The organism is Fervidobacterium pennivorans DSM 9078 (genome assembly GCF_000235405.2).
Taxonomy (GTDB): Bacteria; Thermotogota; Thermotogae; order Thermotogales; family Fervidobacteriaceae; genus Fervidobacterium; species Fervidobacterium pennivorans.
Map to the genome: position 1 here is coordinate 1,399,558 of NC_017095.1, position 115,343 is coordinate 1,514,900.

Below are 115,343 nucleotides of genomic sequence, written 5' to 3' on the forward strand. Positions count from 1 at the left end.
CCCATTCGTAAGGTTTACCTGGTTGAAGCTTTGCATCAGGTAAATCTTTCCAAGCGTAGCTGCTCATGTTGATTGTTACAATTGATGAATCGCTTGTAAAGTAAGGAACATCAACAATTGGATAATGAAAAATTCCACTATTAACGGTTAAGTCGTATATCCATATATCGTAAAGATATTTGATTTTCCCTTCGTACTTTTCTACACCAGATATTTTCCAGCTAAATGTAGGAGATAAAGAGACATTGGTTGCTCCATCCAAAGGGGAAACATCCGTTATCTCAATCATAGGCAGCGGCTCAACACTACCAAGGAATACTTTTGGTCCTTCTATTCCACCATATTTCGAAGCTATAGCATACCAAACCCTACTTCCAGGTTTAATATCGCTTGTGTCATAGTAGGTGTCTTGTTTTGAACTAACAACTGTGAGTTTTTCATACTTTATGCCATCGTATGATTTATAGATAACGTATCCATCAGGTTCATCCGTTTTGCTTTTTTGCATGCTTTCAGACCATCTTTTCCAAGAGAGCTTTACGTATAGGTTTGTAGAACTTTTGCTTTGGTTTGGCATGCTACTGTCCTGGGTTGAGTAATATTTTGTAGTCGTGTTCAGATTGTAGGCAAAAACCGCAGGTTGGTCGGCTTCTACCACATAAGGATTAACTTTCAAATCCGTTAATTTGGTTACCGTAAGAGGAACAACAACCTCGTATCTATTATCGTTTACATCGTAAGCATCTATAAAAAGATATACCTTTCCTGAGAAAGGTGTTAAATCTAACTCCCCTTCAAGAACATTAGACTCAGCAAACAGCCTTGGAGAAGCAAGATATTCAGCACCTGGCGGATTACCCAGTTTTGCATACATAAAAGATACGGGGAAATTTGAAGTTGTGCTTTGCGCTGAGATATAGATATAAGACAGTCCAAAAATGTTGTATATAGAGTTACCATCAAAGAGTAATTTGGAAACTTTGTTTTTTGAAGTGTAGATATCGAACAATATGTTCATTTCATTTTGATTTTGTTCTGATGGCAGTAACTTTGTCTTTCTTAATGTCGTATTAAGCACGAGTGGTGAATGGATGTTTAAAATCTTTATAGTAGTCTTTGCATGTCCGTTTTTCGAGATTCTTAATAAGTATGGTCCTGAATACAACTTAACACTAAAACGCACTTTTCCATCACTTGTTCTCTTTGTATCAACGACACGCCCATCTTTGATAAGCTCTACGTTCGCATCATCAACAGCTGGACCACTGTTGTACTCAGAAACGTAAAGCGAAATCTCAACATTTTCTGTAGCCGGTTTTAGGATAATACATGAACTAAGTAACATTAAGAAAAGTATAATTACGGATGCAAAGAATTTATACACCCATCCTTTAGTCATTTGTCGCACAAATTCACGCTCCTCAATTAATTCGTTTCTATTTTGAACTCTTTTATTCCAACTTACCAAAAAGTGTCCACCATGCATATGGACCTTTGTTATCGTAAATGTAAGTTTCCGTTGCGTCTTTGAGTATCTTTCCACCAACCGATATGTGCGTGCCGTTGATTGTTAGAGTTCCAGAAACGGATATATTCACGTCTGCTTTTTGAGAAACTCTTAGCTTTATTAAATAACGCCCACTTAGCTCTGAAAAATCAACGGTATTGCTTGCTAAATCTTTTGTAATTTCGTATCCAGTTTCCGTTGGTAACTTCGTCACATCCACAAAAACGATTTGGGGATTCACTGCAACTTCCGGTATATCTATTTCCAGGAATGCTTGTGAGGAAAATCTTACAATATCGGACTTATTTTCGTTTAAAGTTTGATGGAAAGTCAACGTTCGTTCCTCTGCCTTTCTATGAGCTATTCGCATCAATCCCTCAGAATTTTCCTTCGAATCTGGACCGCTGACTATTACGTTGTAATCACCTGTGTCTATACCAATAAACTTCGCACTTCCTTCTGCGTTTGTTTTGGCAAAATACCGAACATTTCGCCCATTCCTCGCAACGCCTATAAGTGAAACACTCACTGAAGGTATGTTCCACTTTCCATACGCGTCTGTAACAGTTATGTGGTAATCTAATCCTCCGTCTACCGGTAAGTTCTTATTGACTGCGCTGGCATTTATCAATCCAAAACCAGCCTTTTCGTCGTAACCTTCAGTTCCGATATCAAAAGCGGTTTCTTCTAACATCTTTCTTATTTGCCAAGGTTTTGCATTCGGATATTTTTGCAACAACAAAGCCACTAATCCAGACACATGTGGTGTTGCCATTGATGTTCCTGTCATGTAACCATAATAACCGTTGTTTTCCGCCAAAACAAAGCTCCTTCTATCGTACCCTCTTGAACCTTCCTGAGGCATTGTTGAAATAATCGAAACTCCGGGTGCACACACACTTATCATCGGACTACCACTGGAAAAGTCCGCAACAATATAATCTCCTCCGTTGAATTCCACAGCACTTACTTGTATAACTCCAGGATAATTCGCCGGATATTGGTAAGATTGTATTGATTTCGAATTACCCGCTGCTGCGACCACAACCACCCCTCTTTCGAGTGCGTAGTCAAATGCATCTTTAAGTGTCTGTGAATACCCTGCTCCACCCCACGAATTGCTCAATACATTCGCTCCATTATTAACTGCCCAAATTATCCCTTTTGCTGCGTAGTCATCTCCCACATACCAACCTCCGTTATCAAACAACACCACAGGCATTATTTTCGCGCCTGGCGCCACGCCTGCAATTCCTTTTCCATCAGATTTTGCAGCAATCGTACCTGCCACGTGTGTCCCATGTGAACCTCCAAAGGATGAGTCAATACCCTCTGGAAGGATTTCATCTGTAGATGGTCTGTAACCTTCTACCACTTGCCCTTGCAAATCTGGATGGGTCCCATCGACACCGGTATCTAAAACTGCGATGATAATACCTTCGCCTTTGTATCCATTATTCCAAGCATCTTTAATCTTAATAGCCCTGAGCCCCCACAGGTACAGGTCAAGTGACTCACCTGAGTAGTTGGTGTATCCAGATAGCTTGGGAACGAAACCTTTTGTTTCAAATTCATCTGCTCGAGCAGTTATATCAGTTATATCAAACGGAACTAACTTTCTAACATAGACGTATTCAGCGTATCTTATTCCATATTTTCGTTTTACCATTTCGTTTTCCAAAAGCTGTAATGTTTCGCCTGCATTTTCAATCCTTACGGAGATTACTTTAATCTCTGGAATATGAACAACCAGCTTTCCGTTAAGTAAGTTCAAAATACTGTTGATTTTTTCCTCGTCAGAGTAACCAATGAGAATACGGTCAGCGTAATATTCGTTACCATTTTGCTCAACAGAAATTGTAGATTCTAGTGGCAGACTTTCCTGAGCATGGGTTTCTTGTTGCAGGCAGGAAGTTAAAGAAAGTAAAAGCAAGCTGAAAGTGAACGATAAAGACGAGAAAGAAAGAAGTAAACTTGCAAAAGACGTGCCTAAGTTCCTCAGAGTAATGATCGCTTTAAACTTCTGAAACTTTTTCATTTCGAAGTCTTCTCCTTCCTTATCATCTTTTCACAGCATTTGTTATGTATTGTTTGTTTTACTCTTCTTCATTCCGTACATCCTTTTATCGACTTCTTTGTAAACATCACCTATCGTCTCGAATTCTGAAATTTCTAACATACCATACGATATAGAAATATTCTTTTCTTTCAGCGCTTCCACTATTCTTTTCATTACCCGCTCAGCGTTTTCTACACCCGTTTCTGGTAAAACAAGAACAAATTCATCTCCCCCGTATCTTGCAACCACATCCATCGTTCTTATGTTTTTACATATTGTTTCAACTAAGGTTTTTAACACTTCGTCGCCATACACGTGTCCGTATGTGTCGTTAATTTTTTTAAATTCGTTAATATCCAGGAACACAACTGTTGCCTTAGCGTTTGTTCGCCTACATTTGTTCAATTCTTTTTCTAAAAATTGTTCCAAAAACCGCCTGCTGTATGCTCCAGTAAGATAGTCTTTTATCGATAGTTCGAAAAGTTTCGTCCTTTCTGTGTTCAGTTCATCCAGTATTTCGATAAACCTTAGTGCGAGGGATATGAAATGAGCTATCTTGTCAAAGATAGCAATCGTCGACTTTGAAAATTGGTCTTCGCCCTGCTTTTCGAACAAAATAACTCCTTTGATTAATCCACGAAATGATACTGGAACACCGTAAATTGTGAATACCTTGGTTGTGAACCGTCTTATATAGTAAAAGTCGTAACCATCACTTAAAGAGTTGTCTTTTTCAGAATTTCTGATATGGACTTTCAGACCCTTGTCAACTATATACCTGGACAATGTTTTTTCCTCTGGCTTTACAACGAAACCGCTTCTATCATCTTCGTCTGTATACTTGAAGTAAGGAAAGTAAAGTTCACCTGTCGGTTTTAGTATTCCTATTCCAATGATGTCAACAAGTCCGTGGTTGGCGAGTATTCTTTTGATATCTTCACCAACCTCGTACAAGTTTATAGTTTCTCTTGAAAAATGTTCACTAAAAATCTCGCTGAGCTCAGCTAATATAGTTACTTCTAAGTTCGATAGCTCGTTAGAAACATCTCTGGTTGTTAATACAACATACTCCTTGCCGTTGAGGTGCTTTCTGAAGTATTTTATTTCAAAATACTTCTGACCAACTTCTTTCCTCCACACTCTAGAGTATTCCGATACTTTTGCCTCGCGTTGTTTTTTAATTTCGTTTATCATATCATAAAAAACCAAATACTTTTCCGGGTGAGAAAACAATTCATCTAGTTCCTTTTTATCTCTTATCTCAATCCCTGCAAGAGCTGTATGCTCAAGTAAAATACTATTGATATACACCAACTCATTATCAATCCAGATTGCAATTCCCAGTTTTTCACCTTCTAAAACTATTCCCAATCCGCTTATAAATTCGTTGAGTGACTTTTCACTCTCTGTTTTCTCTTTCAGTTTGCGTCTATTTATCACAAAAAGAACAAATAAGATAGCGATAAGTAAGAAAAACGGAGCAAGAATAACTTTCAGCAGCATTTTACTCACTCCTTCAAAAAATAATGCCAAGGTTTTAAAAAAATCCCTTGGCATTATTTTATCACAAATATTTGAATTTTGATAACTCATCTATTACTCATCTATAACCAACTGTTTTTTGTACATCCTTGCATACAATCCATCGTTTTTCAAAAGTTCGTAGTGGGTTCCCTTTTCTAATACCACACCTTGGTCAAGTACGTAAATAACATCAGCGCTTTGGAGTACCTTAAGTCTGTGGGTTATTATTATCATCGTCGAACCTTTCATTTTACTTCTTAGAGTTTGAATAATCTCTTCCTCAGTTTCCGGGTCTACTGCAGACAAACAATCGTCAAATATGTAGACATCTGCCTTTTTCATCAATGCTCTTGCTATTGTCAACCTCTGTCTCTGACCACCAGAAAGCATCACACCGCGTTGTCCAACGATTGTATCGTATTTGTCGGGAAATTTTTCAACATCTTCTTCAACTGCTGATAATTTGATGTATTCTTTCACTTCTTCCAAGTCAAATTGCTCCATAGCAAATGCAACATTCTTCGCCACAGAGTCAGAGAAAAGAAAACTTTCCTGTGGGACATAAGAAATAAGTTCGCGGATATCGTATGAACGAATATCGTTGATATCTATCCCGTTGATAAAGACCTTTCCCCTGTCGACAGGGTAAAGTTTGCTGATGATTTTTACCAAAGTTGATTTCCCACTTCCTACAGTTCCGACAATACCAACGAACTGACCACGTTTCACCTCAAAATCAACGCCTTTTAATACATATCTCTCCGTTCCAGGGTATTTGAACCAGAGGTCTTTAACAGATATATCATCTATTCGATGTATTTCGACAGGCTTTTCTGGTTCTACCACTATTGGTTGCGCGTTGCTTATCTCTTTTAGCCTTTGCAGAGAGGCTCGTCCTTGTTGAATAACATTCATAACCATACCGTAAGCAGTAAGGGGCCAAATTAACATCCCTATGTAACTGTTGAAAGCAACGTAGTCACCAAGTGTAACCGTGCCTTTTATAACCATCGGTCCACCGACACTAAGTGCCAAGAAAAATGCAAGTGTTCCTATGAAATGGACTAGGGGCCACATAATACCCCATACGCGTATCAAAGACATCGTTGCTTTGAAATGTTCTTTTGCTTTTTTATCGAAAAGTTCTTCTATCTTTGGTAAAATAGAAAAGCTCTTTATTATCTTTATGCCATCCATAGTCTCTTCCGTATACCCACTTAGTTCCATGTAAACATCCTGTGCGTACCTCGACCTTCTAAAGATAAGCCTTCCGAAAAGCAGTGAGACCAAGATTATTCCCGGCAGCGGAATTAACGCAGTCAGTGTTAATCTCCAATTCGTAGATGTTGCCATGAAGAATATCGTCATTGAGCTCATAAAGAGTGCATCTGTTAATTGGACAACTCCTATTCCAAGCATCCTTTCTACTGTGCTCACATCGTTTGTAAAATATGCCATTATATCTCCCGAACGATGTTTATCAAAAAAATGCATATCCAAACTCAGAATCTTATCAAAAAGGTTCTTCTTTGCATAATAGTCAAAATAACGAGCACTTCCCATTATAAAATAACGCCACCAAAATCTACCAAATAGCATACCTAACGCAAGTGCAAGTATATTAAGGACAAAAAATCGCACTTCAGAAACATCTTTTATTGTCTGAAGCGCGTTAATGGCTTTCGCTATAACTTTGGGAACAAAAAGTTGGAGCATATCTATTACGATAAGCGATATGATGCCAAAAATGTAAAAATGCCACCTTTTTTTCAGAAATTCTCTGAACATGCGCATATCACTCCCATTCAAAATAACTAAGAAAGTTTGTTTTGCGAACGATATTATACCACACATTGTAAAAAAATGGAGCCCCAAAAATGGGGCTCCAACGATTTTTTTGTCAAATTTAATTACATTGGATAGTATCCTCTTTCTTTGACAGCGTTAGCAACTCTGCTAATTGCAACGATATATGCTGCAGTTCTCATATCTGTATTATATTTTTCCTTTGTCTTGTAAACTTCTGCGAATGCGTTGACCATCATCTTTGTAAGTTTCTTTCTGATATCGTCAATGTCCCAGAAGAATGTTTGCAAGTCTTGGACCCATTCGAAGTAAGAGACCGTAACACCACCAGCGTTTGCAAGGATATCAGGAACTATAAGCACGCCTTTCTTTATGAGTATTTCCTCTGCCTCTGGGGTTGTTGGACCGTTTGCACCTTCGACAATGATTTTTGCTTTGATGTTGTCTGCGTTCTTTTCTGTGATTGCATTTTCAAGTGCTGCGGGAACAAGGATATCAACATCGAGCTCGAGGAGTTCTTCGTTGGTAATTGGTTTTGCTTTTGGATATCCTTTGATAAGTCCTTTGTTTGCATCGCGGTAAGCAATAAGGTCATCGATATCAAGACCGTTTTCGTTGTAAAGTCCACCACTAACGTCACTGACAGCAACAATCTTTGCACCAAATTCTTCGCTCAAAATCTTTGCTGAATATGAACCAACGTTACCGAAACCTTGGATTGCTACTGTAGCTTTGGAGATATCTTTTCCAAGCACTTTGCAAGCTTCATTAGCTGTAATCGCAACACCACGACCTGTTGCTTCCGGTCTGCCTTCTGAACCACCAAGGTCAAGTGGTTTTCCAGTCACAACACCGAGTGCTGTGTAACCAACGTTCATACTGTAGGTGTCCATATACCATGCCATTATCTTTGCGTTTGTGTTTACATCTGGAGCTGGAATGTCCTTGTGAGGACCAACCATCATCTGAATTTCTGAGAAGAACCTTCTGCTGAGTCTTTCGAGTTCCTTTTCTGATAATTTTGTAACATCTACCCTAACGCCACCTTTTCCGCCACCATATGGGAGGTTCATAACAGCACATTTCCAGGTCATCCAGAAAGCAAGAGATGCAACTTCGTCGAGGTTCGTGTCAGGGTGATACCTGATACCACCTTTTGCTGGTCCTCTGGCTGTGTTGTGCTGGACCCTGTAACCTTCGAATATTTCTACTCTTCCATCGTCCATTACCACTGGGAAGTGAACTTCCAAAATCCTCTGTGGCCAAAGCAAGAAGTTACCGATGTTTGGGTCAAGTTCCATGAGGTCTGCCGCTTTTAAGAACTGTTTTTGTGCATTTTCATAGAGTGGTCCAAACGGTTTAAGGTTTCCCATCGTGCTCAGTTTCATCTTTTCACAACCTCCCTGGTTTTTAATGCTGGCGTGCCAATCTACCAGCGTTTTCCAATGTTTTGACACGTTTATTATTTCCAAGTCTATTATCTTTTAGCTTGACAAAACTATCAACTTTCATTTTGTGAAGGGTATCACATTTAGATTGAAAAAAGCCTAAAAATCTTCTTTTTTCTCTTAGATGTTTATTTATCTTTGTTTATGCATCTAAATGCTATAGTTGTTTGGAACCGATGTAAAATAATTTAGAACAGACCAATAATTTCCCCATTTTCGTTTATATCGATATTTACAGCAGCTGGCACTTTTGGAAGACCTGGCATAAGCATAATTTCTCCTGCTAAGGCAACCACAAATCCTGCACCGGCACTAATTTGGAAGTCTCTGATTGTAAATTCGTACCCTTTTGGTGCGTTTATCTTCTTTGGGTCATCTGAAATGCTGTTTTGTGTTTTCGCTATTATAACTGGGTAATTTCCAAACCCATTCTTTTTGAGCATGCTCAATTTTGACTTTGCTGTTTCTGTGTATGTAACCTTTCCTGCGCGATATATTTCTTTCGCTATCAGCTCTATTTTCTGCTCAACTGGTAAATCCATAGGAACCAGTGGCTTATAATTACTTGGTGTATTTTCTGCTATCTCCTCAACAGCTTTTGCAAGTTCGATAGCACCTTCTGAACCTTTTGCGTATACTTCATTAACCACACATTTAACCGGGCTGTTTTCCATCACGGCATCTATCTCTGCTTGAGTATCACTTTCAAATTTGTTGAGGGCAACAACAACAGGAACTCCGTATTTTTGCAAATTTTCAACGTGAACCTTTAAATTCTCCATACCTTTTATCACAGCTTCCACATCTTCTTTAGAAAGTTCTTCTTTAGCAATTCCACCGTGGTATTTCAGTGCTCTAATAGAAGCAACCAGAACAACTGCATCAACAAATAAACCTCCAGTCGGTGCCACAAAATCCAAGAACTTCTCCGCACCCAGGTCTGCTGCAAACCCGGCTTCGGTCACAACGTAATCGGAAAGCAGAAGTGCAAGTTTGGTTGCTATAAGCGTGTTAGTTCCATGGGCTATATTAGCAAAAGGTCCGCCATGAACAAAAGCCGGTGTGTTTTCAATAGTTTGGACAAGGTTCGGATTAATGGCATCTTTTAGTAAAGCAGCTACTGCACCTTGTACGCCAAGGTCTTTCACTCTGATAAGCCCTTTCTTTTCACTTTGTGCAATAACAATCTCTCCGATTCTTCTTTTTAAATCAGCAATGTCAGAGGCAAGACACAATGTTGCCATTATCTCGGAAGCGGCGGTGATTAAGAATCCATCTTCTCTTGGATATCCGTTCGCACTTCCGCCTAACCCCACCACAATTTGCCTAAGTGCCCTGTCGTTCATATCCATAGCACGTTTCCAGTATACCTTTCTTATATCTATTCCTAATTCGTTACCGTGATTTACATGCGCATCTATCATTGCTGAAATTAAATTGTGTGCTGTTGTAACTGCATGTATGTCTCCTGTAAAATGCAGATTTATGTCCTCCATAGGTAAGACCTGCGAGTATCCTCCACCGGCTGCCCCACCTTTAACTCCAAAAACAGGACCTAACGACGGTTCTCTCAACGTAACTATCGATTTTTTGCCAATTTTGTTAAGTGCCATTGACAATCCTATACTCGTTGTTGTCTTTCCCTCTCCAGCTGGAGTCGGTGTGATTGCGGTAACAAGTATCAATTTTCCCTTTTTCTTTCCTTGCTGCTCAAGTTCTTTTAAATACCTATGGTCAACCTTGGCGATGTAATTCCCGTAAAGTTTCAGTTTCTCCTCTGGAATACCCAAACTAAAAGCAATTTGCCTTATATCCTTCAGCTTAGCACTCTTTGCGATTTCAATATCCGACAGCATGCTATCACCTCCGTTTCTAAGTTTACCACACCTTTATTGTTATTAAAAGCACCGAAAGTCCCAGCAAAAGTGTTTTTTTCATGATTATTTTCGTATGTTTTTCACAATGTGTATGTGCTATTCAATTTTACTTTCAGATATGGTAAAATATTGAAAAACAAAAAGGAACAAGAAGCAGGAGGCTTGGTTTATGGCTGTAAAAACAAAAGAAGAAATTTTAAATGAAATAAAGCAAGTTGCAAATGAACACGGTAAAGACTTTGTTATAGCATTTTCTGGAGGGATGGACAGCACAGCTGCAGCGTTACTTTGTGCCGAGGCGTTGGGAAAAGAACACGTTGAACTTGTTCATGTTGTATATGGCCCTTACACGTATTCAAACGCTTTAAAGATTGTTTCTGATTTTGCGCAAAAGCACGGCTTTAAACTTACCTTTGTAGAAAATCTTGGACAAGAGAAGATTTGGAAAACGGGACCATCCTGTAATATGTGCACGAAAACGGTCAAAATGGGAACTGTTTTGAATTATGCAAAAGGTCGTATAGTGGTCACTGGCTCTAACTCATCAGATACTTGGGGTAAAACCGGGCTAAGGGTATTCAACGGGATGTATGCTCCACTCGGGGATTTAAGTAAAGACGAAATACGGGAAATTCTTAAAAGCTACGGAGTTACCATAAGAAGAATAGGGGAGCATTCGACAAGAGAAGGATGTAAATTGAAACATCTGTTGAAACCCATGACTAATCCTTCTTACCATGGACAAGCAACGGCTATTGCAAATGAATTGGTTTTGAAATATTTTCCGGAAGGTAACGAAATTGCAAATGTCAAGATTGTTGGTCCTTTATCAAAAAACATCGCAGTTATCAATGTTAAGCCTTTTAGAAACGAAGTCTACGCCCTTGCTGACGAATTGAGAAAGGTAGAAGTTATCGACGAAGTGATTGTCGCCGACAAACCATTGGTTTTAGTAGTTGTCGCCAATCCTTCGATTTATAGAGTCGAAGAATCGAAATTTTGGATAGCAGAAGGTAAACTTAAGCCTGAATTTGCAGTGCCTATCAAGATAGAATGGCATGAATCAAAAAACAACAAGCTCAGGACTTTTCACGTTGTGGAGGTGCGTGAATGGACGACTTACGAGAACGAGAAAGAAGAGTACTTGGAGAATTACAGGAGAAACTCGGGTATCATTTCAAAAATCCGATGCTCTTGTTCAATGCCCTCTGTCACTCCAGCTACGCCTACGAGGTAAATCAACTTGGAAGAGATGTAAAAAATAACGAAAGGCTGGAGTTTTTGGGCGATGCAGTGGTTGAACTTGTGGTCTGTGATATACTATATAACAAATATCCAGATGCAACAGAAGGTGAAATGGCAAAGACTAAGGGAGCCGTTGCCAGCGAAGAAGTTCTTACCGAGATTGCAAGCCAGTATGAACTCGGTAAGTACATCTTCCTTGGCAAAGGTGAGGAAAAGACTGGTGGGCGAACACGAAGTAGTATAATAGCAGACACGTTCGAAGCAGTTTGCGCAGCAATTTACCTTGACGGTGGATTAAAAAAAGTGATGGAAGTATTCGGTGAAAAGTTCGAAAAGGCTATAGAAGTTTTCCTTACCGGTCAACGTATCTTTGATTACAAAACGGCTTTGCAAGAGATAACCCAGGAAAGGTATAAGGAATTGCCTGAGTATAGAACCGTTAAGCAAGATGAAAACGGTAGGTTTGTTGTTGAATTGTATCTCCAAGGCCAAAAAGTTTCGACAGGTACCGGAGCATCAAAGAAAGATGCAGAAAAAGATGCAGCCAAAAAAGCCTATGAAATATTGACAGCTACTAATGAAAGCTCTTCTAACTCCAATTAATTGATTAAAGATATTGATAACAACCGGGGTGATAAAAATCGACATTGGAGCATTATTGAAAACTTTCGAGGACTATCTGACACATGTAAGAAGAAGTTCCGAAAATACAGTTAAAGCATATATGAAAGACATAAAAAGGTTTTTTGATTACTTGGGAAAATCTCCCAAGCAAGTAGAACGTGCCGATGTTGAAAGGTTCATAAAAGCACTCTCCAAAGGGGAAATCACAGGAGAGGTAGTTGCTGAATCAACCGTCTCAAGGTATATCTCTTCGCTTAGGACTTTTTTTGATTACCTTGAACTCATTGGTGTTGTTGAGGAAAACCCTATGGAGAGAGTCCGTCATCCACGATTGAGGAAAAAGATACCAAGCTTCTTAACACTTGAGGAAGTTAAGGCTCTTCTTTCCGTCTACGATGAGGAAAAAAAGCTAAAATATAAAGCCATACTTTCACTTTTATATTTCTGCGGACTTAGGGTAAGTGAGCTTTGCAACTTACGTGTTGAAGATGTTTCGTTCTATCCACCGTATGTCAAAGTCGTAATGGGTAAGGGAAATAAAGATAGACTCGTGCCAATAAGCGAAAACATCGTCCCACTTCTTGAAAAATACGTGGAAAGGTATAAACCAAAGATTTATTTCTTTGAAAACAAAGGTCAACCACTGCATCCATCAACAGTTTTCAGAATTGTCAAACGAGCTGCACAAAAAGCAGGGATAACAAAACACATACATCCACATACACTAAGACATACATTTGCTACACATTTGGTTATGAATAACGTTAACGTGAAAATAGTTCAAGAATTACTCGGGCATGCAAACCTGAGCACCACAAGTATTTATCTGCACGTTGCAGATAAAGAGAAATTCGATGCGGTGAAAAAGTTGGTTATATGAGAAATATGGAATAGAAAGAGGGTATTATTTTTGGATACGCAGGAAACCGGAAAAAGCTCGTATGAGCTAAAGATTATTGATAACGTCAACTCACGAGTTACCCAAAAAACCGAAGCTTTCGAAGAACCTGGAAAATACGATTGTAAAAAGTTCATATCAGAAATAGAAGTGCTCCTTGGAAGACAACTTACAAATAAGGAGAAAGATGTGCTTTGCCGTGCTTTCGATATGGCAGAAATCGCTTACCAAGGTCTTTACAGAAAGTCAGGTGAGCCTTTCATAACCCATCCAATAGAGGTGGCAAAGATAATAGCTTCATTAAAACTTGACGCGGATAGCATAGTGGCCGCACTATTGCACGATGCCATCGAAGATAGTGAAGGTCGAGTAACTTACGAGATGATAGAAAAGAACTTCGGAAAAGAGATTGCTCAAATAGTTGACGGGGTTACAAAAGTTAGTAGAATAAACGCTCCAGTTGGAAATATCGAGCAAAAGAAGAAGCTTGAAACTATTCAGAAAATGCTTTTTGCAATGGCAGAGGATATAAGGGTAATATTTGTTAAACTTGCAGACAGACTCCATAATATGCGCACAATAGATTTTGTTGAAGAGGAAGAAAAAAAGCGATACAAAGCGATGGAAACACTGGAAGTATATGCACCTATCGCTCACAAGCTTGGTATAAACGTTATTAAGTCTGAACTGGAAGACCTGAGTTTTAAGGTCCTGCATTACGATGAATATCAAAAGATAAAACAGTTGGTAGCACAAAAGAAAGTGGAAAGAGAGGAGAGGTTAAAGAGTTATATCCAGCAATTGCAAACCGCTTTTCAGGAACATAATATCGATGCGTTAGTTGAAGGAAGGTACAAACACTATTATAGCATTTGGAAAAAGATGATCCAGAAAGGCAAAGATTTTAATGAACTTTACGATTTAATGGGGTTACGTGCTATCGTTTCAGATGTTACAACATGTTACACGGCTGTTGGTGTTGTTCATAACCTTTGGGTCCCACTACCGGGAAGGTTCAAAGACTACATTGCCGCTCCAAAATCGAATGGATACAGGTCTATCCATACAACTGTCATTACCCAATTTGGAGAACCATTAGAAATTCAGATTCGTGATAAACAAATGCACGAAGAAGCTGAATACGGTCTTATCGCCCACTGGGCATACAAAAGTGGTGAAGGGATTGTAGATATAAAACAAAAATGGATTTTGAGACTTGCCGAATGGCGTAAAGAACTTTCACAGGGATACGCCAGCCTGGAAGATTTAAAAAAGGAATTGCAAATGTCAGAAGTTTTTGTTCTAACACCAAAAGGCGAAATAATTCACCTACCGTACGGTGCAACACCCATAGATTTTGCTTACGCAATCCACACAGAGATAGGTCACCATTTTGCGGGTGCAAAGGTCAACGGAAAAATAGTGCCTATCGATTATCAATTAAACAATGGAGATGTTGTGGAAATCATTGTCAACAAATCATCGCCAGGTCCGAGCCTTGATTGGTTAAGATACGCGAAAAGCCCACGAACAAAGGCAAAAATTAAGAGGTTCTTTAAAGAAAAAGAAAGAGAACAACTTATCGAAAGAGGGAAAGACGTTCTTAGAAGGGTAGCTAAGAAGTTAAACATCTCTATCGAAGAACTCTTACAAAAACCAGAGATAAAAAAATACTTGACCGCACACCAAATTGACGAGGAAGAATTCATCACCAGGCTTGGAGATAAAACAATCACTCAAGATGAATTGATGTTGATAGTAGGTTTTAAAGAACAACCCAAAAAGAAGGTAACAAAAGCAAAGAAAAAATCACCTGCATCACTTGTGATTGTTGACGGACTTGAAAGTCTTGAAACACTATTTGCAAAATGTTGTAACCCAATCCCAGGTGATAAAATAGTCGGAGTTGCAAGTAAACGGGGCATTGTAATACATAGGTCCAATTGTCAAAATGTTGTAGGACTCGGACCGGATAGAAAATTCCCAGCTCTTTGGCGCTCGGATGTAACAGCCCAGTTTGGTGTCTTAGTAAAGATGGAACTTGATAAAAAAGAAAGAGTTCCAGAGTTGCTTTCAAAGACTATGGAAAGAAAAATCGAAGTAAAAAACTTTAAGTTTGAAGCTATAGGAGATGATTTTGTGATAATATCACTTAGTGTTATCGTTAAGTCGCTTGATGAACTCGAACAAATAATGGACTACTTCAAATCATCACCAGGCGTTAGAAAGGTGGTTCGAGGATAGATATGCGCGCTGTTGTTCAGAGAGTTACAAAAGCGAGTGTTACAGTAGACAACGAAGTTGTTGGAAGAATTTCAAATGGTTTAGTTATTTTGCTTGGTGTAGGAAAAGATGACAACGAGGAAGATGCCAAATACTTGGCAGAGAAAATCGTGAACCTAAGGATTTTCGACGACGAAAACGGTAAAATGAATCTTTCACTGTTAGATGTCAAAGGGCAGGCACTTATTATTTCTCAGTTCACACTTTACGGTGATTGTCGCAGAGGTCGCAGACCATCGTATTCTGACAGCGCTCCACCAGATTTAGCAAAGGCTTTGTACGAAAAGTTCATCGAACTGGTAAAAAGCTACGGTGTTCATGTGGAAACTGGAATATTCGCCGCACACATGCTTGTGGAAATACATAACGACGGTCCAGTAACGTTGTTACTTGATTCCAAAAAGGTGTTTTGAATTTTCTTTAGTGTCTTACGGAGGACGATATGATAGACTATTTGCCCAACAATAAAGACAGTTTTATTGTTCAAAACGATGTAAAGAGCTGTCATTTGCTCCATGTATGTTGTGCACCCGATTTGGTAATTTCTTATTTGGCCGGTGCACGAGGTGATATTTTCTTTTACAATCCTAACATACATCCAAAAGCTGAATATGAGAAACGATACGCTGAAGTCTTTAAAATTGCTTCACTCTTTAAAATGAATGTTCTGAAAGTTCCTTATGATCCCGAGCAGTTCTTCATACTCACTAAAGGATTAGAAAATGAACCTGAAGGTGGAATAAGGTGCGAGATTTGTATAAAGATGCGACTCGAAAAAACAATGGAATACGCAAAAGAAAATGGATACAAGAGCGTTTCCACAACACTAACAGCCTCCCCAAAGAAAAACGTAGAAATGATTGTGAAGATAGGAAAAGAACTGGAGAAAAAATACGGTGTGGAATTTTTGCCTAACGTGTACCGCAAAAGCCCACTCTATAACGATGCACAAAAACTTATAAGGAAAATAGGTATTTACAGACAAAACTACTGTGGTTGTATTTTTTCGTTAAGAACTTCCGTTACGACAGCTATTCAAGAAAGCAAAACTGTAAAAAGTGGGGTCGAGGTATGAAGATATATTACAACTTAGAAGAAGTTGAGGAACATAAAAGGTCATACGCATCAATTGCTTTTGCATCTAAAGTCAGGGTTGAATATGAACATGATGGTGAAAAACATGCCCTCATCCCCGTAACTGTTGGAGACCTTACGGTGCTTATTGAAATTGACGATGATAGAGAAGTATTCAATACTTTGTTGAACGAACACATCAAAAACTCTATCCTGAAACAGTTTCCGTATCCGGAAGAAATTAGAGAGTTAGCCAGACATTTTCGCACAGAATTGAAGAATTTCAGAATTTTGGTTGTAAAATACAATAGTGTCGAAGAAAAGGAATTCTCAAGATATTCACTGTCCAATATAACATTCGGTGTGTTGTCCTATAATAACTTTGATGTCCATTTACTACCAAGCAACGTAAAAGTCAGACCAAAGCCCGGATACTGTCTTTCACATGTTGTCCAAAAGCCCGAAGAAGGTATCAGGCAAGCATTCTTGATAGCCCGGTGGTTTGGAGGTGGCAGCTACGACCAACTTCCCAAGTTGGCGCTTGAAAATACTAACATTGACCTTGGGAAGTGGACGAATATAGTCAAATACATTGTTCTGTCAGATTTTGAAGAGAGGTATTTTTCTGGTATAATAAAAAAGCTAAACGAATTTAGAAGCGATACATACTTTGACCCATTTGCGAAGCTTGAATTGATATCACTTGGCATAATACTTGCCAGGTTAGAGGGAGGAGGTAATTTTGAACCAGACAGTTACGATATCCTTTAGAGCGCTTACTGAGAATATAAAATTAGCAAGGGTTGTGATACATACTTTTCTAACATTCCGTGGTGTATTCGATAAAGATATATTCGATACAGAGTTAGCTGTAAATGAAGCTATCGCAAATATAATCCAGCATACTTATAAAGGTGAACCAAATTATGTGGTGATGACTCTGAATTGGATAGAACCTGATACACTTGAAGTGTTACTCCGCGATTTTGGTCCGAAAGTGGACCCAACGAAAATCAGACCACGAGATTTAGATGATATCAGACCCGGCGGACTTGGGGTTTATATAATCCAACGTATTTTCGAAGTTATGGAATTTCGGAACGTAAGCCTTGGGAATTTACTTTACCTAAAACGCTCGTTCTTAATACCTCCTAAGAAGCAGGAAAATGGGAATTTAAATAACGAACCTTACAGAGAATATTGAAATTGACGAATTTTTTAGTCTTCCAAATGGAGGAAAGAGGATAAATGAGTTGGCTTGCAGGTTTGACGAAAAATCCATCCTTTATGTCTGCATTCTTTGGCTTTTTGGCAGCCCAATTTTTGAAAGTGGTGATATACAAAGATTTTCGTGTATTTGGAAGATACGGTGGTATGCCCAGTGCTCACGTTGCCACAACCTCGGCATTAGCTTGGGCTGTTGGTTACACTACAGGTTTTGACTCACCACTCACAGCAATTGCTGCAATCTTTCTTGCCATTACAACAGCCGATGCTGTTGGTTTGCGAAGAAATGTCGATCCGAATAAAGGCCATACACTGATGGAAGCTATTTATGGTTTTTTATTGGGCTGGATAGTTGCTCTGCTTACGGTTAAGTTGTATCGGTAATAACGTATCTCAATTAGCTTTGACTTAAATGAACAAAACGAAAAACACTTTGATTGAACATGTCTAAAAAGCTCAAGTTTTCTGTAATGATATTGGGAGGGAATATGTGTGTTTTTTAGCTCGTCGTTCAAATTATTTGTCTTTGCAATTTTATTATTTACCGTCTCGTTAACAAGCGTTGTCAGTTTTGGACAAGATGGTGAGCAAACAAAATCACCAGACTGGTTTAGAAATGCTGTGGTTAAGAAGCGAGCCGGTATGAATTTAAAGACCGCTCCAGAGTTTGTAGATGACCTATGGAATGCGATATACACCATAAGCACAAAATACAATGTTCCACCAACACTTATAGCTGCTGTAATTTCTGTTGAAAGCAATTTCGCCAATGTGAAAGGTGCCGGCGATGTAGTAGGGATGATGCAAATTTCCATCTCAACAGCCAAAGGTATATCGAAACTCCTTGGACTTGAACAACCTAAAAACGGTTGGAATGAACTCCTAACAAATTATTGGTTGAATATAACTTACGGCACTGCATATATTGCTTATCTTTACAAAAAGCACGGAACTTTTCAAAAAGCCCTCGAAGAATACAACAACGGAAAGAATAAAACTAAATACGCCCAGCTGATACTACAACAATACGACTTCTACGAGAGCCTCCATTCCGCCGAAATGAGAAATAAACAGCAGTTGGATATAAATAATTCTGCAACATCTTCTGAAGCAACAGATACTCTGAATCCAGCAGATTCAACAAATTCACAACAAACGTCAGATGCGTCAAATACATCAATTAACACATCAGAAATCAAAGTTCCACCGCTTTTTGGAGTAGCAGGCAATTAAGCACTTTGTTAGAAAGAATTCTAAGAATGTGAGGTGTATGATTTGAAAGAAGAAAAAATGAAAATCGAAACAATACTAAAAATTGAACACCTATCTTTTTCTTACCCAAGTTTCAGTCTCCAAGACATAAGTTTCGAGGTTAAGAAGGGAACTTTCTTTGGTATCATTGGACCAAATGGTTCTGGAAAGACTACGTTACTCTCACTCATTATGAAATTTCAAAAGCCTAAAAGTGGGAGAGTCATAATCGATGGAAAAGATGTGCTCAAGCTATCTCACAAAAAGCTTGCACAATTGGTAGCGTATATCGCTCAAGACTTTAACCCTGCATACGATTTCACAGTCGAAGAATTGGTTGAAATGGGAGGAATCCCTCGTTCAGCACACTTTTTCGAAACAGCTGTTTACGAAGAAGATTTAGAAAACGCTCTTAAAACCGTTGATTTGCTTGAATATAGAAAAAGGCTATTCTCCACTCTTAGTGGTGGACAACAGCGCAGAGTCTTGATCGCACGTGCAATCTATCAAAACACGCCTATCATCGTTGCTGATGAATTGGTTAATCACTTAGATTTAGGACAGGCGGTAAGAGTGTTAGATTATTTGAAACAGCTTACCAAAAGTGGAAAGACAATAATTGGAACTTTTCATGATATAACGTTAGCTGCAAAGTACTGTGATGAGATTGCTGTGATGAAAGATGGAAAGATACTCGCTATTGGTGAACCGTCGGACGTGGTAAGTAGAGAGATTTTAAGCAGCGTTTACGGGGTATCTTTGGATGTAATTAAGCATCCGGAGAAAGGTTACCCAGTAATTTTAATTTAATCACTTAAGTGCAAAATAAATAACCGTAGTTCGCCACCTTATCATCAATTCAAGAGTTCTCAGCATGTCTTGTTACATTTGTCTTTTTTTCTTAACGTTGACTTTTTAAAATTGGTTGTGGTAATATAAGGTTGTAGGAATGAAAAACCTTTAAACTCGCCCAGTGAGGCGAGAAAGGAGGAGAAAAGATGGAAAAAGACGTTATTTTTGGTAATTCTGAACCTGAGAAGGTTGTTATTTCTGATTCCCGTGTGGACCTACCCGCCTCGAAAAGGTTCCTCCTATCTCTCCAGCACTTTGTAGCGATGTTTGGTGCGACCGTTTTAGTACCCCTGCTAACAGGATTAGACCCTCTCGTTGCTCTGTTTACTGCAGGACTCGGAACTTTGATTTTCCACTTTATCACAGGTGGTATCGTTCCTGTCTTTTTAGGTTCCAGCTTTGCCTTTATAGCCCCCGTTATACTTGTTAAAGAAAAATACGGAGACATACGCTATTCTCTCGGAGGTATAGTAGTTGCTGGTGCAGTATACTTGGCCTTCTCGTTAATTGTGAAACTGATAGGGACGAATTTTATCAAAAAGCTCTTCCCTCCTGTTGTAACCGGTCCTATGATAATGGTCATAGGTCTTGGTCTAAGCCCTGTTGCAGTTAATATGGCTTCCTCAAACTGGCCCATCGCACTTGTAGTGATTATAACAGTTATCGCATCCGCAACGATATTTAAAGGTTTTTTCTCTCTCATTCCAGTTCTTACCGGTGTTTTTGTTGGGTATATTACGTCCGTCCTCTCTGAGATAGTTGACTTCACACCTATAACAAATGCTGCCTGGTTCTCAATTCCAAACTTCACATTCCCAAAGTTCGATGTTGGAGCTGTTAGCTTAATAGCTCCAGTTGCTTTCGTTACCGTCATGGAACACATAGGTGATATAACAACCAACGGAGCTGTGGTCGGAAAGAATTTCTTTGAAAAGCCCGGTATCCACAGAACCCTTCTTGGGGATGGTCTGGCAACAATAGTTGCAGGCTTACTCGGAGGTCCTGCAAATACAACTTATAGCGAAAACACCGGTGTACTCGCAATAACTAAGGTCTACGACCCATCAATCCTACGTGGCGCCGCCCTTCTTGCAATGCTGGTTGCTTTCTTCTCAAAGTTTGGTGCTGTTCTCCAAACAATACCTACACCTGTAATCGGTGGAGTGAGTTTAATACTATTTGGTATGATAGCTTCAGTAGGTGTAAGAACGTTGGTAGAAGCAAAAGTAGATTTCTCGAAATCCAGAAACCTTATCATCGCTGCATTGATCCTCACACTCGGTATAGGAGGAGCGAGTATCAAAATCGGCGTAGTGGAACTCAAAGGTATGGCGCTTGCTGCACTCGTAGGTATCATTGCTAACCTTGTAATTCCAGAAAAGTTGGAAAAATAAAGAAGAAAGAAAACCGCATAAAGCCGTGGGGGATTAAGAGATGATAAACTCAACAAAGAAAGACATATATATCTTTCCTATCAAAGCCGTGGGGGTTATTGGTGGAGGACAGCTTGGAAAGATGTTAACACTGAAAGCAAAAGAAATGGGATTCAAGGTTATCGCCCTTGATAAGGACCCAAGCTGTCCTGTTTCTTCAATCTGTGATGAGTTAATAATCGGTTCATTGTACGATACAGAAAAACTATACGAACTTGCGAAAAAATCTGACGTGGTCACATATGAAATAGAGCATACAAATACGGAAGCTCTTAAACAGCTCGAGAAAATCGGCACCAAAATTCTTCCATCACCAGCACTCTTAGAATTATTAAACGACAAACTACAGCAAAAATCTCACCTAATAAAGCACGGTATACCAACATCAAAATTAATACGCGAAGTGACAAAGAATGACTCTATTGAGTACAAGTCACGGACGAAAGAACTCCCGCCATTTCCGTTTGTTCAAAAGGCACGGAAAGGTGGTTACGATGGAAGGGGTGTTGCTGTAATAAAGAGTGAAAAAGACATAGACAAAATTTTGGAGACCGATTCATTTTTCGAAGAATTTGTGGAAATAGAAAAAGAAATTGCCGTTTTGGTTGCAAGGGATATTAACGGGAATATAGTTACATATCCAGTTGTTGAAATGGTTTTCGACGATAGGTCAAATATCCTTGATATGCTTATCTCTCCAGCAAGGATACCAGAAGGCACATCACAGAAAGCAATTAGTATAGCTTATGATATTATCAACTCTTTCGTTTCTTCTAATTTGAAAGCCGTGGGGGTTTTTGCTATTGAAATGTTCCTTACCAAGAGTGGTGATATACTTGTCAACGAAATAGCTCCTCGCGTCCACAATTCTGGTCATCATACGATTGAGTCGTGTCTCACAAGCCAGTTCGAACAGCACCTTCGCGCCATAGCTGGACTTCCTTTAGGTTCCACTAAACAGCACACCCCAGCTGTTATGATTAACCTCCTCGGTGAACCTGGGTATACAGGCAAACCTGCCATAATCGGTCTTGAAGAAGTTTTGAAAACTGAAGGAGCTCATCTACATTGGTATGGTAAATCAACAACCACTCCTTTCAGAAAAATGGGGCACATCACAATAATAGATGAAGATTTGAATTCAGCAATTGAAAAGGCTAAAGTAATTAAAGAGAGAGTTAAAATTATTTCTGAAAATATTTGAAAAATACTGAGGTGAAAGATTATGGGAAATGTAAATCCTCTCGTTGGGATAATAATGGGTAGCGATTCAGACCTCACTGTTATGAAAGATGCTGCACAAGTTCTTGAAGAGTTTGGTGTCCCATACGAAATCACAATAGTCTCCGCACACAGAACTCCTGAAAGGATGTTTGAATACGCAAAGAAGGCTGAAGAAAGAGGAATAGAAGTAATAATAGCAGGTGCTGGTGGTGCAGCACATCTGCCCGGAATGACCGCATCGATAACAACATTGCCTGTTATAGGTGTGCCTGTGAAAGGCTCGAATTTGGAAGGGCTTGACTCACTCCTTTCGATTGTTCAAATGCCCAAAGGTATACCTGTAGCCACGGTTGCAATTAACAATGCCAAAAATGCCGGTTTGCTCGCAGTTGCAATCCTTGGGATAAAGTATCCAGAGCTAAGAGAAAAACTAAAGGCGTATAGAGAACGCATGAGGCAAGAAGTTTTAACAAAGGCTAACGAGTTAGAAAATATGGGATATTCTAATTATCTAAAATCCCATTTCCATGGGTGACAGAGGTGAAAAAAGATGTCTGGGACGTTTTTATACGAGGGTAAAACAAAGATTGTCGAACTCGCTGAAGATGGTCAAAGCGTTATACTAACATTTAAAGATGATATCACTGCAGGAGACGGCGCAAAGCACGATGTGCTGGATTTAAAAGGTCAATACTGTTCAGAGATTACTGCAAGACTAATGCATTATCTAAATACAAAAGGCATCTACACCATGTTTCTTAACTACATACCACCCAACAAAATCCGAGCCCGCAAGCTTAAAATGATACCACTTGAAGTTATAGTAAGGTTTAAAAAAGCTGGTTCATTCGTGCGACGTTACGGTGGAAACGAGGGAGAAGATTTGCCAGGTCCGCTTGTTGAATTCACATACAAAAGTGATGTTATGCATGACCCTTTAATGTGTGTTGAACATCTCGAAGCACTCGGTATTTTAAGCAGGGAGCACGCTACAATAATCATAGACGAAGCAAAAAAAGCAGCAATGCTCTTGAAAGAATTTTTCACCTTGCACGGATTCGAACTCTGGGATATAAAGTTTGAATACGGATTTGACGAATCAGGTAACATTTGTCTTGGCGATGAGATTTCGCCTGATACAATGCGTTTAAGGAAAGCTGGAGAGATATTCGATAAGGATATCTATAGACGAAATCTTGGGAATCCATTAGAAAAATACGAGGTGGTGTTGAACTTATGCAGAAGTATACTTTTGTAATCGATATCCAATACAAAAGCAACGTACGCGACCCAAGGGGAGAAACGATAAAAAGGGTGCTCAACGAGGAGTATTCCATTCCAGTAAGTTCACTAAGGTTAGGCAAATCCATACACCTCGAGGTTGAGGCTGAAAACGAAGAACAAGCAAGGCAACTTGTTGAAAAAGCCTGCAGTGAACTTCTAGTAAACCCCGTTACCGAAACATATGAGGTGAGAAAGCTATGACTCTTCCAAAAGCCCAGGTAGTTGTGTACCCTGGGAGTAACTGTGACAGGGATGCCCTTTGGGCATGCAAATACGTAGGATTTGATGCAGAATTCATAGATATCCATTCTGATATAGACGCTGACTTGTTGGTTCTACCTGGTGGATTTTCGTATGGAGATTACCTTCGTGTCGGAGCAGTCGCTGCTCGTGAACCGATTGCTCAAAAGATAAAAGAGTTTGTGAGCCGTGGGGGGCTTGTTATTGGCATTTGCAATGGCTTTCAGATACTTGTCGAAATGGGACTATTGGAGGGAGCTCTTCTTCAAAATTCTAATGGAAAGTTCATCTGCAAAATTGTAGATTTGGAAGTTGTGGACAACTCAACACCTTTCACCAGCTATTATTTAAAAGGCGAACGTATCAGATTACCCATTGCTCATGGATTCGGTAGGTATGTAAAAACTAACGATGTCAATGTAACCCTTAAATACATAGAAGACGTTAACGGTAGCGACGAATTGATAGCTGGAATAACCAACGCCAACAAAAATGTTTTCGGTTTGATGCCACATCCTGAACGTGCAATGGAAAAAATACTTGGCTCGGACGATGGCTTGAGAGTGTTCTTATCTGCGTTCAACTATATCAAGAATAACGGTGGTGTTAGGGGATGAAGTACTTAAATATCCTTGAAGCGAGGTTGGGCAGAAAAGCAACAAGAGAGGAAATAGAAGCGTTCACGGTGATGTGGAGCGAGCATTGCGGTTATTCTCATACAAAAGGTTACATAAGGCAGTTGTCAAAAGTGGGAACTGGTGGTAATGCAGGAGTCGTTCCGCTTGATGACTACCATTTCTTAGCGTTCAAAGTTGAAAGTCACAATCATCCAAGTGCTATTGAACCTTTTAACGGAGCAGCAACAGGCGTGGGCGGAATCATACGAGATGTGCTCGCTATGGGCGCCAGACCTACAGCAATACTTGATTCACTGCATATGGATAAAGTAATCGACGGGATTATCGAAGGAATTTCCGACTACGGTAATTCCATAGGCGTGCCTACCGTAGGTGGAGAGTTAAGGATTTCTGATTTTTACAAATACAACCCTCTTGTTAATGTGATGGCAGTTGGGGTTGGCAAAAATGAACATCTCATACCTTCAAAAGCTACAAAATCTGGTCAAGTTATCGTTATCTTTGGTGGTGCTACCGGAAGGGATGGTATACATGGTGCTTCGTTTGCTTCAGAAGATTTAACAGGCGAGAAAGCTACGAAACTCTCCATCCAAGTAGGAGACCCATTTGCTGAAAAGTTACTTATAGAAGCTTTCCTGGAAATGGTTGAGAAAGGACTTGTTGAAGGTGCTCAAGACCTTGGCGCAGGAGGAGTTTTATCTGCTACAAGCGAGCTTGTTGCACGTAGTGGATTAGGTGCCATTGTGCACCTTGAAAGGGTTCCACTCCGTGAGTCAGACATGCTTCCAATAGAAATCTTGATAAGCGAAAGCCAAGAACGAATGGCTGTGGTTACATCACCAGAAAAAGCTGAAGAAGTTCTCAAAATAGCGAAAAAACATTTGCTCTTTGGAGCTGTCGTTGCTGAAGTTACAGACAATGGTAGGTATGTGGCAAAATACCACGACCAAATTATCATAGATGTGCCGGCAAAATTATTCGAAGAATCCCCTGAAGAACCTATCCATGATTACACTCCATCGCCGTTCAAAAAGTTCCGATGGATTAGGTTCAAAGACGTGGATGCACACAACGTGTTTGAAAGATACGACTACATGGTGGGAACAGACACAATACTACCACCTGGCTTCGGTCCAGCAGTGATGAGGGTAAAGGGTTCCATTGGATATTCATTGACAATACACAGTCGTGCTGATATAGGGGCCCAGGACCCATACTGGGGAGCTTACATAACCGTTTTGGAAGCCATTAGAAAGACCCTTTCTGCTGGTGCAAAACCGATTGCCATAACCGATGGTATAAACTACGCAGACCCCGACATCGAACCTCTTGGACTAGCAGGTCAAATGAAAGGTTTAAAAGATGCGTGCGAACAATTCAACGTACCCGTTGCTTCAGGTAACGCCTCGCTTTACAACACCTATAAAAGGAAAGGAATCCCACCAACACTCGTCGTTGGTATGGTTGGAAAGGTAGAGAATTTAAACATCCCCAAGCCAACCAAAGGACATGTTTATGCCATTGGTTATCCTGATTTTTCAATTGAGAGAGAGGGGAAATTACAGGAAGAAATCGTAAGATTGGTAAAAAATGGTCATTTCGTTCTTTCAATGCACGACTATTCCAGAATTACAACATTTAAAACCGCTTTGTCGAAACTTGGAATGAACTTGAGAATTCAAATCCCGAGAACCGAACCTGTCCACCAAATGATTATTGTGTTTGGCGAACCAAAAACAAACTTACCTGTTCGGAAAATAGGATTTTGCTGCTAATAATTTTTTCATAAAGTTTCTCAAGTTTCTGGCGCGAAAGCGCCATTTTTATTTTTTTGTTTATGTCAGATCCAAATTCATTGAAACTTTTTTAAAAATTCGTTGTATAATAGTTTTAAGTTGTACATTCCAATTTTTTCAATCTTTGAAAGGGGGGGATTTTGATGAGAAGATTAGTTACTATTTTTGCAGTTTTCGCACTAATAGCGTTCCTACAAGTTTCGATATTTGCGGAAACCAGTTCTGGACACCAACACGAAGAAGGCGAAGAGTGTGCTTGCGAACTTGCTGAAGCAAAGGATATAACCGTATCTGCAGAAGAATTGCAAACCATTGAGGAGGAACTCAGAGAACGGCTTTCAAATCTTGAAGAAATAACAAACATGCTGTATGAACTGATTGGCAGTAAACTTAGCAGTGAAGATTTCGAGGTCTTCACTTACGAATTGAAAAACAGGCTTGCTGATATTGAACAAGAGCTTCTGAATTTAAAGGCAACCACAGAAACAGGTCTTCCAACGATGCGTGATATGATTTACGAACTCTCTTCAAACTTGGCTTCATTGGAGAACAGACTAACAGAATACATCAATCTAGCTGTTGCTCAAGCAAGCGAAGAAGTCAAAGCAAAAATCTTCGATGAGACCAACCAAAAAATAGCAGACATTGAAGTAACTTTGGATATCCACGACTCAGATATCTTAAAACTTTACGACATAACCTCTACGTTAACCAATGAGATACAAAGAATCGAGGCATCCATACCTGACGTTTCCCCACTTCAGGAATCTATAGAAACTATCTCTTTGAGAGTAGGCATGCACGACCAAGACATTGTAAATATTTTCGATGCTCTGTCGACAAAAGCCAACCTATCTGATATCGAGGAACTTTCTTCAAGGCTCCAAAATCTCGAAGAAGTTGTTAACTCTTACCAAAACTCAGATGTATCCGATAGGATATCACTTCTTGAAGAGTATGCAAATATGATTTACGACACTCTCAACACGAAGGCATCCCTTGAAGATGTTGAACAGCAGATAGCTCCTCTGAAAGAAGAAATGAACAATATTTCATCAGCTCTGCAATCCATTACCACTAAAGTCAACTCACAAGATGTAGATATCATCAAATTGTACAATTCTATCGCTCAACTCACGGAAGAACTGCAAAGACTGGCTGGTAGGTTGTCACTAATAGAAACTATGGTTCGGGAATTGTATCAAAAATCAGGGAAATAAATTAACAATCAAAGAAACAACAAAAGCCCAGGATTTCCCGGGCTTTTGTTAGCTTAAAGATTTTTCCTAACAACTGGTCTGGGCGGTGGGACTTGAACCCACGACCACCAGATCCCGATTCTGGCGTTCTAGCCATCTGAACTACGCCCAGATTATCCCCCAAGATGCTTCAAGTTCGCCGTTTATTTTATCACATATAACGAAATTTATCAAGATTTTTTGAGAGTCATGTTTTAAAAACTCATTCAGCTTTTTTTATTTTCATTAATCTCCTCCAACAGGTGTTTTATTTCTTCACCACTTTCTCTAAGTATTTCCAACAAAAGTAGACCCTGCATCAATCCATTTCTTCTATAAATAGTGAACAAGGCAAACCTTTTAAACCCTCTATATGCATTTCAAGAATCTGAAATACGATCTCATCATCTTTCTTAAGCTCCGACACTATTTCTTCAACTCTGTTCTCATAAATACTTCGCTGGATATTACGGTATTACGGATATTCAACACAGAGACGTATATTATGTAAATCCACGACACGTTACAACTGTCGCTAACGGTATCATCGTTACAATTAAAAGTTTTGTTACTTTTTTCTAATGAGCTCACTCAATTTCACATGTCTTTCACCACTATTGTGAAAGGTTTTAAGCATTGTTTATAATTGTATCACACTTTCTATTCTCGCAAAAATTTTATGTGGATTTTCGATAATTTTTGTTCCAAAATTGCATCTCAAAGGTTTACATGATATAATATGTTTGTAAAGATACCATTTATTCCTTGTGAAATCTTTTGAAGCACGATAAGACTTTCTTTATAAGCCGCCAACAAGTATCACTCTTGGAGGCGTTAATATGGAGAAAGCAAAAGTTATGATAGTTGATGATTCCAAGACAGTCCATGCAGAACTCTCATCGATTTTGAGCGAAATCAATTTGGATGGTAAAAGTTTAGATATTGAACACACTTACGGGTATGAGGAATTCAAGAAAATCTTTGTCCCCGAGAAATACGCACTTGTGATAACCGATTTAGTTATGGAAACTGATGATGCGGGAATTAAGGTTATAAACCACATCAGGCATACGTGTAACGATAAAAAAACGAGGATAATCCTGATGACCGCCAATCCTGAGAAAGTTCCAAATGACTTGCTCACAAGAGACTACGATATAAACGCCTATATAGAGAAGAAAAACCTTTCACCATTCTTAACAAAGCTCACAGTTTTGTCAATGCTTAAAACCTACCAAGATATAGCCTCTCTTGAACAAGCAATTGTCACCTTAGAAAATGTTGCAGCGAACGCTTCCGAAATGAGCCTTGCAGAATTGCTTATAAATACCTTTTTCCAGGTGCGCACGTTTCTATCCTTAAAAAGACCGGACATTAAACTCAACGGTGAAATTTTCGTGAACGACGAAAGAATTTTTCCACCAAAGTTCATAAACAGGGAACATTTGGAATACAGATATGATTTTCACATCAAGGTTGAGGAGAACACTATTCTCTTTTTGCTCTATTCCTCAAAAGAACTGAACTCACTTGAAACATCATACGTAAGAAGCCTTTTGAAAAACCTTCGAAGGTCCCTTGTTTCAACAAAATATCCAGATGTGGAGGAAGAATTTATTATTATGCTTTCTAAAGTTGTTGAGGCCAAATCGGAAGAAACCGGGGACCATGTGAATCGGGTTGCCGAACTATCTTATCGTTTGGCAGAATACCTCGGTTTTAGCTCCAGTGATGCGAAACTAATCAAAAAAGCCTCCGCATTGCACGACATTGGAAAAGTTGGTGTGCCTGATTACATATTAAATAAACCTGGGAAACTCGATGATAAGGAATTTTCAATTATAAAGGAACATAGCTTGATTGGTTTCGAAATTCTCAGAGACTCAACTTTGGATGTTTTTGAGATAGGTGCGGTCGTTGCTTTGGAACACCACGAAAGGTGGGATGGAACTGGTTATCCCTATGGACTTCAAGGCGAAGAGATAGCGATAGAGGCAAGAATAGTTCAAGTTGCCGATGTTTTTGAAGCTTTAACGCACGATAGGTGCTATCGTCCCGCATGGCCAATTGAAAAAGCTGTTGAATACATGAACGATATGAAGGCACGGCAATTCGACCCAATGGTGATTGATGCGTTCAACAAACACTTGGAAGACATGATTGCTATAGTAAAATCCCATTACAGAGAAGAGGTTTGAGGATTTTTAAAATCTTACGGTTTTTTCTCTAAGAAATTCTGGATGTTTTTTATTGCTCTTGCAAAATCTTCCGGCAGTCTTGCTATGAATTTTACGCGTTCTCCTGTTCTTGGATGGAAAAATGAAAGGCTGAGCGCATGGAGCATCTGTCTGTGGATGTCGAATTTTTCATCTTCTTTAGCTTTTCCGTAAACCTCATCACCCATAAGAGGATGACCAAGGTATTTCATGTGAACCCTAATCTGATGTGTTCTCCCTGTTTTGGGCCACGCAAAAACTAAGGAAGCCAAGTTTCCAAACTTTCTTATGACTTTGTAGTGTGTGAGTGCCGGTTTGCCATATGCACTCTGAGTTACAGTCATTTTAACTCTGAGCACAGGATTTCTGGCAATACTTACATTGATATCTCCTTCGTTTTTTTCAGGAACACCTTTAACTAAGCACACATACAGTTTTTCTGTGACCCTATCTTTGAACTGTTTGGTAAGCGATTGGTGTGCTAAGTCATTTTTCGCAATTACCATTACACCACTTGTATCTTTATCAAGCCTGTGGACAATGCCAGGTCTCAGCACCCCACCAACACCTTGTAAATCTTTACAGTGATACAAGACCGCATTGACGATGGTTCCCGAAGTGTGGGATGGAATGGGATGGGTTATTATACCAGGTTGTTTGTTGATTACCAGTATATCGCGGTCTTCATATATTATGTCTAGTGGTATATTTTCAGGCAGGATTTCGGGGACCTGAGGTTTCTGAGGAACCATCAAGGTAATTATATCCCCAGACTTCACCTTGTAACTCGGCTTCTTCAAAATTCCATTCACCAGAACCTCGCCATTCTTTATCGCTTTCTGGATGAATGTTCTTGAAATCCAATCTGGAGTCTTCTCCATGACGAATTTGTCCAGACGCCAGCCATCTTCCCTGTTCGTTACCTGTATATCCATTTTTTCCAGTTGAGGGGTCGCTGGTTCCAATTCCTCCATCTCTTCTATCTCTTCCATCTCTTCCATATTCTCGAAATCTTTCATAAATTCTCTCATATATTCCCTTCTTTTCCCTCCGGTTGTCGATATCTTTATCACTTCCCATTTGTTTCTTGGCTTTTAACTCGGTGATAAGCATTTGAATTATAATCCCTATGCTACCGATGAATATAAAGATATCTGCAACGTTTATTATTGTCGGCCAGTAGTTGAACGTAAAGAAATCAACAACATAACCGTACCTTATACGGTCAACTAAGTTTCCTAATGCACCACCGACTATAAAGCCGATAAACATTTCCGTCATCCTGCTAACTTTGAACAACAACGGCACCAGAGAAATAGTAACAATAATAAGTAAGGTGAGGTAAATAACCGCTTCTTTGACTCCCGGAAATAGTCCAAAAGCGATTCCTCTGTTGGTTGCATAGGTGAAATGGAAGACACCAAATACGGTCTTTATCTCTCCAAAACGAAGATATAACGTTGCTAAATGTTTGGTAATTTGGTCTAACGTGACTGAAAGAACTATCCAGAACATCTTATCATTCCTTATTCGTCTTTACTTAACTTTCTTGTAGATAAACGGCGAAGCAACTTCTAGTCCAAGGTTTCTGTAATTGAATATTCTTTCCGTGTTTCCTACAAAGAGTAACCCACCAACCCTTAGACTTTCTGCGAACTTTTTGTAAAGCTGTTCTTTTGCCTCCATCTCAAAGTAGATAACAACATTCCGGCACAATATCAAGTCAAAGCCTTTTTCAAACGGGTCTTGCAATAGGTTGTGCCTTTTAAATTGAACACGGGCTTTAACATTTGGCTTTACTATGTATTTTCCATCTCGAACTATAAAGTATTTTTGGATGTATTCTGGTGGTGTATTAACCATTGAGCGCTCTTCATACTCACCTATCTGTGCCCTTGTGAGCACGCCAATATCGATATCGGTAGCTAAAATTTTAGCTGTTAGAGGTGCTTTGAGCTCTTCAAGTAGTATCGCTAACGAGTATGGCTCTTCTCCCGAAGAACACCCAGCACTCCAAGCTTTAAACCTTGGCCCACTTTCTTGAAGAAGTTGCGGGAGAAATACCTTTTTGAGTTCTTCCCATTTTTCCGGGTTTCTGAAGAACTCTGTGACATTGATAGTGAGCTTATCTAAAAACTCATCACGTTTTTTGTTGTCTTTTGAGATTAGGTCAAAGTATTCTTTATAGCTCTTGCAGTTATGTTTTCTTATAAGCATCTCTATGCGTCTTTTCATCCTTTCCGGTTTGTATCCAGAAAGGTCCAATCCCATTGTCTCTTTTATTTTTTCAACAAACCACTCGAATTGGTCCCAAGGAAGTTCTTGAATTTCACCAGATTGGAAATTCGAAATCCAAGCGAACTTCTTTTCCTTGAAGTCGTCCAACGACATATAACTCACCCACTTTGAAGGTAATTTTACTTGTTATAGTCCTCTGTCCATCTACTTCATCGTTTATCAAATTGATTTCTAAATTATCAGTCTTAAGAGTAAAACCAGACTTTGATGAAAGGCTACCATTTTCATAAAAAACAAGTGAGTACATAATGAACGAGTTGTCACTCAGTAAAAGTCCAAAACCTGTCTTCTGACCAACAAATAAGTAGACCTTGTTGCCGGCTCCAACAGTAATTCCGTTTGGTGAGCTCTCAAAAAATATGTTTACACCATACATCTTCAACGTTAGATTGATATGGGATACGTCACTGAGGATTGAAAAATAGTCGTTCTTGTGTATATATCCATTTGAGAAATACCCCGTGTTAACCCACGTTGCATACCAACTCTTTTTAGCTGGATTGGTAAATGTTGTAAATGGAATGTCGGTGTTCAATTCTGAATAGGTTACTCTGTATGGTTCATTTATAAACTCAAAATACTCAAATGCATTGGCAAAGTTAGGAGTGATTTTTAGAAAACCTTGATTCTGTGCAACTTCAACATCGACCTTGAGTTTGGTTTTGAATTTCCAAAATGAAAAATCGTATCGCGCTGTTAGTTTGTATGAAGTATCAAAAGGAGAGACACCAAAAAAGAGCGTCTCTCCCATTAAGAATGTATTGATGGCGAGAATAAAAATAGTTACGATTAGTAGATTGAGCCTAACCGTTGGAGCTTTATTCTCCAATGTTTTCAGCTCCATTCTCAAGATTTATACTTTCTGGCAAACCAATACAAACATCGAGCTTATCAACTACTTACCCTTCCAACTTCGCCATTATGGCTTCAAGTTCCGCATCGTCGATATCGAAGTTGCCGAAAACTTCCTGAACATCATCATTATCCTCAAGTGCATCAACAAGTTTCAAAACTTTTTCTGCATCAGACCCACTTACTTTGACATAGTTCTTTGGTTTGTAAGTAATCTTTGCACTGCCTTCAAAACCATTTTTAGCAAGGTTTTCTCTCAATGTTGTAAGGTTTTCAGGAGATGTGTATACAAGAACAGGGTCTCCTTCTTCAATATCCTCTGCACCAGCATCAATAGCCAAAAGTGTAAATTCATCCATGTCTGCGATTTTTTCTCTTGGAATTTCAACAACACCTTTTCTTTCAAATATCCAAGCAACGGAACCGCTTTCTGCAAGTGAACCACCATTTTTGCTGAGTATATGTCTCAGTTCTTGTGCGGTTCTATTTTTGTTATCTGTCAAAGCCAATATGTAAAGTGCAACTCCACCTGGTGCATATGCTTCGTAGATAACTTCTTCGTACCTTTCGCCTTCCAGCTCTCCCGTACCTTTTTTTATGGACCTTTCAATCGTATCCTTTGGCATATTCGCTTCTTTTGCTTTTTCAAGAACCGCTCTTAATCTTGGGTTTGTTTCTGGATTTCCGCCACCTTCCCTTGCAGCAACAATGATTTCCCTGATAATCTTCGTAAATATCTTAGACCTCTTCGCATCCTGAGCAGCCTTCCTGTGCTTAATATTTGCCCACTTATTGTGACCTGACATACTCTCTTCCTCCCTACTTAAATTTCTCGTTTTTTAAATGCCAAGCAATTGAGTTTTTTATCTTTCTCCAGGCATAATCACCCTGTCTATTATACCATATTCTTTTGCTTCTTGTGCGCTCATGAAGAAATCTCTATCGGTGTCTTTTTCTATCTTTTCTATGGGTTGTCCAGTGTGTTTGCTGAGAATTTCGTTTATGAGATGTTTAATTCTTAAAAGCTCTTTTGTCAGTATTTCTACATCCTTGGCAGTTCCCTCAGCACCACCGAGTGGTTGGTGAATCATTATACGACTATTTGGGAGTGCGAACCTTTTTCCTTTTGCACCTGCAGCTAAAAGCACCGCAGCCATCGATGCCGCCTGACCAATACAGATAGTTGCAACATCACATTTTACATATTGCATCGTATCGTATATTGCAAGCCCAGCTGTTACTAAGCCTCCCGGTGAGTTGATGTAAAGTTGTATATCTTTGTCTGGGTTCTCTGCCTCCAAGAATAATAATTGTGCTACAACCAAATTCGCTACATGGTCGTCTATAGCGCTACCAAGGAATATAATCCTATCTTTTAGTAACCTTGAATAAATATCGTAAGCACGTTCATATCTACCGGTTGTTTCGATAACTATTGGAACATATTGGTCAAGTATTTTTTTCATTTCTTTATCCATATCCATAAGTTCTCATCTCCCCAAAGGTCTTAAAGGTGTTACTGGATTATTCTGATTGTTCCTTTTCAACTTCTTACTTATTTTCTTGCTCTTTAAATGATACTTCCTCTATTTGCGCTTTTTCTGCAAGGATTTTTGCAACCTTTGACTCTACTATCTCCATAACTACTTCGTTTCTTATATCCTGTCTGCTCTTAATTATCGCTTCCGCTCTGTCGGGACTTACTCCCCATTCAACTGAAACTCTCTCTGCGTACGCCTTTATGTCTTCCGCATCGACTTTGATGTTATTCTCCTCCGCTATTTTCTTTACAACTAAATCTTTCTTTATCATATTCAAATAGTAATTCCTAAGCTCTTCGATAAGCTTCTCCTCACTGCCGTAGTTCTGAACATATGACTCGTATTTTCCGTCTTTTTTTAGATTTTCTATTATGTTCTCAACAGCCCTTTCTATTGTCTTTTCACTGATTTCTATCTCTGTAACTTCCGGAATCTGATCCATTATTTGTGCACGGTAGGATTCCGCTAATTCTCTATCGTATATCTCCTTACCTTCTGTTCTGAACTTTTCTTTGAGTTGCTCAGTTGTTTCTACGTTCTCGATTGCTAAGGATTTTACGAACTCGTCTGTAAACTCTGGAAGAATTCTCTTGTAAACTTCCTCTACTTCAAGGATGTATTTATAAACAATTTTGTCATCGCCTTTTTCAAAGGTTCTTTCGAATTCCACAACATCGCCTTTTTTCTTGCCGAAGAGTTGTTTTACAACTTCTCTCTCATCATCTTTTAAGAGAACGTATTCTCTTTCTTCCGCATTTCTGAGCTTCTTTTCTCCGAGCATAACCGTTTCTTTTACTTTAACCAGGTCGCCTTCCTCAGCCTGCCCATCTTTTGGCTCAAGTATAGCATTTTCCTCTATGACATATTTCACCCTCATATCTACGTAACCATCGAGGACTTCTTCTTCTTTTGCTTTTCTCAATTTGAGTTTTGTGGGCTCAAACTTAACCTCTGGCTCCGTATGGAGCTCAACAACAACTTTTCCGCCTTCGGCAGAGAACTTGGCATCCGCAATTACTGGTGGGAGAAGCAACTGAAGTTCTTCCTTATCAAGTTCATTCTCCACTTCTTTAATTGCCTCATCTGCAACGTAGATTTCATAGAATGCCTCTTTTAATCTTAACTTGTAAACTTCCTTTGGAACTCTTCCAGGTCTGAAGCCTTCTATGTGGTATTTTTTTCTATTCAGTTCAGCAACCGCTTTGTCTTCCAATCTTGCTATGTCATTCTTGTCGAAAAGGTATTCACGTACTATCATGTTCTTATCTTTTGAGATTTCTTTGACTTCCATCTTTGCACCTCCTAGTTTATTTGAAGCCTTTATCACTTTAAAAAGGGGCATTACGCCCCCTCTTTTGCTGTGAATAATCAGTTCGCCATTTTTTGCTCAAGAGTTATTCTTCAACAAGCTGGAGCACGGAAAGTTCTGCACCGTCGCCTCTTCTTTGACCAACTTTGATAACCCTTGTGTAACCTCCGTTTCTGGAAGCGTATTTTGGAGCTATTTCATCGACAAGTTTGTTCACAAGTCTTCTGTCACCAAGTTCTGCAAATATTTGTCTTCTGAGAGCTACGCTTTCTGCTTTGTTTTCATCCTTAATTTTGTAAGCTTTTATTGCCTTTGTTATAAGCTTTTCTATGTATGTCTTTCCCACTTTTGCTTTCACCGTTGTTGTCATAATGGTTCCGTGCTCAATTATTTCTTTTGCAAGGTTTCTCATGAGAGATATTCTGTGAGAACCGTATCTATTGATTTTGTTTCTCTTCATTCGATGTCTCATCTCATTTGTCCCCCTTTCTTAGCGAAAGACCGAATTTTTCTTTGAGCTTTTCCTTCACCTCTTCAAGTGATTTAACTCCAAAATTCTTGATTTTGAGCAAATCTTCCTCTGTCCTCTCGAGCAAGTCACCTATCGTTTCTATTTTGTCCCTCTTCAAGCAGTTCAGTGACCTTGCAGAAAGTTCAAGTTCTTCTATTTTCTTTGATGCAACATCTTCTGTAGATACGCTTTCTTCAACTACAGAATAAGTTTCTTGATATGCTGGAATAGGCAATTCTTCAACATCGCTGAGACTTTGTTCAATAAAGCTGAAGTGGTCCAGTATTATTTTCAATGAGTGTTTCAAAGCCTCAGCAGGTTTTATACTCTTTTTCGTCCAGATTTCGAGTATCAGTTTTTCAAAGTCCGTTCTTTTGTCAACACGCACGTTTTCAACAAGCCAGTTCACTTTCAAAACAGGGCTGTAAACCCCATCCATGACAATCCAGCCGATTTCTGGCCTTTCATTTCTTTCGCTTGCAGGGACAAACCCCTTTCCAAATGTTGCGTAAAGTTCAATCTCAATATCGGCATCCTCATTAAGCGTGGCTATGTAATGATTTGGATTTACCACCACGACTCCAGCTGGGCATTGGATATCTTTGGCTGTCAACACAGCTGGTCCCTTCTTTTCAATAACAAGCTTAACAGGTGATTCAACGTATGCCTCTACGCGTAGCTGGACTTTTTTTAGATTCAGCAGGATATCCATTATGTCTTCTTTAACACCTTCTATTGTATCAAACTCGTGGTATTTCTCAGGCTTTATGAACCTGACATCTGTGATAGCAAAACTGGGAATCGAAGAGAGCAGAACCCTTCTCAACGTGTTCCCTATTGTGACTGCGTAACCTTTTTCAAGTGGAGACACGGAGTACTTCGCATAGTAATGGTCTTCGTATTCCGCTTGCTCTTCGAGTCTGAACTTTCTTCCAAAAGTTTGAAGCATTAACATCACCTCGAGTAGAATTCAACGATAGCCTGAACATTAACTGGAAGGTCTGTAACTTCTTCAAGTTTCGGATTTCTGACGTATTTTCCTGTGAATTGGTCGTAATCTACCTCAAGCCATGGAGCAACTGCTCTACCTTTGTTAAGTTCGAGTGCTTGTTTTATCGGTTGAATTCCTCTACTGCTTTCTTTTATGGAAATAACATCACCAGGTCTTACTTGGTATGACGGTATATCAACCTTTTTGCCGTTTACAAGGATGTGACCGTGTGAAACAAGTTGCCTTGCGGTTCTTCTGTTGATGGCAAATCCAAGTCTATATACCACGTTATCAAGTCTTCTTTCAACCTGGGCAACCAAGTTTTCACGGGTATCGCCCGCTTGTTTTGCAGCTCGTTCGTAGTAAATTCTGAACTGTTTTTCAAGCACACCGTATATTCTCTTCATTGTTTGTTTTGCCCTTAATTGCAAACCATATTGCGTCAATTTCTTCTTTTCCCTACCGTGTTGCCCTGGTGCAAAAGGTCTTCTGTCAAAAGGACATTTTTCGCTGAAACATCTTTCACCTTTCAAATAAAGCTTCATTCCTTCTCTTCTACAAAGCCTGCAAAGAGCACCTGTGTAACGTGCCATTATTTTCCCTCCTTATCACTCAGACACCAAATTCGTAAATTAGACTCTTCTTCTTTTCGGTGGTCTGCATCCGTTGAATGGAATTGGTGTGGCATCTCTTATGTTTTCGATTTCCAACCCTGCTGCTTGGAGTGTTCTGATGGCTGTTTCTCTACCTGCACCGGGTCCTTTGACGATTACGTCGACCTTCTTAATTCCCATCTTGATAGCTTCTTTTGCTACCTTATCAGCTGCAAGCTGAGCTGCGTATGGTGTTCCTTTTCTTGTTCCCTCAAAACCTGCTGTACCACCGCTACCCCATGTTAAAACGTTTCCATTTGGGTCCGTTAATGTGACAATTGTGTTATTGTACGTAGATTTGATGTGTACCACACCATGGTCAACGGTTACCTTTTTCTTAGCTTTTGCTCTTGTTCGACCTTTCGCCATTTAGCTTTCCCTCCTTCGGTTCTTTCGGTCCTAAGAAATATAACTAATCTTCTTAACCTTTCAGGTCGTTAGAAACTTATTTACCTTTTTTCTTAATCCTGCTTGGTCTTGGACCTTTTCGCGTCCTTGCATTCGACCTGGTTCTCTGACCTCTTACTGGAAGCCCCAATTTGTGCCTTAAGCCGCGGTAACACCCGATATCTATAAGCCTCTTGATATTTCTCATAACTTCTGTTCTTAACTCACCTTCGACCTTGTAGTTCTGCTGAATGAAAGATGAAATCTTGCTGATTTCGTCTTCTGTAAGGTCTTTAACTCTTTTTTCTGGATCCACACCTGTGTTCTTGCAGATTTCAAGTGCTCTGGTTGGTCCTATTCCGTATATGTATCTAAGTGCGATGTGAACCTTTTTGTTGCTCGGTATTTCAACACCAACAATACGAGCCATTAATCTCCCTCCTCAAAAAATTTTCCACAATCTTATCCCTGTCTTTGGTTGTGTTTGGGGTTTACCTTACAAATAACGTATACTCTTCCTCTTCTTCTGATAATCTTACAGTACTCGCATCTTTTTCCAACGGATGCTTTCACCTTCATAGTTACCTCTCCTTTCGGAAAAATTTTTCTGTTTTATTGTTATTCATTCTTCGTCGTCAAGTATCTCTTCTTCGCCTTTAGCGTCTATCTTCTTTCGATAGACTATCCGACCACGTGTAAGGTCGTAAACTGTTAGTTCAACAACGACACGGTCTCCTGGTACAAGTCTGATGAAATTTTTTCGCATTTTTCCGGATACATGTGCTAACACTTTGAACCCATTGTCGAGTTGTACTCTGAACATGGCGTTAGGTAGTGCTTCAACTATTGTTCCTTCCATTCGTATGACGTCTTCCTTGTTTTTCAGAAAAATCACCTCTCAGCCTTCCAAAACTTCCCACGTTTGTTAAACCACTTACAAAGTTGTCAATATCTCACAACCGTTCTCCGTAACCACAATAGTATGTTCAAAATGTGCCGCGCGTTTACCATCAACGGTAACCACGGTCCACCCGTCTTCCAAAACTACTACGTGCCAGCCGCCTTCAGTAACCATAGGTTCTATAGCAAGTGTCATTCCCGCCTTTAAAACCAAACCCGTTCCTGGTTTACCATAGTTTGGAACTTGTGGGTCTTCGTGTAGCTGTTTTCCTACACCGTGACCTACAAAATCCCTAACAACGTTGAATCCGTGGCTTTCTACGTAACTTTGTATTTCGTAAGATACATCTCCCAACCTTACGCCTGGTTTTATTAATTCTATCGCACGCGTCAGAGATTGTTTGGTAACTTCAACAAGCTTTTTCCCAGTTTCATCTGTTGAACCTACAATAAACGTAGCAGCACCGTCTCCATAGTATCCTTCGTATATTGCTCCAACGTCTACTGAAACAATATCACCTTTTTTGAAAACTTTACTCTTCAAAGGAAAACCGTGTATAACCTCTTCGTTTACTGAAACGGTTGTGATATAAGGATATCCTCCGTAACCTTTGAAAGCTGGTTCACAGCGATGCTCTTTGATAACTTTTTCTGCCATCATTTCTATATCGTATGCAGTTGCACCCTCAACTACTATCTTCTTTGCTTCTTCAAGCACAGCTGCAACTGCACGTCCCGCGATTCTCATTTTTTCTATTTCTTGTTCGGTCTTAAGCCGTATCATTTCTTTTTGATACCACCCAATATATTAAACAACATTTTCATTACTTCTTCTACACTCTTTCTGCCATCTAAAGTAAAAAGTTTGTTTTGATTTCTATAATATTCGATTAACGGCGACGTTTTTTCGATATAGACTCTATATCGGCTTCTAACAACCTCTTCTTTATCATCTTCCCTTTGAATTAGTTGTCCACCACAATCGTCGCAAATTCCATCCTGCTTTGGTGGTAGTGTAATTAAATTATAAACCTTTCCACATTTAGAACACACTCTTCTGGTTGAAATCCTTTGGACAACGGTTTCTTCATCGACTTCGAAGTATATAGCTGCATCCAATGTTTTACCCATAGAAGAAAGCATACCGTCTAATGCTTGAGCCTGGTTTAGCGTCCTTGGATATCCATCCAGAATAAAGCCATTTGCACAATCTGGTTGTCTTAATCTCTCCTCGACCAAGGCATTTGTTAGTTCATCTGGAACAAGATTTCCAGAATTCACAATGTCCTGCACTTTCTTTCCCAATTCTGTTCCTTTTGCTATTGCTTCTCTAAATATATCACCTGTTGAGATATGTGGTATATTGTATTTTTCAACTAACCTTTTTGCATACGTTCCTTTTCCAGCACCCGGAGGTCCCAAAAATACCAGGTTCATGTCTCCACCTTCTTATCTCTCTTATCTTCTACCAGCTATTTTTCCCTTCTTTACAAAACCTTCGTAATTTCTCATTATAAGGTGTGCTTCTATCTGCTGAGCTATATCAAGTGCAACACCAACAGCGATAAGAGCACTTGTTCCACCAAGCCAAATGTTGACTCTTGTTATACCCTCAACAAGATATGGGAGCAAGGAAATACCGACCAAGAAGATGGCACCTATAAACGTCACTCTGTTAAGCACGTAAGTGATGTATTCTTCCGTTGGTTTTCCAGCTCTGATGCCAGGGATAAACCCACCGTAGCGTTTGATATTTTCTGAAATGTCTTTTGGATCGATGACTACAACGCTATAGAAGTATGTGAAGAAGAATATTAGCAACGCGTAAATTATTATCATAAGTGGGCTTTGCATACTAAAAAGTTTGATTGCCCACTGTGCACCTGTGATTTGTGCAATCGCTTCTGGGATGCTAACTATTGCCCATGCAAAGATTATTGGGATAACTCCAGAGTGATTGACCTTTATCGGCAGATACGTGCTTGTTCCACCGTATATCCTTCTTCCAACCATTCTTGTAGCGTATTCAATCTTGATTCTTCTCTCAGCTTGCTGGACGTAAATTATAGCAACAACCATGAATACTGCAACTGCGATAAGGAAAATCCAACCGAATATGTTGAGATTTCCAAGAACCGCAGTCCTGAAGTAGGCTGGATATCTTGAAACGATACCTGCAAAAATAAGGATACTTACACCATTACCAATACCCTTTTCGGTAATCCTATCACCTATCCAGAGCAAGAACATAGTTCCAGCAACAAGGGATACTGTTGAGACAAAGGAGAACAACCACTTATTCACTGCAATTATCCCTTGATAGCTGTTAGCTAAGCCGAACGATACAACAAATGATTGAAGTGCTGCAAGACCGATTGTTAGATTCTTCGTGTAATGCTGGAATTTTTTCCTACCTTCTTCTCCCTCTTTGAGAAGCTCTTTGAGAGAAGGAATAATGGAAGCAAGGAGTTGCATAATAATTGATGCGTTGATATATGGTGTAACACTCATTGAGAATACAGAGAATCTGCTAAACGCACCACCGGTGAACACATCGTAAAAACTAAGAACGCCACCGGCAAGGCCGGTGCCCTGCTTGGAAAGCGCTTCCCCCCAAGCTTTGATGTTTATGCCAGGAACTGGAACGTAAATCCCCAGCCTGAAGACAAGCAACATTAAAAATGTAAAGATAACCCTATCCCGCACCTCTGGAATCTTCATCGCATTGCGCAGCGCTTTCCACATTATTATATCACCTCTATTTTACCGCCGACTTTTTCTATCTTCTCCTTCGCCTTTTCACTAAACTTGTGCGCCTTAACTACGAGTGGTTTTGTTATTTCTCCTCTGGCAAGTATCTTAACACCGTCATAAATCTTTTTAATTATACCTTTCTCCAAAAGAACTTCTGGAGTTACCACATCGTTGCTTTCGAATTTTTCCTCAAGTGTATCAAGGTTAACGACAGCGTAGACTTTCTTTGTGAAGTTCTTAAATCCAAACTTTGGAAGTCTTCTGTGCAGTGGCGTCTGCCCACCTTCCATCCATGGACTGACCTTACCCGTTCCTCTTGCTTTTTGACCTTTGTGCCCTCTACCTGCCGTCTTTCCTTTTCCGGAGCCTTGACCTCTCCCAAGACGTTTGAACTTTTTGTTTGAACCAGGAGTTGGTCTAAGCTGGTCTATAGTAAGAATTTCAGGCATTTCTTATTCCCTCCTTATTATTATTCTTCAATCTCTTCAACCTTAAGAAGGTGCTTGACTTTTTCAACCATACCTCTAATCTGTGGTGTGTCATCCTTAATTACAGTCTGATGCATCTTTCTCAGACCAAGTCTTCTGACTGTATCCTTTTGGTCATATTTGTATCCAATTGGACTTCTTACGAGTGTAATTTTCAATTTCTTCATATCTTAACCCTCCTTTTTAACACCACGAACTACCTGAGCTGGGGTTATATCTCTTAGTGCTGCTATCTTTTCAATTGGGTAGAGATTCTTTATTCCATTAATGGTTGCCTGAGCCATTACAACCGGGTTTGTCGAACCCATTGCTTTTGTTAGGACGTTCTGAACACCTGCTAATTCAAGAATAGCACGAACTGTACCGTTTGCGATGATACCGGTACCAGGTGCAGCTGGTTTCATGAGTATCTTTGCAGCGTCCTGCTTGCCAACAACTTCGTGTGGTATTGTTCCTTTTACAACAGGCACCTCTATCACATTTTTTCTTGCACTTACAAGAGCTTTTCTAATAGCATCGGGCACTTCTCTTGCCTTTCCAACACCAACACCAACTTTACCATCCCTGTTACCAACAACGGCAAGTACTCTAAACGAAAGGTTCTTACCACCTTTTGTAACCTTCGTTGTTCTTCTGATTTCTATTATTCTTTCCTCAAATGTCTCGGCAGACTGTTTTATCTTTTCTGTAATTTCTGACACTGTGAGCACCTCCTAACCTAAACAATTAGAATTTCAATCCGGCTTCTCTTGCAGCATCTGCAAGAGCTTTAATTCTTCCATGGTATTTGAATCCGCCACGGTCAAAGACAACGGTCGTTATACCTTTTGCCAATGCTCTCTCGGCAATAATTTTTCCTACCTCTTTAGCTGCCGCTACATTCCAAGTCTTTTTAACCCTTTCCTTTATGTCTTTCTCAACCGTAGATGCTGCAACAAGTGTTCTTCCAACGGTGTCGTCTATTATCTGAGCATAGATGTGCTTTTCGCTTCTGTAGACAGCGAGTCTTGGTCTTTCAGGTGTTCCAAATATTTTTTTCCTTATTCTTCTATGCCTGATGAGCCTCAATTTCTTGCGGTCTTCTCTCTTAATCACGTTTTATACCCCCTTATGCTTTCTTTCCTTCTTTGAGTCTGATAACTTCGTCTACGTATTTAATACCCTTTCCACTGTATGGGTTAGGTTCTCTCCATCTTCTAATATCAGCTGCAAATTGGCCTACTCTTTGCTTGTCAATACCACTAACGATGATTTTGTTTGGTGCAGGGACTTCCACTTTTATATCTGATGGTATATCCATTTCGACAGGATGAGCATATCCAAGGTTCATGATAAGCTTGTTACCCTGAAGTTGTGCCCTGTAACCAACACCTACGATTTCAAGTTCTTTCTTGAATCCTTCTGTAACACCAATTACCATGTTTCTTACAAGTCTCCAGTATGTCCCAACCATAGCTTTAAATTTCTTTTCATCTGCTTTTCTCTTTGCCACTTCAAGGTTTGGTGAAAACCAAACTTCGTTGCCTTCTACCTTGATGGTCACATATGGGTGAGTAGCGAGTTTCAACTCGCCCTTTGGACCCTTTACCTTTATTTCAGAGTCGGTGATTGTTAACTGAACATTCGATGGAAGTACGACGGGTTTTTTCGCAATACGAGACATGTGGCTGCACCTCCTTACCAGATGTAGGCGATAACTTCTCCACCGACTCCAAGTTCAGCTGCTTCTTTGTCGGTGAGCACACCTTTGGATGTTGAGAGAATAGCTATTCCTAATCCATTTTTAACTCTAGGGAGGTTGGCTTTACCAACGTAAATCCTTCTCCCAGGTTTAGAAACACGCACAATCCCGTGAATTACTCTTTCTCTGTTCTTTCTTGAACCTTTGTATTTCATCTGAATTCTTAGTATTCCCTGCTTACCGTCTTCAATATATGTGTATCCTTTTATGAATCCCTCTCTTACAAGAATATCAGCTATCGCTTTTTTGAGGTTAGAAGCAGGAACATCTACTTGGTCTTTGAAAACAAGGTTTGCATTTCTAATTCTTGTAAGCATGTCAGCTATTGGGTCGCTCCACACGGTTAACACCTCCATGATTACCAACTTGCTTTCTTAACGCCCGGGAGTTTTCCTTCGCTAGCGAGTCTTCTAAAGCAAATTCTGCATATTCCGAATTCTCTGTAAACCGAGCGCGCCCTTCCACAAATATGGCACCTCGAGTACTCTCTAACTTTGTACTTTTTCGGTTTCTTCCATCTTTCAACCATTGATTTTTTTGCCATTTAATATTCCCTCCTCACGATTATCTTACTGCTTTCTGAATGGGAAGCCAAGCAATTCCAAAAGCCTTCTTGCTTCCTCGTCTCTCTTCGCCGTTGTCACAATTATGATATCCATACCTTGAATTCTTTTAATCTGGTCTGGTGAAATTTCTGGGAAGACGAGTTGTTCTGTTAAACCAAAGCTGTAATTTCCTTTTCCATCAAATGAGTTTGGATTGAGTCCTCTGAAGTCCCTAACTTTTGGAAGAACAAGGTTGACGAGCTTGTAAACGAAGTTATACATCCTTGGTCCCCTAAGAGTGACCTTAACACCAATTGTCATGCCTTTTCTGATTTTGAAGTTTGATATACTCTTCTTTGCCCTTGTAATGAGAGGCTTTTGACCTGTAATCAATGCGAGTTCTCTCGCGTGTGTCTCAATGATTTCTTTATTTCTCGCACCTTCTCCAACACCCATGTTAATTACAACCTTAACTAGCTTTGGAACTTCGTGGATATTTTTGTAACCGAATTCTTTCATTAACGTCGGTACCACTTCTTTAAGGTATTTATCTTTCAGCGGTACGTATTCGTAGGCCATTTTTTACTCCTCCTTACTTCTTATCTATGATTTCTCCGCATTTCTTGCAAAATCTCACTTTTGAACCGTCTTCAAGCACTTTAAAACCTACTCTTGTTGGTTTATCACAGCTTGGACACACGAGCATGACCTTTGACCAGTAAAGTGGTGACTCTTTCTCGATAATTCCTCCCTGTCTCAGCTGTCCGGTTGGTCTTTGGTGTCTCTTTACTACGTTTACTCCTCTGACAAGAATCTTCTGTTCCTTTGGGAGAACTTGTATAACTTCTCCTCTTTTACCTTTATCTCTTCCAGAAATAACCTGAACTGTATCACCTTTTTTAATCTTCTGTGCCATCGATTACCACCCCTTACCATACTTCTGGAGCAAGAGATACTATTTTCATGAATCCTTTTTCTCTAAGTTCCCTTGCCACTGGTCCAAAGACACGTGTTCCCTTTGGCTGATTAAACTTATCAAGTACCACAGCTGCATTGTCATCAAATCTTATGTAACTTCCGTCTGGTCTTCTAATTTCTTTTCTTGTCCTTACAATAACTGCTTTTACAACATCACCCTTCTTAATATCTGTGTTTGGTACAGCTTCCCTAACGCTGCAAACCACAATGTCACCAACTGTTCCATACTTCTTGTGAGAACCTCCAAGCACTCTTATAACTCTTAAAACCTTAGCACCAGAATTGTCCGCTGCTACGAGGTAGCTTTCGTTCTGTATCATTGTTCACTACCCCCTTCAAGTAGTTCCGTGTCTAATACCTCTGCCTCAGGCGTTTCTCCAAGTCTTGAACGTTCAACGATTCTTACAACGACCCATCTTTTCAATTTGCTGAGAGGTCTTGATTCTTCAATTTCGACAATGTCTCCAATCCTACAAGCGTTGTTCTCATCGTGAGCGTAGAATTTCTTAGATCTTTTCACATATTTTCCAAACTTTGGATGTTTAACAAGTCTTTCCACTTTAACAGTTACAGTCTTATCCATTTTATCGCTAACAACAACTCCGATGAATCTTTTCTTAGGCATGTGGATTACCTCCTTATACCAAGTTCACGTTCGCGAAGGATTGTTTTGATTCGTGCGATGTCCCTTTTGGTTTTTTGAATCAAGCTGAAGTCCCTAAGTTCTCCCATCGCGTTTTGGAATCTCAAGTTCATAAGTGTTCTTTTCTTTTCCTCTAAAAGCTTTAACAATTCTTCATTGCTCATATTTCTAATCTCCACAGGCTTCATACCGCTTCACCACCTATGTGATGTCTCGTAACTATCTTTGTCTTTATCGGAAGTTTTGTTGCCGCGTATTCGAGCGCTTTGATAGCTGTTTCTTCGTCCACACCACCGATTTCAAACATTACCTTTCCAGGTTTTACTACAGCAACCCAACCTTCAACGTTACCCTTACCTTTTCCGAGTTTTGTTTCAGGTGGATGTTTCGTGTAGGACTTGTCTGGGAATATCTTTATCCACAGTTTTCCTTCCTTTTTGAGAGTCCTTGTTATCGCCAACCTGCAAGCTTCTATCTGTTGTGCTGTAATCCAAGCTGGTTCTAATGCTTTAAGGCCGTATTCACCAAAAACAACCAATGCTCCACCTTTTGCATCGCCTTTTGTTCGGCCTCTTTGCTGTTTTCTGTATTTTACTCTTTTCGGCATCAACATGGTTTTGCTAACCTCCTTTTACACTATCGTGTCACGTTCTCGAGTCGATAAGTTCTAAAAAATCATTTTTGCGTTATATATTCGCGTCGCCTTTGTATATCCAAACCTTCACACCTATGGTTCCATATTTTGTTTCCGCTCTGGCTGTAGAGTAATCTATGATAGCTCTAAGCGTCTGGAGTGGGAGTCTTCCCTTCAAATACCACTCAGTTCTTGCAATTTCAGCACCTGCCAACCTACCAGAGACCATTATCTTTATTCCCTTTGCTCCTCTTCTCATTGCAGCAGCGATTGCTCTTTTCATGACAATCTTGTAGGAAGCCCTCTTCTCAATTTTCTGCGCAATGGATTCTGCTACGAGCGTTGCCTCCGTCTCAGGCGTTTTTACTTCAACTATGTCAACACCAAACTTCCTGTTAAATTTGCTCTCGAGTGATTGTCTGAGTTCTGTTATGCCAGCACCTTTTCTTCCAATGAGAATTCCAGGTCTTGCTGCATGGATAGTGACCAATACTCTTTCAGCATCTGGTCTTTGGATAAATACTCTTGCAATACCTGCTTGGTTGTATGTTTTCTTTATGAAGTCCCTGATGGCTTCGTCTTCGAGCAAGTATTCACTGTATTTTTTCTCATTGAACCACTGTGCGTCCCATTCTGCCGTTAATCCGAGCCTAAAACCCTTTGGATGAACTTTTTGACCCACCTATATCACCTCACAAGCATGTTTTTGTATTATTTTGCATTTTCTTTGTATTCTTTTTCTTTTTCCCTGTCTCTAACAACAACAGTTATATGGGACATCCTTTTCTGAATGATGTCCGCTCTTCCTCTACCGCGTGGCCAAACTCTCTTCATTCTTGGTCCGTCGTTTACGTAGCATTCGGCAACATAAAGGTTGTCTTCGGAAAGTCCAAAGTTATTCGTTGCATTCGCTACTGCAGATTTTAGCACATTGTACACGATTCGTGCAGCCTTTTTAGGCGAAAATTCAAGAATTGTATACGCTTCTGAAACATTTTTACCCCTTATGGAGTTAACAACAGCTCTTGCCTTCCTAGGAGATATGCGCACGAACCTTGCAACAGCACGTGCTTCATATTTTGGTAACGTTGCAAGAACCTCTTTGCGTTTTGCATGGAACTTGGACCTTTTGAGTCCTTCTCGTTTGACGATGGGTTGCATTATATACTCCCTCCTTATTTCTTGACCTCACCTTTTTTAGCTGATTTGTTCGTGTGACCTCCAAATCTCCTGGTGAACGAGAATTCGCCAAGCTTGTGACCAACCATGTTTTCCGTTATGTAGACCGGAATGTGTTTCATACCGTTGTAGACCGCAATTGTGTGGCCAACCATTTCGGGAACTATTGTACTTGCCCTGCTCCATGTTTTGATAATCTTCTTTTCACCAGTCTCGTTAAGCATTCTTATCTTCTTTAACAGTTTCGGATCTACATAAGGTCCTTTTTTACTGGAACGGCTCATTTATTACACCTCCTGATTGCTCAACACTTATCAACTTATATCAACTTATTAAGCGTTGCTTTTAAGCGTTCCTTCTTCTTACAATGAATTTATCGCTTGGTCTCTTTCCTCTTCTTGTCTTGTAACCTTTCGCTGGAACGCCCCATGGGCTTTGCGGATGGTGACCTTTACCTCTACCTTCTCCACCACCGTGTGGGTGATCAACTGGGTTCATGGCAACACCACGGACGTGTGGTCTTCTACCTTTCCATCTTTCCCTACCGGCTTTACCGGAAGATTCGTTTTTGTGGTCTTCGTTCCCTACAACGCCAACCGTTGCGTAGCATCTGACATGAACTTTGCGAAGCTCTCCAGAAGGCATTCTAAGAAGTGCATAGTCGCCTTCTTTTGCCATTAACTGACAAGAAACACCAGCACTTCTTGCTATTTTAGCACCACCACGTGGGTAGAACTCTATGTTGTGAACAATTGTACCAACTGGGATGTTTTCAAGTGGAAGCGCGTTACCTGGCTTTATTTCAGCGTTTGGTCCAGCCATCACTGTGTCTCCAACGTTTAAACCGTTTGGAGCAAGTATGTATCTCTTCTCACCATCAGCGTAAACAAGCAGAGCAATTCTTGCTGTTCTGTTAGGATCGTACTCTATTGCAACAACTTTCGCGGGAATATTTTCTTTTTCCCATCTTCTGAAGTCAACTATCCTGTAAAGCCTCTTGTGGCCACCACCTCTGAATCTCACTGTGATTCTTCCGTGGTGGTTCCTTCCTCCCGTCTTCTTAAGAGGAACTACCAACGACTTTTCGGGTTCTGTTTTTGTGATTTCCGAAAAGTCTGGTATGACCATGAATCTTCTACCTGGAGTTGTTGGCTTGAATCTTTTAAGACCCATTGTTATTCACCCCTTACGCTTGGAGTTCTTTAATCGTGTAGCCTTCTGCTAATTTGACTATGGCTTTTTTCCATTCTTTTGTATGTCCTTCTCTTGCCATATAACCTCTTCTGAGGTCTCTTTTGGGCTTTGGCTTCACGATAAGTGTGTTGACTCGTTCTACTTTAACGTTAAAAAGTTTTTCAACTGCTTCTTTTATCTCTTTCTTATTTGCATTTTTGTCTACTTCGAATACGTATTCTCTTTCTGCTCTCAGGTTCATTGATTTTTCACTGATAATCGGTCTGATGATGATGTCAGAATAATCTTTTCTCATTTTCCGAGCACCTCCTCAATTTTGCGAACGGTGCCCTCAGTAAGGACAACCTTTGATGCATTGATAATGTCGTAAACGTTCAAACCGTCGATGTTATTTCCTTCATTGTTGTTCGGGTTATCTGCAATGATAACCTTCACACCTGGAATATTTCTTCCGGAAAGCTTTACGTTTACGTAAGAATCTTCTTTCTTTGGAAGAACGAAAAGAACCTTTTCGTCAGCGATTCCGAGGGCCTTCAAAACTTCTCTCATCTGTTTCGTTTGAGGTTTATCAAATCGTATATCACTCAGAACAATGAGGTTCCCTTCTCTGAATCTTACGGATAGTGCTGACTTCAATGCGAGTCTTTTCATCTTCTTGTTCAATCTCTTCAAGAATTTCCTTGGTTTTGGACCGTGAGCAACACCACCGTGCCTCCAGTGAATAGCCCTTATCGAGCCTTGCCTTGCCCTACCAGTGTGTTTTTGTGGCCACGGTTTCCTTCCACCACCGGAAACTTCTCCTCTAGTCTTTGTAGATGCTGTTCCTGCTCTTGCGTTTGTAAGCTGCATATCGATGTAGCGCCACATAACATCAAGGTTTGGTTCGATGTTAAAAACTTCGTCACTAACTTCGATTGTTCCAATCTTCTCACCTTTTATGTTCCAAAGTGCCACATGTGCCATGTTCTTCTTCCTCCCTTACTCCGTTTTCGGAGCACGTCCCTGAACTCTATCAGAAAGCGCCATGCTTCAAAATAATATTTAGAATAATCACTTATCCACTTTCACAGCGCTTCTGATGAGAACAAGGCTGCCCCTCGCTCCTGGCACTCCACCTTTAACCGCTATAAGGTTATTTTCAGGGTCAACTTTCACAACTTCCGAATTGAGTATTGTAACCCTTTCATTTCCATACCTTCCAGGCATCCTCTTACCTTTGAAAATCCTTGCTGGTTCGGTGTGCTGACCGACAGAACCAAGTTCTCTGTGGAATTTCGCACCATGTGATTTTGGACCACCCTGGAAGTTCCATCTCTTCATTGCACCTGCGAAACCTCTACCTTTGGTCCAACCCGTAATGTCAATTTTATCGCCTTCTTGGAAAATTGCAACTGTGATTTCTTGTCCGACAGAGTATTCGTCTACATTGTCTACTCTAAATTCTTTTAATACTCTCATAGGTTTCACGTTTGCTTTCTTGAAAACTCCAAGAAGTGGCTTTGTGAGTTTCTTCTCACTGACTTCTTCAAATCCAAGCTGGACAGCATTGTAACCATCTTTATCAACGGTTTTCTTCTGAACAACAACGCATGGACCAGCCTTCAAAACCGTCACTGGAACAACCTTGTCATCTTTCCACAAGCGGGTCATTCCGATTTTTCTAGCAATTATAAATTTCATCATAAAACACCTCCGAGGACTCACAGATTGATTTCAACGTCGACACCTGCTGGAAGGTTTATCTTCATCAGAGCGTCAATCGTTTTTGAATTAGGTTCAATGATATCTATAAGTCTCTTGTGTATTTTCTTTTCAAATTGCTCACGTGAGTCTTTATGTTTCAATGGTGACCTGAGAACAACGTAAAGCGTTCTTTCCGTTGGTAGTGGAATTGGTCCGGAAACCTTTGCATTTGTTTGCTTAGCTACTTCCACTATCTTCTTAGCAGATTCATCTAGCAATCTATGGTCATATGCCCTGAGTCTGATTCTAATTTTCTGTCCTGGCATGTCTTACCCTCCTTCTTAGAAAAGGGGGGGAACCCCCCCGATTACCGTTTTGTCAAAGAGCCATTTACTCTATTTACATAATCAGGTCTTGAAAAATGAAATTATTCAATTATTTCAGAAACAACGCCTGCTCCAACCGTTCTTCCACCTTCACGAACTGCGAACCTCATACCTTTTTCGATAGCAACTGGGTAGATAAGCTCGATTGTCATTTCGACGTTATCACCAGGCATAACCATTTCTACACCAGCTGGAAGGTCAACAATTTCGCCTGTAACATCAGCTGTTCTGATGTAGAATTGTGGTTTGTAACCTTTTGTAAATGGCGTGTGGCGTCCACCTTCTTCTTTCTTCAAAACGTAGATGTTCGCTTTGAACTTCTTGTGTGGTGTAATAGAGCCTGGTTTTGCAAGAACTTGTCCTCTTTCTACTTCGTCTTTGTCAATACCTCTGAGCAGACACCCAACGTTGTCACCAGCGATTGCTTCATCGAGTTCTTTTCTGAACATTTCAACGCTTGTGATAACTGTCTTCTTAATTTCGTAGCTCATACCGATAATTTCGGCTTCAACACCTGGTTTAATTACACCACGTTCAATTCTTCCTGTGACAACCGTACCCCTACCTGTGATTGAGAAAACGTCTTCAACAGGCATAAGGAATGGTTTGTCAACTTCACGAACTGGTTCTGGGAAGTAGTTGTCCATTGCATCGAGAAGTTCCTTAATTGGTTTGAATGCTGGATCATTTGGATCGTTTGCTTCAACTGCTTTGAGAGCAGAACCTCTGATTACAGGAACTTCGTCACCAGGGAATTCGTATTTGCTGAGAAGGTCTCTGACTTCCATTTCAACGAGGTCAACAAGTTCTGGGTCGTCGACCATATCAACTTTGTTAATGAAAACTATCATTGCTGGAACGTTAACTTGCCTTGCAAGAAGGACGTGTTCTCTTGTTTGTGGCATTGGGCCGTCTGTTGCTGCAACAACGAGAATTGCACCATCCATCTGAGCTGCACCTGTAATCATGTTCTTGATGTAGTCAGCGTGGCCTGGGCAGTCGATGTGTGCGTAGTGTCTCTTCTCTGTTTGGTATTCAACGTGTGTTATGTTGATGGTAATACCTCTTGCTCTTTCTTCTGGTGCCTTGTCAATCATTTCGTATGGTGTGTACTCTGCCCATCCAAAGAATGAACAGTACTTTGTGATAGCTGCTGTAAGTGTTGTCTTTCCGTGGTCAATGTGTCCAATCGTACCGACGTTCATGTGAGGCTTGGTTCTTACAAATTTTTCCTTTGCCATACCTTTGACCCTCCTTTTTCACCTATGGTGGAGTATAGTTTTTTTGTTAATTGTTCGTAAATTAAACACCCTTCAGTATCTTTTCCGCAACTTTGTCAGGTACTTTGTCGTAGTGCGAAAGGACCATTACGTAGTTCGCCCTTCCTTGAGAAAGTGACCTGAGTGTTGTTGCGTAACCAAACATTTCACTTAATGGTACAAGTGCCCTTATAACTCTCAAGTGTCCTCTGTTCTCAAGTGCATCAATATGCGCTCTTCTGGAATTCAAATCTGCAATGATGTTACCCATGTATTCTTCTGGTGTCGTAACTTCAACTTTCATTATTGGTTCCAAAAGAACTGGTGCACCTTTTTCCATCGCTTCCTTAAATGCCATGCTTGCTGCTATCTTAAATGCCATTTCTGATGAGTCAACTTCGTGGTAAGAACCATCAACAAGCGTAGCTTTTACTCCAACTACTGGATAGCCTGCAAGAACACCAACTTGCATTGCTTCTCTAATGCCTTCTTCAATTGCCGGAATGTATTGTTTTGGTATCACACCACCAACTGTTCTGTCTTCAAATTCAAATGTCTTGTCAAGGCTTAGAGGTTCGAATTCAACAACAACGTGTCCGTATTGACCTCTACCACCGCTCTGTCTAATGTATTTACCTTCCGCTCTCACAGGTCTGGTTATCGTTTCCCTGTAAGCAACCTGTGGTTTACCAACCCTGACGTTTACGTTGAATTCTCTTTTGAGCCTATCCACAATGATTTCTAAGTGGAGTTCACCCATGCCTGCAAGAATTGTTTCTCCAGTCTCTTGGTCAACATATGCTCTAAGCGAAGGATCTTCTTCAAGGAGCGATTGCAATGCTTTTGAAAGCTTTGTTTCGTCGTCTTTAGTTTCCGGCTCGATAGCGATGGAGATGACCGGCTCAGGAAATTCCATCTTTTCAAGAATCACGTAAGTTCCTTCTTCACATACGGTATCGCCTGTAACTGTGCTCTTCATTCCGATGACACCAACGATGTCTCCAGCTCTGACATATTCAACGTCTTCTCTCTTATCTGCATGTAAGAATATCAACCTTGAAACGCGTTCTTTTACACCTTTAGTAGTGTTGATAACGTAACTTCCTTTTTCCAAACGTCCGCTGTAAACACGTAAGAATGTAAGTTTACCAACGTATGGATCCGTTTGTATCTTGAATGCATAAGCCACAAAAGGTGCATCTTCTCTTGGAAATACCTGAACCTCGTTACCGTTTTTGTCGTATCCTCTGACAGGTGGCAAATCAAGAGGGGATGGGAGATACCTGACAACACCATCCAAAAGTGGTTGAATGCCCACATTCATCTTGGCAGAACCACAGAACACTGGCGTTCCAAGGTTCCCTATCGTAATTCTTCTTAGAGCATCGTGAAGCTGCTCTTCTGTAGGCTCTTCTCCTTCAAGATAGAGCATCATTATTTCATCGTCTACTTCGGCTATTTTTTCGATCATATCTTCTCTAGCTTCTTCTGCCTTCTCGCGCCATTCTTCTGGTATCTCTTCGTAAACATATTCCGTACCTTCTGGATTCAGCCACCTGATGGCTTTCATTTGAATCAGGTCAATGATACCCTTGAAGTCGCTTTCAGCACCCATCGGAATCTGGACTGGAATAGGATGAGCGCCAAGCCTTTCAACCATAGTCTGGACAGCCATCTCAAAATCCGCACCGGTCTTATCCATTTTGTTCATGAACGCAATCCTTGGAACGTTGTACTTATCAGCTTGTCTCCAGACCGTTTCAGACTGTGGTTCAACACCGGCAGTCGCGTCAAAAACAGCTATAGCTCCATCCAAAACCCTTAGTGATCTTTCAACTTCGATTGTGAAGTCAACATGTCCTGGTGTATCGATTATGTTTATTCTGTGACCTTTCCAAAAACATGTTGTCGCTGCCGATGTTATGGTTATACCTCTTTCCTTTTCCTGTATCATCCAGTCCATTGTAGCTGTTCCATCATCAACACTTCCGATGGTGTGCTTTCTTCCAGTGAAAAAGAGAATACGCTCGGTTGTTGTTGTCTTACCGGCGTCAATGTGAGCCATTATTCCAATGTTTCTAAGCTTATCCAAGTCGACATATAAAGCCTTTATCTCTTCCATAGTTTCCTCCTCGAAGGCACTTTCTTTTTTTGTTTTAAATCACCATCTAAAGTGAGCAAATGCTCTGTTAGCTTCCGCCATTTTGTGAACGTCGTCTCTCTTTTTAATTGCAGCACCTGTATTGTTGTAAGCGTTCAAAAGTTCTTCCGCAAGCTTCTCTTTCATTGGTTTGCCCTTCTTCGACCTTGCAGCCTCAACTATCCATCTAATTGCAAGCGCTGTTCTTCTTGGTTCTTGAACTTCAACAGGAACTTGATACGTTGCACCACCAACTCTTCTTGGCCTAACTTCAACGACAGGCTTGACGTTTTCTACTGCTTGCTTGAAAACTTCTATGCCACTCTTTCCTGTTTTTTGCTCAAGAATTTCAATTGCGCCATACACTATTTTCTGAGCGATTGACTTCTTTCCATCCCACATAACTTTATTAATCATCTTAGTTACAAGTACTTCACCATAGACTGGGTCTGGTGGAACTACCCTAACCTCGGCTCTTCTTCGCCTCATTTAATTCCCTCCTTATTTCTTACCCTTAGCTGCCGCAGCTGCACCCATTTTTGGTCTCTTGGTACCATACTTACTTCTGCTCTGGCGCCTGTTCTCAACACCAGCTGCGTCGAGGGCTCCACGGATTATCTTGTACCTAACACCCGGTAAGTCCTTAACCCTTCCACCTCTTACAAGCACGATAGAGTGCTCTTGTAGATTGTGCCCTATACCAGGAATGTATGCAGTAACTTCTATACCGTTTGAGAGCCTAACCTTTGCAATCTTTCTTAAAGCGGAGTTTGGTTTCTTTGGGGTCATTGTGGAAACCCTAACACAAACTCCCCTTTTCTGTGGATGGCCTTGAAGCGCTGGTGACTTGGATTTCTCCTTAACCTTCTGTCTACCGTGTCTTACTAACTGATTAATCGTTGGCATCTTAACCCTCCCTTCAAAATCTACATTCGTGAGATATTATAACCATGCGTTTTCAAAAATACAATAAAGCCCGTGTGAATTTTTTGTTTCGAACACTAAGTCGGGCGTTTTTGATAAGAGTATAAAATATAATTCGAACCATAAAATAGAAAAAATCCAAAATAAAAGGCGCGACTGCGCCCGTCATTTTCTGAGCTTCATTTTGGAAAACTGGCTGGGGCGGTAGGACTCGAACCTACACAACTGGAGCCAAAGTCCAGGGTCCTGCCAATTAGACGACGCCCCAGCGCTTTTCTAAATGCTCATAAAAAACTGGTGGGTGCGGCAGGGATTGAACCTACGACCTCTTCCGCGTCAAGGAAGCGCTCTCCCACTGAGCTACGCACCCACACTTCGTCAAGCGATACACATTTTACTATGATACCCTAAATCTGTCAAGGGGATTTTTTGATAATCCGAAAATTAAATTAACATCGCAGCTTCTATCTCTTTTATGGCTCTTCTTATAACCGCCTTTGAATATTCAAGCTTCTCCTGTTCGTCTTTTTCTAACGTTAGATGCATAACCTTTTCGACGCCTTTTCTTCCTAAAACTGCTGGATATCCAATATACACATCCTCTATATATACTGAAGGTGTCCAGACTCGTCGCTCGTTTTTCCATATGCTATCTATTAGTTTTGCGGTAACGGCACCTATAGCAAGATTTGTTGCTCCCTTTTTCTCAATTATTTTATAAGCTGCCGTTTTCACCTCATTTGCTATTTTTTCGAAAGAGATGCATGGAATTGTATCACCTGCTTTTTTCTCACACTTTTCACAAAAGTCTGTGAGAGGCACTCCACCAACCATAGCGTTCGAAAGCGGAATAAATTCACTATCGCCATGCTCGCCAATAACATAAGCATGAATACTGGCCGGGGAAATGTCTAAATGCTTTGCCAACAAAGCTCTCAATCTTGCCGTATCAAGTGTTGTGCCAGTACCAAATACTTTGGAAGAGTGTAATCCAGAGAATTTCCAAATAAAGTAGGTTAAAACATCCACGGGGTTTGTTATGTTTATAACCAAGCTATCTTTTGAATACCTTACGATATTCTCTGATATTTCTTTAATTATCCTTACATTATCAGCAAGAAGCTCTAGCCTTGTTTCGCCTGGTCTCTGCGCCCTACCAGCGGTGATGATAATAAAATCACTATCTTTGGTATCCTCCGGCTTTCCAGCGTAGATGTTGCAATATTTGAAAACAGCTGATGCGTGAAGTAAATCTAAAGCCTCGCCTTCAGCCCTGTTTTTGTCAATATCGACAATTACCAGTTCATCTACAATACCGTAATGAAGTAAAGAAAACGCTACGCTAATTCCTACACGCCCGGCTCCATATATGCTAACTTTCATGCTTATCACCTCCAGCACCTGTGGGCAGAAAGTCATAGAATTTTACATAATTGTTCCTTACTATAATTATATCACACTACGTCACTTAGGACTATCTAATTTAAAGATTGGGCTGGAATCTATAAAAATACAAAATACAAAAAGGCGCACTCGAATGAGTGCACCTCACAACATTTACCTGATTTACCTGATATACCTGTGATAATCATTTACTCCCAATTAACAAGAAGAATCACAAAATCGCCAGGCATCAGGTTCACAGGAATGTTGTTGCCAAATGAGAATCCCATTTTCCTTTTCCCATGCCTTGTTACTACAGTTACACTTCTTACTTCTATGTTCCTACCAACTGTCTCGTTCACAAGAATCTCTATGTACTTTTCGTGTACGAAATCCAGGTTTCCAAGTACTATGACACCCTTGTCACCTTTCCAATAACTGTAATTGGCAGTTGTCCCATCTTGGTAATTTAAATAGACGTATCTGAACTCAGAATCCATGAATTCAGAAATCTCATCTCTTATCTTCAACACCCATTTTAGGAAATTGTACATATCCTCTTTAGCTTTGTCCCAGTGTAGGGCGTAATAATCAAAAAAGGCAAGTTTTCCATAAAATTGATCATCAGGTGGCAAGAGTGTTTTTCCGTAAATTGTGTTGTCGAGCCCAAGATTCATGGGCTGAATTTCCTCTATTTCCTGACCACTGTTGATGTAAGCTATTGAATTCGGTGACAAATACAGCAAAGCAGGTGCAAGATATTTAAGCTTGTTCCCATTTTCTCGTGCAACAATTCTCGGAGTGTCAGGCGTTTCGCATGAGGCTATGTAAGGGACCTCAAGATTAGGTATTATTTCTTCAATGAATCTGTAGAATTCCGAAGGTCTTGCGACTGCATACCAACTGTTTCCAAGAATACAATCGTAACCTTCAGCTTTTGCTTTCTTGTCATTTTTCATTTCCAGTTCTTCAGCAATAAATCCAAAAGCTGGGTCTATTTCTCTGGCCGCTGAGATTATCATATCCTGAAGCTGTGGGGGTAGCGCATGTCCCATGTCTATTCTCGCACCGTCTATGCCATATTTTTTCTGATAAGTTGGTATAATGTTCGCTATGTATTCCCAAAGTTTTTTGTTGGGCTTTCTCCCAGGGAATTTACTTGATTTTATAACATCAAATAATACGTATGGTGGCTGCTCTTTGCTTACATACTTTGCGCTCGCCTCTGGATGGTCAAGGTATAGCCTAAGAAATGTTACATCGTCCCAAGTCGGTTGTGGGTCGTTCACCCAATCTGAGAAGCCTGGAGGTGTTATAATTCCAAACTCTCTGGCTATATTTGAAAGTATATCCCCTTCCATCTTCTTAACCTTTTCCCATTTCTGCTTGTCAATTTTGTCGGGCGATAACGTGAATTTGGATAGGTGTGTTTTAACTTCATCCGCTGAATATATAACCTCTAAGTCTTCAAGGTCTGGTATTTTAAACGGAAGCTGTGGTATATGTGGTGGTTTGTAGCTTGCCGCTTCTTCTATTTTAATCCAGTAGAACCAATCAGGATGCGACTTTATTAAATCGCTGTCCCTTGCGGCAGTGCGTGGGATGAAATCCAGTACGACTCTAATTCCAAGCATATGCGCAGCCTGCACCAATGCTTTGAATTGTTCTTCTAACTTAACCCCTTCAAGGAGTGGATCCGCGTAACTTTCATCTAATTCTATTGGGTTCTTTACAGCGTATGGCGAACCAACTTCACCTTTTTTGAAAACATCGCTCATCTTGGAGATAGGAAGCATGTAAAGTACGTTTATTCCCATTTCTTTTAGATAGGGTAAAAATCCTATCATTTTAAGGAACGTTCCAGATTCTTTGTAACCAAAGATGTCTTCAGGTTCAAAGGCACCAAATCCCTTGTGATTATAAGCTGTTGTCGCTCTTGGCAACGCGCCGTACATCTTCGCCTTTCTGAGCCAAGTCGCATCCTTTTCCCCGTTCAGCATCGCAAGTGATTTTGAATAATCTAAACCTTTGTCGTTTTCTAATATCATATCGATAATTATCGAGTAATATTCATAAGGGTCAACAAAGTACCTTCCATCCTTAATGGAAAGCTTTCCAGGATAATTGGAAATAACCCACTGACGTGGTAAGGCATACAAGGTCTTCCCGGTGATTTTCCTTTTGAGATACTTACTTAGTTCCCTAAGTTCTTTCATTTTCATACCTCCTTTATCCGCAAGCAGTTTTTGTTTATATACACAGCTATTGACGATACCGAAGAGTTGTTGTATAATCTTTCGTGCTGGACGGAGGCGTGTCCGAACTGGCTAAGGAGCCGGTCTTGAAAATCGGTGGTGGTCAAACCACCGTGTGGGTTCGAGTCCCACCGCCTCCGCCATTTTTTATTGTCCATTACTCCCTTTGTTCATCACCTGTCTCCACATTAACTACCTGATTAGCTCTTTCCATAGCAAGTGCTCTCATCTTTTTGTTAAGAGCCTCAACTTCTATTTCAAAATACCATGCTGAGAGCATGAGCAAAAATCCACAAGCAAGCCAAAAATACGCGGTAACTTCCAAAGCTGCTCCAAGCGTTCCTAAAGCTACAGACAAAGAACCTCCAACAAACCTACCAATTCCAGTTCCTACCGAGTCAGTAAGGTTAAAGATTGAGAAGATACGTCCCCTGTCTTTTGGTTCATTTACATTTAGCAACATCATTTTTACGTTAGGTCCCGTGTATGAGTCCATAGCAGCTGCGACAAATCCTAAAATTCCGAACGTCAGAAATCCTAATGCTCCGTTAGACATCTCAGATGTATAAGGATATCTGAAGACACTTACAGTTAGGAAAACACCTAATATGGTTGTAATAGCAGATACAAATGGAACAAGTTTTTTTGAACGTTTGTATATTTTTTCTCCCGTAAAGCCACCTACAATGTTTCCAACTATACTTCCTAATGCAAAGAGCAAAAACATTGTTGTTGCTTGATTCAAATCCATAGATTTTTCTCGCCTAAAGAACTCTATCATGAAGTAAGGGATTGCGCCCCATGGTATTGTTCCAGCAATGCCTTGCAGAAACAAAAGCAAATTGGTCTTAACTCTCACCAGTTGCGCGTAATCTGAGAGCTTCGTCACATATGAATACTCCACACCAGCTTCAGAAAAACCTTCTTCACTTGCTCCCCGTCTTGGTTCCTCCAGTATGTTGATTATTAAAGGTATTAAAAGAAGGTTGGGGGCAGAGACAAGAATAAAAGGTATCCTCCAACCAAAAATATTAGCCGTGTAACCTGCCACGAGCATTCCCATTATGCTACCAACAGTTGCAGCAAGACCCAATACAGATACTACTCTACCTCTTTCTTTATGGCTAAAAAGGTCTCCAACAAGTGAATAAGATATAGGAAATGAGGCCCCGATTCCAATTCCAGTAAGCACTCTCCAAAAGAAAAATTCACCGTAAGAACTTGAAATAGCAGTCAGAAGACAGGGAACCTCTCCTACGAGTATGGAAGAAACCAAAAGCCACTTCCTGCTGTATTTGTCTGTAAGATAACCCCATATAAGACTAATCAAAGCACCGACTATACTGAAAACCCCACCGACAAGACCTATGTGAGAATCTGTTATATTGAATTCTTTTTCTATCATCCCAATCACGGGACTCATGACCATCTGATCAGCATTAAGTATTACAAGCAATAAAAAAAGAAAAAACACTACTTTTTTCCTGTCTTTCACAACCTCCTCCATAAACTTCCCCCCGTGTATTATTCGCTTACATCACTTTTTGAAGAGTCCAAAAGAAAACCACAAGAAATTCGATAGTATTATATCATAACCCAGCTTTTAGAATCAAAGGAACATTCAATTCCATAGAAGGATTTCAAAATCCTCAAATGCTTAGGATTCCCCTTTAAAAACAAGAGGCTCAGGTATCCTGAGCCTCTTTATCAAGAGTTATTTTTTAATTAGAAGAGAGGTTCAAAGCCTTGCTGACTCCAATAATTTCTCTTCGCTTCCTCGTAAGCTTCTTCTAAAGCTTTCTTGTGACTGTTTTCCCAAGTTCCAAGTAAGTTCAAAATCTTTTTCATTTCAGGATCCGGTACCTTCTCTGCACTCTCTTTGTAAAACTTTTCAAAGTCTTCTTCGATAAGGTAAGCCATTCTCAATATTGCAAGGTCGTTTGCCATCTGGTCTAACGAACCATTCACCATCTCCGATTTCTCTCTTCCTTCAAAGAAATCAGTTCGAACTATTGCTTGTTGTGCATCGTCAAGAGTCACTTCTACGTTGTTTTCTACTTTTTTCATCAAATTTTCAATAAACTTGACGTGGTCCTCCTCCATGTATGCAAGTCCTTCCAGAAGAGCTTTGATTTCTTTACTTGATACCTTCTTTGCTTTCTCCTTGTAAAATTCCCTTCCTTCAATTTCTCGCATCAATGCAAATCTTAAGATACCTATCACTTTCTCCATAAGCCACGCCCCCCTTGTGAAGAGTGAAAAGTTGAGTTTTACTTCTTACCTACTTCTATACCGAGTATGTCATACATTCTTTGAATGTATTCTCTTATTTCAAATTCAGAAAAGTTTCTTGCAAATCTTTTCAACTCATTTCCCTCATTGTCAACAAATATTATTGTTGGCACTGTGAAAACCATGTTCTGCCCTGCTATCTCGGGTTTTTCAATCACATCCACAACTTCTAGATCAAGATTGTAGTCCTCGGCTATTCTCTTCATTTTTGGTAAAAAAGCAACACATACACCACATTTATCGTTTTTGAAATACAATGCTCTTATTTCCATAACTTCTCAATTTCCCTCCTGTTTTCCTATTTTTCGTTTTCTTCTTCATCAAAGAAACCATTTTCCAGCATAAAATCGAATACCTTACGAGCTACTGGAGCTGCGGTTTGTCCTCCACTTCCCCCGTTTTCTACCAATACAGCAACAGAATACTTTGGATTCCTTGAAGGTGCAAAGCCCACAAACCATGCATGGGGAGGACCACTGTGCGTTTGAGCTGTACCTGTTTTACCCGCAACGGTGATTTTAAAACCTTCGAAACTTTTCGCAGCCGTTCCACCACTGGAAGCGGGTCCTTGTACAGTTGTCACTTGTTCCAGTCCGTCTATTAAGGTATCCCATACGGGTTCAGGAATGTCTAGCGCTACTTTCTTGGTTAAAATTTCCTCGTTCAAAACAAGTCTTGGTTTGACAAATATGCCTTTGTTAGCTATCGTGTTATAAAGGCTGAGAATTTGAATGGGTGTAAAATCAAGAAAGCCTTGTCCAATTCCGAAAAGAACAGTATCACCAGGATACCACTTTTCGCCGAATCTTTCTAATTTCCACTCTGGTGACGGTAGAGTTCCAGCAACTTCTCCTGGTAAATTAATACCCGTTTTCTGGTCAAGGTAAAATGCTTTTGCAACATTTACAAGCTTATCAATCCCAACTTCTAAAGCTGCGTTGTAAAAATATACATTACATGATACGCGTATTGCTTTTTTCAAGTCTACAACTCCATGTCCAGTAATAAACCAATCTTTGTAAGTTGCGGTGATCCTTCCTTTTGAATCTCTGTAGTGAAACACTCCGCTACAAGAAAGTGTAGATGGATGACCGTAGAGCATCTGAGCGATGGCTGTTATTGCCTTAAAAGCAGAACCTGGTGGATAAACGTTTGAAATGGCTCTGTTAAGCAATGGTTTCAGCGGGTCATTAACCAGTTTCTCCCATGTAAGTGTATCAACTTCGTTCAAATCCACATCCGGTGAAGGATACGAAACCATTGCAAGGATATCGCCTGTTCGGACATCACTTACTATGATAACGGAAGGTGTAGCAAGTTCTGTAAGTAAATCGTATGCATACTTCTGGAGCTTAAAATTGATTGTAGTCTGGAGGTCCAAACCATTTTCTCCAAGATTCTCTAAGATGTCTTGACTATATTTTCCACTCGGCGACCTGATACCGTATGACACTGACAATTTGCCCTTGAGCACCTCATTGTAAACATACTCAAGTCCTGCAATACCTTCGCCATCTTTGTTTACACTACCAACAATGTGATAAAGAAAACTATACGATTTGCGCTTTTCAATGGGAACTATTTGATAGCCCTTGCTTTGCAAAACAAACGCCTGTTCCCATGTAACTTCTACACTACCGCTGTTTTTCAAAACAGCAATTTGAGAGTCGTCGATGTATTTTCTCAGTTGCTTCTCATCTTCCGCTGTGTATTTCTTCAAAACGAGTGTTGGTATCCTTTCACTCCAAGCAAGTTTAACTCCATCTGAGGAATATATCGTCCCACGAAGTCCTCTGTTGTAAAAGCTTCGAGCAAGTAGGGAGTTCAAGAGTGCTACGTGTTTCGGTCGGTCTATTATCTGAACTTTTACAAGCCCAAAAATTACATAGAAAAACATGGCAAAAAATATGAAGAATGGTATGTATCTCCTCATCGAACTCTCAGCCACTGGCAATCACCCACATCAGTTAAGGTAACCTTTATCGATTCGTATTTTCAGAAACTTCTGCTTGCTTTATCTTATTTTGAGTTTCTTCAAATATCTTCTCAACAGTCGAAACTTCATCAAGACTTGGGTTGTCTAATTTCATTGCATACAACTTTTCAAGAATTTCGTTTATCAACGGACCTGACTTGAGGTTGAATTTCTCCATAACGTATTTTCCAGTGACCTTTTCGAGTTTTGTACTAAGAATAGCATCTATGTACCTAATAAGGTACTGCTGACCATCGTCGTCTAAGTATGCAGAAAGATGTATAAATATATACGGATTGCCCTTACCAAGAACTTTGTAAATATCTGAAAAAGCCAGTTTTGATTCAACCATTGATTTCAGTGGTAACATCATATTCTCAGTAAATTTCAAACTCTCTATGAACTTCTTAGGATATCCATAGCGATTTCTCATAAACTCTAAAGTTTCCTTGTCGTAAAACTCCAAAAGCACGGTTGATATCGCATAGAAATCGCTTATATTTTGATACCTTTGCTTAATTAAAGGCAGAAATCTGAAAATTCTCTCCAACTTTTCGTCCATCGTGGGTGTGTAATAAGTTTTTGGAAAGATATGTTTCAAAATGCCAAGTTCTGCTAAGCGCCTTACTGCAACCAAAGGTTGCTTTTCTTCCAATATTTTCTCTATCTCCTGTCTTATCCTTGCACCGGATACCCTTTCTAAGTAATTCGCTTCTAAGTTTCTTTTCAGAATCTCGAGTGTATGCTCTTCTATTTTGAAGTTGTACCTTGTTTCGAATCTAACCGCTCGAATCATCCGTGTTGGATCTTCGATAAAGCTAAGGTTGTGCAAAATTCTTATGATACCCTCTTCCAAATCTTTCTGACAATTGAAGAAGTCGTAAAGAACTCCAAACTCATTAGGATTTAATTTTATAGCCATCGCATTTATCGTGAAATCTCTCCTGTAAAGGTCTTTCTTTATCGTACTCACATCAACTTGTGGTAAATCTCCTGGTTTTTCATAGTATTCCGTTCGGGCTGTAGCTACGTCTATTTTAAACCCATCTTTAAAAACAAGCGTTGCCGTATAGAATTTTTCATACGGAACTACAATTGCATTGAGCTGTTTCGCAGCGTATTTTGCAAATTCTATTCCGTTCCCTTCTACCACTATGTCGATATCGTAGTTCGGAATATTCAAAAGCAAATCCCTGACAAATCCTCCAACCACGTAAACAGGCATTTTCATCTCATTTCCGTACACACCGATGAGTCTCAATAAATTAATAATTCTTCTATCGAGTCTTTCATAGATAATCTCGGTAATGTTTTTGAAATTAAAGCTGGGCTCTTGTTCTTGAGACATTTGCACGAGCTGTTTTTGACTTGCTCTTATGATATCGGACCTTGTAACTATTCCAACGAGTATATTGTTCTCATCAAGAATCGGAATTCTTCCAACATCGTGTTCAATCATGAGTTTTTTTAGAGTACTCACGGGTGTATCAGTCTTTGCTGTGATAAGTTTCGATGTCATCACCGATTTTACAGGTCTTTTACCTAAACCATGGTTAATCGCCTTTTCAATTGTCTTTTTAGTTACGATTCCAACAAGTCGGTCTCCCTCAACAATAGGTATACCATTGTGACCGGTTACTTCCATTATTTTGTTTACCTGTTCTATAGTCTCGAAGGCCAAAGCTGTTCTAACAGGAGAAGACATTATATCTTTTGCCTTGAGACCCGAGGAAATATACTTTGGAAGCAAACTCAATACTTTGTGTATAACCTCTTCAACGGCCACCATTGAAAGGGTAGCGGAAGCTGCTTGCCTGTGCCCACCGCCTCCAAACTCACTTACCAACCCCCTTATATCCACGTCTGGCGATTTCGTTCGTCCTACAATAAAGACTTTCTTACCCATTCTCACCACAACGATGAGTGTTTCTGGTTCTTGTGCATACCAATATTTCGCAACCACTGCCGAAAGTCCACCAATGAATTTCTCTGTTTCCGCATAAGCAATTGTGATTACATGATTGTCAATTATATGGGTATGAGTGTTTTGAAGAAGATTTTGGAGTAGTAACTTCTGGTCAATTGTCAGGTCGAATTTTACGTATTCGGCTACTATCTCTACTTCCAACCCATGTTCGAATAAATACCTTATTGCGTCAATATCATCTAAAGTAGTGCTTGAAAATAGCAAGTTACCAGTGTCTTCGTAAATACCAATTCCAAGTAACGTTGCCTCCATTTTATTTGGTTTGATTCCAAGTTCTTTCATCATTTTTGTTACTATACTTGCAGCTGCACCTGTTTGCCTGATAATTTTAGTAAAACTATAAGTAGTGTTACCAACTGAGATTTCCGAATGTTCATCATTTCTAATATCAGGGTGATGGTCAACTATTGTTATCTTAGCATCAGGCTTCAGTTTTCTTTTAATCTCATCGCCAATTCTCTCTAGACCTGGAGTATCGACAATAATTAACTCTTCTATCCCCTCTTCAACTTTCGCAATTTCTTCGCTTGTTAAGTAAGGGAACACGTCCTCGTATAATCGGAGGTATTCTTTGAGGTTTTGCATTGGGACCCCTGAAATGATAATTTCAAAATCAGGATGGAGTTTTTTCATTCCTACGCAACAAGCAAAACCATCGAAATCAGGATTATTGTGGGTGGTTATAACCTTCAACCAATCACTTCCTTTTTCCTGAGATTATTGACTGAGCCTGTAATAATCTCGATTTCTCCAGAATTGTCAACGCGTGCTATTGCATAAAATACCTCATAGTATCTTTGAAATATGTTCCCTGATTTCCTCTCGACAACTGGCTTCCAAGAACCACAGTTGACATAGAATTTCACGTCATTTTTTATCTTAATCAGTTCAAAACCCGGCTTATGGTTATGTCCCATAACGATTCCTTGTATATCATTAAAGTCTTGAATTCCAGTTGTGTCAGCTTTATCCACATACCCATTCATATTGTTGAAAAACCATTCCGGATTAATAAATATCTTAATTGCTGCTTTTTTTAGATAATCGGTTTTCTTTAAGTTTCTGGTCTTCATAACAGCACGTACTAATAGTTCGCCCAGCTTTATGCCACCAATTTTGTTCAAAAACAGTATCGATAACTTACTCAAGAATGGGTAACTCTTTTTCATCCAATATTTTGCCTCTTCTTCACGCATCATTGTTATAAAATTGTCTATCCACAATTTAAGCAAATCAACACCCGTATTATATATTTTCGAGATTTGTTCAAGCCACTGGAAGACATCAAGAATTGGTCTAACATTATCGTAATCACTCACCACTTCATCAGGTAAGTACTCTTTTAAGACATCGTCAAAATTTATCATCATATACCTTGATATAAAATCCCCAAGCGGTGGAATTATCTCCCCGTCTACCTCCAAAAACCTGTTGATAGCATCGAATTGGTTACCGTGAACGGCCAGGATGTGTGTTTGTTCGTCGTAGTAATACGGAACGATTTCCAAATTTTCTATTCGTTCTTTCAAATTTTCTTGCAAATTTTTGTTTTTCAAAATATAGTAGTCATGGTTACCAATTACGTATTTAATCTTCCCCTTGAATTTTGATAGCGCTTCGAATACCTTTGGATGGACATGCTCTATGAGTTTTATAAGTTCCCCATCGAGTGAATGAACAATCTCCCAGAACGGTCTTAAACCTGCATGACGAACCATTTCGGATTCGAGTATTTCGAATCCGTCGCCTACAATTACAAGCTCTGGGTTTTCCAAATCGTTCCACTCGTTTATGAAACTGCTGAAAAGCATATCGTGGCTGAAATCGTCTTTACTGCTCCCATCACCAATGTGTAGGTCACTTATGAATATTATATTTCTCAACGCTCAGCTTCAACCCCTTTTACACTTAAAAACTCCCCACGCGTGTCTTCAAAACTCGAACACCCTTTCGGGATGAACATACAAAATCTTTGTACCAGGAATCTGTATTTTCTTGATGACCTTTTCAATGCTCCTTATATACCTTGAAGATATGTGGTACAGAATAAGTGTTTGAACGTTTGCATCCTTAACAAGTTCTATAACTTCGTCCAAAGAGGCATGGTTGTTAAATTTTCTGTCCTCTTTTTTCAAAAATGTGCATTCATGAAAGAGAATCTCCGTATCTGCTACATCTTCCTTTTTTAGTAAAATGGTGTCACCAGATATGGTGAGAATTTTCTTTTCATAAGTTTCCGTTACACTCTCGCTTCCGTATGATTTTACAAGCCTTGTTATTTCTTCTTTCGGAAGGTTTCTGTATTCTTCCTTCAATCTCCTGCGGACTTCGATTAGGTGATATCCAAAAGCTGTTTCACTGTAGGTATGAACGACACTGAATGGTTTTATGTAACGATTAGTTGTTGTCGAATTTCTCAAAAACACCTTTTCTCCATCTTTCAATGGGACAAAATCAAGTTTGAACCGTAGCTCGCTATTTGCTTTCCTAAGGAAGTCCGCATATAATTCAATTCCCTTGTTACCAGAAGGATAATAAACGGTCAGAGGTTTTTCTCTATCTCCCATTGCGTTGTTTCTGGTATTGATTATTGACCATAAGCCTGCTATATGGTCGACGTGTCCATGCGTTAAAAACACGTGTCTAACCGCATAAATTTTGTTTGTTAGCATCGTTGCGACGCCTTCACCAGCATCGAAAAGAATGCGCTCAGGTGAATAATAAATCCACGTGGAATAGAGTGCCTTGGAAAAAGCTATTATATTCATATTTCGACTCTTCAACTCCTTTTTGCATGAGCTTTCTTAATCTTCGCTCTTTACTACCTCCACCTTTATCTTTCCAGAAACACCGCCTGGTAGTTTAACGACTACGTCATAAAGCCCCACGCTTTTTATATTAGATTCAAGAGATATCCATCTTTTATCAAATTCCTTTCCTAACACCTTTTCTATCTCTTCTGCGATGTTTGAATTGGTCAGTGAGCCAAATAATTTGCCACCTTCTCCAGCTTTTACTTTGATTTTGAAAACATGCTTTTGAAGTTCGGAAAGCAGTTCTTCACTTGCCTTTCTTTGTTCTTCTTGTCTTTTTCTCTCCTCTTCTTTTTGCCTTTCCAACTCCTTAATAACCTCTGGTGTAGCTTCTTTAGCTAAACCTTTTGGGATAAGGAAGTTCCTTGCATATCCATCAGAGACATTGACAATTTGTCCCTTCTTGCCAAGTTTGGGAACATCCTGCATTAGAACAATTTTCATACACGATTTACCTCCTTTTTTCTAGTCTTGTCACTTACCTTGCTTAACCCCTCTTGTTCACTATCAAATACCTATCTTTCCCTGCGAGGTCTTTCAACACCTCACCACCTGTTAGTGCTTTCAACTTCTCGCCTTGGTCTTCACCTATCTCCATTATAACAATTTTACCTGAGGTTTCGTAACGTTTGAAGAATTCTTTGTAAAACTCCAATCCATCTTCACCACCGAAAAGTGCTTCTTGTGGCTCAAATTCAAGTTCTTTTTGAAGTTGCGTACCTTTTCTCACATATGGTGGATTGGAAACTATAATATCTATACTATCCCAATCATCCTTGAAAGGTTCTGCGTATTCCCCTAATCTAAAATCGCATTTTATTGAGTATCGCATTGCATTCTTCCTTGCCAACGCTATAGCCTTTTCGTTTACATCTGTTCCAAAAACCTCCACTCCTAGTGCGGAAAGCTCTTTGTCATTAGTGCATTCTAAGGCTATCGTTATCGCAATAACTCCACTCCCAACTCCGATATCCAAAACTTTTCTCAGCTTGTACTTTCTTATGTATTCCAAACTCAACTCAACAAGCCCTTCCGTTTCCCACCTGGGAATGAGAACGCCTTCTTCTATGTAGAAAGTCCTACCGTAGAACTCGACTTCTCCTATGATATATTGGAGTGGGTATCCTGTGAGTCGCTTTTCAAACAGTGTTATTACAGACTCAAGGAACTCCTCTGGACATTCGTCATAGAAATGTGCAATTACGTATTCTTTTTTCTTTCCTAGCACTTTTGCAATCAAAAGAAGAGCCTCCCGCTCGGGAAGCCCTTTGTCTTTGTAAGCCTGCACGATTTGAGAAAATTTCATAGGGACTTCTCAACACTTGAAATTCTGAATTTGAATACAGGTCTACGGCGTGCTTTACTAAATCCCGAGTTGTTTTCGTATGATAGGGTCTATCCTATCTGGTGTCCATGGTGGGTCAAATGTTAACTCGACTTCAACATTGTTCACGCCTTCGATTGTTCTTATTTTCATCTCTGCATCGCTCATAATCCCACCAGCAAGTGGACACATAGGGGTTGTCATCGTCATAAGCACTTTGACGTTGTTTTGGTCATCGACCTGGATATCGTAAACAAGACCAAGTGTTACTACGTCAAGTCCTATTTCCCAATCAATGACCTCTTTAAGCTTGTTCCACACCGCTGTTTTCAATTCTTCTTTTGTCATGCGTTTTCCTCTCCTTTCACAAGTTCCTCTATCTTTCCAGCTATCTCATATGCCACGTTGTTGATATATTCTTCGTCCGGTCCCTGGACAAAGACTCTGACAAGTGGTTCTGTCCCAGAAGGTCTGACAATTATATCGGTATCCTCTCGCTTGTATTTTTCAATAAGTTCTTTCACATCCTTGTGTTCCACGACGAGTTTGTTTTTGCATTTGATATTAAGCATTACTTGTGGATAATCTGGAACCTCATCAGCTAATTCCGAAAGCTCCTTACCACTTAAAACCATAGTTCTTATCGTCTCCAACGCAGTTATTAACCCGTCACCTGTCGTAGACTTATCCAAGAAGATTATGTGCCCGCTTCTTTCACCACCAAGATTTGCTCCATGCTCAAGCATTTGTTCAAGGACGTATCTGTCCCCAACCTTAGCTCTCAGAAGCTTAACGCCGTGTTTTCTAAGGAAGACCTCGAGTCCCATATTGGAAAGTACAGTTCCTACAACGATGTCGTTTTTCAATCGACCTTCGTTTTTCATTTGAACTGCGCACATTCCCATTATCTTATCCCCATGGACTTCCTGTTTTCTCTCATCTAACAAGATACACCTGTCAGCATCCCCATCGTGGAGTATCGCAAGATTGTGATTGGTCATCCGTTTCATGGCTTGTTCCGGGTTTGTAGAACCGCAATCTACGTTTATATTATAACCATCCGGATTATTATTAATCACTTCTACTTTTGCTCCGAGTTGTTTTAAAACATAAGGTGTTGTTTCATACGCTGCTCCATTTCCGGCATCAACCAATATCTTCAAACCTGACAAATCTAAATTTGGGAATTGTTGAATAACGTAGTTTGCATATTCCTCAAAAGCAAGCTTGTAGTCAACTACGCAACCTATCTCACTGTAAGAAACATAATGAAGCTCTTTCATCCGTTTTTCCAAATTGTCCTCTACCTCATCTGGCAACTTAAAACCTTTCGAGATAACCTTTAATCCATTGAATTCAGGAGGATTGTGTGAAGCAGAAATCATTACCCCTACGGCATCCTCGAGTTTGGTTATAATCGCCAGTGCAGGAGTTGGAAGCACACCACACCGGTAAACTGTTGCACCTGCAGCCGTCGCACCAGCTATAATAGCTGCTTCCAACATATCCCCACTTGCCCTTGTATCTTTGGCTATAAATATCCTGTTGCTAACGTATTTTCCAAGCGCATTCCCCAACCTGAACGCTATTTCCGGAGTAAGCTCCTCGTTAACAACTCCCCTTATTCCATCTGTCCCAAACAGTTTCATAAGAAGTCCTCCTACGTAAAAGTATGGTATAAATATTTTAGTCAAAAAATAGGCAGGGCAGGACGACTTAGTGTCCCTTGGCTTTCAAGCCATTACGGGAGTCTGTCGCCTGCCTTTAACCATGATAAGTTGGTTGGGTTTTTAACCCTCGTCACACTGGAGGTTTGGTTCAGCAGGCCCCTGCCCTCGCCTTTTAACCTATTCAATCGAAAGGAGGTTTTAGTATGTCTCAAAACTTCTCCATCTTTGTCGGTATTGACATCTCCAAGCATAAGTTCAACGCCTGTGCTATCCAAAATCCTAATTCTATCATCTTCGAATCTGCTTTCGATATGTCCAAACAAGGGTTTTCCTCCTTTGTTCAAAAGCTCTCCGTTTTCCCTAAGTCTTCTGTCCTTATCGCTATGGAGTCTACTGGCTGTTACCATCTTAACCTTCTTTCTTTCCTCTCTCTCAATGATTTCTCTTGTGTCGTTCTTAATCCTTTGCTTGTTAACAAATCTCTTCCCGTTGGGCTTAGGAAAACTAAAACTGACAAAATCGATGCTCGCTCTATTGCTCTTACCATCTTCTATACCCATCACATTCTTCCTACTTCTTCTTTCCTCAACTCAGATTTTCGGGATATTGCAAGGAAAAAGGAAAGCATCACTCATCAAATCTCAAGAGTCAAAAACGACATCGAAAAGCTTCTTTCTCTCCTCTTCCCTGAACTTGAAAAAGTGACCAACATCTACAATGATGCTATCTTGGATTTGCTTTCTTCTTTCCCTTCTGCTAAAGCTATCCAAAAAGCCTCCATTGATTCTCTACGTGTTTTCTTTTCAAAAACAATCGGTAGAAAGTTAAAACTTACCCCAGAAACTCTTAAAGAGCTTGCTAACAACTCCATCGCTCAGTATTGGCCAGTGAAAGAGAAGATTCTTATTCAAACTATCAAGGAACTTCGATTTTTACAACAGCAACTTAATGAGTTTGATGAGATGCTCAAAGAATATTGCAAATGTGCTTCGCTTAATCAAGATGTTGAAATACTCACGTCCATTGACGGAATTGGTGAAAATAGCGCACTGTATTTTCTTGCCGAAGTTGGCGATATTTCAAGATTTAGCACTTACAAAAAACTAATTGCCTATTGTGGGCTTGACCCAAGCGTAGATGAATCAGGCAAACACAAAGGAGAAAGCCGTATATCCAAAAGGGGCAATGCACACCTGAGACGAATAATTTGGCTGATGAGTGTGAATGTAGTGAGACACAACGAATATTTTAAAGCATATTTTCAAAGAAAACGAGCGCAAGGGTTAGTATACAAAAAAGCGATGATGAGTGTAGCGCACAAATTGCTAAGGACGATATTTGCTATGATGAAAAAGCGCGAGAAATTCAACATCGATCATACATTTTCGTCTTCTACTCAAAATTTAATTTTACATAGTTGACTCCCTTGAACATATTTTCATTTGTTGTATCACCTACTTCCAGTCTCGCGAGGAACTAGTGATTTTATCCATTCTACAAACGCAGGATAATTTCTTGTTTGAACATATATTCTCCCAGGTCCTGTAAAATCGCAGACAAGACCTTCACCACCAAAAAGTGTAGACTTTATCCCGCCAAAAGTTCTAACACTGTAGTTAACACTCCCATCAAAGGCTACGACGTGTCCCGTATCAATTGTTATCTTTTCCCCAACTTGCAATTCTAGTATCTTGATAGCCCCAAAGGAAGAAATGGCAGCATCACCGTATCCTTGAAGCTTAAGCAAGAATATTCCTTCACCTGCAAAGAAGGATTTAAAACCTCCGAATGAAACATCTAAATCCACCTGAGCATCACAAGCCAAAAATGATGTTGACTGAACAAATAATGTACCATTCACATGAACGGTCTCTATATCACCAGGCAATTCTGGAGCTATACCAATTTCTCCGTCACCGGATGAATAATACGTGTTCATGAAAAAGCTTTCCCCACCAAGAACAGCTCGTTTCAAAGCTTTCCAAACACCACCTGTCGACGTTTCAACATTAACAGGACCCTTCATATAAACCATCGCACCAGGTTCTACCTTTACTCGTTCACCCGGTCCAAGATATACTTTCAAGAGTGCATAACTACCTCTAAATTCTATCTCGCCTCTCATACATCTTCCCCCACTTTCAATATATAAACGCCGTCTTCACCATCAACCTCTTTCAACCTGACTTTGACAATTTCCAATTCTTTTGAACTTGGAATGTTCTTACCTACGTAATCTGGTCGTATTGGAAATTCCCTATGTCCTCTATCGATAAGTACAGCAAGCTGAATGGATTTTGGTCTACCACGCGAGATAATAGCATCCATTGCCGCCCTAACCGTTCTACCTGTAAAAAGGACATCATCAACAAGAACTACCTTTTTGCCTTGCAAACTGAAATTTATGATACTCTTATCTTCTTCTTTTGAAGTTCTCTTTTCATCATCTCTAAACGGTGCGACATCTAATGCTCCAACAGGTAATTCCACACCTTCTATCATCGATATATTTTTAGCTATCCTCTTAGCAAGATACCATCCGCGTGTGATGATACCTATAATGACCAAATCTTCGGCACCTTTGTTCTTTTCCAAAATCTCGTGTGATATACGCATCAACGACCTTCTTATATCATCTTCACCGAGTATTTTCACCATGCTTTCTCACTTCCCGTATCTGCATATTTATCTTATGTCTTACATATTGAATGCAAGGGTTATCTTCAGTCCGTATTTTGATTTCAGTTCTTCGTAATTTGAAATATTCTCGCTTAGGTTGTAAAAACCGCTTAGTTCAAATATGTAGTTATCAACTATCACATTAGTCTTACCATAGATACTGTGGTATAGCGTTCCACCCGACAATGAATACACTGGCACGTATGAAAAAATTATTTCGTTGAAAGGTGCTATTTTAGATATGGCTATGCCCAATGTGAATCTCAAATAATCAACCCCGATGTTACTGACACCAATCTTCACGCCAGTTTGATTTGTTACGGACTGGTTGAAGACCGCCTCCAAACTAGGTAAAGAGTTCTCTTGCTTTTCAGAATAGAGAACCAAGTTGTATACTGCAAAACTTAGAATTGAAGAATCCGACACCTTGATTAATCCGCCTGCGTCCAAACTCAACATTTTTGCATCGAGTGGAAGTATTTTGAACTTAATATTCAGCGCATAGAATTTTGAAATATCCACCAGTCTGTAATTGACAACACCAGTCGCATAGGTTGAATCCGTAGTGTAGCCAAGCTCTCCAAAAAGCGTCCGCTCTATTTGTCTCCAAAAAACTCCTAAATTCCAACTCGCATGTTCCTGCACTGTGACCGAAAACGCAAACGAGCTATTACCAGATAAGAAATAGACAGGATTTTCATTAAAGTACGAGTATCCAATAGATGCTAAAATTAGTAAAGACAAAACAACCACATTTTGGTAAAACTTACCCTTCTGAAGCTTGCTTTTCATACGCCTTCTTCACCTTCTCTCGAAACTCGTAAAAAGTTCCATTTTCTATGCTTTCACGCATCTTTTCTCCAAATTCCATCATGAAATGTATGTCGTGAATTGTTAAAAGTATCTGCCCCAATACTTCTTCTCTGTCAAACAGATGCCTTATGTATCCTTTTGAAAAATTACGACACGTGTAACATGTGCAGTTTTCATCTATGGGTGTTTTGTCGTATTTGTATCTAGCTGAGCGGATATTGAACTTTCCATTCCAGGTAACTGCTAGTCCATGCCGAGCAACTCGTGTTGGAAAGACACTGTCGAAGATATCAACACCACTCGCTACTAAGTCAACTAACAAATCTGGGGAACCACCTCCCATGAAATACCTAGGCTTATCTGGAGGCATTTTTGGACCTATAAACTCAACCATCTTTAACGTTACTTCGTGAGGTTCACCGACACTTAACCCACCTATAGCAAATCCATCGAAATCAAATTCGGTAATCTCTTTCAAACTCATCTCTCTGAGGTCTTCGTAAATAGCACCTTGGATTATGCCAAAAATCGCTTGATGAGAAATCCGTCTCAAATGTTCCAAACTTCGCTTAGCCCATTTTGTTGTAAGCTTAACAGACCTTTTTGCCTCATCGTATCCATCCTTTGGGTCAGCACAATAATCAAATGCCATAACAATATCAGAACCAAGGGTAGCTTGTATCTCCATCGATAACTCTGGTGTTATATAATGCTTTGAACCGTCTATCGGAGACATAATCCATACGCCATCGTCCGTAATCTTCTGACCCTTCTTGAGACTGAATACTTGAAAACCACCACTATCGGTTAAAATCGGTCTGTCCCAGTTCATGAAGTTGTGAAGCCCGCCAAATTCTCGGATGACATCTAATCCTGGTTTCAAATATAGGTGAAATGCATTCGAGAGAATTATTTGAACGTTGTTTTCTTTTAATATATGCGGGGTTACCAACTTCACATTTGCGTTCGTACCAACCGGCATGAATGTAGGTGTTTCAACAATACCATGTGGGAGGTGCATCCTCCCACGTCTTGCGTTACCAACAGTTTTTAAAACTTCAAATCTTAGTGAACCCATTTTCTTTTATCAACTCCTGTATTCTTTCGTAGTAAACTTTTGCTTCTCCCATAACTTCGTACATCTCATCAAGTACTTTGTTTTTGAATTCTTCATCTGTTATTGATTTAAGGTTGATTACTACATTGTACTCACCAATTTTACATGCAGCCCTTGCTAATTCCGCAGCACTGTACGCATCAGATACCGCATTTTGGTTACCCCATTTTGCAACAATTTCACTGTATTTTAGAATATCTCTTGCGCACTCAACGAGTTCAAAAGGTGTTTCAACAGCTTTTTTTAGGGCTTCTTGAATCTTTAATTCTCTCTCGGGGTCCTCTTTCGGTAACTTGTAAGCTTCCATAACTTTATCAAAAGCTTTGACATCTTCAGAAGCCAATCTCAGAGTCTTCTCAAGAACAAGCTCCATGTTTTCCAATACTTCTTGCATAAGCCCCTCGTAATTTTCGTATTTTTTCTTTCCGAGTGTAAGATTAGCAACCATTGAATTTAGTGCAGCTCCAAGTGCAGCAACAACAGCACCAACTGCTCCGCCACCAGGAACAGGGTTTTTTTCCTTCACTTTATTACAAAGTTCCTCAACTGTTAATTTTCTGATATCAATATCCATAGCCTTGCCCCCTCCTTTTTTGATAGTGACTGTAAAAACGACTTCTTCATACAAAAACATTATACCACAAAATGTACAATTGAAAAATCTAAAAAACGTGATACAATTCATTAGGGTGCCGTACTAAGCGGGGGGTTGGTGGTCCCCTGTAACCCGAAACCCACCTTAGCGGGGCTGAATTCCCCGACTGAGGCTGTCCGGGTTCGGTACCGGCACATCCGGTGGCAACGAAGGTTGGGTCCCACGCAACAACTGCCTACGAACCGGGTCAGGTCCGGAAGGAAGCAGCCCTAAGTAGGTAAGTGTGTGCCGTGGGGGTGCCCGGCTGGAGCCATGCAGGATGTGTACGGCCGGGTCTGGACAAGTCGAAGCGGGGTGTACGGCACCCTCTTTTATTTTATACCCCTAAGATTACTAACTTACCCGAGGGGAGCTGTAAGCCGGATTCTGTTTAGACAGGCATCTGTCTTTGCGGCCTACCCGGGGGAATATGGGCGGAGCCACCCGACCCCCTGCTTGGCCTTGCTCCGGATGGGGGTTGCCAAGCCGGTGCATCGCTGCACCGCTGGTGAGCTCTTACCTCACCTTTCCACCCTTGCCCTACAAAAGGGCGGTTTCCGTTTCTATGGCCCTATCCGTGGCTCGCGCCACCTGGCCGTTAGCCAGCATCCTGCCCACGGAGTCCGGACTTTCCTCAGGTCAGCCATGTGCGGCTGCCCGCGCCTGTCCGCTCCCCTCGGAACTTTTTATTATACTCATTTCTTCAAACCCGAATAATTATATATCGTCCTCATCAATAATTCAAGAAAAATGCTTTTTAGACTGCTTTAATAGTATTTTCTAGCGATATATTTTTCGTGATTGCTGGCTTTTCAACATCAAAAGGACTTTACCATCTCCCATAACTTATGTTAGAATAAAAACGCATTGTTCGTAATACGAATTATCTAAAATTTTTGATACAAGGGGCGTGTTCTTTAAATGGCTCGTGTTGATGTGTTGAACGAACGAATAGAATACTCCATTTTTCATTTAGCTTGGCCATTGATAATCTCAAATTCATTTCAAACTATTTACAACATTGTAGATTCTTACTTTCTTGGTAAACTTGGACCAATCCAATTCTCCGCGTCAACCGTCACTTGGCCTGTTATTTTCACATTCATTTCCCTCGCGATGGGTTTTTCACAGGCAGGCATAGCAATTGTCTCCCAATATGCTGGAAAAAAAGATGTCTTAGGTGTAAGGAAATCATCCGGTCAATTGTATTTAGTAACGATTATAACGGGGCTTCTATCTACAGTCTTGGGACTTGCCTTCACAAAACCTATTATTTACGGCATTGTCGGTTCTAAAAACCCTCAAGTTATTCCATACGCGATTAGCTATTATGTTGTTGACATAATAGGTCTGCCCCTTGTATTCATACTCAACACGACTACTTCCATTATGCGTGCGATAGGAGACTCACAATTCGGAATGCGCATGATACTTTACATGAACGTTATAAACATGATTTTCGACCCTCTTTTGATTTTCGGAATAGGTCCATTCCCCAGGCTTGGTGTTGCCGGAGCAGCATGGGCATCGAATATTGGCAGGCTCGTGGCAGCAGCAATTAGCGTTAATCACGTTTTTTCAGAAAGGGCTGTTGTAAGAATCGAGAGGAAAGATTTCAAACCCGAATGGAGGATGATATCTTTAATCTTGAAGCTTGGACTTCCCAGTGCAATAGGTATGTCAGTTACGTCTGCTGGTTTTGCGGTTATCATGAAATACGTAGCAATGTTTGGACCTGCAGTGATAAGTGCATACGGTATAGGTAACAGGGTTACTAACCTTGTATCAATGATTTCCTTCGGTTTAGCTGGAGCAGTATCAACCATGGTTGGACAATTCATAGGAGCAAGAAGATTCGAAGATGCTGAAAGGACGGTCAGAACCGCCTTCTTTTGGAACGTTATTATTATAGGTTTCCTTTCTGTCCTCACATTCGCTTACGGAAAGCAAGTAACGAAATTTTTTATCAACGACCCTGAAGTTATAAAAATGGGAGACATATTTTTTAAGTACATCTCATTCTCAATGCCGATATTCACATCCTACATGATATACAACAATGCACTCATAGGTGCAGGCAAGACCGTGCTAACAATGATAGGTGATATACTAAGGCTGTGGGGGATTAGAATTCCGATAATTGCCGTGCTTGCAACAACCATGGGATTCAAGGGGATTTTTGTTGGTATGATAATAAGCAATTTGATAGTCTTCTTTGTAACCTACGCCTTCTTCAAGTTCTCAAATTGGAAGAAAGCTGTTGTTTAAAAACTTTAAGGAGGTTAAAGAATGGAGAAAAAAACAATCGATAACGTAAAATACATATTCTTGGACTACGACGGGACTATTATAGAAAACGCAGAATCGGAGTTTTTGAAAGAATATTTCACTTTACTTTCGAAAAAATCCGGTATTGAATTTAACCAACTCTTGCAATTGGTTATGTCCTCTGTTGAAGAAACTATCAAAAATACCGCAAATGATAAGAACCTTTTTGAAAAGTTCACCATGGCGATTTCTCAAAGCTCGCGAAAATCCCCAGAGTATTGGATAAAGCTATTCTATGCTTTCTATGAAACCGAATTCGACCAGCTCTCAAGAATTGTGAAACCTAAGAAAGAACTAATCGAACTGATAAGCAAAACTGATAAAAAGTTGATATTCGCATCTAACCCGCTCTTCCCAAAGATTGCAACTTACAAACGTATAAAATTTGCAGGTTTAGAACCAGAAATGTTTTTGTATGTCGCCCATATGGAAAATAGCACGTATGCAAAGCCAAATCCAATGTTTTTCAAAGAGATAATGGCAAAACTAAATCTCTCACCAGACGAATGTGTGATGATAGGTGACACAGAATTTGACATGGCTTGCGAAAAGGTAGGAATCAAATTTATACATATCAATGAAACAGAAAAATGGAAGCAGGTCTTTTAATAACCCAACGAAAAAAGCCCTGAGGATTCCGCACCCTCAGGGCTTTTTAATCTATATTTGGTTTAATTCAAACAGATACAAGCACTAGATCAATCAGAATAACACCAACGCCAAGTAATCTATCGCAGAAGATACAATTAAGTGGTAGACTTCCCTTGGAATTTGGATGTTCAGTTCATCGTAAAGCTCATCCATAAGCTCCATGACTTCAGCTTTCTTTTTTTCTCCTTCACCAGGTCTTTCAACAAGGTACATGAAGAGCTTGAGAATGTCCCATACCCACTTCATCACACTCACCCACTATTTTTCAAACTCTTAGAGAATCAAATTAACCAAAATCTGCACATTGGTTTCCGTTAGCCTTGCTTCGTCTGGTTCAAATCCCTCCGGTATCACGCCGAGTTGCTTAAGTTGTTGCATGTCTTGTTCAAGTTCTGCAGGATTAATATTGTCAATAGGTTCTGGGATATTCAGCCTATAGGTCCTCGTTCGAGTTCCTTCGCTTTTCCTAAACATTAATGTGAGTCTTTTCATAATCCATCACCCACACTTTCGGTTGTGACAATTTGAGCGCTTTCACACATGTATTTTGAATATTTGTCAAGTATCGAAACAACCGTTTGCGCATTTTCTGGACTAAAAGCATCCGAAACTGTTATGTTCTGTCTTCTATAGATAGGTTCGTTGTTTTCATCAAACCCTACTACCCATCTCAAAACTAACCTCTTCATGAATACACCTCCACTCGCAAAAGTTGCATTTATATTTCTTTGCCTGCGCAGGCAATGAGATGTATCTACGTCAAATGGGCCGTTAACATGAAATTTACAAACAAAAAGCCCAGGTTTGTTAATCCCTGGGCTTTTGCATATACTCTGTTTATTTATTTTTTCTTCCATCCTTTAACTGCACTGTAGATTATCCAGACCAAAAATCCTATGGCTATGATAGGCACAAGTGCAGCCAAGAAAAGGGATGCGAGAACAAGTATTAATAGAAAAATAACAATACCTATTATCCAAACCAGCAATGGCGTCAAAAATGGAAGCATCGAAATCACTATTAACGCAACAACCAAAATACCTATGAGTGTGAATATCCACATGAGTTTTCCCTCTTTTCGTGAGAAATTACTTTAAATCCAACAGCTTGTAATCCGGCAGTCCGTTTCTGAATGGTGGATACGGCTCTCCCTGTATCAATGGTAGTGCGTATTTGAAGAACTTTTCTGTTACCATGAACTTGTCGAAATAATCTTTTGGGAGCATCCTTGTTTGTTCCGCAACCAAATTCAGAGGAACAGAAGAGTATCTAATTTCATACGGTTCATCCGAAACGCGCTCCATAGTAACCATAACACCGTAATTATCCTCCAAAGCATATCTAACGGCCATTCTTCCACACATCTCAGCTTCTTGGACGTCTGTCGCGCTTGCAATATGTCTCCCACTCCTTTGTAAATAATCTGGGATTGCCACGTGGGTTTTTAGTCCTAACTCAGACCTAACCATACCAGCAATCGTGAATCCAACACCTCCAAGTTGGCGATTACCAAAACTATCGGTGTATCCCATATCGGAGACAAAGAACCCGTCCGGATATTTCAAACCCTCCGCAACAGCGATAGCACAGTGACCTTTCCTGGAAACAATATTATCTACCGCAGAAATAAATTCATCTTTATTAAACGGCTCTTCTGGTAACAACACAATATCTGCACCGATACCGTTTACCCAACCTAAAGCTGCGGCAGCTGCTAACCAACCAGCATGTCTTCCCATGATTTCCATGACGAAAACCTGAGTAGAGTCCACATACATGCTTCTTAAATCAAGTGCAGCCTCCATCATAGCTATAGCAATATATTTCGCGGCTGAGCCGTATCCGGGACAATGGTCTGTATGTGGAAGGTCATTATCAATAGTCTTGGGGACTCCAACAACTTTCAATTCGTAACCTCTTTTTTGTGCTTCGGCCTGCAATCTCCAAGCGGTGTCCATAGAATCGTTGCCACCGTTGTAGAAGAAATATCTAATATCATTTTTCCTAAAAATCTCAAAAAGCTTCTCTATATCAGCATCACTTTTTAACTTCTTTCTACAAGAACCAAACGCACCTGCAGGTGTGTACCTCAAAAATTCTATGTCAAGCTCTGTTGCATCCAGAAATCTCTCCTTCAAAATACCCGTAACACCGTTAATTCCCACGTATATTTCCAAACCGTTCTTTCTTGCCTCATCTATAACACCATAGGCACTTGCGTTGATAACGCTTGTAACACCACCAGACTGTGCGTACAACGCCTTCATAAGCTACCCCTCCAATCTACATTTTCCACAACACACTTATCGATATTTTACCACAAAAGTCTCAAAGCAAAACAAAACCCCGGACTAGTTCCAAAACATAGTCCGGGGTTACAAATTTAAAGAGTTTTCAAAAACGCTAATTCAGTTTAACTTAGAAATTAACAACACCGGTTAGTATTAGCGTTGTTGCTCCCATTATGTTTTGCAAGTTTGTGTTTCTGATGGTCAATTTGACATCAGAAACATCATCAAATCTTCCCAAAACAACTGAAACTGCGTTGGTGGTTGATGACTTTTCGTAACCTATTCCGAATTTGTATTTGTCTACAGTGATTTGTCCATAAACCGTGTAATTTTTGGAGCCGAGCGTGTATGTGCCGTTAGCATATAGGCCAAACCCAAAAATTCCTGTTTGTCCTTCTGCGTAAAATTTGTTTCCATCAAAGTTTCCAGAAATCGCAAACTGTTCCGTTGAAAAACTCATAGCGACGTAATATGAGGAGTTAGCCAAGTTATACAGGCCTTCGACGGAAAGACCGAACGGCTTCTCTATATCGTATCTTGCTGCAACAGAATAACCGGTTGCGTAATAATCAGAAGCCGCCACGAGCGTTAAACAGTTGTATTCTAAACCACCGACCATCGGAAGTTTGTTGCTCGTGTAGCCCAATCCGAAGATGACAGAAACCTTTTCCATTACTTTATAACTGAAAACTAAGCCTGTATCCTTGGCTTTGGTTCCGGCGGGCAAATTCCAAGGTGTTTTGTAATGGAAACCAACATTAAGTTTATCGTTCTTTAGGTTAAACAAAGCGCTGTCGACAGTTGCTCCACCGTAAACCAAGGACACTGTGATGTCTGAATTTGGAACGAACATCAGTGTCAACTTAGTGGTTGGCGCACCTGTAAAAATCAAATATTTAGTCGCATCCAACTTAAACGAATAGGTGAACTCGTATTTCCCTTTTACCGGTAGTCCCCCTGCTTGCGATTCTACTCCTTCAATAGCAAGCTTTCCATCTTTTTCAACGAGTTTGAATACACCGTTCTTGCCACCAAATCCATCTGGCTCGTATGCTGGAGCGAGTGGGTCTTCTTCCCAGACATCGTTTCCACCAATCACAAAAACGAATTTATACTTATGCACACCTGGTTGTAGAGCAAGTGTTGTCACCCAATATCCATCGACAAGTTGCATCTTTTGTGCCCTTGGGTTCCATCCGTTGAACGAACCTGCAAGATAAGCTTCTTGAGCATTCTCTTTTTTTACTGCAAAAACAACCTTACCATCAACGATAGACAATCCCGGTGTGACCTTTCCTACCGTTGCTGCAGGCTTCTTTTCTTCCACTTTAGATCCTTCTTGCTTTCCTTCCTTAACTGCTGTTGCTGGTGCCTTTACAACAAGTTTTCCACCTTCGCGTGCAACTTCGATAACTGCATTCAGTCCACCAAAACCATCATCGGTATATGCGAACGCATTTGGGTCGGGTATCCAATTACCGTCAACAACGAATTTGTATTCGTATACGCCAGGTTGAAGTTCCAATACTGCTTCCCACCATCCATCCTCGATAAAATAAAGCGGAGTATCGTCTGCTTTCCAATTGTTGAAAGAACCAGCAATGTAAGGTTGTTTTGCGTCTTTGTTGTAGTAACGGATAATCACATAACCATCAGCATCGACAAATATCGTGTTTTCTCTTTTTTCATTCAGTATATACTTCTTTCCGCCTTGCTGAGTTTGTGCTTGAGTTGTTCCTTCCGGAGCTACTATCTTGCCATCATCTGTAAGTGTGAAGATTCCGTTCTTGCCACCAAACCCATCATCCACATAGGCTGGGGCTTCCGGGTCTTCTTTCCAGGTCTTGCCATCGATAACAAACTTGTACTGGTAGGTTCCAGGTTTTAATTCCGCTTCGTAGGTCCAAACCCCATCAACTAACTTCATCGCCCATGCTATTGGACTCCAGTTATTAAATGTACCTGCCAGATAAACAACGTTAGCTTGAGCTTTAAATGTGAATATAACCTTTCCGTCTTTGTAAGTAACACCTGCAAACGACAATGTTGAAAGTAGAACAATTAAAGTAACAACAAACAGTGCCTTTTTCAAGTTTGAAAATATCGAAAGCTTCATCAACCGCACCTCCTAATCCTCACTTTTTATTTCTTTCCAAAAATTACCACCAAGCGTTGATTTTAAACGCAACAACAGGTTTGAATGGATTATCCCCTGCAAAATCTCCATTCCCAATTTGAATTGCAAAATCTGCGTTCTGGAAACCAGTGAACTTAAGTTCTCCAAAGAAAAAGTCCTTTTCTTCGTAGTAACCAATTATCTTTTGATACTTGGCAAATAAGTTTATATTTCCAAACGAACGGCCAAGTTCTACGTAATAAACTTCTCCGATTGTATTAACTACATTGTGTGCAGGTTTTCCGAACGAATAAGCAAATTTTCCCGAGAAGTTCATGAAGCTGAACGTAGTTCCAAGGCTTACATTAAATTTTCCCCACTCCGTCGGCATTGCTCCTGTAACATCAGCAAAACCTGTCTTTTTAAGGTTGACGAATGCACCACCATAGTTTATATCCATACCAACCTCAGTGTTTTTTAACACATCATCGGAAAACTTTTCAAAGCAGAAATTCGTATTCATATATGTGTTAAACGCAGGTTGTGAACCGAATTTGTACCATGCACTCACGATGTTTTGGTTGCTTATATATTGAGGACTGAGTGCCAAGTTTGTATTCGTAGCACCAGCAAGCAAGTATCTAACACCCCAGTTGTAGTTACCTTCGGCGACAGAAACCATTCCAACGGAGTTCTTTATATCGAAATTTTTCACGTCTTGTAATACAAACTCATAGTTGACATTTAACCCAGAAACTTTCAAAAACCCGTACAAAGCTGTATCGAACTTTTCATCGCGTTTACCAAATAGTAAGTTTGTGTTCATAAAAGGAATCTTCATATCAGCATACATCACTACGTCAGAGAAAACGACCTTGAAATGACTTGTCTGAATTTCTACACCGTCTTTCCCACTGTCATATTTATATAGAACTAATGGGTCTGAGGCCTTTATGAAACCAGTGTTTTTGTAAAGGTTTACTTTGGCACCTTCAATCGTGAACGTTAGCCTTGCTGATTCCAGATTCGAACCATTTAAACTTGCTGAAAAATCGAAATCTTTTCCAAGAGCGGAAGGGTTCATTCTAAACTCCGTAGAGAATGATGTTCCAACATTTTCGGCTGAAAAATCATATGCAACAGAAAAATTTGTAGAAAAACTTGTTTGCAAGGCGAATAAATTGTTTGAAGCTATAATCAATATCAGTAACGAAACAAAAAAAATCTTGCACATTAAACTCTTCACGCTATCATCACCTCACAAAGGTAATTCTTTTAGTAATTTACAGCTACTTCTTCGTGTAAGTTACCGCAAGGATAGAGAACTTAGGATTATACGTAAACTTCAAATCATACGTTCCATCCTCTGGTAACGAAAAGGAAGCGTCTTGTCCCATCCCTGCATCGTATTTCTTTCCATCGTAGTTCATTTCCCAAGGTTTCCACTCGTTATCTGTTCTTGAGAGTTTGTATTTGTACTCCTTTTTTTGACCCGCGAAATTCTTCACTTCGTAAACAAAGACCTTGTTCGTATCATCCCAAGTCATTACTCCTTGGGTCAGATTCCAATTATTAATTTCTCCACCTATTGACCAGTTCTTTTGAGCTGTCTTCATCTTCTCACTATCACCAACCCCAACAGCTAAACCATTAACCATAGCTGTTGGTGTGGCATAAATCGTAAGCTTTGTATCACTTCCAAGGTTTTCTTTCCAAACAGGAATTGCGGAAGAAACCTTTGTAACTCCACTTTGCCTGTAAATTACCTTATAGTAACCTATCAAAAACTGTGGTCCGCCACGGCTCGGATTGAAAGTTATCGAAGCAACTGGTAATTCAAAAACATAAGCGTCCTCTGAGGTGCTGGGTGTCATTTTGTCACCTTCCGTTGGCACCCAGTTGTTCCACTCACCTACAACGTAAATGCCATCTGGAAGCTGAAGGTTCAGGAGCTTCATACAACTTGAAACGGTTCCAAGGATAAATAAAATTAAAACGGGTACGAAAATGAAGGATATGCTTCTAAAACCAGACAATTTTTTCAAAGAGATCACCTCCGAAAAGATAAAAAGATGAGTAATCGCTTAGTTTAAGTATAGAAAACTCATAAAAGAAGGGGCTTGCGCCCCTTCTTTTTGGCAATTTAACGATATTAACATTAGTGTTCCGGACTATAAGTAATCATACTCTTTAACACCAGTGGGGCTTGATATCCACTATCACCCGACACAGGTGTTGCTTCTTGTTCTGGCAAGAAATCTGCGGCCCACTGGACTGTTCCATTATCACTGGTACCCCCTGTCAGGACAAACGCTGCTTTCACTGTAAGCTCTGTCGAAGCTTTAGTTATACCAAATATTTCAAGTGGGATCGCAAACTCTGCTTTAATGTGTTCACCTGCATTAAAGGCTTTTGAAACACTGTCAGTGATCTTCACAAATCCGTCTGGTGTCACTTTCCAAGCTTCGAAACCATTATCCCAAGCTTCAATTACAAGGTCGATGTCACCGTTTTCAACCGCATACATCCTGTTTTCCCATTCATGTTGAGCTGTATTCGTCGCACCTTCTACTCCTGAGATATCCACAATAACCATGAAATTGTTGTAACCTTCTTTCGTATACTCTCCACCAATGTAAAGTTGTGTTGCATCAAAGCAAATACCAGCAGCGTAAAGCTCGTTTGCTGAACCCCATTTGGAATCTGTTGCTAAATCCGTAACAAGGAGTGTTCCCCATTCGGTAAGTGCTCCATCAACAGTTATCGTCTTTCCAATAGGTTGCGGTTGTGGTTGTGGTTGTTCAACACAACTGGTAACAACTAAAGCCATCAATACCGCAATAAACAACCAAAGTACCTTTTTCATACTCCATACCTCCCCTTTCTGAAGTGTTTTTACAAATCTTCAAGGTTACCAACGCCGCAAATCTTTCCCAAAATCGTATTATACACCTTTCCAATGAAAAAAGTTCCAAGTTGGAACATTTCCACGGAATGTTGCACAACCTTTCGTTAGTTTTTCACAAATACATAAACTTGTCTTGGATTAACTGTCCAGTTAGTATCGTTTGTTAATGGACTTTCACTCTTTGGCCCGAATTCAAACATTGAACCGTTGAAGAACGCATACCACACCCATCTGTAACCTGCAGGCACAGTATAGTTATTGGACCATGTTGGGTCAAGATTGATAAGGACAAGCACTTCTTGTGTTCCATACACCCGTTTAATCACATATAAATTCTTCCAATCTCTTTCTATTGTCAATGAACCTTTTGCCAATGCCGGATAGCTCGCCCTCAAGTTAATAAATTGTTTGAAGAAATTCAGTATACTATAACCTGTTTGTTCTTCTTCCACCGATACTCCATCGTTTGGGTCATCATACATCGCTCCGTCTACATTCGCATTCCCAAAGGTTATGTTTTTCTGTTGATATATAGGCTTAGTCCACCATGTTTGTCCTGCACTCTGTTGATTGGCATACCATTGCATCGGCTCTCTCACTGGTAAATCCCAAGGGTCACTGTTCCATTTCCATCCCCTTAAGCCAATCTCGTCACCATAGTAAATTACTGGCATTCCATTAAGTGAGAGTAGTAAAGCATTCGTCAACAGATATTGTCTTATCCCCGCTTGCGTGTCACCTGAATATTTTTGGTCTATCAATACAGAAATCCATCTGTTCAAATCGTGGCTATCGATAAACGGGAAGTGTTTTACGTTAAGATAATACGTTGCTCCGTTGACCCAGGAGATTGTCTCTCCAAGCAAATTGTCTTTTCCTTCGTGATTTCCAGTGATTCCATACATGAACGTGAAATTGAATGCTGGCATTGGAGCAAACTGAGAGAGCACAGATGGATTTCCATCGTATACCTCACCAACCACTATCGCATCGTTCCCAAGCTTACTTCTGATATAACTTTCTATCTGCTTTGCATAGTATGCAGACCCTGCTATGTCATCATTCCAATCCCAACCTTTATAATGCTTTGGTGCGTCAAGCCTGAATCCATCAACACCAACCGTTATCCAAAAATCGACTATCCTCTTTATCTCTTCCATTACCGCGGGGTTATCGAAATTCAAATCTGGCATCGACGAATCAAACAACCCAAAGTAATAAACTTTTTGACCTTTAGAGTTTATCTTCCAGTGCCAGTGGTCCCATCCGTCTCTATTTTCCAATGTCATGATGTAATAATTCCAATATTTCGAATTCGTTGTATTTTCAACCGCATCGAGGAACCACGGATGGGTATCGGAAGTGTGGTTAACGACTAAGTCCATAACTACCCTGATGCCGTTTTGGTTGAGCACCTTTATCATGTTCTCAAGGTCTACAAATGTACCATAGTCTGGTTCTACACCGTAGTAATCTTCGACATCGTAACCATGGTATGATTTGGCTTTGTTGAAAGGAAGGAACCAAACTGTGTCAACACCCAGGGATTTAAGATAGTCTATCTTTTGAGAAACCCCCTTAAAATCACCTATTCCATCACCATTTGAATCGTAGAATGAGCGTATGAAAAGAGTGTACATTGTTGAAGATGTCAATGGTACGTTAATTGACGTGATATTGACGTTTGATTTGTCAATGTATTCTATCTTGCTTTCCTTTCCATTAACAACCGCACGGACACCAATTTTTTGCACATTCCAAAAATCTACCCCAAGGAGTTCTTGTGTACTTGAGTGTGAAGTTGTTATGTCCCAAAGAGAAAGGTTGTTGTTTTTATCCAAAAAATAAACGTAAAATTTCGCGTTAGCTATCGACGAAGGATAAGACCAATTTATCGTTAATTCGTTCGTATCAACATTGTAGATAGCACCAGTAATTGTAGGAGCGAGTGCCCCGAATTTGTATGTAATCTGCGGATGACCTTCTGCTGGGTCAAAGAAAATCCTAAATCCATCTAAAACACTTGTAAGTCCAGGTTTTATTTCAACACTTACAGCTATTTCGTCCAGATTGTTACTCCATTCTTCTGAAGTTGCCTTATTCTTCAGCCTTGCAGAAATACCAACAGAATACACTCTTGGATAGCAGTCAATAGAGATACTTAATCTTGTAGCTTGTGGTGTTATCTGGAAATTCTCATCTTTGATAACATTACCTGAGCTGTCTTTTAGAAGAGCTCTTAATTCCTGAACATCATACATAACCAACAATTCATCATCTAAATCTACAAAGACTGCAAGATAACCATTTACAAATTTTGTATCTATGGAAATTGTGTAACTTTGCCCTGGTTGGAGGGTTTGTGTTTTTTCACCTGTAAAGACCAAGCTGTTGTCGTTTCGTTTTCCATTTACAACGAATTTGTAGGTACCACCTCTTGGTAATTCAAATGAAAATGATATATCTTTATTTTTGTTCACACTCTGCTTAAGAACTTCCGTGTTCGCCGAATCGTAAACAATCAACTCGACACTCGATACTTCGTCGATGTATGCATTAAGACCATGTTTTATGTCCTTCGTTTCTACCGATTTGGGAATATTAACATTTATCGAAATTTGTATCTTGCCAGCCGTTTTCAAAGGAGAACATGCTGAAAGACTAAGAACAATAATTAAGACAATCAACACTCCAAAAGATAATAAGTCAAGCTTGTTGATTCTGAGCACGCTAACTCAACCTCCCTGGCAATTTATAAGTTTTACCATTTTGTTATTTTATCATCTTATCAAACCATAATTTCAAGCTCTTGGAACTTTTTCCAAAAAAAAAAAAGAAAAGCCCCTTGTTGCCATTTCTGACAACAAGGGGATTATCATCTAGCACTGACTTTTTTATTTTATTTTACCTTCATGCACTAAATAACAAGCAACGTAGTGACCAGGTGCAACTTCTTTCAGTTCCGGGTGCGGGTCCGTTTTACACCTGTCAACTCTAAATGGACATCTGTCATAGAATCTGCATATTGGTGGTGGGTCAATTGGTGCACTTATATTTCCAATGATATTCGGCTCATTCCTTTTGTATTCTGGGTCTGGCACAGGAACAGCGTCCATTAAAGCTCGTGTGTATGGGTGCATAGGATGATGTAATAATTCTTCAGTTTCGGCAAGTTCGACAATCTTTCCAAGGTACATAACCGCTATCCTGTTAACCATGTATCTTGCAACCGCAAGGTCGTGTGTTATGTATAGGTAACTCATTCCATGAATTTGTTGTAATTCCATCATTAGCTCCATAACTGCTGTTCTGACAGAAACATCCAACATCGATGTTGGTTCGTCTGCGACGATGAGTTTAGGATTCAAAACGAGTGCCCTTGCGATAGCAACTCTTTGTCTTTGACCACCGGAAAGTTCATGAGGATATCTCCACAAAAAGCTGTCAGGTGGTGTAAGACCAACTTCCTGGAGTAGTTGTGAGACTTTCTCTTCTCTGTCTTCAAGTGTTCCAACGTTATGTATATTTAGTGGTTCTGCTATTATGTCGAATATAGTCATCCTTGGGTTTAGAGATTCGTATGGGTCTTGGAATATCATTTGAACCATCGCATGGTATTCCATCCGTTCATATTCATCGATGTTTTTGCCAAGTACTTTTATCGTCCCATCCGTTGGTGTTTCCAATCTTACAACCATCCTACCAGTCGTTGTTTTTCCACAACCAGATTCACCAACAAGTCCCAGCGACTCGCCTTCCAAAATTTCGAACGATACGTCATCTACTGCATGGACAAAATGTTTTGCCCTGGAAAAGAGTGCTCTTTCGGCCGGAAAGTATTTCTTCAAATTCTTTATTTCAAGTAGTACATTTTTATTTTCTAAACGCATCTCTTCTCACCTCTTCAGTCAGTGGGTGCCAGCATGCTACATAGTGTCCTTTTTCAACCTCTTTGTATTCCGGCTCATCGGTTCGGCACTTATCCGTTGCCCATGGACATCTTGGTGCGAATCGACATCCTGTAGGCGGATTGAGCAAGTTTGGTGGCTCTCCAGGTATTGTAAATAGCTTTTTCTTCTCACCAACGTGGCTCGGGAATGCATTCATAAGCAAGAACGTGTACGGATGCATCGGACGTTTGAAGACAGTTGTTGCATCTGCTTGTTCAACAAACTTTCCTGCATACATTACAGCAATTTTATCGCTTACTTCTGCAATAACTGCAATATCATGAGAAATGTAAATCATCGCCATGTTCAGTTCTTTTTGAATTTTCTTCAATTCTCGTAATATCTTGTCCTGAACGATAACATCCAAAGCTGTTGTTGGTTCGTCTGCAATTATAACCTTGGGGTTACAAGATAGCGACAGTGCGATAACTGCCCTTTGTTTCATACCACCACTGTATTGGTGAGGGTATTGGTCCATACGTTTTGGGTCGAGCGTTACTAATTCAAAAAGCTTTGCAACTTTCGCTCTTGCTTCGTCGATAGGCGTATCTGGATAGTGGTTGAGTATAGCTTCAACGATTTGGTCACCGACTCTGTACACTGGGTTTAGCGAATTCATTGCAGCTTGGAAAACCATTGAAATACCTTTCCATCTATAGTGGCGCATTTCTTCTTCTGATAAGCTAACGAGGTCGACCATCTTTCCATTATCATTGAACCATACATGTCCACCCTTAAATTCTGCGTTTTCTGGTAGTATCCTTAACAATGTCATTGAAACTGACGTTTTACCACAACCAGATTCACCGACTATACCTAGACTTTCTCCGGCTTCTAACTCAAACGATATCCCATCAACGGCTTTTACATAGCCCATTTTTGTTTTGTAATGCATCTTTAAGTCTTCAACTTTCAACACTGCCACAACAATCACCTCTTTCTAAGTCTTGGGTTGACTATTTCTTCAAGTCCCCTACCGAGGAAGTAGAAGGCAGAACAAAGAAGCGTGATAGCTCCACCGGCTGGAACCCACATCCACCAGTAAGCGCCGATGTTACCAGAGCCAAGGTAACCAGAACTCCAAACAGTATTTATCATCAATCCCCAAGACATCCTTACTTTCATTAATCCAAAGAAGCTAAGAACCGCTTCTGAAAAGACTGCACCTGTGACATTGAACATCATATACAGGAACGAAAGAGGCATGACATTCGGGATTATGTGGTTGAATATGATGTACCCATGGCTACCTCCTGAAACTCTCGCTGCATCTATGTAAGGTTTGACCTTAATTGTAAGTGCTTGAGCTTTCAAAACAAGCGTAATGCCTCCAAAACCACCGAGTAAACCAAGTATGACTGCAAGCTTAAATAAATTCATCGTCATGAAACCAGAGAGGACTATCAAGAACGCTGTTGATGGGAAGAGCATCATCAAGTCGGCTATGCGCATGAATATAACATCAACAACTCCACCATAGTAAGCTGCCGCAGTACCAATTATCGTACCAATTACAACCGTAATGAGTGCTGCAAGCACACCAAGAACAAATTCACTTGGAGTACTTACCATTAGTTGCACCAATACATCCCTTCCAACAGGGTCCGTTCCGAGCCAATGCCATCTGTTTGGTGGAAGCGGATGAGCAACACCAATTTTATTGGTAATAGACAGCCTATTGAATAACTCAACAAGCTTTGTCTCAGCAAATTTCTTATCCCACTCTACTTTTTTTGGTTGCATTTTTGCAACCGTTTCAGAAGAAATCTTGTCCCAAAGAGTGGTGTCCTCAAGATGCATCTTATGTTCTTCTATCATCCTCAGGTATATTTCTTCGTTGATATCTCCTTGACCAATCAAAAAGTTCACTGCTTCAATAGGCTCTTTATTTTCGTAGTTTTTCAGTTTTTCAACTATATCTAACCGTTTGAAATCATCCAGCTGTGAATTCTCTATGTTGGAAATAACTTTTTGTAGTTTATTCGTTCCTCCAAAGGCGTAGCCCATAAGAGATGCAACTGGGTCAGATAATACCTTTACAACCTGACTACCAAGTGTTTCGTAACTCTCAGGAACGTTAGTATCGTTCAGAAGTATTGCCATCATTGACCTTGCCATTGCTATATCTTTGAATATCTTGTTCAACTCATAGACATATGATTTATGAGTTTCTTCGGAGTATTTTCTTATATCATTCTCAAGTTTCGCTCTTGTTTCGGGACCGATATCGACAGAAACTTTTGCTAGTTCAAAACCGGCGTATGCTTCCAAGAATTTTTCCACATTCTTGTAAGAAACTTCAACGCCAGCTTCCTTCATTTCTTCTTCGACTGTTGTAAGCGTTGCCTTAGCCTTTTTCAAAGCAGGTTCAAGTATTTCTTTTCTTGAAAGATCAGAAAGCTTACCCTTTGCAATGTCTACAAGATGCTTAAATTTGGATGCGTTTAGTTTCTCGGTTATTTCTTTATCTTCGTATCCTACTACTAACAGTTCCTGAATCAACGGAAAAACGGCTGCGTTAACCAAATCTGAAATACTAACAATATCGTTGTTCACTATTTCTGAAAATTGTGAGTCCGAAGTTACAAAAAGTTGCTGTCCAGTGCTTTCGGACACTAAAGTCTTAGCAACTTCTAGCACTTTATTTTCAGCTTCCTCAACTTGCTCTTGTGGATACTCGGCGGATAATTTTGTATTGAAATCCTCAACAACTTCCGACTTATCTCTGTTCAAACTCCTAAACCATAGCATTATTCTTGAGACTTCATCTGAATCTTTGTAAGGAGACAAAGCAATTGCCAATGTTATGTAATCAACTTTTTGGAGCAATTCTGAGAAATTCTGGAAAGAGAATTTATCCCTGTTTCCTATATCTTTAACGCTGACCAGCGCAGAGAATTTAATTATACCTCTCTCAACAAGCTCTGAAATGCTATTTTGGAAGTACATTCTCTCTTTAAGAGGGATATAACTATCAGCTATTGTATCAAGCAAGTGTCTAAGAGCATCTGGTGCGTAAGTCGACATAATTTCATATTGTGAGTTTCTCACTAAGTTTTCCATAGACGATTTGAAAGCTTCTCCTTTGTCCATAAACGAGTAAACCCAAATCTGAGCTGTTGGAACTTCGATTCCCTTAATTAAGTTCTGAGTTGATAAGTAGTCAGTGATGTACTTACTGGAAAGTATCCTTGGATCAAGACCTGTGACAGGATCGTAGATGTTCGGATCAAGGATGTTGAGAACAATTGGTGATAGTGCTCCAAATATACCAAAAGCTATGATGACCCAAAGCCCAAACATTCCCATTTTGCTCTCTTTGAAGAGTGCCCAGTTCTTTTTGAAATTTTTAATAAAAAGCTTAAACTTTATCTTCAATATCGATTCTTTAAGTTCAGTGTTTTTAGTTTGTGCCATCTGCTATCACCTCGCTCAGTACCTGATTCTTGGGTCTAAGAATGCGTAAAGTACATCAGCAACCAGGTGGGCGACAAGTACCAAAACACCTGTAAAGACCAGACAACCAATAGCTAACGGTGTATCTTGAGAAGTTGTTGCCTCAAGAAGGGTAAGTCCCATACCTTTCCACGAGAACATCGTTTCTGTGATAACTCCTCCGCTTACTGTAGAAGCAAGACCTATAACAAAACTGGTCATTAAAGGTAACAAAGCGGTTCTTGCGGCATGCTTATCTCGTATAACCTTATCTGGAAGTCCCTTCGCCCGGGCGGTTGTAATATAGTCTTCTTTAATGACTTCAAGCATGGTATCACGCATAACAAGCATATCTCCGGCAAAGTGCAATGTCACAAGCGCAATTACAGGGAGTGCAAGATGGTAGATTATATCAAGAGCATAGCTTCCCATTTTGTTAACACTCCAGTAAATGATTGCAAGAACAACACCTGCTATAACGAACGACCAAACAGCAGTTTTTTTAGCCTTTATCGTTTTTAACTTCGATGCTACTACGATACCGATAATCCACATAACAAGCAAAAAGAATTCCGTCCACAATAACCTTATGAATACATCCTGCGCACTAAATGGCGCATTGAACCACTTTGAAGGAGTAACAAAACCAGACAACGGGAACCACTTTAATGTAACAGCAAAGAGCCATATAAGAATAAGCATGTAGAATGGAGTGAAAATCGTCCAAAAAACAATTCCCACAAATGTGGCTGCTTTATCTATTAATCCTCCCCTTCTCCATGCAATTCTTTTTCCAAGGTCAAAACCAAGTAAAAATGAAAGCACAGAACTTGCAAGAAACAAGAACAAAGTCCTTGGTAACCTTTCAGCGATGATTTCTTCAACTTTCCTAGGATATTCACTGAATGATATACCCATCTCCAAATTGAAGAAATTTCTCATGTGTTTGTAATACTTAACATACCACGGGTCGTCCACACCAAAGAGTTTTTTTATTCTTTCATACATTTCAGGATTTCTCATCAACTTTGGATCCAAAAATTTCGTTGTGTAATCACCGGGCATGGCTAAGAAAATAAAGAAGACAACGGTTACGTAGATAACAAGCAGAAGGATAATCTGAGCAGTCCTGTTCCTGATGAACTTGGCAAGTCCCGGAAGGTCAAAACCATAGAAGTATACTATAGGTGCGAGGATAAAATTAAATCTTGGGCTAAAAAGGTAAAGGTATCTCACATTGAAAAGAGCACCATAGTACAGTGCGAGTGAGATTACAAGGAATATGTAATTAATAGGTTTTTTACCTTTCTTGAGGGAAAAATAGGTACCTACCAAAGGTATCACGAGTGCGTATAAAACCAGTTCCCAACTTCTCATCTTCACCTCTCCCTTTAATCAGTTTGGACACGTTTATATTCTTTGGAAAATTTTTCAGCGAGTTTTGAATCTCTCAAGATTTCATTTAATAATCCCCCCTTGCGGGGGGACATCGAAAAACTAGTTTTAACTGATACTTAGTTTGTTTTATTGAACTTTTTTCACACCTTCTGGGAATCCATAGTAACCTTGAATACCATCAAGCATCTGGTCAAATGGGAATTTGATTGATGTTCTGTAGGCTTCAATTAATGGGTTCGTGAAGAGAATTATGTATGGCAAGTCTTCTGCCAGAATCCTTTGAGCTTCGAATATAGCTTTTCTTGCTTGCTCAAATGTATCTGCGTATTCGAATTCCTCAATAAGTGCATCGAATTCTGGGTTAGAATAACCTGGCGTGTTGAATCCTTCTGGTGCCATTTCTTCACTGTGCCAGAATGACTTGAAGTATGTTGGAACCCTACCAATTCCCCAACCAAGTATATACATATCAAAGTCAACGTCATCAAATGCTTTTGTTACTATTTCGTTGAAGTCTGTGAGTTTCAAATTGAGTGGTATACCGATGTTCTTTGCCCATTGTTCAATGTACATTGCTGTCTGTGCTCTCATTGGGTCGTAGTCCATACCAGGTGAAAGGAGCGTGAGTGTTGGTACTGGTTTCCCATCTGGACCTTTCAAGCCTTTACCAGGTGTCTTGACTGGGTTCTTTGTGTCTTTTGGATCGATAACGGGTTCTGTATCCCATTTGAAGCCAGCTTTCTTGAGCAAGCTGACTGCAAGTTGATATCTTTCACCCATGCTGAGTCCTTCACCGATGGTCTTAACAGCAGAGTTGTACCAGAAACTATTTGCTGGTGGTACTGGTGTTGCAAGTGGAATTGCTCTTCCTTGGAGCACTTGGTTACAAATGAAATCGCGGTCGATAAGTGCAGCTATAGCTTGCCTGAATTCCTTAACATTCATTGGGAACTTTCTCATATTGAATGCAAGGTATCTGAATCCAAGTTGTGGGTTGGAAACTATCTTTATATCCTTTTGACCTTTGAGTTGTTCAGCCTCACCAGCGGTAAGTCCAACTGGGTTGTAAATATAGTCAATATCGCCAGCGATGAGAGCCTGGATAGCAACCTGTTTGTTACCGAATACCTTGTAAACAATTGTGTCTACAAATGGTCCATTCTCCACTTGAAGTGTGACAGGTTGTTTTGTGTCTCCAGTTGACCATTTGAAACCTGTTTTTGGGTTAACAATTGAGAACCCGCCACCTTTGTAGTAAATGTTCTTTTCACCGTATGCCCAGTATTTGTAATCTGGTACCTGTTTTGTAACTTGTACAAACGCACCTTTTTCAATCTTTCCAAGGTTCAATGCAGTTATACCTGGGTCAATAACTTCTTGTGAAAGTAACCATTTTACTGGATCTTTTTGCTTCTTTGCCTTTTCTACTATCGGTTTCCAGTAGTTGCTACAAACAATAGCCGTCATGAGCGTGTCATAGTAAATCGTCATCGTTTCCTTTTCTTTGAAGTAGAATTTCACAGTCCAAGTGTCAATTTTTTCGACTTTTTCTGGTTCGTATGCTCCAGACCAGTTACCGCCAGGAATTTCCATTTCCTTAACTGTCATGTAAGTGAAGACAACATCGTCTGCTGTAAATGGAGCACCGTTTGACCAGCGCATGTCTTTTCTGAGTTTCACTGTAACAGTGTACATGTTCCCTTCTTTGACGAGTTTTGGGATTTCTGTAGCTGCCGAAGGAATAAGAGTACCATCCTTGTTCATACCAAGCAAGGAAGGATACTTCCAAAGCTGAACAGCGAAGTTCTGAGCGGAAGAACCGGAACCAAGCAAGTTCCAGATGTTGGTCGTTGTAATATCAGCAAAGATACCGTAGTTAACCTGCACTGCAAAAATAGACAACGCAACGAGTACCAAAAGTCCCACAAGAACCTTTTTCACAGCCAACCCCTCCTTTTATTGTGGTGTGGGAAGTCCCCCCCTATTTTTCTCATGAACAATTAAATTTAATGCACAAGAGCCTATCACCTTTACAATTTTCGTATTAATTATACAACATTTTTATCGTCCATTGCAAGTAGGTAAAAACAATGAATACCCAACCAACAAAAACATTTTTTGCAATTGTTGTGATAATACGTCCAATTTTCGTTGTTATATGGTAAAATAAAAATACGACAAAATTTTAGCAGGAGGCGATAGTTGTGTATCATAAGGTTTCAAGAGACCCAATTTATTCAGAAATCATGCTTTATCCGGTTGAAATATTAATTATCGACACGAAAGCAATGCAAAGGCTTAGATACCTCAGCCAATTGGTAGGTGCTGAATATGTTTACCCTGGTGCGACACATACCCGTTTTGCACATTCGCTTGGTGTGATGCACCTTTCTGGCGTATATGCCGAACATCTTTATGATACACCAGATAAGGTTCGTATTTTACGTCTCGCAGGACTCCTCCACGATATTGGTCATGGACCTTTCAGCCATCAATTTGATGATGTCGTTTACAAAAGGCTTGGGTTCAATGATGGACACGATGAGTATCGAACAAGACTATTGAGAGAATACTTTCCAAAAGAGTTAATAAAAAAGTACGAAGAAGCTCCATCAACTCTAAAAAAGGCTGTGTTAGAAGATTTGGAGATAACACTTGGTGAACTCTCAACTAACATGGAAGACAACTTTGCACAGTTGATGGAAGAAGTAATAAAAGTTTACGAAGGTGAAGAAAAAGGAACGATTGAATTTGCAGTTGTCCAGGGTCCACTTGGTGCTGACAGACTCGATTTTGTTTTGAGAGATTCATACTATGCGGGGACAAGAGGATTTGGTACGGGTTCTATAGACCGGTTGATTAGGAATTCAAAAATCGTTGAAAAAGATGGAAAAACTATTCTAGCTTACGATTCAAAAGTTGTCGACGAAATATACACAATCTTGTTTGGCAGATTTATGATGTACAAGAACGTTTACTTCCACAAAACTTCAAGAGCAGCGGACATGATGATACAAGAACTCTTGGACCTTTCATACAAGGCGCTTAAATTAGACGAACGTGTTTTGGACATTGAAAAATTTTTGGACCTCACTGATCAAACAATCATTAACGAAGTTATATTCAATTTCTACAATCTCGTTGAACAATACGGTGGTGGAGAGGATACAAAGCAAGCACTTTTAAAATACGAAATAGATCTTCAACCTCTCGAACTTGACATTGTAATGGCTTACGAAATTGTCGAGAGATTAAAATCACGAAATTTGTGGAAAGTTGTCTTGGAAACACCATTTTCAATAGAAGGTGTCGACCCAACACTCGTAAGCCAAGGTATTGCCGGAGACTTGCTACAAAAAATTCGTCTAAGGCTTGAAAGATGCTTGGAAATTGCCGACGAAGAAGACATGAAAACAATCAAGCACATCCTTGGTAACTTTGATGAAATTTTCAAAATAGATACCCCTTACAAACTTACAATTGTTCATCCCGAAGAGTTTCTGAGAAGTAATATATACATTCTAAAAAAACACAGCCTAATGACCTTTGAAGAATATGTTAGACAGTATCCGGCTTACAACTTCATGAAGAGCAACCTGATACAAATTGTAAGAATATATGTTACGAAGGATATACGCGAGATACTGGAGAAATACAAGATACTCCCTGAAACAGGTGTGGAAGTAACGACGCGATGGTAAATATTGTAACTAGGTAACACGTAAGGAGGTTTTCCAATTTATGGTTTTGTTGTTCGATGTAGGAAATACACATACAACGATTGCTTTAACAAGAGAAGGTAAAGAATTCGAAAAATATCGAATTTCAACCTCAAAGTATGAAACAGAGGACGAACTATACGCATTTTTGAAAAGCTTTTTCAAAGACTATGTTGAAAATTTGCCTATAGTTGTTTCTTCGGTTGTTCCTTCAGTAAATGTTGTATTTGAATATTTTGCTCAAAAATACGGAAACGGAGAAGTCTATTTTGTCAGAGCGCAAGATTATGATAAAATAATATGGAACGTGCACTATCCTAAAGAAATAGGTGCAGATAGAGTTTGCGATGTCATAGCTGCCAAAAAAGATTACGGGAATAACTGTATCGTTATAGACTACGGAACGGCGATAACAATTGAAGTACTTCGAGACGGTGTTTACGAAGGCGGAGCAATAATGCCAGGTTTTGCGATGATGGTAAATGCTCTGTTCAAAGGCACCGCGAAGTTGCCATTAGTCGAGCTTAAACCTTATCCAACGTTCATAGGCAAAGACACGGAATCAAATATCCAAATTGGTGCTATTAATGCAACAATTGGTGCAGTAAAATATGTTATTGAGCACATAGTCAAAGAATTTAGAGAAGCTCCAAGGATAATACATACTGGTGGTCAGTCTGTTTTTGTAAAGAATATTGTTGATGGAATAATCGACAAAGATTTGACACTGCGAGGGATGTACTACTTCTATGAAGAAAAGAAAAATACTGCTCGTAAACCCCTGGATTGAAGATTTCGCTGCTTACGATTTTTGGTTAAAACCCGTTGGTTTGCTATATGTAGGTAGCTTTTTGAAAAGTCTTGGCATAGAAGTCGAACTAATAGATTTGATGAACAGGTACGACCCTGAATTGCCGCTGTATACGAAAGTTCCAAAAGACAAATTCTACGGCACTGGGAAGTTTCCACACATAGAGATTAAAAAACCAGACATATTATATTTCATGCCTAGAAAATACAAAAGATACGGAATGCCTGAAGAACTTTTTAGGAAAAGATTGAAAGAAGTTAAAAATGATATAAGTGCAGTTTTCGTAACATCTACTTTGACTTATTGGTATCCTGGTTATTTTGATACTATACGTGTTTTGAAAGAGGAACTTTCCGTTCCTGTTGTGCTTGGGGGGTTCTTTGCAAGAAATCAGCTTCACATAGCCAAGAAATCTGGAGCGTATGTTTTCACAAAAACAGACTTGAGTTATCTACCTCGCTTTCTTAACGATTTACTTGGATGGAATATTCCCAGCACAGATATTGATTGGTTCACAGACCTGTCACCTGCTTATGAGTTGTATAATAATTTAGGATACGTTGTTTTGTTGACAACACTTGGTTGTCCTTATAGATGTACATATTGTATTGCCCACAGAAATTGGGATAATATGAAATTCAAAGATCCAGAGAAAATATTAGAAGAGATAGAGCTGTTTTCTGAAATGTTAAAGGTCAAAGACATCGTTTTCTTCGACGATGCGATACTTGTGAACAAAGAAAGGCACTTTAAACCTATTTTAAGAAAAATCTTGGAAAGAAATTTGCATAAAAGCCTCAGATTTCATTTGCCAAACGGTATACATGCGCGATTGTTAGACCAAGAAACTGCGGATTTACTTTTTGAAGCCAATTTTAAAACAATCAAACTTGGATACGAAACATCCGGTAAGCTCCAAATTGCAACTGGTGGCAAGGTTAGAGATGAAGATATCATTCGCGCATCGGAAATCCTACACAACGCTGGTTTTACACATAAAGAAGTCAGCGCATATATTATGGTTAATCTGCCTGAGCAAAGCGTTGAGGACGTCAAGAACGCAATAGATGTTTGTGCGAGTATAGATATAGATTTCTCCGTTAACGAATTTACTCCAATTGTTGGAACGGATATTTGGATAGACCTGGTAAACAAAGGAAAGCTTACAGGTCTTGAAGATCCATTATTGCTTAACAATACAGTGTTACCTTACTGGTGGAACAATATGAGTTACGAACAGATACATGAAGTGAAAGAATATGCTAAACAAAAGAAAATTGAACTTGGGTGGAGTAAAACAGAAGTTTGACAGAGCAAAAGGAAAAGTTATTACGTGCATCTTGTTATAAGTATAAGCGCAGGGGAGGGGGACTTCTTTGAATCAGCTTGTTCTTTCTGCTTTGAAGAACGTTATTTATGGCTTTGCTGCTTATGTCTTAATTAGCTGGCCACGTGAGTTTTTCAGATGCCTATTTTACAGAATAAGTGTGGAGCGACTAAGTTCTTCGAACAGACTTTTTCCTCTTTTAAAAAAATCACCCATTGGATACATCGACCCTGTAGGACTATTAACATTTCTATTCTTTGACTTTGGTTGGACTAGGTCTCCTTTAATTGATTACCTCAAAATCAGACGAAAAAAAATGTTCTTTTTCTCAATTTACGGTATTGTTGCTAGCTTCTTGCTAGGAATAATATACGGAATGGTGAGTAGGTTTTCCAACTCTCCGATAGTTTTCAACCTCTTTTACATTGCTTCAAAATGGAGCTTTACTTTATCTATCGTTTCTTTGATACCTCTCCCGCCCTTAGACGGTTCAAGGATAGTCTTGGCGTTTTTGCCAGACAAATCGTATGAGTGGTACATCAAATTTAATTTTTATGGTATCCTATTCATGCTGGGACTTCTTGTCTTGTGGATTTTACCTATGATAATGCACCCGTTAGTTATTTTTATTACAAACGTAACAAACTTTATCATTTTCGGAAACTGGTAAAACGCAAGGGAGCGTGGTATAATGAACGAAAAGGTGCAAGAATTGGAACGTTTGGTAGAGGGCATAGTAACAAGTTACGTGGAGCTGAAAAAAGAAAACGAAAAACTATGGAATGAGCTCAATCAAGCGATTGAGAGGATTAGTCAATTAGAAAGAGAAAAGAACCATTTAGAGAACCTGCTTAGGAATAACGAAGAAATCATAAACAAGCTTGTTGTCAGAGTCAAAGATTTAATGCGCATATTGGAAGTGAGCGAACATGAGGAAGGTTAAAATATCAGTTTTCGGCAAAGATTACGAATTTGCCACTGATGGCTCTGACGAACTCATAGATTATGTACTCAGAAGACTTAAAGAACTTCAAATATCTTACAGAAGTCTTTACGACGAGATTCCGTTTGATGAACTGTTAGTTCTTATGCTTTGTGATTTACTCGAAAACGAGTACAACACTCAAAAAGAACTTGACCAACTTTATAACAGAGTGAAAGAGAAGCTTAGAACGTTAGGCTAAAAACGCATAATCGAAAAAAATCTTACCATGGAGGGGTATAGGAGCAAATGAGAATTGGACTATTCGATTCAGGAATAGGTGGCCTTTCCGTCCTAAAAAAATTGATTGAAACCCTACCGGCTCATTATATTTATGTTGCAGACACTATGCGTGCTCCATATGGCACAAAGTCACGTGATACAATAGAAACTTTCAGTAGGGAAATCATAGGTTTTCTAATGGAACGAAAGGTTGAGCGAATATTTGCAGCATGTAACACTTCAGATTCAACAATGGAGAAATATCGTCATGCTTTCAAAATACCTTATCACAGCATCATACAAGCAGGTGTCAACGCCTCAAAATATGAGCGAGTTGCAGTTATAGGCACCCATACAACAGTTCAAAGTGGTATCTATAAGCAAGCTCTTGAAGAAAGAGGAAAAAAGGTTGCTCAAAGGCCCGCTCAACTTTTCGTTTCATTGGTTGAAGAAGGTATATTCTATGGCAACATGGTTGAGGCTGTTGTTAAATTCTATCTAGAACCGTTTAGAAGGTTTAAACCCGATGAACTGATTCTCGGATGTACGCACTTTCCATTTCTTAAGGATATAATAGCACGCGTTATGGAAAACGTAAGAATTATCGACCCTGCGGACGAAATGGTTAGGGAAGTATCACACCTTGTTGGTAGTGGAAAGCCGTTTGCCGAATTTTATGTAACTGGTAATCCGGAAGAGTTTGAGAAAAAGCTTAAAAAAATCGGATTTAGACATCCTTACCAAGTGAAACATCTTGAGGTTACAGAATTAGAACAGAAGGTGGTATACTTTGAAAGAGCTTGTGATATTGACAGGGTACTCGGGAGCGGGTAAGTCCACCGCTGCTGGTTTGCTTGAAGATTTAGGTTTCTTCTGTATAGATAACCTTCCGCCAGAAGTTACATATCAAGTAGCAAGTCTTGTATTGCCTAGCATTGATAAATTAGCAATAGTCATAGACATTCGAGGATATATGTTTGGGAATGTAAAAAAAGCAATTGCAGAGGTCAAAGAGAGATTTCCTTTCACAAAGGTTGTCTTTTTGACTGCAACAAAAGAAACATTGGTCCAGCGGTTCGCACACACTAGGAGAGCTCACCCACTTTCAAAACAAACCACGTCTATAATGGAAGCTATAGACTTGGAAATAGAAATGATGAAAGACGTTCTTGAAATGGCAGATATTGTTATTGATACCTCTCAACTAAATCCCCACCAATTACGAGAAAAATTGACAAAGCTTCTTGGAAACGTCGAAACCAAAGATTTTACCGTACACATTATAAGTTTCGGATTTAAGTATGGAATACCACTTGATGCCGATTTCGTTTTTGATGTTCGTTTCTTCCCCAATCCTTTCTACATTCCTGAACTTCGCCCAAAAGATGGACGAGACAAAGAAGTAAAAGAATTTTTGAAAAATATCGACGGAGTAAACGATTATCTATACAAAATTAAATCCGTTGTCTCCTTTGCTATTAGCCGATACAGTTCAGAAGGTAGGCGAGAATTGGTGGTTGCAATAGGATGCACCGGTGGGAAACACCGGTCTGTTTATTTTGCCGAAGAATTGGCTTCCCAACTTGAAAAGGAAAACTTCAAAACAACAATTGAGCACAGGGATGTGGCGCTTGGATGAAGGTTGTTGCTGTTGGTGGTGGCACAGGTCTTTCTACGTTGTTAAGAGGCCTAAAAAATTATCCGTTTGAGATAACTGCTGTGGTCACAATAACCGATGAAGGTGGAAGTTCTGGGATACTCAGGGAAGAATTGAACGTTCCACCTCCAGGTGATATAAGAAACAACTTAGTAGCGCTTGCAAATTCTGAAAGCATCTTGAGTGCACTGTTTAACTATAGATTTCAAGATGGTTCTTTGAAAGGGCACAGTGTTGGTAATATTATTCTGGCCGCACTGACAAAGATTACAGGAAGTTTTGCAGAAGCAGTAGCAAAGGCTTCTGATATTCTTGCGATAAAAGGACGAGTTCTTCCTGTATCCTTGCAAATGGCGAGATTGTTAGCTGTTTTCGAAGATGGAGCACATGTGGTCGGAGAAACAAACATTGTGGAATACTGCAAAAATACAAAAAAACGGATAGTAGACCTAAAACTACAAGAACCTGCAAGAATAAACCCAGAAGTTCAAAAAATACTTGAAGAAAGCGATGCAATTATCTTTGGTCCTGGAAGCTTGTACACCAGTGTTATTGCAAATTTAGTCATAGACGGCTTTCAAGAAATTCTCAGAAAGTCACGTGCTGTAAAGATATACATAAGCAACATCATGACACAACCAGGAGAAACGTTTGGATACACTCTTAGTGACCATGTGGCAGAAATTGAAAGGTATGCGGGAGTGTCTATTGATTACATTATCCACTCACTTCCACCAAGAAATGAAGAAGTTCTTAAAAAATACATCGAAAAAGGCTCTGAGCCTGTAAAAGTGGATATTAATGACAACCGCATAATTTTAGGTCACTATTCCTCAGTAATATTTGAAGGCGAATATAGAATCCGTCACGACCCGATTTTGATATCGGAAATATTGTTTAATTTATTGAGCTCTGTTAAAAACCAAAAACCCGAACGAGAATCATCAGATTTCGAGGTGAGGCTGTGAAATATACGTTCTCTGAAGAAGTTAAAGGTGAATTATGTCAAGTTGATGTTCTCAGCCAAGCTGAGGCACAGGCTGAGATTATTGGTTATTTAAAAGGTAAAGGTACTTATGTAAAAACCTCTGTTGATAGTTATGTTTTGCTTGAAGTTGGATTTATACCTGCTGCCAGAAGGGTTATGAATTTGTTACACCTTTTGGGTATAGACAAAAAGAAGCTGACACTAATAAAGAACAAACTCCAACGTAAAAGGGTTCAGATTTTTATCCCGACAGACATACTTGAGAAACTTCAATTGTCTATTCTTTCTATGCCTAAAGAAATACAAGAAGATATTGGATTATTCGGTGCTTTCTTGCGAGGTTTTTTTGTTGCCTCAGGTTCCGTAACAGACCCTGCAAAAAATTATCACTTTGAACTTGTTTCTTATAGTGAGCAATTGCTTCATTTTGTTGATGAAAAGTTGGAAGAATTTCTTGGCGTGATTGGAAAAATCACAAAGTTGAGGTATAATTATAGATACTACTTAAAACGTGGCTACGATATACAGGAAGTTTTGGAATTAATGGGCGCAATTCGTGCCGCAGCACATATAGAGAAAATAACAACATCTCGCGAAATAAGAGCGGATATAAACCGCACACTTAATTTTTTAAGTGCAAATGCCAAGAGAACAGGTGAAAGTAACGCGAAACAACTAAAAATCATCAATGAAGTCATAGAAAGAATAGGATTAGAAAATTTGCCAGATGAGCTAAGAAAACTTGCTGAGCTAAGATTAGAACACGAAGACCTCCCATTATCCGAACTTGGGGAACTCTTTGAGCCACCGCTCACAAAAAGTATGGTATACAACAGATTCAAAAAATTGGAAAAACTTTTGGAGAAAGCAAAAGGAAGTGGTGAGTAAAGATGAGGTGCCCGTTCTGTGGATACGAAGACACAAGGGTGCTTGATTCAAGAGAACTTAGCGAAGGAAGAGCGATAAGACGCAGGAGGGAATGTCCTAACTGTCATGCAAGGTTCACTACATACGAGAGGTATGAAACTGGACCTATTACGGTTATTAAAAAAGATGGTAGAAGAGAAAAATTTGACAGGAGAAAGATATTAAATGGTCTTCTGAAAGCTTTTGAAAAAAGACCAGTCACATTGGAAGATATAGAAAGGATAGTAGACAACGTTGTTTCCACTTTGCAGAAAAGCGGAACGGTCGAGGTAAGCACTGAGCAAATTGGAAAAATAGTTATGGATGAACTGAAAAAAACCGACCAGGTTGCTTATGTCCGTTTTGCATCTGTCTACAAAGACTTCAGAGAAATTGATCAATTTATAGAGGTCATAAAAGAACTACGCCAAGAAGCACAAAAAAGTGGTGAATAAATCTCTAGGAAAAAAGACTACTCACGATTTCAGGAGGGATAAAGCGATGGAAAAAGTTAAGTTGACAAGGGCAGGTTACCAAAAACTTAAAGAAGAACTCGATGAATTAAAACGCCAACTCATGTTTGAAATCCCGGAAAGGATAAAGGCTGCAAGAGAGCTCGGTGACCTTTCGGAAAACTCAGAATACCAAGAAGCAAAGAACGAACAAGGTAGAATCGCTTCTCGTATCAACGAACTTGAACAAATGCTCATGAACGCTGAAATAATAGCCGAAACTTTCGATTCATCAACGGTAAGTCTTGGTGATTGGGTACTGTTGAAAAACCTTGAAACTGGGGAAGAATTAAAAGTCCAGCTTGTGAATCCACAAGAGGCAGATATATTTGCAAATAAAATCAGCATCGACTCACCACTTGGAAGAGGAATCAACGGTGCAAAGAAAGGGCAAACGATAAAAATTAAAGCACCAAAAGGAATTGTTAAGTATCAGGTGTTGGACATAACAGCTGAGTAAAAAGACAACAGTTAGACAAAAACTAAGAACGGGCAAAAAGTCAAGAAAACACGGCTTTTAGGAGGGATTTAGCTTGCTTAAAGATTTCAGAGAACAGCGAATCAGAGAAATTGAAGAACTTCGAAAGATGGGTATAAACCCTTATCCATACTCGTATCCAAAAACTCACACAACTGAAGACATAAAGAAACAGTTTGAACACCTTGCTAACGGAGAAGTCACCGACCAGAGAGTATCTACAGCTGGAAGAATAATGTCTATAAGAGAACATGGCAAAAGTGCGTTCTTCCACATTAAAGATACCTACGGGCGAATCCAAGCTTATGTACGCAAAGATAAAACGGAGAACTTCGACTTCTTCAAGGAACATGTAACAGTTGGAGATATCATCGGTGTTGAAGGAATTGTATTCAAGAGCAATACCGGTGAAATAACGATACTTGTCGAAAAGTTCCAGCTCTTGGTCAAACCACTCAGACCCATGCCTGAAAAATGGCACGGTATAAAGGACAAAGAAATTCTATACCGTCAAAGATACGTCGACATGATTGCTAATGATGACACCATAAAAAGATTCAGAATACGCTCTGACATAATTAGAATGATACGCGAATTTTTGCACCAGAAAGGGTTCTATGAAGTTGAGACACCTATACTACAATACCTTACAGGTGGTGCATCTGCACGTCCCTTTATCACGCACTGTAATGCGCTAGATATCGATATGTACCTGCGAATAGCAACAGAACTACATTTAAAAAGATTCATAGTGGGTGGTTTTGACAAAGTTTACGAAATAGGAAGAATCTTCAGAAACGAAGGTATTTCCTACAAACACCACCCAGAATTCACTTCCATAGAGCTCTATCAAGCTTACGCGGACTACGAGGATATGATGAACCTCACCGAAGAGCTCATAACCTATATTGTTGAAAAACTTTTTGGAACAACAAAAATCACTTACCAAGGTCAGGAAATAGACTTCACAAGACCATGGAGAAGGATAAAAATGAGAGATTTCATAAAAGAAAATCTCGGTGTGGATATACTTGAAGATTCCGACGAAAAAATGCTTTCTGTTCTAAGGACTCACGGAGTTGATGTCGAAATTGAAGATAGAGGGCACATGATAGAGAAACTTTGGGACCTTGTAGAAGACAAGGTTATCCAACCAACGTTCCTGCTTGAGCACCCTGTGGAAATTTCACCACTCGCCAAAAAACATCGGGAAGACCCAAGGGTTACTGAAAGGTTTGAGTTAATAATTTACGGTCGAGAAATGGCGAACGCATTTAGCGAGCTCAATGACCCTGTTGACCAACTCGAAAGGTTTATGAACCAATTAAAATTAAGAGACCTTGGCGATGAAGAAGCGCATATGCTTGATAAGGACTTCATCAGAGCTCTTGAGTATGGAATGCCACCAACAGGTGGACTTGGAATAGGTATCGACAGGCTTGTTATGTTGCTGACAGATAGTCCTAACATACGCGATGTCATTGCATTTCCACTTGTTAGGCCTGAAGGCGATATCGACATAGAAGAAATTGAAATCTCTGAGAAAGCAGAAGAAGGGGGAGATAGAGTATGAGCAAAGAAAGCAAAGATGTAAAACTCAGAAAGCACATAAGTAAGTGGCAGCAAGTATTCATCTGGATTATAGCTATCGCATTTATCGCAGGTATAGCCTTGTGGGCACTGGCAGTCAACTACACACCTGGTTCAAAAAATATAAAAAGAACGTTAGAAGAAACTGTAGGATACTTAACCAAAGATGGAACACCCCTGAAAAACGAAACATATTGGGTATTTCCAGAAAATGTTGAAGAAGTCTACGGTAATCTTTTAGCTCAATACGGTAATCCATCGCTTGACCCTGTAATTGAGGAACCATATGTCAAAACGTTAATCACCGTCGATTTGCTCAACAGAAAATTGATGCTCTACTATGCCGAAGTTAACAAAATCAAACCGGACAAAAATAAAGTAAAAGAAGAAGTCAAAAAGGTCATCGATGAAGTAAAGAAAGATAATGCTAAACTCCAGCAAATTAAAGCCCAATACGGAAGCCTTACAAACTATGAAAAAGAGCTTACGCGCCAAAAGGAAGAAGAATTGACAATACAAGCTGTAAAAGACAAACTTGGAATGGTTACTGATAAAGAAATTCAGGACTATTACAACGAAAACAAGCAAGATATTATACAACAATACACAAAGGCAGAGATATCCTACGTTACGTTCTCTACCAAAGAAGAGATGGAAAAGTTTGTCAAGTCGGCGATGGAAAAAGGCATAACTGAAGCTGCATCTGAAGCATCCTTGACAATGACAGATTACACATTGAACAAAGGTACACTTCCCGAAGAGCTTGAAAACATGATTTTCGATGCTACATCAACACTTGTTTCATTCCCATATAACGACACTTACTTCGTTTTTAATGTTAAAAGTGTGCAAAAAGTCGATACGTTTGAGAACTTCAAAAAATCAGATGCATTCAACGAAATCGTTACGAACCTAAAGAATGAGAGATTCGGGGAAAACTTCAAGAAATGGAAGGAAGAAAACAAAGTGGCTTTTGAGATAAGGGACCCGGTTTACAAAACATGGTACGAAGCACTAACAGCTGAAGGCAAAGATTTGCTCACTACTTACAAGAAACTCTACGAAGAGTTATTCACGGAACAAGAAGAAGTAAAAACTGACATTCCAGCCGAACAAAAGGCAGCATTCTTGGTAGTTGCTGATAGAATTGCAGCTAGCACAGATACATCATTCGATGCAGTAAGGGAAGATGTTAAAGAGTTTGAAAAGAAGATAGTCCTATCCATCTACGACCAAGTAAAAGGTTCTTCTCTCGAGATACTAAGAAGGATGAAAGAATACTTCCCGGACAAGAAAGATGTAGCATTTGATTATTACGCAAAATTGTATGACACAATCAAACCATATCTCTCAGTAGGTGGAGCTTATTACGTAATGAACGAACTCTTCGAAGTTTACCAAGGCTTTGCAGACCTTGCTGAGGCAACAGATGTGGATATTAAGATACGAGCGGACTCTTACTACAAATTGTACGAAATGAACAAGCTTCTCGACGACCCAACAACTGCTAAAGGATACTTACAAAAGCTTAAAGAGCTAAAACCAGATTACAGTATAAACTTTGATTCAGCTGAAAAAGAACTTGAAGATATGATTAAACAAAAAGAAGCAGAAGCGACACAACAATCCACAGAAACAACAAACGAGTCGACACAGACAACCTCTGAATCTACACAAAATGCAAATAACGAATAACAGCGAGAATATCCCCCGCAAAATCTGCGGGGGATAATTTCATTTGGCAAGTTACACTTTGTTCATAAGATTCGGTTTCAAAAAAAACTACTGGAGGCGTTATTATGAAAAGATATTTTAGGATTTTCAATCTTTTACTAGTATTTAGTGTGTTGTTTGTAAGTTCTTTGGTATCAGCAAACGACTTACAGAAATTTGCAGCATACCTTGAAAAAAACGGAACCATTGTCGCTGGAATTAGCCAAGAGGATATCGATGAGTTGTATCAGCTTTACGAGGCATACTATGGTTCCTTTGACCCTCTATTCGAAAAACCTTACGTTGAAGCTCTGGTAATGAAAAGACTTTTAGAAGATAAATTCATCGAGTATCTATCTAATGCGGAAGGTTTATCCCCGGAAGATTTCAAATCTTCTCACTCGGATGTTTCAGAAGAAGAGATGAAAGAATATTACGAAAATAACCGTGAGGAAATACAACAAGAAGCATACGTTGATTTTGATTACGCCGTTTTCGAAACTGAAGAAAAAGCTAGAGAATTTTACAGCAGAGCGAATGAAGTTGGTTTCGAAAAAGCAGTCCGAGAGCTCTCTGAAGCTTCTCCTTCAGAACTTTTGGACACAAATACTTACTCAGGACTTAAAAAATCTGAGACCTCCGAGGCGTTCGTTGATGTTCTCTTCACACCATCAGATAAACCACTCAGAATGCATACAACTGACAATGCCAGTTTTGTATTCTACATAAGAAATCTGAACGACCTTTCAACATTTGAAAAGTTCAAAGCTTCCCCAATGTATGAAGAAGTTCTGATCAACCTTTCAGAAAACAAGTTCCAAAAATATGTGGAAGAAAAAATTTCAACTGAAGATATAAAATTCGTAGTTCCTCCACAATACACAATCTGGTTTGACACGGTCCAAAACGTTCCTGCTGAAGAATTAGTGGAAAAATACTACTCCGCTGTGTTTGACAAATCAGGAAATCTCCTTTCAGTTGAGCCGATAGAAATCTCAGGATTCATCACAGCTATTGATGACGCTAACCTAATTGAAAAATACAAAAGAGAATACGAAATAGCTATAAAGAAACTTTATGATATGGGATACAAATCATTCTTAGTTCTTGCAAGACTTAGGAATTTCGACAATTCCGAACGTGTTGTGCTAGAATACAATGTAGAACTTTCAAAGATTTTGATGGGGTACATAAAGAATGGTGACACACTTTCCGTACTCCAATACATATACTCAAACCTTTCCGAACTTGAGGAATTGAGCAACTCTGAAAATCCCGAGGTAAGACAAAAAGCTCTTGAGTATCTATACAAAATGAACAAAGTGCTCGGTGATGAAGAAAGCGCAAATAAATACTTAGAACAACTACTTGAGGAAAACCCAAATTACGAAGTCGAAGACGAAGAGAAATAAACAAGTATAAAAACTTAAAATTTAGGAGGGAGAATATGCACTGGGTCATCACAGGTGCAAATAGAGGTATTGGATTAGCTCTGACAAAACAGCTCCTATCACAAGGGGAACGTTTGACAGTCGGTGTCAGAACTTCTATGCCTTTTGAACATGAAAACCTCAAAGTATTAAAAGTTGATACATCCAATCCTGTTTCCATAGAAGAATTCGTTTCACAAATAGAAGAACCTATAGACGTTCTCATAAACAACGCGGGTGTACTTATCGAAGAAAAATTTCCCGAAGTCACAGAAGAAGGGATGCTCTTATCATTCAAAGTAAACACAATGGGTCCCTATATGCTTGTACAAGAATCTTATAAGCAAGGTAAACTTAAGGCTGGTGCCAAGATAATTAATATTTCCAGTATCCTTGGTAGTATCGCAAGCACAGGAGGAACCACATCGATTCCATATTCCATTTCAAAAGCTGCCCTAAACATGGCGACAAAATTGCTTGCTCACAGGCTAAAAAATATGTACGTTGTCTCTATCCACCCAGGATGGGTAAAAACAGATATGGGTGGTCCTGAAGCACCTCTGCTCCCAGAAGAGTCGGCTGATGGTATAATCAAAGTGATTCGCAATTTGAACCAGTCTGGAGTTTTCCTCGACTATACGGGTAAAATTCTCCCTTGGTGAATTTTGTAGGATCTACTTCTAAAGAACCCCTATATCACCACTAACAGCAGGTAAATGTTGTCGAGGAGGGGGGCATATGAAAACTTTTTTGACAAAGAACATACTTATAGCTTTGCTTGGTTTGCTTACCATATCCTTGATAGTTGCATTCATGGGGGCTTACAGAAACGTTCCAGGAATAGAGGAATTTAATGATGCAAAAGTTATAGTTAATGGCGAAGAAAAGCCATTCCCTTACTTCGTTGCAGACAAAGAGAACAACCATTACACCATGCAAATCAAGATAGATGGAGCCAAATACAAAGGAAAAACCTTAGCTTTTTCGGTAACAGCTAATCAGTATGTAAAGGTCTACCAGAATGGTATGTTAATCTATTCTATTTCGTCAGACAAAGGGAGCGTCAATCCATGGCATAGGTATTTTGCTCTACCCTTACAAGGAGACGTTATCATTGAGCTTTCCTTCATTTCAAATGGTGGTATTGAACGAAAATTCTACATAGGCGAACATGATGATATTATCAAATTCATCGAACGTGCTAACCTTATTGAAGAGTCGATGTTTTACTTAGGCTCAGGCTTCATGATAGGTCTTTTCATTATCGTGCTTTTATTAGCGCTTGCTCTCAAAGAAAAGACGTTCTTATATGGAGCCATAGTGGTAATCTCACCATTATTGACGAGTATAGATGAGATGAACCTGTTTTTGCATCCTTTCATACTCTGGAAAAAACTGGCCATACTGGGAGCAGCACTCAGTATGTATTTTGCATATCTATTCACAAACGAAATTTTCAAAAGACGGCCTACGAAACTTGAAAAGGTTTACATTTTGCTTTATTGGTTGCTGTTTCTCCCGGTAATCTTAGCCCGAAGCATGACACAGCTAAAAAATTCCTATGCAATTTTCTATCTCTATTCACTCATTTTACTCTTGTCGGTTCTTGTAATACTTGTTAAACGAGTCAAGACCAAACAAGAACAATTGATACTCTTTGGATTCTCAGCTGTTATAGGTGCAACGTTCTTGTCATTACTTTCTGTAGCCAACATTGTTAAGATAGAATTTATGTTCTTCAACATAGGTCAAGTTTTCTTTGGGCTCACCATAGCTATATACGTTTCGGCAAGAACTATAGAAGTCTTTAGGAATACACAAAGCATGAACGAAGCTATCAGCAAACTTATGGATGAACAAACAAACTACATCCAAAACCTCGTCGCTTCAAGGGATAAAGTGAACGAACTTTCAGCATCTTCTGTAAAGTACTTTGAAGAAATCGAAGCACTATATAAAAACCTCAGTTCTTCGGTGCAAAATGCAGGAAACACTCTTGAGAAACTGCAAAACACGGTTGAATACTTCGAAAGTTTCTTAGATGAAATGGTAAAAACCTCTTCTTTGCTGGAAGAAACCGTTGGTAAATCAGATAAAGTTATGTCCGATATTATCTCTATATCGGAAAGCAGCAAAGAAAACTTTTCCGAAATCGAAAATATAGTCACAAACTTTAATCAAATGAGCAATAAATTGAAATCAACATTCGATGAGCTTTACAATGACTTTGCAAAAATAAAAGACATTTCGAACCTTATAAAATCCATAGCAGTTCAAACCAACTTACTCTCCCTCAATGCATCTATCGAAGCAGCAAGAGCTGGAGAAGCAGGAAAAAGCTTTGCGGTAGTTGCGAATGAAATTAGAAAACTGGCAAACGAGGCATCTGAGTTCGCAGAACGAATAGAAAACAACATCACATCTATCTCAAACAGATTTGAAGGTTTTTCAGCAGAACTGCTCAATTTGTTTAAAAATGTAGAAATCATAAGCGAAAGTAACAGAAAGTTCTCGGAAGCTATTTACCGATTCTTTGATAGCGTACAGTTGCTAACCCAAGATTTCGAGAAAGTAGAAGAAACATTTGAAAAACAGTCGTCTGAAATCAGCAATTTAAAAGACAGCATATACGAGATAACAAAAATCTCAGAAGAATTAAAGCAGGCTTTAGATTTATTTGGCGAAACACAAAAGAAGATAGAAGAAACATTCTCCATCATCATGAACCAAATCGTGGAGGTTCAAAACGCTTTGAAAATTTGAAAAATCAACGTGGGGGTGACTTTTTCGTGAATATCAAAAGGGCTTTGATAAGTGTCTCTGATAAGACCGGTGTTGTTGAATTTGCGAAAGAACTCCATGCTCGAGGTGTGGAGATAATAAGCACAGGTGGAACGGCAAAACTTTTGGCAGATGCAGGTATCCCTGTGAAGCAAGTTTCAGAAGTAACAGGCTTTCCTGAAATCCTTGGTGGTCGCGTAAAAACTTTGCACCCTTTTATTTTCGGCGCTATTCTTGCTAACCTCGATGAACAGTCCCATATCGCAGACTTAGAAGAACACTCCATCGTTCCTATTGATATGGTAGTCGTTAACTTGTACCCATTTGAAGAAGTTCAAAAACAGACACGCGACGAAGATACTTTAATAGAAAACATCGATATCGGCGGCGTTGCACTGTTAAGAGCAGCCGCAAAAAACCACAGAAACGTAGTCGTTGTGTGTGACCCAAACGATTACCAAAAAATCATAAAAT

Annotated in this window: 121 protein-coding genes, 4 tRNA genes, 2 other RNA genes and 1 pseudogene (2 of these 128 only partly in view); 43 read left to right on the top strand and 85 right to left on the bottom strand. The window is 39.7% G+C overall.

Annotated features, from left to right (window positions below; all coding sequences use genetic code 11):
- The 6 genes from FERPE_RS06635 to FERPE_RS06660 all read right to left on the bottom strand — a co-directional run.
- Nucleotides 1-1,468, bottom strand: the 5' portion of a protein-coding gene (locus FERPE_RS06635) for a carboxypeptidase regulatory-like domain-containing protein (protein WP_041262856.1). 143 nt of this gene lie to the left of the window's left edge; 1,468 of the gene's 1,611 nt are visible here — the first part of the coding sequence; it begins with the start codon at nt 1,466-1,468; its stop codon lies off the left edge, out of view.
- Nucleotides 1,452-3,545 carry a S8 family peptidase gene (locus FERPE_RS06640; protein ID WP_014451869.1) on the bottom strand — a complete coding sequence of 698 codons (2,094 nt, stop codon included), beginning with the start codon at nt 3,543-3,545 and terminating at the stop codon, nt 1,452-1,454. The genes FERPE_RS06635 and FERPE_RS06640 overlap by 17 nt, the downstream gene beginning before the upstream one ends.
- 42 nt (nt 3,546-3,587) lie before the next feature.
- A complete protein-coding gene (locus tag FERPE_RS06645; RefSeq protein WP_014451870.1) occupies nt 3,588-5,069 on the bottom strand; it encodes a sensor domain-containing diguanylate cyclase in 1,482 nt (493 codons plus the stop codon).
- A gap of 93 nt (nt 5,070-5,162) precedes the next feature.
- Nucleotides 5,163-6,878: an ABC transporter ATP-binding protein gene (locus tag FERPE_RS06650; protein ID WP_041262858.1), complete on the bottom strand. Its 1,716-nt coding sequence runs from the start codon at nt 6,876-6,878 to the stop codon at nt 5,163-5,165.
- A gap of 122 nt (nt 6,879-7,000) precedes the next feature.
- A complete protein-coding gene (locus FERPE_RS06655; protein WP_014451872.1) occupies nt 7,001-8,284 on the bottom strand; it encodes a Glu/Leu/Phe/Val family dehydrogenase in 1,284 nt (427 codons plus the stop codon).
- Nucleotides 8,285-8,532: 248 nt separating this feature from the next.
- Nucleotides 8,533-10,200, bottom strand: coding sequence for a formate--tetrahydrofolate ligase (locus FERPE_RS06660; RefSeq protein ID WP_014451873.1), 1,668 nt, complete (start codon nt 10,198-10,200; stop codon nt 8,533-8,535).
- Between the two features lie 190 nt (nt 10,201-10,390).
- Between FERPE_RS06660 and FERPE_RS06665 the strand changes: the two genes are divergently transcribed.
- The 19 genes from FERPE_RS06665 (at nt 10,391) to FERPE_RS06750 (ending at nt 27,510) form a co-directional block, all read left to right on the top strand.
- Nucleotides 10,391-11,458, top strand: a complete 1,068-nt coding sequence (locus FERPE_RS06665) for an adenine nucleotide alpha hydrolase family protein (RefSeq protein WP_041262859.1) — start codon at nt 10,391-10,393, stop codon at nt 11,456-11,458.
- Nucleotides 11,410-12,069 (top strand): ribonuclease III, encoded by a 660-nt coding sequence (gene rnc / locus FERPE_RS10385; RefSeq protein WP_245530451.1) that lies wholly within the window; start codon nt 11,410-11,412, stop codon nt 12,067-12,069. Before FERPE_RS06665 ends, rnc begins: the two co-directional genes overlap by 49 nt.
- Nucleotides 12,070-12,124: 55 nt before the next feature.
- Nucleotides 12,125-12,970, top strand: coding sequence for a site-specific tyrosine recombinase/integron integrase (gene xerA / locus FERPE_RS06670; protein ID WP_014451875.1), 846 nt, complete (start codon nt 12,125-12,127; stop codon nt 12,968-12,970).
- A gap of 168 nt (nt 12,971-13,138) precedes the next feature.
- Nucleotides 13,139-15,232: a RelA/SpoT family protein gene (locus tag FERPE_RS06675; RefSeq protein ID WP_372589601.1), complete on the top strand. Its 2,094-nt coding sequence runs from the start codon at nt 13,139-13,141 to the stop codon at nt 15,230-15,232.
- A 2-nt stretch (nt 15,233-15,234) separates the two neighbouring features.
- Nucleotides 15,235-15,684 carry a D-aminoacyl-tRNA deacylase gene (gene dtd / locus FERPE_RS06680; protein WP_014451877.1) on the top strand — a complete coding sequence of 150 codons (450 nt, stop codon included), beginning with the start codon at nt 15,235-15,237 and terminating at the stop codon, nt 15,682-15,684.
- A 29-nt stretch (nt 15,685-15,713) separates the two neighbouring features.
- A complete protein-coding gene (locus tag FERPE_RS06685) occupies nt 15,714-16,346 on the top strand; it encodes an epoxyqueuosine reductase QueH (protein ID WP_014451878.1) in 633 nt (210 codons plus the stop codon).
- Nucleotides 16,343-17,116, top strand: a complete 774-nt coding sequence (locus tag FERPE_RS06690; protein ID WP_014451879.1) for a DUF4940 domain-containing protein — start codon at nt 16,343-16,345, stop codon at nt 17,114-17,116. The genes FERPE_RS06685 and FERPE_RS06690 overlap by 4 nt, the downstream gene beginning before the upstream one ends.
- A complete protein-coding gene (locus FERPE_RS06695; RefSeq protein ID WP_014451880.1) occupies nt 17,088-17,549 on the top strand; it encodes an ATP-binding protein in 462 nt (153 codons plus the stop codon). Before FERPE_RS06690 ends, FERPE_RS06695 begins: the two co-directional genes overlap by 29 nt.
- A 44-nt stretch (nt 17,550-17,593) precedes the next feature.
- A complete protein-coding gene (locus FERPE_RS06700) occupies nt 17,594-17,956 on the top strand; it encodes a divergent PAP2 family protein (RefSeq protein ID WP_014451881.1) in 363 nt (120 codons plus the stop codon).
- Between the two features lie 108 nt (nt 17,957-18,064).
- Nucleotides 18,065-18,805 carry a transglycosylase SLT domain-containing protein gene (locus FERPE_RS06705; protein ID WP_014451882.1) on the top strand — a complete coding sequence of 247 codons (741 nt, stop codon included), beginning with the start codon at nt 18,065-18,067 and terminating at the stop codon, nt 18,803-18,805.
- Nucleotides 18,806-18,838: 33 nt separating this feature from the next.
- Entirely contained in the window at nt 18,839-19,633 is a 795-nt protein-coding gene (locus FERPE_RS06710) for an ABC transporter ATP-binding protein (RefSeq protein ID WP_372589029.1), read from the top strand.
- Between the two features lie 188 nt (nt 19,634-19,821).
- Entirely contained in the window at nt 19,822-21,069 is a 1,248-nt protein-coding gene (locus FERPE_RS06715; RefSeq protein WP_014451884.1) for a uracil-xanthine permease family protein, read from the top strand.
- A gap of 40 nt (nt 21,070-21,109) precedes the next feature.
- The gene (locus FERPE_RS06720) at nt 21,110-22,312 is read left to right on the top strand and encodes a 5-(carboxyamino)imidazole ribonucleotide synthase (RefSeq protein WP_014451885.1); all 1,203 of its coding nucleotides are present in this window, start codon (nt 21,110-21,112) and stop codon (nt 22,310-22,312) included.
- A gap of 21 nt (nt 22,313-22,333) precedes the next feature.
- On the top strand, nt 22,334-22,867 hold the full coding sequence (purE, locus tag FERPE_RS06725) for a 5-(carboxyamino)imidazole ribonucleotide mutase (protein ID WP_014451886.1): 534 nt from the start codon (nt 22,334-22,336) through the stop codon (nt 22,865-22,867).
- Nucleotides 22,868-22,882: 15 nt separating this feature from the next.
- Complete coding sequence (locus tag FERPE_RS06730) at nt 22,883-23,590, top strand: phosphoribosylaminoimidazolesuccinocarboxamide synthase (protein ID WP_014451887.1); 708 nt, start codon at nt 22,883-22,885, stop codon at nt 23,588-23,590.
- The gene (gene purS / locus FERPE_RS06735; RefSeq protein WP_014451888.1) at nt 23,569-23,817 is read left to right on the top strand and encodes a phosphoribosylformylglycinamidine synthase subunit PurS; all 249 of its coding nucleotides are present in this window, start codon (nt 23,569-23,571) and stop codon (nt 23,815-23,817) included. The genes FERPE_RS06730 and purS overlap by 22 nt, the downstream gene beginning before the upstream one ends.
- Nucleotides 23,814-24,473, top strand: a complete 660-nt coding sequence (gene purQ, locus FERPE_RS06740) for a phosphoribosylformylglycinamidine synthase subunit PurQ (protein WP_014451889.1) — start codon at nt 23,814-23,816, stop codon at nt 24,471-24,473. The genes purS and purQ overlap by 4 nt, the downstream gene beginning before the upstream one ends.
- Nucleotides 24,470-26,269, top strand: a complete 1,800-nt coding sequence (gene purL / locus FERPE_RS06745; protein WP_014451890.1) for a phosphoribosylformylglycinamidine synthase subunit PurL — start codon at nt 24,470-24,472, stop codon at nt 26,267-26,269. The genes purQ and purL overlap by 4 nt, the downstream gene beginning before the upstream one ends.
- Nucleotides 26,270-26,433: 164 nt before the next feature.
- Nucleotides 26,434-27,510 carry a coiled-coil domain-containing protein gene (locus FERPE_RS06750; protein WP_014451891.1) on the top strand — a complete coding sequence of 359 codons (1,077 nt, stop codon included), beginning with the start codon at nt 26,434-26,436 and terminating at the stop codon, nt 27,508-27,510.
- 74 nt (nt 27,511-27,584) lie between these two features.
- Here FERPE_RS06750 and FERPE_RS06755 read toward each other — a convergent pair.
- Nucleotides 27,585-27,661 (bottom strand) — tRNA-Pro (locus tag FERPE_RS06755).
- Nucleotides 27,662-28,367: 706 nt separating this feature from the next.
- On the opposite strand from FERPE_RS06755, the gene FERPE_RS06760 reads away from it, so the two are divergent.
- The gene (locus FERPE_RS06760; protein WP_014451892.1) at nt 28,368-29,726 is read left to right on the top strand and encodes an HD domain-containing phosphohydrolase; all 1,359 of its coding nucleotides are present in this window, start codon (nt 28,368-28,370) and stop codon (nt 29,724-29,726) included.
- A 14-nt stretch (nt 29,727-29,740) separates the two neighbouring features.
- On the opposite strand, the gene FERPE_RS06765 is transcribed toward FERPE_RS06760, so the two are convergent.
- From FERPE_RS06765 to FERPE_RS06990, 46 genes and pseudogenes are all read right to left on the bottom strand, one after another.
- Nucleotides 29,741-30,679, bottom strand: coding sequence for an RluA family pseudouridine synthase (locus FERPE_RS06765; RefSeq protein ID WP_041262861.1), 939 nt, complete (start codon nt 30,677-30,679; stop codon nt 29,741-29,743).
- Between the two features lie 157 nt (nt 30,680-30,836).
- Nucleotides 30,837-31,259 (bottom strand): annotated as a pseudogene (gene lspA / locus FERPE_RS10390) (signal peptidase II); the annotation flags it as partial.
- A gap of 21 nt (nt 31,260-31,280) precedes the next feature.
- A complete protein-coding gene (locus FERPE_RS06775) occupies nt 31,281-32,135 on the bottom strand; it encodes a CheR family methyltransferase (protein WP_014451894.1) in 855 nt (284 codons plus the stop codon).
- Nucleotides 32,074-32,871, bottom strand: a complete 798-nt coding sequence (locus FERPE_RS06780) for a hypothetical protein (protein WP_014451895.1) — start codon at nt 32,869-32,871, stop codon at nt 32,074-32,076. Before FERPE_RS06780 ends, FERPE_RS06775 begins: the two co-directional genes overlap by 62 nt.
- 70 nt (nt 32,872-32,941) lie before the next feature.
- Entirely contained in the window at nt 32,942-33,700 is a 759-nt protein-coding gene (locus tag FERPE_RS06785; RefSeq protein ID WP_014451896.1) for a YebC/PmpR family DNA-binding transcriptional regulator, read from the bottom strand.
- Nucleotides 33,701-33,757: 57 nt separating this feature from the next.
- Nucleotides 33,758-34,372 carry an ATP-dependent Clp endopeptidase proteolytic subunit ClpP gene (clpP, locus tag FERPE_RS06790; RefSeq protein WP_041263423.1) on the bottom strand — a complete coding sequence of 205 codons (615 nt, stop codon included), beginning with the start codon at nt 34,370-34,372 and terminating at the stop codon, nt 33,758-33,760.
- A gap of 73 nt (nt 34,373-34,445) precedes the next feature.
- The gene (locus FERPE_RS06795; protein WP_041263425.1) at nt 34,446-35,726 is read right to left on the bottom strand and encodes a trigger factor; all 1,281 of its coding nucleotides are present in this window, start codon (nt 35,724-35,726) and stop codon (nt 34,446-34,448) included.
- A gap of 103 nt (nt 35,727-35,829) precedes the next feature.
- Nucleotides 35,830-36,216 (bottom strand): 50S ribosomal protein L17, encoded by a 387-nt coding sequence (rplQ, locus tag FERPE_RS06800; RefSeq protein ID WP_014451899.1) that lies wholly within the window; start codon nt 36,214-36,216, stop codon nt 35,830-35,832.
- 1 nt (nt 36,217) lies between these two features.
- The gene (locus tag FERPE_RS06805; protein WP_014451900.1) at nt 36,218-37,204 is read right to left on the bottom strand and encodes a DNA-directed RNA polymerase subunit alpha; all 987 of its coding nucleotides are present in this window, start codon (nt 37,202-37,204) and stop codon (nt 36,218-36,220) included.
- Between the two features lie 5 nt (nt 37,205-37,209).
- A complete protein-coding gene (gene rpsD, locus FERPE_RS06810) occupies nt 37,210-37,839 on the bottom strand; it encodes a 30S ribosomal protein S4 (RefSeq protein ID WP_014451901.1) in 630 nt (209 codons plus the stop codon).
- Nucleotides 37,840-37,878: 39 nt separating this feature from the next.
- Nucleotides 37,879-38,268, bottom strand: a complete 390-nt coding sequence (gene rpsK, locus FERPE_RS06815) for a 30S ribosomal protein S11 (RefSeq protein ID WP_014451902.1) — start codon at nt 38,266-38,268, stop codon at nt 37,879-37,881.
- A gap of 76 nt (nt 38,269-38,344) precedes the next feature.
- A complete protein-coding gene (gene rpsM / locus FERPE_RS06820; RefSeq protein WP_014451903.1) occupies nt 38,345-38,716 on the bottom strand; it encodes a 30S ribosomal protein S13 in 372 nt (123 codons plus the stop codon).
- Between the two features lie 32 nt (nt 38,717-38,748).
- On the bottom strand, nt 38,749-38,865 hold the full coding sequence (gene rpmJ / locus FERPE_RS06825; RefSeq protein WP_014451904.1) for a 50S ribosomal protein L36: 117 nt from the start codon (nt 38,863-38,865) through the stop codon (nt 38,749-38,751).
- 43 nt (nt 38,866-38,908) lie between these two features.
- Nucleotides 38,909-39,172, bottom strand: coding sequence for a translation initiation factor IF-1 (gene infA, locus FERPE_RS06830; RefSeq protein ID WP_082204773.1), 264 nt, complete (start codon nt 39,170-39,172; stop codon nt 38,909-38,911).
- A 48-nt stretch (nt 39,173-39,220) separates the two neighbouring features.
- Nucleotides 39,221-39,970, bottom strand: coding sequence for a type I methionyl aminopeptidase (gene map / locus FERPE_RS06835; protein ID WP_014451906.1), 750 nt, complete (start codon nt 39,968-39,970; stop codon nt 39,221-39,223).
- Nucleotides 39,967-40,623 (bottom strand): adenylate kinase, encoded by a 657-nt coding sequence (locus FERPE_RS06840; RefSeq protein WP_014451907.1) that lies wholly within the window; start codon nt 40,621-40,623, stop codon nt 39,967-39,969. Before FERPE_RS06840 ends, map begins: the two co-directional genes overlap by 4 nt.
- A 21-nt stretch (nt 40,624-40,644) precedes the next feature.
- On the bottom strand, nt 40,645-41,931 hold the full coding sequence (gene secY, locus FERPE_RS06845; RefSeq protein ID WP_014451908.1) for a preprotein translocase subunit SecY: 1,287 nt from the start codon (nt 41,929-41,931) through the stop codon (nt 40,645-40,647).
- A 2-nt stretch (nt 41,932-41,933) separates the two neighbouring features.
- Nucleotides 41,934-42,389 carry a 50S ribosomal protein L15 gene (gene rplO, locus FERPE_RS06850; RefSeq protein WP_014451909.1) on the bottom strand — a complete coding sequence of 152 codons (456 nt, stop codon included), beginning with the start codon at nt 42,387-42,389 and terminating at the stop codon, nt 41,934-41,936.
- Nucleotides 42,390-42,409: 20 nt separating this feature from the next.
- Nucleotides 42,410-42,595, bottom strand: coding sequence for a 50S ribosomal protein L30 (gene rpmD, locus FERPE_RS06855; protein ID WP_014451910.1), 186 nt, complete (start codon nt 42,593-42,595; stop codon nt 42,410-42,412).
- A 3-nt stretch (nt 42,596-42,598) separates the two neighbouring features.
- A complete protein-coding gene (gene rpsE / locus FERPE_RS06860) occupies nt 42,599-43,129 on the bottom strand; it encodes a 30S ribosomal protein S5 (protein WP_014451911.1) in 531 nt (176 codons plus the stop codon).
- 25 nt (nt 43,130-43,154) lie between these two features.
- The gene (rplR, locus tag FERPE_RS06865; protein ID WP_014451912.1) at nt 43,155-43,523 is read right to left on the bottom strand and encodes a 50S ribosomal protein L18; all 369 of its coding nucleotides are present in this window, start codon (nt 43,521-43,523) and stop codon (nt 43,155-43,157) included.
- Between the two features lie 13 nt (nt 43,524-43,536).
- Nucleotides 43,537-44,091, bottom strand: coding sequence for a 50S ribosomal protein L6 (rplF, locus tag FERPE_RS06870; protein ID WP_014451913.1), 555 nt, complete (start codon nt 44,089-44,091; stop codon nt 43,537-43,539).
- A 14-nt stretch (nt 44,092-44,105) separates the two neighbouring features.
- Complete coding sequence (gene rpsH, locus FERPE_RS06875) at nt 44,106-44,510, bottom strand: 30S ribosomal protein S8 (RefSeq protein WP_014451914.1); 405 nt, start codon at nt 44,508-44,510, stop codon at nt 44,106-44,108.
- A 17-nt stretch (nt 44,511-44,527) separates the two neighbouring features.
- On the bottom strand, nt 44,528-44,713 hold the full coding sequence (locus FERPE_RS06880; RefSeq protein ID WP_014451915.1) for a type Z 30S ribosomal protein S14: 186 nt from the start codon (nt 44,711-44,713) through the stop codon (nt 44,528-44,530).
- 25 nt (nt 44,714-44,738) lie between these two features.
- Nucleotides 44,739-45,293 (bottom strand): 50S ribosomal protein L5, encoded by a 555-nt coding sequence (gene rplE, locus FERPE_RS06885; protein ID WP_014451916.1) that lies wholly within the window; start codon nt 45,291-45,293, stop codon nt 44,739-44,741.
- Between the two features lie 13 nt (nt 45,294-45,306).
- Nucleotides 45,307-45,630 (bottom strand): 50S ribosomal protein L24, encoded by a 324-nt coding sequence (rplX, locus tag FERPE_RS06890; protein WP_014451917.1) that lies wholly within the window; start codon nt 45,628-45,630, stop codon nt 45,307-45,309.
- 13 nt (nt 45,631-45,643) lie between these two features.
- Complete coding sequence (gene rplN, locus FERPE_RS06895; protein ID WP_014451918.1) at nt 45,644-46,012, bottom strand: 50S ribosomal protein L14; 369 nt, start codon at nt 46,010-46,012, stop codon at nt 45,644-45,646.
- On the bottom strand, nt 46,009-46,317 hold the full coding sequence (gene rpsQ / locus FERPE_RS06900; RefSeq protein ID WP_014451919.1) for a 30S ribosomal protein S17: 309 nt from the start codon (nt 46,315-46,317) through the stop codon (nt 46,009-46,011). The genes rplN and rpsQ overlap by 4 nt, the downstream gene beginning before the upstream one ends.
- A 5-nt stretch (nt 46,318-46,322) precedes the next feature.
- Nucleotides 46,323-46,523: a 50S ribosomal protein L29 gene (rpmC, locus tag FERPE_RS06905; RefSeq protein ID WP_014451920.1), complete on the bottom strand. Its 201-nt coding sequence runs from the start codon at nt 46,521-46,523 to the stop codon at nt 46,323-46,325.
- The gene (gene rplP, locus FERPE_RS06910; protein WP_014451921.1) at nt 46,520-46,948 is read right to left on the bottom strand and encodes a 50S ribosomal protein L16; all 429 of its coding nucleotides are present in this window, start codon (nt 46,946-46,948) and stop codon (nt 46,520-46,522) included. Before rplP ends, rpmC begins: the two co-directional genes overlap by 4 nt.
- A gap of 73 nt (nt 46,949-47,021) precedes the next feature.
- Nucleotides 47,022-47,651, bottom strand: coding sequence for a 30S ribosomal protein S3 (gene rpsC / locus FERPE_RS06915; RefSeq protein WP_014451922.1), 630 nt, complete (start codon nt 47,649-47,651; stop codon nt 47,022-47,024).
- 29 nt (nt 47,652-47,680) lie between these two features.
- Nucleotides 47,681-48,130, bottom strand: a complete 450-nt coding sequence (rplV, locus tag FERPE_RS06920) for a 50S ribosomal protein L22 (protein WP_014451923.1) — start codon at nt 48,128-48,130, stop codon at nt 47,681-47,683.
- A gap of 14 nt (nt 48,131-48,144) precedes the next feature.
- Nucleotides 48,145-48,432 (bottom strand): 30S ribosomal protein S19, encoded by a 288-nt coding sequence (gene rpsS / locus FERPE_RS06925; RefSeq protein ID WP_014451924.1) that lies wholly within the window; start codon nt 48,430-48,432, stop codon nt 48,145-48,147.
- A 61-nt stretch (nt 48,433-48,493) separates the two neighbouring features.
- Nucleotides 48,494-49,321, bottom strand: coding sequence for a 50S ribosomal protein L2 (gene rplB, locus FERPE_RS06930; protein ID WP_014451925.1), 828 nt, complete (start codon nt 49,319-49,321; stop codon nt 48,494-48,496).
- 13 nt (nt 49,322-49,334) lie between these two features.
- A complete protein-coding gene (gene rplW, locus FERPE_RS06935; RefSeq protein WP_014451926.1) occupies nt 49,335-49,637 on the bottom strand; it encodes a 50S ribosomal protein L23 in 303 nt (100 codons plus the stop codon).
- Entirely contained in the window at nt 49,634-50,305 is a 672-nt protein-coding gene (rplD, locus tag FERPE_RS06940; protein WP_014451927.1) for a 50S ribosomal protein L4, read from the bottom strand. Before rplD ends, rplW begins: the two co-directional genes overlap by 4 nt.
- Before the next feature lie 87 nt (nt 50,306-50,392).
- The gene (gene rplC, locus FERPE_RS06945; RefSeq protein WP_041262863.1) at nt 50,393-51,022 is read right to left on the bottom strand and encodes a 50S ribosomal protein L3; all 630 of its coding nucleotides are present in this window, start codon (nt 51,020-51,022) and stop codon (nt 50,393-50,395) included.
- A gap of 20 nt (nt 51,023-51,042) precedes the next feature.
- On the bottom strand, nt 51,043-51,351 hold the full coding sequence (gene rpsJ / locus FERPE_RS06950) for a 30S ribosomal protein S10 (RefSeq protein ID WP_014451929.1): 309 nt from the start codon (nt 51,349-51,351) through the stop codon (nt 51,043-51,045).
- 101 nt (nt 51,352-51,452) lie between these two features.
- Complete coding sequence (tuf, locus tag FERPE_RS06955; RefSeq protein ID WP_014451930.1) at nt 51,453-52,652, bottom strand: elongation factor Tu; 1,200 nt, start codon at nt 52,650-52,652, stop codon at nt 51,453-51,455.
- A gap of 61 nt (nt 52,653-52,713) precedes the next feature.
- Complete coding sequence (gene fusA / locus FERPE_RS06960; RefSeq protein ID WP_014451931.1) at nt 52,714-54,792, bottom strand: elongation factor G; 2,079 nt, start codon at nt 54,790-54,792, stop codon at nt 52,714-52,716.
- Nucleotides 54,793-54,831: 39 nt separating this feature from the next.
- Nucleotides 54,832-55,299: a 30S ribosomal protein S7 gene (rpsG, locus tag FERPE_RS06965; RefSeq protein WP_014451932.1), complete on the bottom strand. Its 468-nt coding sequence runs from the start codon at nt 55,297-55,299 to the stop codon at nt 54,832-54,834.
- A 12-nt stretch (nt 55,300-55,311) separates the two neighbouring features.
- Nucleotides 55,312-55,716 (bottom strand): 30S ribosomal protein S12, encoded by a 405-nt coding sequence (rpsL, locus tag FERPE_RS06970; protein WP_014451933.1) that lies wholly within the window; start codon nt 55,714-55,716, stop codon nt 55,312-55,314.
- Nucleotides 55,717-55,927: 211 nt separating this feature from the next.
- Nucleotides 55,928-56,002 (bottom strand) — tRNA-Gln (locus FERPE_RS06975).
- A gap of 27 nt (nt 56,003-56,029) precedes the next feature.
- A tRNA-Val gene (locus tag FERPE_RS06980) sits at nt 56,030-56,104 on the bottom strand.
- 74 nt (nt 56,105-56,178) lie between these two features.
- A complete protein-coding gene (locus FERPE_RS06985; protein WP_014451934.1) occupies nt 56,179-57,117 on the bottom strand; it encodes an L-lactate dehydrogenase in 939 nt (312 codons plus the stop codon).
- Nucleotides 57,118-57,326: 209 nt separating this feature from the next.
- On the bottom strand, nt 57,327-59,333 hold the full coding sequence (locus FERPE_RS06990) for an alpha-amylase family glycosyl hydrolase (protein ID WP_014451935.1): 2,007 nt from the start codon (nt 59,331-59,333) through the stop codon (nt 57,327-57,329).
- Between the two features lie 92 nt (nt 59,334-59,425).
- Between FERPE_RS06990 and FERPE_RS06995 the strand changes: the two genes are divergently transcribed.
- Nucleotides 59,426-59,515, top strand: a tRNA-Ser gene (locus tag FERPE_RS06995).
- 14 nt (nt 59,516-59,529) lie between these two features.
- On the opposite strand, the gene FERPE_RS07000 is transcribed toward FERPE_RS06995, so the two are convergent.
- From FERPE_RS07000 to glmM, 11 genes are all read right to left on the bottom strand, one after another.
- A complete protein-coding gene (locus FERPE_RS07000) occupies nt 59,530-60,879 on the bottom strand; it encodes an MFS transporter (RefSeq protein ID WP_014451936.1) in 1,350 nt (449 codons plus the stop codon).
- Nucleotides 60,880-61,097: 218 nt separating this feature from the next.
- Entirely contained in the window at nt 61,098-61,604 is a 507-nt protein-coding gene (locus FERPE_RS07005; protein WP_014451937.1) for a ferritin-like domain-containing protein, read from the bottom strand.
- A gap of 38 nt (nt 61,605-61,642) precedes the next feature.
- Entirely contained in the window at nt 61,643-61,936 is a 294-nt protein-coding gene (locus FERPE_RS07010) for a thioredoxin family protein (protein ID WP_014451938.1), read from the bottom strand.
- A gap of 26 nt (nt 61,937-61,962) precedes the next feature.
- Complete coding sequence (locus tag FERPE_RS07015; protein ID WP_155804127.1) at nt 61,963-63,612, bottom strand: penicillin-binding transpeptidase domain-containing protein; 1,650 nt, start codon at nt 63,610-63,612, stop codon at nt 61,963-61,965.
- 31 nt (nt 63,613-63,643) lie between these two features.
- On the bottom strand, nt 63,644-66,319 hold the full coding sequence (locus FERPE_RS07020; RefSeq protein WP_014451940.1) for a CBS domain-containing protein: 2,676 nt from the start codon (nt 66,317-66,319) through the stop codon (nt 63,644-63,646).
- Nucleotides 66,316-67,509 carry a metallophosphoesterase gene (locus FERPE_RS07025; RefSeq protein ID WP_014451941.1) on the bottom strand — a complete coding sequence of 398 codons (1,194 nt, stop codon included), beginning with the start codon at nt 67,507-67,509 and terminating at the stop codon, nt 66,316-66,318. The genes FERPE_RS07020 and FERPE_RS07025 overlap by 4 nt, the downstream gene beginning before the upstream one ends.
- A gap of 48 nt (nt 67,510-67,557) precedes the next feature.
- The gene (locus tag FERPE_RS07030) at nt 67,558-68,394 is read right to left on the bottom strand and encodes an MBL fold metallo-hydrolase (RefSeq protein WP_014451942.1); all 837 of its coding nucleotides are present in this window, start codon (nt 68,392-68,394) and stop codon (nt 67,558-67,560) included.
- Nucleotides 68,395-68,430: 36 nt separating this feature from the next.
- Complete coding sequence (gene rplI / locus FERPE_RS07035) at nt 68,431-68,883, bottom strand: 50S ribosomal protein L9 (RefSeq protein WP_014451943.1); 453 nt, start codon at nt 68,881-68,883, stop codon at nt 68,431-68,433.
- Nucleotides 68,884-68,926: 43 nt separating this feature from the next.
- Nucleotides 68,927-69,745, bottom strand: coding sequence for a peptide chain release factor N(5)-glutamine methyltransferase (gene prmC, locus FERPE_RS07040; protein WP_014451944.1), 819 nt, complete (start codon nt 69,743-69,745; stop codon nt 68,927-68,929).
- Between the two features lie 57 nt (nt 69,746-69,802).
- A complete protein-coding gene (locus FERPE_RS07045) occupies nt 69,803-70,111 on the bottom strand; it encodes a metal-sulfur cluster assembly factor (protein WP_014451945.1) in 309 nt (102 codons plus the stop codon).
- Nucleotides 70,108-71,412, bottom strand: coding sequence for a phosphoglucosamine mutase (glmM, locus tag FERPE_RS07050; protein ID WP_014451946.1), 1,305 nt, complete (start codon nt 71,410-71,412; stop codon nt 70,108-70,110). The genes FERPE_RS07045 and glmM overlap by 4 nt, the downstream gene beginning before the upstream one ends.
- Nucleotides 71,413-71,636: 224 nt before the next feature.
- On the opposite strand from glmM, the gene FERPE_RS07055 reads away from it, so the two are divergent.
- On the top strand, nt 71,637-72,854 hold the full coding sequence (locus FERPE_RS07055) for an IS110 family RNA-guided transposase (protein WP_014450884.1): 1,218 nt from the start codon (nt 71,637-71,639) through the stop codon (nt 72,852-72,854).
- Nucleotides 72,855-72,883: 29 nt separating this feature from the next.
- Here FERPE_RS07055 and FERPE_RS07060 read toward each other — a convergent pair whose 3' ends face one another.
- From FERPE_RS07060 to FERPE_RS07080, 5 genes are read right to left on the bottom strand one after another with little or no spacing between them, the layout of a single operon-like run.
- Entirely contained in the window at nt 72,884-73,558 is a 675-nt protein-coding gene (locus FERPE_RS07060; RefSeq protein ID WP_014451947.1) for a TIGR00266 family protein, read from the bottom strand.
- On the bottom strand, nt 73,555-74,091 hold the full coding sequence (pyrR, locus tag FERPE_RS07065) for a bifunctional pyr operon transcriptional regulator/uracil phosphoribosyltransferase PyrR (RefSeq protein ID WP_014451948.1): 537 nt from the start codon (nt 74,089-74,091) through the stop codon (nt 73,555-73,557). Before pyrR ends, FERPE_RS07060 begins: the two co-directional genes overlap by 4 nt.
- 39 nt (nt 74,092-74,130) lie before the next feature.
- Complete coding sequence (locus FERPE_RS07070) at nt 74,131-74,904, bottom strand: hypothetical protein (RefSeq protein WP_014451949.1); 774 nt, start codon at nt 74,902-74,904, stop codon at nt 74,131-74,133.
- Nucleotides 74,879-76,003, bottom strand: coding sequence for a tRNA guanosine(34) transglycosylase Tgt (tgt, locus tag FERPE_RS07075; RefSeq protein WP_014451950.1), 1,125 nt, complete (start codon nt 76,001-76,003; stop codon nt 74,879-74,881). The genes FERPE_RS07070 and tgt overlap by 26 nt, the downstream gene beginning before the upstream one ends.
- Complete coding sequence (locus FERPE_RS07080) at nt 75,984-76,616, bottom strand: cyclodeaminase/cyclohydrolase family protein (protein ID WP_014451951.1); 633 nt, start codon at nt 76,614-76,616, stop codon at nt 75,984-75,986. The genes tgt and FERPE_RS07080 overlap by 20 nt, the downstream gene beginning before the upstream one ends.
- Before the next feature lie 118 nt (nt 76,617-76,734).
- Here FERPE_RS07080 and ffs point away from each other — a divergent pair.
- Nucleotides 76,735-76,999, top strand: an RNA gene (gene ffs / locus FERPE_RS10395) — signal recognition particle sRNA large type.
- Between the two features lie 37 nt (nt 77,000-77,036).
- Here the strand turns inward: ffs and rnpB are convergent.
- Nucleotides 77,037-77,355, bottom strand: an RNA gene (gene rnpB, locus FERPE_RS10295) — RNase P RNA component class A.
- 242 nt (nt 77,356-77,597) lie between these two features.
- On the opposite strand from rnpB, the gene FERPE_RS07085 reads away from it, so the two are divergent.
- Both FERPE_RS07085 and FERPE_RS07090 read left to right on the top strand, forming a co-directional pair.
- Nucleotides 77,598-78,944 carry an MATE family efflux transporter gene (locus tag FERPE_RS07085; protein WP_014451952.1) on the top strand — a complete coding sequence of 449 codons (1,347 nt, stop codon included), beginning with the start codon at nt 77,598-77,600 and terminating at the stop codon, nt 78,942-78,944.
- 21 nt (nt 78,945-78,965) lie between these two features.
- Nucleotides 78,966-79,613, top strand: coding sequence for an HAD family hydrolase (locus FERPE_RS07090; protein WP_014451953.1), 648 nt, complete (start codon nt 78,966-78,968; stop codon nt 79,611-79,613).
- Nucleotides 79,614-79,706: 93 nt separating this feature from the next.
- Here the strand turns inward: FERPE_RS07090 and FERPE_RS07095 are convergent, their stop codons facing one another.
- The 15 genes from FERPE_RS07095 to FERPE_RS07165 all read right to left on the bottom strand — a co-directional run bounded on the left by FERPE_RS07095 (nt 79,707) and on the right by FERPE_RS07165 (nt 97,694).
- Nucleotides 79,707-79,901 (bottom strand): hypothetical protein, encoded by a 195-nt coding sequence (locus tag FERPE_RS07095; RefSeq protein WP_014451954.1) that lies wholly within the window; start codon nt 79,899-79,901, stop codon nt 79,707-79,709.
- Nucleotides 79,902-79,928: 27 nt separating this feature from the next.
- The gene (locus FERPE_RS07100; protein WP_014451955.1) at nt 79,929-80,147 is read right to left on the bottom strand and encodes a DUF2922 domain-containing protein; all 219 of its coding nucleotides are present in this window, start codon (nt 80,145-80,147) and stop codon (nt 79,929-79,931) included.
- Complete coding sequence (locus tag FERPE_RS07105; protein ID WP_014451956.1) at nt 80,144-80,344, bottom strand: DUF1659 domain-containing protein; 201 nt, start codon at nt 80,342-80,344, stop codon at nt 80,144-80,146. The genes FERPE_RS07100 and FERPE_RS07105 overlap by 4 nt, the downstream gene beginning before the upstream one ends.
- Nucleotides 80,345-80,496: 152 nt before the next feature.
- Nucleotides 80,497-80,718 carry a hypothetical protein gene (locus FERPE_RS07110; RefSeq protein ID WP_014451957.1) on the bottom strand — a complete coding sequence of 74 codons (222 nt, stop codon included), beginning with the start codon at nt 80,716-80,718 and terminating at the stop codon, nt 80,497-80,499.
- Between the two features lie 25 nt (nt 80,719-80,743).
- On the bottom strand, nt 80,744-81,922 hold the full coding sequence (locus FERPE_RS07115) for a 6-phosphofructokinase (protein ID WP_014451958.1): 1,179 nt from the start codon (nt 81,920-81,922) through the stop codon (nt 80,744-80,746).
- Between the two features lie 151 nt (nt 81,923-82,073).
- Nucleotides 82,074-84,062 carry an early set domain-containing protein gene (locus tag FERPE_RS07120; RefSeq protein WP_014451959.1) on the bottom strand — a complete coding sequence of 663 codons (1,989 nt, stop codon included), beginning with the start codon at nt 84,060-84,062 and terminating at the stop codon, nt 82,074-82,076.
- A 43-nt stretch (nt 84,063-84,105) separates the two neighbouring features.
- On the bottom strand, nt 84,106-85,308 hold the full coding sequence (locus tag FERPE_RS07125; RefSeq protein ID WP_014451960.1) for a hypothetical protein: 1,203 nt from the start codon (nt 85,306-85,308) through the stop codon (nt 84,106-84,108).
- Between the two features lie 43 nt (nt 85,309-85,351).
- Nucleotides 85,352-86,107, bottom strand: a complete 756-nt coding sequence (locus tag FERPE_RS07130; protein WP_014451961.1) for a hypothetical protein — start codon at nt 86,105-86,107, stop codon at nt 85,352-85,354.
- A 113-nt stretch (nt 86,108-86,220) separates the two neighbouring features.
- Complete coding sequence (locus FERPE_RS07135) at nt 86,221-86,928, bottom strand: hypothetical protein (RefSeq protein WP_014451962.1); 708 nt, start codon at nt 86,926-86,928, stop codon at nt 86,221-86,223.
- Nucleotides 86,929-87,074: 146 nt separating this feature from the next.
- Complete coding sequence (locus tag FERPE_RS07140; protein WP_014451963.1) at nt 87,075-89,699, bottom strand: alpha-amylase family glycosyl hydrolase; 2,625 nt, start codon at nt 89,697-89,699, stop codon at nt 87,075-87,077.
- Nucleotides 89,700-89,864: 165 nt separating this feature from the next.
- Nucleotides 89,865-90,860 carry an ABC transporter ATP-binding protein gene (locus FERPE_RS07145; RefSeq protein WP_014451964.1) on the bottom strand — a complete coding sequence of 332 codons (996 nt, stop codon included), beginning with the start codon at nt 90,858-90,860 and terminating at the stop codon, nt 89,865-89,867.
- Nucleotides 90,844-91,845 carry an ABC transporter ATP-binding protein gene (locus FERPE_RS07150; protein WP_014451965.1) on the bottom strand — a complete coding sequence of 334 codons (1,002 nt, stop codon included), beginning with the start codon at nt 91,843-91,845 and terminating at the stop codon, nt 90,844-90,846. The genes FERPE_RS07145 and FERPE_RS07150 overlap by 17 nt, the downstream gene beginning before the upstream one ends.
- A 5-nt stretch (nt 91,846-91,850) precedes the next feature.
- A complete protein-coding gene (locus tag FERPE_RS07155) occupies nt 91,851-94,337 on the bottom strand; it encodes an ABC transporter permease (RefSeq protein ID WP_014451966.1) in 2,487 nt (828 codons plus the stop codon).
- A 15-nt stretch (nt 94,338-94,352) separates the two neighbouring features.
- Entirely contained in the window at nt 94,353-95,732 is a 1,380-nt protein-coding gene (locus FERPE_RS07160) for an ABC transporter permease (protein WP_014451967.1), read from the bottom strand.
- Nucleotides 95,733-95,879: 147 nt separating this feature from the next.
- Complete coding sequence (locus tag FERPE_RS07165; protein ID WP_014451968.1) at nt 95,880-97,694, bottom strand: ABC transporter substrate-binding protein; 1,815 nt, start codon at nt 97,692-97,694, stop codon at nt 95,880-95,882.
- Nucleotides 97,695-97,957: 263 nt separating this feature from the next.
- Here FERPE_RS07165 and FERPE_RS07170 point away from each other — a divergent pair, with 263 nt between their 5' ends.
- The 18 genes from FERPE_RS07170 to FERPE_RS07255 all read left to right on the top strand — a co-directional run.
- Nucleotides 97,958-99,454 carry an HD domain-containing protein gene (locus tag FERPE_RS07170; RefSeq protein ID WP_014451969.1) on the top strand — a complete coding sequence of 499 codons (1,497 nt, stop codon included), beginning with the start codon at nt 97,958-97,960 and terminating at the stop codon, nt 99,452-99,454.
- Nucleotides 99,455-99,494: 40 nt separating this feature from the next.
- A complete protein-coding gene (locus FERPE_RS07175) occupies nt 99,495-100,262 on the top strand; it encodes a type III pantothenate kinase (protein ID WP_014451970.1) in 768 nt (255 codons plus the stop codon).
- The gene (locus tag FERPE_RS07180) at nt 100,222-101,592 is read left to right on the top strand and encodes a B12-binding domain-containing radical SAM protein (RefSeq protein WP_014451971.1); all 1,371 of its coding nucleotides are present in this window, start codon (nt 100,222-100,224) and stop codon (nt 101,590-101,592) included. Before FERPE_RS07175 ends, FERPE_RS07180 begins: the two co-directional genes overlap by 41 nt.
- Before the next feature lie 67 nt (nt 101,593-101,659).
- Entirely contained in the window at nt 101,660-102,280 is a 621-nt protein-coding gene (locus FERPE_RS07185) for a site-2 protease family protein (protein ID WP_014451972.1), read from the top strand.
- 21 nt (nt 102,281-102,301) lie between these two features.
- Nucleotides 102,302-102,553, top strand: a complete 252-nt coding sequence (locus FERPE_RS07190) for a hypothetical protein (protein WP_014451973.1) — start codon at nt 102,302-102,304, stop codon at nt 102,551-102,553.
- A complete protein-coding gene (locus FERPE_RS07195) occupies nt 102,540-102,794 on the top strand; it encodes a cell division protein ZapA (RefSeq protein ID WP_014451974.1) in 255 nt (84 codons plus the stop codon). The genes FERPE_RS07190 and FERPE_RS07195 overlap by 14 nt, the downstream gene beginning before the upstream one ends.
- Before the next feature lie 47 nt (nt 102,795-102,841).
- On the top strand, nt 102,842-103,648 hold the full coding sequence (gene murI, locus FERPE_RS07200) for a glutamate racemase (RefSeq protein ID WP_014451975.1): 807 nt from the start codon (nt 102,842-102,844) through the stop codon (nt 103,646-103,648).
- Nucleotides 103,605-104,453, top strand: a complete 849-nt coding sequence (gene rapZ, locus FERPE_RS07205; protein ID WP_014451976.1) for an RNase adapter RapZ — start codon at nt 103,605-103,607, stop codon at nt 104,451-104,453. Before murI ends, rapZ begins: the two co-directional genes overlap by 44 nt.
- Nucleotides 104,450-105,439: a gluconeogenesis factor YvcK family protein gene (locus tag FERPE_RS07210; protein WP_014451977.1), complete on the top strand. Its 990-nt coding sequence runs from the start codon at nt 104,450-104,452 to the stop codon at nt 105,437-105,439. The genes rapZ and FERPE_RS07210 overlap by 4 nt, the downstream gene beginning before the upstream one ends.
- On the top strand, nt 105,436-106,347 hold the full coding sequence (gene whiA, locus FERPE_RS07215) for a DNA-binding protein WhiA (RefSeq protein ID WP_014451978.1): 912 nt from the start codon (nt 105,436-105,438) through the stop codon (nt 106,345-106,347). The genes FERPE_RS07210 and whiA overlap by 4 nt, the downstream gene beginning before the upstream one ends.
- A 2-nt stretch (nt 106,348-106,349) precedes the next feature.
- Nucleotides 106,350-106,820 (top strand): transcriptional regulator NrdR, encoded by a 471-nt coding sequence (gene nrdR / locus FERPE_RS07220; RefSeq protein WP_014451979.1) that lies wholly within the window; start codon nt 106,350-106,352, stop codon nt 106,818-106,820.
- Between the two features lie 46 nt (nt 106,821-106,866).
- Entirely contained in the window at nt 106,867-107,337 is a 471-nt protein-coding gene (gene greA, locus FERPE_RS07225; RefSeq protein ID WP_014451980.1) for a transcription elongation factor GreA, read from the top strand.
- 73 nt (nt 107,338-107,410) lie between these two features.
- Nucleotides 107,411-108,928, top strand: coding sequence for a lysine--tRNA ligase (gene lysS / locus FERPE_RS07230; protein WP_014451981.1), 1,518 nt, complete (start codon nt 107,411-107,413; stop codon nt 108,926-108,928).
- Nucleotides 108,925-110,640, top strand: a complete 1,716-nt coding sequence (locus FERPE_RS07235) for a peptidylprolyl isomerase (RefSeq protein WP_014451982.1) — start codon at nt 108,925-108,927, stop codon at nt 110,638-110,640. Before lysS ends, FERPE_RS07235 begins: the two co-directional genes overlap by 4 nt.
- A 104-nt stretch (nt 110,641-110,744) precedes the next feature.
- Nucleotides 110,745-112,070: a peptidyl-prolyl cis-trans isomerase gene (locus FERPE_RS07240; protein WP_014451983.1), complete on the top strand. Its 1,326-nt coding sequence runs from the start codon at nt 110,745-110,747 to the stop codon at nt 112,068-112,070.
- A 35-nt stretch (nt 112,071-112,105) separates the two neighbouring features.
- The gene (locus FERPE_RS07245) at nt 112,106-112,750 is read left to right on the top strand and encodes an SDR family oxidoreductase (protein ID WP_014451984.1); all 645 of its coding nucleotides are present in this window, start codon (nt 112,106-112,108) and stop codon (nt 112,748-112,750) included.
- A gap of 76 nt (nt 112,751-112,826) precedes the next feature.
- Entirely contained in the window at nt 112,827-114,851 is a 2,025-nt protein-coding gene (locus tag FERPE_RS07250) for a methyl-accepting chemotaxis protein (RefSeq protein ID WP_014451985.1), read from the top strand.
- A gap of 26 nt (nt 114,852-114,877) precedes the next feature.
- On the top strand, nt 114,878-115,343 hold the 5' portion of the coding sequence (locus FERPE_RS07255; RefSeq protein WP_014451986.1) for an IMP cyclohydrolase. 833 nt of this gene lie beyond the right edge of the window; 466 of the gene's 1,299 nt are visible here — the first part of the coding sequence; its start codon is at nt 114,878-114,880; its stop codon lies off the right edge, out of view.

Excerpts from the sequence above, each read along its gene's own strand:
- FERPE_RS07110 (WP_014451957.1), bottom strand. The coding sequence starts at position 80,718 with ATGTGGATATTCACACTCATAGGTATTTTGGTTGTTGCGTTAATAGTG.
- FERPE_RS07010 (WP_014451938.1), bottom strand. The coding sequence starts at position 61,936 with ATGGAAATAAGAGCATTGTATTTCAAAAACGATAAATGTGGTGTATGT.
- FERPE_RS07175 (WP_014451970.1), top strand. The coding sequence starts at position 99,495 with ATGGTTTTGTTGTTCGATGTAGGAAATACACATACAACGATTGCTTTA.
- secY (WP_014451908.1), bottom strand. The coding sequence starts at position 41,931 with ATGTGGAAAGCGCTGCGCAATGCGATGAAGATTCCAGAGGTGCGGGAT.
- FERPE_RS07245 (WP_014451984.1), top strand. The coding sequence starts at position 112,106 with ATGCACTGGGTCATCACAGGTGCAAATAGAGGTATTGGATTAGCTCTG.
- FERPE_RS07115 (WP_014451958.1), bottom strand. The coding sequence starts at position 81,922 with ATGAAGGCGTTGTACGCACAGTCTGGTGGTGTTACAAGCGTTATCAAC.
- FERPE_RS06985 (WP_014451934.1), bottom strand. The coding sequence starts at position 57,117 with ATGAAAGTTAGCATATATGGAGCCGGGCGTGTAGGAATTAGCGTAGCG.
- rpsM (WP_014451903.1), bottom strand. The coding sequence starts at position 38,716 with ATGGCTCGTATTGTTGGTGTTGAAATACCGAGCAACAAAAAGGTTCAC.
- nrdR (WP_014451979.1), top strand. The coding sequence starts at position 106,350 with ATGAGGTGCCCGTTCTGTGGATACGAAGACACAAGGGTGCTTGATTCA.
- FERPE_RS07240 (WP_014451983.1), top strand. The coding sequence starts at position 110,745 with ATGAAAAGATATTTTAGGATTTTCAATCTTTTACTAGTATTTAGTGTG.
- FERPE_RS06715 (WP_014451884.1), top strand. The coding sequence starts at position 19,822 with ATGGAAAAAGACGTTATTTTTGGTAATTCTGAACCTGAGAAGGTTGTT.
- FERPE_RS07190 (WP_014451973.1), top strand. The coding sequence starts at position 102,302 with ATGAACGAAAAGGTGCAAGAATTGGAACGTTTGGTAGAGGGCATAGTA.
- FERPE_RS06760 (WP_014451892.1), top strand. The coding sequence starts at position 28,368 with ATGGAGAAAGCAAAAGTTATGATAGTTGATGATTCCAAGACAGTCCAT.
- greA (WP_014451980.1), top strand. The coding sequence starts at position 106,867 with ATGGAAAAAGTTAAGTTGACAAGGGCAGGTTACCAAAAACTTAAAGAA.
- FERPE_RS07085 (WP_014451952.1), top strand. The coding sequence starts at position 77,598 with ATGGCTCGTGTTGATGTGTTGAACGAACGAATAGAATACTCCATTTTT.
- rplC (WP_041262863.1), bottom strand. The coding sequence starts at position 51,022 with ATGAAATTTATAATTGCTAGAAAAATCGGAATGACCCGCTTGTGGAAA.
- dtd (WP_014451877.1), top strand. The coding sequence starts at position 15,235 with ATGCGCGCTGTTGTTCAGAGAGTTACAAAAGCGAGTGTTACAGTAGAC.
- FERPE_RS06690 (WP_014451879.1), top strand. The coding sequence starts at position 16,343 with ATGAAGATATATTACAACTTAGAAGAAGTTGAGGAACATAAAAGGTCA.
- FERPE_RS06660 (WP_014451873.1), bottom strand. The coding sequence starts at position 10,200 with ATGCTGTCGGATATTGAAATCGCAAAGAGTGCTAAGCTGAAGGATATA.
- FERPE_RS07070 (WP_014451949.1), bottom strand. The coding sequence starts at position 74,904 with ATGAAAAGCAAGCTTCAGAAGGGTAAGTTTTACCAAAATGTGGTTGTT.
- rplP (WP_014451921.1), bottom strand. The coding sequence starts at position 46,948 with ATGTTGATGCCGAAAAGAGTAAAATACAGAAAACAGCAAAGAGGCCGA.
- FERPE_RS06640 (WP_014451869.1), bottom strand. The coding sequence starts at position 3,545 with ATGAAAAAGTTTCAGAAGTTTAAAGCGATCATTACTCTGAGGAACTTA.
- FERPE_RS07045 (WP_014451945.1), bottom strand. The coding sequence starts at position 70,111 with ATGACAAAAGAAGAATTGAAAACAGCGGTGTGGAACAAGCTTAAAGAG.
- fusA (WP_014451931.1), bottom strand. The coding sequence starts at position 54,792 with ATGGAAGAGATAAAGGCTTTATATGTCGACTTGGATAAGCTTAGAAAC.
- FERPE_RS07095 (WP_014451954.1), bottom strand. The coding sequence starts at position 79,901 with ATGAAGTGGGTATGGGACATTCTCAAGCTCTTCATGTACCTTGTTGAA.
- tuf (WP_014451930.1), bottom strand. The coding sequence starts at position 52,652 with ATGGCAAAGGAAAAATTTGTAAGAACCAAGCCTCACATGAACGTCGGT.
- rplQ (WP_014451899.1), bottom strand. The coding sequence starts at position 36,216 with ATGAGACATCGAATGAAGAGAAACAAAATCAATAGATACGGTTCTCAC.
- rpsQ (WP_014451919.1), bottom strand. The coding sequence starts at position 46,317 with ATGCCTAAGAAAAGATTCATCGGAGTTGTTGTTAGCGATAAAATGGAT.
- FERPE_RS07100 (WP_014451955.1), bottom strand. The coding sequence starts at position 80,147 with ATGAAAAGACTCACATTAATGTTTAGGAAAAGCGAAGGAACTCGAACG.
- FERPE_RS07235 (WP_014451982.1), top strand. The coding sequence starts at position 108,925 with ATGAGCAAAGAAAGCAAAGATGTAAAACTCAGAAAGCACATAAGTAAG.
- FERPE_RS07080 (WP_014451951.1), bottom strand. The coding sequence starts at position 76,616 with ATGGATATTGATATCAGAAAATTAACAGTTGAGGAACTTTGTAATAAA.
- tgt (WP_014451950.1), bottom strand. The coding sequence starts at position 76,003 with ATGGGTTCACTAAGATTTGAAGTTTTAAAAACTGTTGGTAACGCAAGA.
- FERPE_RS07055 (WP_014450884.1), top strand. The coding sequence starts at position 71,637 with ATGTCTCAAAACTTCTCCATCTTTGTCGGTATTGACATCTCCAAGCAT.
- FERPE_RS07180 (WP_014451971.1), top strand. The coding sequence starts at position 100,222 with ATGAAGAAAAGAAAAATACTGCTCGTAAACCCCTGGATTGAAGATTTC.
- FERPE_RS06795 (WP_041263425.1), bottom strand. The coding sequence starts at position 35,726 with ATGGAAGTCAAAGAAATCTCAAAAGATAAGAACATGATAGTACGTGAA.
- rpmJ (WP_014451904.1), bottom strand. The coding sequence starts at position 38,865 with ATGAAGGTGAAAGCATCCGTTGGAAAAAGATGCGAGTACTGTAAGATT.
- FERPE_RS06665 (WP_041262859.1), top strand. The coding sequence starts at position 10,391 with ATGGCTGTAAAAACAAAAGAAGAAATTTTAAATGAAATAAAGCAAGTT.
- prmC (WP_014451944.1), bottom strand. The coding sequence starts at position 69,745 with ATGAAATTTTCTCAAATCGTGCAGGCTTACAAAGACAAAGGGCTTCCC.
- FERPE_RS07155 (WP_014451966.1), bottom strand. The coding sequence starts at position 94,337 with ATGGCACAAACTAAAAACACTGAACTTAAAGAATCGATATTGAAGATA.
- rpmC (WP_014451920.1), bottom strand. The coding sequence starts at position 46,523 with ATGAAGCCTGTGGAGATTAGAAATATGAGCAATGAAGAATTGTTAAAG.
- rpsL (WP_014451933.1), bottom strand. The coding sequence starts at position 55,716 with ATGCCAACGATTAATCAGTTAGTAAGACACGGTAGACAGAAGGTTAAG.
- FERPE_RS07060 (WP_014451947.1), bottom strand. The coding sequence starts at position 73,558 with ATGAGAGGCGAGATAGAATTTAGAGGTAGTTATGCACTCTTGAAAGTA.
- FERPE_RS06655 (WP_014451872.1), bottom strand. The coding sequence starts at position 8,284 with ATGAAACTGAGCACGATGGGAAACCTTAAACCGTTTGGACCACTCTAT.
- FERPE_RS06750 (WP_014451891.1), top strand. The coding sequence starts at position 26,434 with ATGAGAAGATTAGTTACTATTTTTGCAGTTTTCGCACTAATAGCGTTC.
- FERPE_RS06685 (WP_014451878.1), top strand. The coding sequence starts at position 15,714 with ATGATAGACTATTTGCCCAACAATAAAGACAGTTTTATTGTTCAAAAC.
- FERPE_RS07120 (WP_014451959.1), bottom strand. The coding sequence starts at position 84,062 with ATGAAGCTTTCGATATTTTCAAACTTGAAAAAGGCACTGTTTGTTGTT.
- rplX (WP_014451917.1), bottom strand. The coding sequence starts at position 45,630 with ATGGCACAGAAGATTAAAAAAGGTGATACAGTTCAGGTTATTTCTGGA.
- rplI (WP_014451943.1), bottom strand. The coding sequence starts at position 68,883 with ATGAAAATTGTTCTAATGCAGGATGTTCCCAAACTTGGCAAGAAGGGA.
- FERPE_RS07000 (WP_014451936.1), bottom strand. The coding sequence starts at position 60,879 with ATGGAGGAGGTTGTGAAAGACAGGAAAAAAGTAGTGTTTTTTCTTTTT.
- FERPE_RS06650 (WP_041262858.1), bottom strand. The coding sequence starts at position 6,878 with ATGTTCAGAGAATTTCTGAAAAAAAGGTGGCATTTTTACATTTTTGGC.
- FERPE_RS06730 (WP_014451887.1), top strand. The coding sequence starts at position 22,883 with ATGTCTGGGACGTTTTTATACGAGGGTAAAACAAAGATTGTCGAACTC.
- FERPE_RS06765 (WP_041262861.1), bottom strand. The coding sequence starts at position 30,679 with ATGGATATACAGGTAACGAACAGGGAAGATGGCTGGCGTCTGGACAAA.
- map (WP_014451906.1), bottom strand. The coding sequence starts at position 39,970 with ATGATACGGCTTAAGACCGAACAAGAAATAGAAAAAATGAGAATCGCG.
- FERPE_RS07210 (WP_014451977.1), top strand. The coding sequence starts at position 104,450 with ATGAAGGTTGTTGCTGTTGGTGGTGGCACAGGTCTTTCTACGTTGTTA.
- FERPE_RS07105 (WP_014451956.1), bottom strand. The coding sequence starts at position 80,344 with ATGAAGAGGTTAGTTTTGAGATGGGTAGTAGGGTTTGATGAAAACAAC.
- purQ (WP_014451889.1), top strand. The coding sequence starts at position 23,814 with ATGACTCTTCCAAAAGCCCAGGTAGTTGTGTACCCTGGGAGTAACTGT.
- rpmD (WP_014451910.1), bottom strand. The coding sequence starts at position 42,595 with ATGAAGAAATTGAAAATTACACTCGTAAGAAGTCCAATTGGATACAAA.
- purE (WP_014451886.1), top strand. The coding sequence starts at position 22,334 with ATGGGAAATGTAAATCCTCTCGTTGGGATAATAATGGGTAGCGATTCA.
- FERPE_RS07090 (WP_014451953.1), top strand. The coding sequence starts at position 78,966 with ATGGAGAAAAAAACAATCGATAACGTAAAATACATATTCTTGGACTAC.
- FERPE_RS07135 (WP_014451962.1), bottom strand. The coding sequence starts at position 86,928 with ATGAAAAAGGTACTTTGGTTGTTTATTGCGGTATTGATGGCTTTAGTT.
- FERPE_RS06805 (WP_014451900.1), bottom strand. The coding sequence starts at position 37,204 with ATGCTTCAAACTTTTGGAAGAAAGTTCAGACTCGAAGAGCAAGCGGAA.
- purL (WP_014451890.1), top strand. The coding sequence starts at position 24,470 with ATGAAGTACTTAAATATCCTTGAAGCGAGGTTGGGCAGAAAAGCAACA.
- rplD (WP_014451927.1), bottom strand. The coding sequence starts at position 50,305 with ATGGCACATGTGGCACTTTGGAACATAAAAGGTGAGAAGATTGGAACA.
- FERPE_RS06775 (WP_014451894.1), bottom strand. The coding sequence starts at position 32,135 with ATGTCGTTGGACGACTTCAAGGAAAAGAAGTTCGCTTGGATTTCGAAT.
- FERPE_RS06990 (WP_014451935.1), bottom strand. The coding sequence starts at position 59,333 with ATGAAAGAACTTAGGGAACTAAGTAAGTATCTCAAAAGGAAAATCACC.
- rpsJ (WP_014451929.1), bottom strand. The coding sequence starts at position 51,351 with ATGCCAGGACAGAAAATTAGAATCAGACTCAGGGCATATGACCATAGA.
- FERPE_RS07195 (WP_014451974.1), top strand. The coding sequence starts at position 102,540 with ATGAGGAAGGTTAAAATATCAGTTTTCGGCAAAGATTACGAATTTGCC.
- FERPE_RS06720 (WP_014451885.1), top strand. The coding sequence starts at position 21,110 with ATGATAAACTCAACAAAGAAAGACATATATATCTTTCCTATCAAAGCC.
- rnc (WP_245530451.1), top strand. The coding sequence starts at position 11,410 with ATGCTCTTGTTCAATGCCCTCTGTCACTCCAGCTACGCCTACGAGGTA.
- FERPE_RS06700 (WP_014451881.1), top strand. The coding sequence starts at position 17,594 with ATGAGTTGGCTTGCAGGTTTGACGAAAAATCCATCCTTTATGTCTGCA.
- FERPE_RS07250 (WP_014451985.1), top strand. The coding sequence starts at position 112,827 with ATGAAAACTTTTTTGACAAAGAACATACTTATAGCTTTGCTTGGTTTG.
- rplW (WP_014451926.1), bottom strand. The coding sequence starts at position 49,637 with ATGAGAAAAGATTATTCTGACATCATCATCAGACCGATTATCAGTGAA.
- rplV (WP_014451923.1), bottom strand. The coding sequence starts at position 48,130 with ATGCAACCCATCGTCAAACGAGAAGGACTCAAAAGGTCCAAGTTCCAT.
- FERPE_RS07160 (WP_014451967.1), bottom strand. The coding sequence starts at position 95,732 with ATGAGAAGTTGGGAACTGGTTTTATACGCACTCGTGATACCTTTGGTA.
- rplN (WP_014451918.1), bottom strand. The coding sequence starts at position 46,012 with ATGATACAGAACGAAAGCTACCTCGTAGCAGCGGACAATTCTGGTGCT.
- FERPE_RS07005 (WP_014451937.1), bottom strand. The coding sequence starts at position 61,604 with ATGGAGAAAGTGATAGGTATCTTAAGATTTGCATTGATGCGAGAAATT.
- rplB (WP_014451925.1), bottom strand. The coding sequence starts at position 49,321 with ATGGGTCTTAAAAGATTCAAGCCAACAACTCCAGGTAGAAGATTCATG.
- rplE (WP_014451916.1), bottom strand. The coding sequence starts at position 45,293 with ATGGCCTACGAATACGTACCGCTGAAAGATAAATACCTTAAAGAAGTG.
- FERPE_RS06880 (WP_014451915.1), bottom strand. The coding sequence starts at position 44,713 with ATGGCAAAAAAATCAATGGTTGAAAGATGGAAGAAACCGAAAAAGTAC.
- rpsK (WP_014451902.1), bottom strand. The coding sequence starts at position 38,268 with ATGGCGAAAGGTCGAACAAGAGCAAAAGCTAAGAAAAAGGTAACCGTT.
- rpsD (WP_014451901.1), bottom strand. The coding sequence starts at position 37,839 with ATGGCACGTTACACAGGTGCTCTTTGCAGGCTTTGTAGAAGAGAAGGA.
- rplO (WP_014451909.1), bottom strand. The coding sequence starts at position 42,389 with ATGCCTGAAATTCTTACTATAGACCAGCTTAGACCAACTCCTGGTTCA.
- rplF (WP_014451913.1), bottom strand. The coding sequence starts at position 44,091 with ATGTCTCGTATTGCGAAAAAACCCGTCGTACTTCCATCGAATGTTCAG.
- purS (WP_014451888.1), top strand. The coding sequence starts at position 23,569 with ATGCAGAAGTATACTTTTGTAATCGATATCCAATACAAAAGCAACGTA.
- FERPE_RS06840 (WP_014451907.1), bottom strand. The coding sequence starts at position 40,623 with ATGAACCTGGTATTTTTGGGACCTCCGGGTGCTGGAAAAGGAACGTAT.
- FERPE_RS07145 (WP_014451964.1), bottom strand. The coding sequence starts at position 90,860 with ATGCGTTTAGAAAATAAAAATGTACTACTTGAAATAAAGAATTTGAAG.
- FERPE_RS06785 (WP_014451896.1), bottom strand. The coding sequence starts at position 33,700 with ATGTCAGGTCACAATAAGTGGGCAAATATTAAGCACAGGAAGGCTGCT.
- rpsS (WP_014451924.1), bottom strand. The coding sequence starts at position 48,432 with ATGAGCCGTTCCAGTAAAAAAGGACCTTATGTAGATCCGAAACTGTTA.
- clpP (WP_041263423.1), bottom strand. The coding sequence starts at position 34,372 with ATGGATAAAGAAATGAAAAAAATACTTGACCAATATGTTCCAATAGTT.
- pyrR (WP_014451948.1), bottom strand. The coding sequence starts at position 74,091 with ATGGTGAAAATACTCGGTGAAGATGATATAAGAAGGTCGTTGATGCGT.
- glmM (WP_014451946.1), bottom strand. The coding sequence starts at position 71,412 with ATGAAACTGTTTGGGACAGATGGAATAAGGGGAGTTGTTAACGAGGAG.
- rpsG (WP_014451932.1), bottom strand. The coding sequence starts at position 55,299 with ATGAGGCGAAGAAGAGCCGAGGTTAGGGTAGTTCCACCAGACCCAGTC.
- FERPE_RS06645 (WP_014451870.1), bottom strand. The coding sequence starts at position 5,069 with ATGCTGCTGAAAGTTATTCTTGCTCCGTTTTTCTTACTTATCGCTATC.
- murI (WP_014451975.1), top strand. The coding sequence starts at position 102,842 with ATGAGAATTGGACTATTCGATTCAGGAATAGGTGGCCTTTCCGTCCTA.
- FERPE_RS07030 (WP_014451942.1), bottom strand. The coding sequence starts at position 68,394 with ATGAATATAATAGCTTTTTCCAAGGCACTCTATTCCACGTGGATTTAT.